This is a genomic window from Tropicibacter alexandrii (assembly GCF_003667315.2).
Lineage (GTDB): Bacteria > Pseudomonadota > Alphaproteobacteria > Rhodobacterales > Rhodobacteraceae > Tropicibacter > Tropicibacter alexandrii.
Map to the genome: position 1 here is coordinate 1 of NZ_RCTZ02000008.1, position 108,284 is coordinate 108,284.

The window sequence follows — 108,284 nt, forward strand, 5'->3', positions numbered from 1 at the left end:
CGCCGACCCTCCCACCCATTGCGGGAATTGAATCAGCCGAGCGGCCTTCGATCAAGGGCGAGTTTTTCAACAAAATACGCCGGTTCTGTGGAAAAACACCCGTTCGCGGCCGCAGAATATCGACGCCTGAACATGGCACGAGCGCCTTTGTCGTCAGGCGTTTCGCGGTTGCTGCGGTGCAGGAAATATCTTGGCCAGTTTCCTGAGGTTCTGGGCGGTGGCGGCGAGGAGGAATTCGTCATTTGCGCCGCAGGGTCCGCGTAATCGGAGCCGGTTCAGGCCAAGGATCCGCTTGAGGTGGGCGAAGAGCATCTCGACCTCCTTCCGCAGCTTGATCGAGATGACGTATTGCTCGGTCTTCGCAATGTCCCGGGCGACCTGCCGGGCATCTTCATGTTCCTCGCGGGTGATCTTGCGAGCAACCGCATTCGGGCAGCACTTCGCTTTTGATAGGCATGCCTGACAGACCTCTTTCAGCGCCCGATAGCGGGCTGTGCCTTTGCCGCTCGGACCGCGGTTCGGATCGGAGTAGTTTCGGCGGAACTGCTTCAGCTCGTGCCCCTCAGGGCAAATGTATTGGTCGTTCTCCGCATCCCATTCAAAGTCGGCGCGGGTCCATGTCCCGTCATTGCGCCCTGACTTGTCGAATACGGGGATGTGGGGCGCGATCTTGCGATCGACCAGCCAGCCCAGCATTGGCGCGGTGCCATAGGCGGTATGCACCGCCCGGCAGTGCATTGCGAAGCAAGGTCACGAGAGGGGGCGATGAGCCGCTCTGGATGAAGGTCGAACTTGGCCTTCACGCGCCTCAGCATGGTCTTGGTTGATCCTACTCCGGCCTGCCGGATCGACCTTGTCGCTCCCAAGTCCACGATGACACCATGGTCCGTGTCGATCAGGTAATTGTCAGAATAGCTGAAGAATGCCGGGCCTTTCCGGGCCGCGGTCCACTGGCTCGTCGGGTTAGAATGCGAGGTAGACTTTGGCTGGACCTCGCTTGCTGCGCCGAATGCGGCTTCGTCCAAGACGTCAAGATACTCGCGAACGGCTCGGGGCGCATCAGCGGGATTGATCTGCCTCGCGTCCCATTCCTCCTTCGGCGATAAGTTGTGCTTGTTCGCATCCGCTTCGATAAAGTTGGCATCAACTGCCATGCGCTGGACGCTAACCAGCCCCTCGTCGATGCACCGGGCCACGGTCGTCTCGAACAGATGCCGGAATAGCTCGCTGTCACGGAACCGGCCGTGCCGTTTCTTAGAAAAAGTCGAGTGATCCGGGACGCGGTCGCTCAGATCGAGACGGCAAAACCAGCGATATGCCAGGTTCAGATGGACCTCCTCGCAGAGCCGCCGCTCGGACTGGATGCCGAAGCAATAGCCCACCAGCAGCATCCGGATGAGGAGTTCGGGATCGACGGACGGACGCCCCGTGTGGCTGTAGAGATCGGCGAGGTAGCTGCGGATGCCGGACAGGTCCACGAACCGGTCGATGGAGCGCCGCAGGTGGTTCTGGGGCACATGATCTTCGAGCGAGAACTCATAGAACAACGCCGGCTGCGCCTCCTGCCGCGGTCCCATCATCGCCAATCCTCCCACCCAATGCAGAAATTGAATCAGCCTACGGCCCTTTAATCAAGGACGAGTTTTTCAACAAAATAGGCCGTCTGTGTGGTCGTGCCTGGTTCGGAGATCAACTGACCGACGTTAGCCCTCTTTGCTGGCCACTCCATGTTCAAGGCGCAAGAGCAGTCCACGAGACCGTACGACCAGGCTGACGGCAGGCAACCAGTGACTTGCCGAACGGGATGGATCGTTTGACCGTTTATGGAAGGCGAAGCTTTTCGAAGCCGGTCGCTTCCGCGAATGCCAGCAGACCGGCTGGTTCTGCGGTTGAGGTGCAGCCAGATATCACCGCAAGAGTGCCGCCCAGCAGAGCCATGGGTCCCTCAGGCGGAGCCGTGGACTGGAGGACTGCCAGGGCAGGCGGCTAGAAGTGGCTGGAAATGAAATAATTTTTCCTAATCGCTGGGTACTAAATGCAGTAGGGGCGCCGTGTGGCGCCCCCTAAATACAGACCTTGGGACAAACTTGCCTCGGTTTGGGACAAACTTGACCGTCTTCTTCACCCTCAAATCAAACCAGCGAGCCGTGGCAGTGCTTGAATTTCTTGCCAGAGCCGCAGGGGCAGGGATCGTTGCGGCCCGGGTTGCCCCAAGTGCTCTGGTCGGTTTCGTCGAAACCGGCGACCAGCGGTTCGCGGGCGGCCTCATCCTCGCCGGTGGGCAAAACGGGTTCGTGCGCGGCCTTGGCTTGGTCGGCCTGCTGCTGCATCTCCTTTTGCTGCGCCATCAGCTGCTGCATCATCGCGCGCTGTTCTTCTTCGGTCATCGGGCGGACCTGAGACAATTGGCTGGAGACTTGCTCCCGCAACGAATCCAGCATGTTCTCGAACAGGGCGAAGGCCTCGTTCTTGTATTCGTTCAGCGGATCGCGCTGCGCATAGCCGCGGAAACCAACGACCGAGCGCAGATGTTCCAGCGTCAACAGGTGCTCGCGCCACTTGCCGTCGATAGTTTGCAGCAGAACCTGCTTTTCGATGTTGCGCATGGTCTCGGGGCCGAAGGCCTCGGCCTTTTCGGCCATCATCTTGTCGGACGCCTCTTCGAGGCGCTCCTTGACGGTTTCCTGATCGACGCCGTCTTCGTCGGCCCAGGACATGATCGGCAGGTCGAGGCCCAGTTTTTCGATGACGGCCGCATACAGACCTTCGGTGTTCCACTGGTCGGCATAGGCGCGCGGCGGGCAATAGATGTCGACCAACTCGTCGATGACTTCGTGGCGCATGTCGGTGACGATTTCCGACAGGTCCTCGGCCTCCATGATCTCGCGCCGTTGGGAGAAGATCACCTTGCGCTGATCGTTCATCACGTCGTCGAATTTCAGCAGCTGTTTGCGGATGTCGAAGTTGCGCCCCTCGACCTTGGCCTGCGCGCGTTCCAGCGACTTGTTCACCCAAGGGTGAATGATCGCCTCGCCCTCTTTCATGCCCAGCGTCGACAGGACCTTGTCCAGCCGTTCGCTGCCGAAGATGCGCATCAGGTCATCGTCCAGCGACAGGAAGAAGGCAGAGCGGCCCGGGTCACCCTGACGGCCCGACCGGCCGCGCAACTGGTTGTCGATGCGCCGGGATTCGTGGCGTTCGGTGGCCAGCACGAACAGGCCGCCGGCCTGCTTAACCGCCTCTTCGTCGGCATCGTGCTGTTTCTCGATCTCGGCGCGGATCTCCTCGGGGTCGCGATCCGGGGCGGCGGCGATGGCCTCCATGATCTGGAATTCGACATTCCCGCCCAGTTTGATGTCGGTGCCGCGCCCGGCCATGTTGGTGGCGATGGTGATCGCGCCCAGCTTGCCCGCATCGGCGACGATCTGCGCCTCTTGTTCGTGCTGGCGGGCGTTCAGGACGTTATGCGGCAGGTTGGCCTGCTTGAGCAGGTGCGACAGCATTTCCGACTTTTCGATGGAGGTGGTACCGACCAGAACCGGCTGCCCCTTTTCATGCGCGCCTTTGATTTCCTCGACGATTGCGTCGTATTTTTCCTTGGCGGTGCGATAGACGCGGTCGTCCTCGTCGATACGCGCAATCGGACGGTTGGTCGGCACCTCGACGACGCCAAGGCCGTAGATTTCGGCGAATTCCTCGGCCTCGGTGGCCGCCGTGCCGGTCATGCCGCCCAGCTTGTCATAGAGACGGAAGTAGTTCTGGAAGGTCACCGACGCCAAGGTCACGTTCTCGGGCTGGATCTTGCAGCCTTCCTTGGCTTCGATGGCCTGATGCAGACCCTCGGACAGGCGGCGGCCCTGCATCATGCGCCCGGTGAATTCGTCGATCAGGATGACCTCGCTGTCGCGAACGATGTAATCCTTGTCCTTGGCGTAGAGTTTGTGCGCGCGCAGACCCTGATTGACGTGGTGCACGATGGTCGTGCTTTCGGGGTCGTACAGGGTCTGGCCCTCGGGCAGCAATTCGTAGACGCGCAGACGCTCTTCGAGGAACTCGTTGCCCTCGTCGGTGAAGGTCACGTTGCGGGTCTTTTCGTCGATCTCGTAGTGATCGTCCTGCAATTCGGGGATCAGCTTGTCGATGGCGACATACAGTTCGGAGCGATCCTGCGCCGGGCCGGAGATGATCAGCGGTGTGCGCGCCTCGTCCACGAGGATCGAGTCCACCTCGTCCACGATCGCGAAATAGTGGTCGCGCTGGTAGATCTGGTTGAGCTCGGACTTCATGTTGTCGCGCAGGTAGTCAAAGCCCAGCTCGTTGTTGGTCGCGTAGGTGATGTCACATTCGTACGCGGCCTTCTTTTCTTCCTCCGGCTGGCGGGGGTAGACGACGCCGGTGGTCAGACCCAGCGCCCCGTACACCTTGGACATCCATTCGGCGTCGCGGCGGGCGAGATAGTCGTTCACCGTGACCACGTGCACACCCCGGCCCGTCAGGCCGTTCAGGTAGGCGGCAAAGGTGGCCATGAGGGTCTTGCCCTCGCCGGTCTTCATTTCAGAGATGTTGCCCTGATGCAGGAAGATCCCGCCCATCAGCTGCACGTCGAAGGCGCGCAGGCCCAAGGCGCGCTTTGCGGCCTCGCGGCAGTTGGCAAAGGCTTCGGGAAGCAGGTGGTCGAGACTTTCGCCCCCCTCGATCCGCTTTTTGTATTCCGCAGTCTTGGCGATCAGCCCGGCATCGTCGAGCTTCTCGAACTCGGCCTCCAGCGCGTTGATCTTTTCCACGATCGGGCGCGTGGCCTTGATCTTTCGGTCATTCGGCGTTCCGAACACCTTCCGCGCGAGTTTTCCCAGCATGATCGAGTATACCTGTTCCCATCTTCGTGTGCGGCATCTGCTTGCCCGCCTCGCACACAGCCCATATGAAACAGGGGAACGACCGGCCCGCAGAGCCTGTATGGCATCTAAGCGGCGGGCCGGAGAGTGTCAACGCCGCGGGGTGCCGCGGCCCTGTCTGAAAGGACAAAACCCATGCTGAAGACCCTCATCAAGCCCGCCTTTGCCGCGCTGGCCCTGACCGTTGCCGCGCCTGCGGTCGCCGAAGAGGTCACTGCCGATACCGTCGTGGCCACCGTCAACGGGACCGAGATCACGCTGGGCAACATGCTGGCCGTGCGCGCGGGTCTGCCGCAGCAATACCAGCAGCTTCCCAACGACGCCCTGTGGGAGGGCATTCTCGACCAGATTATCCAGCAAGAGGCGCTGGCCCAGTCCAAGGAGGCGGTGGAAACCCGCCGCGTCCGCGTGTCGCTGGAAAACGAGCGCCGCTCGCTGATGGCCGCCGAGGCGATCACCAAGATTGCCGAGCGCGCCACCACCGACAACGCCATTCAGGCCGCCTATGATGCGGAATATGCCAATGCCGAAATGGGCAAGGAATTCAACGCGTCGCACATCCTCGTCGAGACCGAGGAAGAGGCCGCGGAAATTCTCGCCGAGGTCAAGGGCGGCGCCGATTTCGCCGAGACCGCGCGCGCGCGTTCGACCGGCCCGTCCGGCCCGAATGGCGGCTCGCTCGGTTGGTTCTCGGCTGGCATGATGGTGCAGCCCTTCCAGACCGCCGTCGAGTCGCTGAACGTGGGGGACGTCACCGGCCCGGTGCAGACGCAGTTCGGCTGGCACGTCATCAAACTGAACGAGACCCGCGTCAAAGAGGCGCCCGCGCTGGAAGAGGTCCGCGCAGAGCTGGTCCAGAAGGTGCAGCAGGACGCCGTTCAGGACCACATCCAGTCGCTGGTCGGCAAGGCCGAGGTCACCCGCAAGGGCATGGCCGAAATCGACACCTCTGTTCTGTCCCAAGTCGAACTTCTGGAGGAATAATTGGGCAAATATCCCCGCTCCCCGCTCGCGCCCGAGCAGTTTCCCGCGCTTCCCGTCATCGACGGGGTGCGCTTTGCCACCGCTCAGGCGGGGGTGCGCTATGCCGGTCGAACCGACGTGATGCTGGCATTGCTCGACCCGGGCAGCGTCGTGGCGGGTGTGTTTACGCGCTCTCTGACGCGCTCGGCCAACGTGTTGGATTGTCAGGCCAAGATCGGCGGCGACTCGGATCGGGGCGCCGCGATCATCGTCAATTCCGGCAATTCCAACGCCTTCACCGGGCGCGCCGGTGAGGGATCGGTCAAGGCAATCTGCGACATGGTCGCCGAGGTCACGGGCCTTCCGGCAGAGCGCGTGTTCACCTCGTCGACCGGGGTGATCGGCGAGCGTTTGCCGCATGATCGGATCACCGCAAAGGTGGCGGAACTGGTCGACAATTTGTCAGCGGATGCCATGGCCGCCGCCGCCGAGGCGATCATGACCACGGATACCTTCCCCAAGGGGGCGGCGGCAGAGATCACCATTGACGGCAAACCGGTTAAGATCGCCGGCATGGCGAAGGGATCGGGTATGATCGCGCCGGATATGGCGACCATGCTGGTCTATATCTTCACCGACGCGCAGATCAGCCGGGCAGCGTTGCAGGACCTCGTTTCCGAGATGTCCAACAAGACGTTCAACTGCATCACGGTGGACAGCGATACGTCCACCTCGGACACGCTGTTGATGGGCTCCACGGGCAAGTCCGGTGTCGACGTGACGGGGAATGCGGAATTTGCCGAGGCGATGCATGGCGTCTTCCTCGACCTCGCGCATCAGGTTGTCAGAGACGGCGAAGGTGCGACCAAGTTCGTGACGGTCAACGTGACCGGCGCGGCCTCGGATGAGGATGCGCGGACCCATGCGCTGGCGATCGCCAATTCGCCCTTGATCAAGACCGCCGTGGCAGGCGAGGACCCGAACTGGGGCCGCGTCGTCATGGCGATCGGCAAGTCTGGCGCTGCGGCGGATCGTGACCTGTTGACCATCCGCTTTGGCGATGTGCTGGTGGCGGAAAAGGGCTGGGTCGCGCCGGGCTATCGCGAAGCGGACGGTGCGGCATTGATGAAAGAGCCGGAGATCACGATCAGCGTGGATATAGGCTTGGGGCAGGGGGCGGCCACGATCTGGACCTGCGACCTGACCCATGGCTATATCTCGATCAACGCCGATTACCGTTCGTGACATAAGGTAGGATGGGTGATCACCCATCCTACTTCAAGGAACTCCACATGAAGATCATACTCGTCTCCGCCGTCGCTCTGATCGACGCAGATGGCCGCATCCTTTTGGCTCAACGTCCCGAGGGCAAGTCCATGGCCGGGCTCTGGGAGTTCCCGGGCGGCAAGGTCGAACCCGGCGAGACGCCCGAAGCGGCGCTGATCCGCGAACTCCACGAGGAGTTGGGTATCGAGACATGGGATTCCTGCCTCGCGCCCCTGACGTTCGCGTCACACAGCTACGACGACTTCCACCTGCTCATGCCACTCTTCGCCTGTCGAAAATGGAAGGGCATGCCGCAATCGAAGGAAGGGCAGGCGTTGAAATGGGTGCGCGCGAATCAGTTGCGCGACTACCCGATGCCACCCGCGGACATTCCGCTCATCCCGATTTTGCGGGACTGGCTGTAAAAAATGATCGATGAAACTTTCATCGTTCGGCGTATTTATTCGACAAGCGCTCAGCCTGCACGGGAATGTTTCTGAAAAGCGCTCGTCATGGCTGGAAATATGGCGAAATTGTGACGTTGCTTTTCTGGAAATATTCACCGTTTCGCAGTACTCTTGTGGCTCAGCTTGCGCATTCAGGGGAACGGAAATGCTGCGAACGATTGTTCTGGGAAGTTGTGTGTCGATCCAAGGCCTGTTCGAAAAGGCACTGCCCGACGGGCGCATTTCGGTCCGTGTCGGGGATCGGATCTACACAGGTCGCCCGGTCGTGGCCAAGGCAGCCTGACATCCCGCTGTCGCGAGACGAAACAAGGCCCCAGAGGGGCCTTTTTCTTTGGCCTCACGTCGGGCAGTGTCTAACATCCCATCAATGCAAAAAGGCCGCCAGCGAGGGCGGCCTTTCTCGTTTCCCTGTTCGTTGGATCAATCCAGCGAACGTTCGATTTCCTCGCGCTCGAAGATTTCGATGACATCGCCTGCGCGGATATCGTCGTAGTTCTCGAACGCCATGCCGCATTCCTGGCCGGACTGAACCTCGGACACTTCGTCCTTGAAACGCTTGAGCGTCTTCAGCGTGCCTTCGTGGATCACGACGTTGTCGCGCAGCAGGCGCACACCGGCGGAGCGGCGCGCCACGCCTTCGGTGACCAGACAGCCCGCGACCTTGCCCACGCCGGAGACCTTGAAGACCTCCTTGATGTTGGCATAGCCGATGAACTTTTCGCGGATCTCGTTCGACAGAAGGCCCGAGGCCGCCTGCTTCACATCATCGACGAGGTCGTAGATCACCGAATAGTACCGAATTTCCACGCCCTTCTGGTTGGCCGAATTGCGGGCCGAGGCATTGGCGCGGACGTTGAAGCCGATGACCGGACAGCCCGACGCTTCGGCAAGGCCAACGTCGGTTTCGGTGATCGCGCCCACACCGTGGTGGATAACGCGAACGCGCACCTCGTCGTTGCCGACCTTTTCCAGCGCCTGAACGATGGCTTCGGACGAGCCCTGCACGTCGGCTTTGACGATGACCGGCAGCTCCGAGACGTTCTCGTCGTCCTTGGCCTTCTGCATCAGTTGCTCAAGGGTCGTCGCGGCACCGGCGGCGGCGCGCTTCTCCTTGGCGACATTGGCGCGGTATTCGGCGATCTCGCGGGCCTGCGCTTCGGTCGAGGTCACGTTCAGAACGTCGCCCGCCTCGGGCGTGCCGTTCAGACCCAGCACCTCGACGGGGACCGACGGGCCAGCTTCCTTGACGCGCTCGCCCTTGTCGTTGATGAGCGCACGGACCTTGCCGTATTGCTCGCCCACGACAAACACATCGCCCTGACGCAAAGTCCCGTTCCGGACCAGAACAGTCGCGACGGGACCACGGCCGACGTCCAGCTGCGCCTCGATCACGGCACCCTCGGCGGCGCGATCGGGGTTGGCCTTCAGTTCAAGGATTTCCGCCTGAAGCGCGATGGCTTCGAGCAGTTGATCCAGACCCTGACCGGTATGCGCGGACACTTCGACATCCTGTACATCGCCCGACATTTCCTCGACGACCACTTCGTGCTGAAGCAGATCGGTGCGGACCTTGGTGGGGTTCGCAGAGGGCTTGTCGCACTTGTTGATCGCGACGATCATCGGCACACCCGCCGCCTTGGCGTGGTTGATGGCCTCGACCGTCTGCGGCATCACGGCGTCATCCGCAGCAACCACCAGCACGACGATATCCGTCACCTGAGCGCCGCGCGACCGCATCGACGTAAAGGCCGCGTGGCCGGGCGTGTCGAGGAAGGACAGCACGGAGCCGCTGTCGGTCGTCACCTGATAGGCGCCGATGTGCTGGGTGATCCCGCCAGCTTCGCCAGCGGTCACCTTGGCATCGCGAATCGCGTCCAGAAGCGAGGTCTTGCCGTGGTCGACGTGACCCATGATCGTGATGACCGGGGGACGCGGCTGCAGTTCCTCGGGCTTGTCTTCGACGGTCTTGATGACGTCCTCGACATCGGCGTCGGAGACGCGGGTCACGCGGTGGCCGAATTCCTCGATTATGAGTTCGGCAGTGTCGGCGTCGATGGTCTGGTTCTGCGTCGCCATGATGCCGTTGTTCATCAACGACTTCACCACGTCGGCCACGCGCTCTGCCATCCGGTTCGCCAGTTCGGCGACGGTGATCGCCTCGGGCAGCTGGACGTCACGCACGACCTTTTCGCGCTGCTGGGAGCCGCCCATCGCCTTTTGGCGCTGGCGTTCCTGCTTGCGCTTCATCGCAGCCATGGACTTCTGACGGCCACCTTCGCCCGAAAGCGCTTGGTTCAGCGTCAGTTTGCCCGCGCGGCGGCCACCGGCATCGTCGCCGCGGCCACGGCCACGGGTGTTGCGATCCGCTTCGGGCTCGGCCCGACGCGGGGCCGGCTTGTCCTTGGACGGCTTGGCGCGGTTGTCTTCCTGCTTGGGGGCAGGCTGGGCAGCGGCAGCCGCAGCGGCCTTTGCCTTTTCTTCAGCGTCGCGCTTGGCCTGCTCTTCGGCCTCGGCCTTGCGGCGCAGGGCCTCTTCGGCCTCGCGCTGCTCACGCTCTTTCTGTTCTTTCTCCGCGCGCAGGCGCTCACGCTCTTCGGCGCGGGCCTTTTCCTCGGCCTCCCGCTGCGCGGCTTCCTCGACCTCGCGGGCCTTGGCGGCCTGCAACGCCTTCAGGCGGCGTTCCATTTCGGCATCGGAGATCCCGGCAGGGCGCTTTGCCCCCGAACCGACGGGGCCGGTGCCACCGGGTTTGCCGGTGCCGCCCGCACCCGGTTTCGGGACCACGACGCGCTTGCGCTTGGTTTCCACCACGACGTTCTTGGTCCGGCCATGGCTGAAGCTCTGCTTCACGCTGCCAGAACGCGGGCCCCCGCGTACACCAAGTGTCTTCTTGCCGTCATTATCGCTCATAAAGCTTCTTCATCCTTTCCGACGGCCCCTGCCGCCGCGATCCGCATCGGACACTCCGACGCGTATACCCTTCAACCGTTGGGCTTCCTCTACAACACGACGACTGAGTCCACCAGCGCCAAGCGCGGCATGTATCACAGTTTGTCGTCCAAAGGCCATGCCCAGCTCATCTGCGGAGAGCCAACCGATATAGGTGCCGCCATATGGCGTGCTCAACTTGGTCTTTCCGCGTTCGGATCCGTCCGTCGCCTGGATCAGGACGCGGGCCTCTTCCTTGCCCAGCCAGTCCTTCACCTTTTCGTAGCCCGCCACCGCGTCGCCCGACTTGCGGGCGAGGCTGATGAGGTCGACAACCCGGCGGACCAGCATCTGTTCGAGCAAATCCACCAGACCATCGGGCACCTGCACCGGCTGTTTGGCAGCGCGGGCAAAAAGCCCTTTCGAGGCCGCCTTTTCAACAGCGGCCCGGTCGGCGGCTATATATATGCCCCGTCCCGGCAATTTTCCAGCCAGATCGGGAACAATCCTGCCATCGGGACCAAGGACAAAGCGGATCAGGCCGAATTTCGGCTGTACCTCGCCCGTGGCGATGCACTTCCGCTCCGGCCCGTCCTCGCGGTCCTTGGTCTGTCCGCCTCGCGACAAGGGCTTACTCCTCCGCCTCTTCTGCGACGTCTTCCTCTTCGTCGGCTTCCAGCTCGGTCGGGTCGACCCAGCCCAGAAGGACGCGGGCGGTCATGACGAGGTTCTGTGCGTCTTCGAGCGACACGTCGAACTTCTCCAGCAGGCCCTCGTCCTTGACGCGCTGGCCGTTCTGGGTGGTCCAGCCACCGGCCAGTTCCCAGTCGGCGCAGGTGGCGAAGTCTTCGAGCGTCTTGATGCCATCCTCGGCCAGCACTTCGATCATCTGCGGCGTCAGGCCTTCGAACCCGAACAGGCTGTCATCGGCACCCAACTCGCGGGCGTGGGCCTCGGCCTTGCGGGCTTGTTCTTCGAGGAACTCGCGGGCGCGGGTTTGCAGTTCGTTGGCGGTGTCCTCGTCGACACCGTCGATAACCAGCAATTCGTCCTGATCGACATAGGCGACTTCTTCGAGGTTGGTGAAGCCTTCGGAGACCAGCAACTGGGCAAAGAATTCGTCCAGGTCCAGCGTTGCCATGAACAGCTGGGTGCGCTCTTCGAATTCCTTCTGGCGGCGCTTGGATTCCTCTTCCTCGGTCATGATGTCGATGTCGAGACCGGTCAACTGGGATGCCAGACGCACGTTCTGACCGCGACGACCGATGGCGAGCGACAGCTGCTCGTCGGGAACGACGACCTCGATGCGCTCGGCCTCTTCGTCCAAAACCACTTTCGACACTTCGGCCGGTTGCAGCGCGTTCACGAGGAAGGTCGGCATATCCTCGTTCCACGGGATGATGTCGATCTTTTCGCCCTGAAGTTCGTTCACAACGGCCTGCACGCGGCTGCCGCGCATACCGACGCAGGCGCCCACGGGGTCGATGCCGCCGTCATAGGAAATGACAGCGATCTTGGCGCGCGAACCGGGATCGCGGGCGACGGCCTTGATCTCGATGATGCCGTCGTAGATTTCCGGCACTTCCATCTTGAACAATTCGGCCATGAATTCCGGCGCGGTGCGGCTGAGGAAGATCTGCGGGCCACGGGTCTCGCGGCGCACATCCTTGACGTAGCAGCGGATGCGGTCGCCGGGGCGATAGGCCTCACGGCCGATCTTTTCATTGCGGCGCAGCACGCCCTCACCGGCGCCCACGTCGACGATGACGTTGCCGTATTCCTCGCGCTTGACGAGACCGTTGATGATCGTGCCGGCGCGGTCCTTGAATTCCTCGTACTGGCGATCCCGCTCCGCTTCGCGGACCTTTTGCAGGATCACCTGCTTGGCCGATTGCGCGGCGATGCGGCCCAGTTCGACCGGCGGGACTTCCTCGACGAAGGTGTCCCCGATCTGGGGGTCGGCCATGTATTGCTTGGCCTGCTGGATGGTCATCTCTGCCTGATAGTTTTCCAGCTCTTCTTCCTCGACCACGGTGCGGACGCGGGTGAAGGTCGCCTTGCCGGTGCGGCGGTCGATGGACACGCGGATGTCCATTTCCGCGCCGTAGCGGGACTTGGCCGCACGGGCGAGGGATTCCTCCATCGCTTCGACGACCAGACCGGGGTCGATCATCTTTTCGCGCGCCACCGCCTCGGCGGTCTGCAACAGCTCAAGCTGGTTGGCAGAGGTGATTGCCATCTGTCTTACTCCTCTTCCCGAGCGTCAGACTCGGTTTCGATCTCGTCATACTTGGATTCGTCTACAGCCTTGCGGGCGCGCAGCGCCTCGCGGATCAGTTCATCGGTCAGGATCAGCTTGGCCTCGGCCAGCCAGTCGAATTGCAGGCCGACGGTGACGTCTTCACCATCCTGCTCGATGTTCACCAGAACCTCGGAGCCTTCGACCCCGGCGAGGATACCACGAAAGCGTTTGCGGCCGTCGATCAACTCGGCGGTTTCCAGCTTGGCCTCGTAGCCCTCGTAGGTTTCGAAATCCTTGAGGCGGGTCAGCGGGCGGTCGATGCCGGGGCTCGAAACCTCAAGCGTGTAAGCGTCGGAAATCGGGTCCTCGACATCCATGACGGCGGACACGGCGGTCGAGATTTCGGCGCATTCATCGACCTCGATGCCGCCCTCGGGGCGTTCGGCCATGATCTGAAGGGTCGGCGTGTTGCCGCCTTGCAGGCGGATGCGGACCAGTTCGAATCCCATGTCCTCGATCACCGGGGCGATGATCTCGGCGACGCGGGCATCCATGCCGGTCTTGGCGATCAGGTTATTCATACGGGGCTGCCTTTCGGGCATAAAAAAACGGGCCAAGCGGCCCGCACATCGTTTCGGTAGCGCGTCGGGTTTGGACCCCAACGCACCGCTGTTGAGCCGCATATACGCATTTGCCCCCGAGTCTGCAAGGGAAACGTGCAGAGCGCTGCTTCAGGCGATCTGGCAGACCCGCCGCGTGGCGGCTGCATAGCCTTCGAGACCGAGGCCCGCGATCACCCCATCGGCCCGCATCGAGACATAGGAATGGTGGCGGAACGCCTCGCGTTTGTGGACCTGAGAGATGTGAACCTCCATCACCGGCCCTTCGAATGCGTTGAGCGCATCGAGGATCGCAATCGAGGTATGGGTGTAGGCGCCGGGGTTCATCACGATGCCGCAGGCCTGCTCGCGCGCCTCGTGGATCCAGTCGATCAGCTGGCCCTCGTGGTTGGACTGCATGAGTTTGACGTCAAAGCCCTCGGCGCAGGCGGCGCGGCAGAGGGTTTCGACATCGGCGAGGGTTTCATGGCCGTAAATGTCCGGCTGACGTTTGCCGAGCAGGTTCAGGTTGGGGCCATTGAGGATGTAGATGGTCTTCATGTCGGTCTTTCTCGGGCAAGGCTTGGGTAGGATGGGTGATCACCCATCCTACTTCGGGTCAGGCAAAGGTCAGATGCACCTTGGACGACCGGGTCCGGTCGCCTGCGGTTTCGAAGGCCTCGTGGGCATCTTCCAAGGCATAGCGCCCGGTGATCAGCGGGCGCACGTCGATTGTCCGGTCGGAAATCGCTGCCACCGCCGCGTCGAATTCCGAGTGGCGAAAACGCTGGGTGCCTTGGAACGTCAGTTCCTTGCCCACCAAGGGCTGGATGGGCAAGGGCAGCTCACCGGTCACGCCAACCTGCACGATCCGCCCCTGTGGCCGGGCGCAGGCAATGGCCGTGGCGACAGCGGGTGCCGCCGCGGAGCATTCGAACACCACATCGAAATGGCCCTTGTCCGCCTTGAACGGCTCTAGCGTCTCGGATTCGGTCAGCACGTTGACCGTTTGCGTCGCGCCCATGGCGCGCGCGACCTGCAAGGGAATGTCCTGAAGGTCGGTCACCACGACTTCGATAGCCCCGTGGTGGCGGGCCACGGCGGCACAGAGCGCGCCGATCGGGCCAGACCCGGTGACCAGAACGCGTTTGCCCGCAAGCTCGCCCGCCATCTGGCCCGCATGCAGACAAACCGCCAGCGGCTCGGCGCAGGCCGCCTCTGAAATGTCGGTCGTGTCTGCGACGGGCACGCATTGCGCGGCCTCAACGATCATCCGGTCGCGAAACAGGCCCTGCTCGTGCGGGACCCGCATCGCCGATCCGCTGAAACGCATGTTCAGGCAATGCGTCGTCAGGCCCTCGGTGCAGTACCGGCAGGTTCCACAGGGCCGCGAGGGATTGATCGCGATCTTCTGCCCCTCGGTGAGGGACGTGACGCCGGCCCCGAGGGCCACCACCGTCCCGGCGGCCTCGTGGCCGAGGATGATCGGTTCACGCACGCGAATGGCGCCAAAGCCGCCATGCTGGAAATAATGCAGGTCAGAGCCGCAGATGCCGCCGGCGCCCATCGCAACGATGACTTCGCCCGGTCCGGGATCGGCGAGCGTCTCTGTCTCGATGCGGATATCGCCTTGGGCATGCAGGCGGCAGACTCGGGTTTGCATGGCTTGTCCTTGCTGAAGGGCTGGTCCGCCCGGCATAGCGCAGAGCGCGACGGTCGCCAAGCCGCAGGTTGGGCCACGGGCGCACGCGGCAAATCCGCAACCCTCGGCCCTGTCGCGCAGGGCCGTTAACCAATCGTTCACATATGGATGACTACGACTGGCTCAGAGGAAAGTTTTCGATGCGTGAAAGAAAATTCATGCCGGTCCCGGGGAACGCAGCGACCCGATCGCCCGTTCGGGGCGACGCGAATGTGAAGGGAGGATGATGGACATTCCGGCTGTTCTGATCCCGGCGCTCCTGCTGCTGTCGACCGGGCTGGCCGCCTTGCTGTGGCGCGAGCGCGCGATGCGCCAACGGCTGTCGCTTCAGCAATTTGCGCTGGTGCAGGAACTCGGTCACGCCCTGCCGGTCGGCCTCACCATCATCGATGCAAAGGGCATGATCGTCTATGCCAACGAACTGGTTCTAAAGGACAATGCCGGAACCGGAATCGCGAAATCGGTCGGCGGTAGCTACGAGGCCGGTTTGCGCCGCGCGATGGAAGAAGGCGGGCTGTGGCATCCGGAGATGAGCCATGACGCTCTGCTGGATCATTTTCTGAACGAGGCCATGCGCGACGGGTATCGCGGCGAATTCCGGTTCAAGGATGACAGCGCTTTTGTCCGGATCACGCGTCACCTGAGTTCTGGGCATATCGTGCTGATCCGCGAGGACGTCTCGGACGCACATGCCCGCCTGCGCGAGATCGAAAAGCTCAACCGTGCCCTTCAGGACCGAATCCGCGTGGCTAATGCCACAAACGACGAATTGCGTGCCTTTGCCTATGCCGCCTCGCATGACCTGAAGTCGCCCACCAACACCTCGATGATGCTTGTCGATGCCATCCAAGAGGACCTCGATGGTGGCATGGCCGCCGAGACCGAGGAAATGTTCGACGACCTGCGTGCGACGCTCGATCGTATGCAGGTGATGATCGCGGATGTGCTGGATTACACCAATACCATCGGCGAGGAATTGACGGTCGAGCCCGTTTCGCTCGACGAGGTGGTGGCCGAGGCCTTGGCCGACCTGCGCGGCGACATGCAGGGGCTGGACGCCCGGGTCGAAACCGCTCCGCTGCCCGAGGTTCAGGCCAACCGGGGGCAGATGCGCCTTCTCGTCAACAACCTGCTGTCCAACGCGGTGAAGTTCCGAAAGCCCGGAACGTCGCCGACGATCCGGATTGGTCCCGTCGACAATGGCGAGGCGGGGATGATCGGCTTCTTCGTCGAGGAGGACGGCATCGGCATCGACCCGAAATACCACGAGCGGGTTTTCCAACTGTTTCAAAGGCTCAACCCTGCTACCGTGTACGAGGGCACGGGGATGGGCCTTGCGATCTGCCATCGTATCGCGATGAACCACGGTGGACATATCGACCTGCGTTCGGCGCCGGGCGAAGGGGCGCGGTTCACCGTCTGGCTGAAGGAGAGGGTGCAATGATTTCCAATCTGATGCTGATCGACGACAACGACCTCGACCAAAAGATGTGCGCGCGCCTGATCCAGCGATCCGGGCTTGTCGGAGAGGTGCATGGCTTTCTCATGGCCGAGGACGCGCTGGATTTCCTCGCAGAAGACGCCGCGCCGCGCATCGATGCAATTCTGCTCGACATAAACATGCCGCGCATGGACGGGTTCGAGTTCCTCGACGCGGCGGCGACCCGGCTGGGCGATCGGTTTCAGGAAATCCCGGTTTTCATGTTGTCGACCTCGGAAGCCTGCACAGACAAGGCGCAGGCCCGCGACTACGACATGGTGCGGGGCTTTTTCGGAAAGCCATTGGACAGTTCCCGGCTGGCACGGCTGGCCGAAATCGTCGAGAGGGAAGGACCCGCGACCGGTTGAGGAAAATCGGAAATTCTACAATTTTTCCTTTATGATCGCGTTCACTTTTCTGCGTCAGGTTGATTGCACCCTGGTGGGTGTGTATTGGTTCGAGGTGATTGGGTTTGACCGCTTTGCCGGTTGCGGGTCTTCGAACCTTGTTCGGGGACCCGCCTTTGCAGCGGTCGCGACGGGGCCTGTCTGACCAACGCTGCGCACCGCGTCCCTGGCAGGTTGCAAGCACTCAAGTGGTCATCGGTCGGGCCGGTCCGGATGGGTCAGTAAGGGCTTCAATAGATCCGCTGCCGGGCGCTGTCCGCTGCGATTGCAACGCTCTGACTTGGATACAAAAAAGCCGCCAAGGTCTTGAAACCTTGGCGGCTTTTTATGGTGCCCAGAAGAGGCACATAGCTATTGGCCTATCTTGTGTATCCGTGTCCAACTGAATTTATAATATACTGATTTTGCATGGCTATCTTGTCTGGACGTGTCTTGATGTGTCCGGGGCTATCCCATATCTTGGGGTGGATACAGAGGTGGATAAGATTTCCACGCCCCCATAGGACACCCCATGCCAGCACGCGACCGACTGTCTGCCGCTTTTGTGAAATCCGCCCCTGTGGGCAAGCATTGTGACGGTGCGGGGCTGTGGCTAATCAAGCGCGAGGATGGCGGCGCGCAATGGGTGTTGCGGATGACCGTTCACGGCAGACGGCGGGAAATGGGCCTTGGGGGCTTTCCGGCTGTCACGCTGGCACAGGCTCGCAAGCTGGCCGAGGATTGGCGCGCTGTTGTGCGTGCGGGAATAGACCCGGTGAAGGAACGCGAGCGGCAAGCGCGCGAGGCGGCGCGGGCGGATCACACCTTGCGCACCGTGGCCGAGGAAGCCTTTGAGGCGCGCAAGGCCGAACTCAAAGGCGACGGCAAGGCGGGCCGTTGGTTCTCGCCCCTCGAATTGCATGTGCTGCCCAAGCTGGGCGGCGTGCCTGTCGAGGACATTGACCAGCGCGACATTCGCGACACCCTCGCCCCGATCTGGCACGCAAAGGCCGAGACCGCGCGCAAAGCGATGAACCGGCTCAACATCGTTCTGAAACATGCCGCCGCGCTGGGCTTGGATGTGGATTTGCAGGCGACCGAAAAAGCCAAGGCCCTGCTGGGCAAGTCGCGCCACGAAGCCCAGAACATCCCGGCAATGCCTTGGGCCGATGTGCCCGCCTTCTACGCGACCCTGACGGAACAGACAGTCACACACCTCGCCATGCGGCTGTTGATCCTGACCGGCGTGCGCTCTGGCCCGCTGCGGATGCTGCGCCTTGACCAGATCGACGGCGATGTGTGGACCGTGCCCGGGGAGGCGATGAAGGGCCGCAAGGGCACAACCTCGGATTTCCGGGTGCCGCTGTCGTCCGAGGCCTTGGCGGTGATCGACCTCGCCCGCCCCTTTGCGCGCAAGGGCTATCTGTTTGCCAATCCGCGCGGGACCGTCCTGAGCGATATGACCCTATCCCAGCACATGAAACGCGCCAAGCTGGAGGCCCGCCCGCATGGCTTCCGGTCCTCTCTGCGCGATTGGCTGGCCGAGGCGACAACCGCCCCGCACGAAGTCGCGGAAACCATGCTGGGGCATGTGACCGATGGGGCCGTGGTGCGCGCCTATCGCCGCACGGATTTTCTGGACCAACGGCGGGTGCTGCTGGAGCGATGGGCCGACCATGTGACCGGCGGCGCAGGTAAGGTAGTCAAGCTGGCGGGGGCTTCTCAATGACTACGCCTGATTTTGCAGAGGCGGTGCGCCGATCCAAGAAATTCCTAGAGAGTGGCTTCCGGGCCAACTTTGCCCCAACTGCTGACGGCAAGCAAATGATGGTGGCTATGGAGCCACCGCAAGCACGACTTACGCATGGTGCGGGTATGATACGCCGAAACCCAGAGCACTTGTTCCGTTGGGCGCAGGAGGATGCGGAAGGCTTTGATACAGCAAAGTTAGCTGTAGCGTATACTCTGGAACAGGGCGAACCGCTTCCTGACGAGGCACGCCAATGGCTGATAGCTATGCTCAAAGGCGAAATTGTTCGCCCAAAAGCTAAGGCCGGGCGAAAGACAAAAGAATGGCATGAAATCTTGATTTGGATGGCTGTTCGGTCGCGCGTGGACGAAGGCATGACTGCCAGCAGAAACGACGCAAGCGAACCGATAAGCGCGTGTGATGCTGTTGCCGAGGCGCTTAAAGAACTTGGAACCACACCGGCCACCTTTGAAGGGGTCAAGCGTATTTGGTTTCGAATGGAGGCGAAAGTAATTCCCGGCATTCCGCCAACGTAACCCGTGGAGCAACAATCAAATCAAATGTTGCCTCATGAGGAGCATCAAAAAATTGAACATCATCGTGCCATCTTGAACAGCTTGAGGCGGCATAGGATATGCAGAGATTTATCACTCTTAGCGAACTTCGTGAAAAGCTGGGCGGTCGTTCCCGTTCTGCAATTTACCTCGATATGGAAGCCGGACGCCTTCCCCTGCCTTTAAAGCTGGGTGGGCGGCTTTATTGGCCCGAGGACGAACTTGATGCGCACCTTCGCGCGATGCGTGGGGAGGCGGCGTAATCATGGACCGCAAGCAAAACCCCGGTGCGCCGTTGGAGGGCGCAACCGGGGCCAATCACCCTTCCCATACCAATGACAAAGGCACGCGCAGCGTAGCACGTAAACCCCGCCGCAAGGAAGCGGGAAGACCTTACCGGGTAGCCACACGGCGGGCCAACGCGTCCGTACCGTTGTCTCAGGTTGCAGCCTCTGGCCGTCTATGCGCTGGCCGTGCCGCTGATCTGGGGGCGAAATAATGGACGCTCGCACCTTGACCCTCGCCTTGGGCGGCAAATGGCATCAGCGTTATGGCACCGCGCCTTGTCCCGTTTGCCAGTCGCAACAGCGCCAAGGTCAGAACGCCTTGACGCTGGCCGATGGTGACGCGGGCCTGCTGGCCCATTGCAAGAAAACCGATTGCGCGTTTCGCGATATTCTGGGAGCGGTAGGCATCGCCCCCGGAGGCTACACCCCGCCCGATCCGGCGACCATTGCCCAGCGCGAGGCCGACAGGAAGGCTGAGGAAAAGCGCCGCGCCAATCAAGCCTTTGCCGTCTGGAAGGAAACGCAACAGATCACCGGCACCGTGGCCGAAACCTATCTGCGCGGGCGCGGGATTATCTGCGACCTGCCGGATACCCTGCGCTTTCATCCGGCCTGCTGGCACGGGGCGACGGCAACCCGGCATCCGGCGATGGTGGCCTTGATCGAAGGCGGCGGCGACTTCGCGGTGCATCGCACCTATCTGCGCGCCGATGGCGCGGGCAAGGCGGGCGTGTCACCTGACAAGGCCATGCTCGGGGCCGCGTCTGGTGGGGCTGTCAGGCTCACGGATGACCCCGGCCCGCTGGTGGTGGTCGAGGGCATCGAAACCGCGCTGTCGCTCGCCTGTGGCCTGCTGCAACGCCCCGTGACCATCTGGGCGGCGCTGTCCACCTCGGGGCTACGCAGGCTGTCTCTACCTCCTTCACCGGGCCGTCTGACCATCGCCCCCGATGGCGACGACGCGGGCCGATCTGCCGCCTATGCCTTGGCCGAACGGGCGCACGCCTTGGGGTGGACCGTCTCGACACTTCCCGCGCCAAACGGGCGCGACTGGAACGATATTCTGCAAAAGAAAGGGGGCCAGGTATGACCGCCCCGGAGCCAATCCCCTTCGCCCCGGAAGGCCCGCAACCGCTGGTGCGCGAAATCGCCCCCGGTGCGGCCTATCCCGTGCAGAACCTCGGGCCGCTGCGTGCTGTTGTCGAGGCGGTGCAGGGCATGACACAAGCCCCTGTGGCTATCCCGGCTGCATCTGCGCTGGCCGTGGCATCGCTGGCCGTCCAAGGCTTGGCGGATGTGCAGACCTTGGGGGGCAAGCGTCCCGTTTCCCTCTATGCCTTGACCATTGCGAAAAGCGGTGAACGGAAATCAAGCTGCGATGCACCGTTGATGGCGACATTGCGCGACCATGAACGCGAAAAGGCCAAATCGCACCGTGCGGAAATGCAGAGATTTGAGAACGCCTTGGCGCTTTGGGATGGCGAACAAAAACGCATCTTGGGTGAAGTGAAAAAAAGAAAGGGCGAAAATCGCACCGCTGCCGAGGCTGACCTTGAGGCGCTGGGCGAACCGCCGATTGCCCCGGCACCGCCTGACCGCACCGTGTCCGAACCCACATTCGAGGGGCTGACCCGCCTTTTTGCGATGGGGCAACCATCGCTCGGGATATTCAGCGATGAAGGCGGGCAATTCCTTGGCGGGCACGCGATGAACAGCGAAAACCGGCAAAAAACCTTGGCGGCGTTGAATGACCTTTGGCAAGGAAACCCTATCAAGCGCACGCGGGCTGGGGATGGGGCATACAGCCTCTTTGGGCGCAGGCTCGCTGTGCATTTGATGGTGCAACCGTCTGTTGCTCGGGCTTTCATGGCCGACCCGCTGGCGGCTGATACCGGCTTTTTGCCGCGCTTCCTGATCTGCGAGCCGCCCAGCACAATCGGCACGCGACTACATCGGAACGCCCAGCGCGATCCGGCGTCAATCGAAGCATTTGGCGAAAGGCTGCGCGACATTCTCGACAGGCCAATGCCTACGGGTGACAATGACCGGGAACTGTCGCCCCGGCACTTGCCGCTGTCGTCCGAGGCTGAGGCGCTGCTGATAGCCTTCGCGGATGAAACCGAGGCGGCGCAGGCTCACGGCGGCAAGCTGGCGCACGTCACGGGCTATGCGTCCAAGGCGGCAGAACAGGCGGCGCGCATCGCTGGGGTGTTGACCCTCTGGCATGACTTGCGCGCCCCGTCTGTCGAGGCGGGGGACATGCGCGACGGCATCGCATTGGCCCGCTACTACCTGTCCGAGGCTGTGCGGCTGGCCGATGCGGCGACCGTCAGTCAGGAAATCGACCGGGCCGAGGCGCTGCGCAGATGGCTGTTGGACAAGTGCCCGGATAATGACGTGATGGTGCGGGACGTTCTGCAATATGGTCCAAACCCATTGCGGGAAAGCCCCAAGGCAACCGCCGCGCTGGTGCTGCTTGAGCGCCACGGATGGCTCATTCCCTTGGAGCCGGGAACGGTGGTCCGTGGCCGTGCGCGGGCAAAGGCATGGCGGATTGTCAGAGAGCAAGGCGGCTGACCGGCTGCTACACCCGCTACAATCGCTACACGCCTAGAGTTTGCAGCGGTTGTAGCAAGTGTAGCAGGGGGAGGGCAGGTGAAATCTCTGGGGCATACGCTTGGAAACCCGTTCCGCCCCTGTGTGCGCAATATCACCGGACCAAAAGGGGGGGTATCCCCCGGCATCACACAACAGGAAAGACGAGAAAACATGGCAAAGGACTTGGAGAAACCAAAGGTGCGACCGGCGGGAAAGTTGGATCACGACGCGCCCCGCTTGGCTCTAGAAATGGGCGATGATGGGGTGCTGAAAGTTGACATTCCCGGCCAATGGGGCCGCATCATGGAAGCGTCTCGCAACTGGACGGTGCTGGAAGGATTGGTCGCGCATGTGACGCATCTCGGGGCCGAGGGGCAAAAGCACGACCAACAGGCATCGAACTTCGCGCTGGGCTTTGTCGACGCAATGGAACCGCGCGACCCTGCCGAAATGTTGCTACTCACCCAAATGGCGGCGACGCATCAAGCTGTGATGATGATGGCACGGCACCTAAACCATACGAAAACGATCCAGCAAAAAGACTGCGCTGAAAAGGCGTTCAACAAAACCGCTCGAACCTTCGCGACTCAAATGGAAACTCTCAAACGCTACCGATCCAAAGGGCAACAGGTGGTGCGCGTCGAACGTGTGACCGTCGAAGCGGGCGCGCAGGCGGTGGTGGGGAATGTCGAGGCCGGGGGTGGGACAAATCTCTAGGGGGTTGGCCTTCGGGACCGGCGGGGATAGCCAAATTTGCGCATCCACGAAATGGAGAACCTAGGGGGGTGACAATGAAACCTGACGACAACCCCATGCAAAGGGCACATGCCGCGCCACGATGCAGCGCCAAATCAAAACGCTCGGGCCTTCCGTGTCGCGCTCCGGCGGTGCGAGGCTGGAACGTCTGCCGGATGCACGGCGCAGGCGGCGGGGCACCCTCTGGCGAGGCGAACCCGAATTGGAAGAATGGGGGCAGATCGCGGCAGGCTGAACAGGTGCGCATCCTCGCCAATTCACTAGCGAGATTGCAACTTGGCTTGGGTCGCAGCTTGTTCGAAGACTGACAATGCGCGAACCGCAAATGCGCAGGCATTTCATTCGCGGGTTGCGCTCACCCTGTCTCAGTCGTCTAGTGGCGCTGCAACGAGCGCGGTGAACCAATGGACCCAAATTCATTTATCGAGAAATGGCAGGCTGTCGAACTCAAGGAGCGCAGCGCCTCACAATCTCACTTCAATGACTTGTGTGCCCTGCTGGGCATCGAAAACCCTATTTCCGACGATCCAAAAGGGGAATGGTTCACCTTTGAAAAAGGCGCGTCCAAGACCTCAGGCGGCGAAGGCTGGGCGGATGTTTGGCGCAAGGGCTGTTTCGCTTGGGAATACAAGGGCAAGAAAAAGGATCTCGACAAGGCCTTTGACCAGCTCTTGCAGTACGCAATCGCTCTGGAAAACCCGCCCCTTTTGATCGTGTCGGATATGAACAGGTTTCGTATCCACACGAACTGGACAAACACCGTCCAGAAGGTTCACGAATTTTCCCTAGAGGACTTGCGCGACGCGGCAACGCGCGACCTGCTGCGCGCTTGTTTCGAAGACCCTGAAAAGCTGAAACCCGCCAAGACGCGGCAAATGCTGACCGAGGAAGCGGCGCAGGCCTTTGCCACCTTGGCCCAGCGCTTGCGCGAGCGCGGCAATGACCCAGAAACCGTCGCGCACTTCGTCAATCGTCTTGTCTTCTGCATGTTTGCCGAGGACGTGAACCTGCTGCCGAACAAGATGTTTCAACGCATGTTGGAGCATTGCGAACACAGCCCGCAAGATTTCGAAAGCTACGCCCGCACCCTCTTTGCCGCCATGCAAAAAGGCGGGGTGGTGGGCTTTGAAAAGGTCGAATGGTTCAACGGGGGCCTTTTCGACAATGACACCAGCTTGCCCTTGGAAAAGCGCGATGTGCTGGACCTGCTGACCGCCGCGCGGCTGGATTGGTCTGAAATTGACCCGTCCATTCTGGGCACCCTGTTTGAACGGGGGTTGGACCCGGACAAGCGCAGTCAGCTTGGCGCGCATTACACCGACCGGGACAAGATTATGATGATCGTGAACCCGGTCATTGTCGAACCGCTGCTGGCCGAATGGGGGCAGGTGCGGGACCAGATCGAAGCCTTGATCGACAACGCCCCCAAACAGACCAAGGACAAGCTGCTACGGGGCAAGGAACTGGCCGCGCGCACCAAAGCCCTGAACACGGCAGAGACATTGCACCAGCAATTCCTTGACCGGCTCAAGGGCTTTCGCGTGCTGGACCCGGCCTGTGGGTCGGGGAACTTCCTGTACCTCTCCCTTCTGGCGCTCAAGGACATTGAACACCGCGTCAATCTGGAGGCCGAGGCGCTGGGCCTGCCGCGTGGCTTCCCGTCCATCGGGCCGGAATGCGTGAAGGGGATAGAGTTGAACCCCTACGCCGCCGAACTGGCCCGCGTGTCTGTCTGGATTGGCGAGATTCAATGGATGCGCCGCAACGGCTTTGAAGCCGCCCGCAACCCGATTCTGCGCCCCTTGGGAACGATTGAATGCCGGGATGCGGTGCTGGCCCCGGATGGGACCAAGGCTGATTGGCCGGAGGCGGATGTAGTGGTGGGGAACCCGCCGTTTTTGGGCGGCAAGAAAATGTTGGCAGAACTTGGGGAGGGCTACGTCAACGCGTTGCGCAAGGCATTCAAGGGCGACTTGCCAGCCTTTTCAGACCTTGTTTGTTATTGGGTCGTCAGGTCTTCCCAGCAGATGGCTAAATCTAGCTTAGGTCGCTTTGGTTTGGTGACGACGAACTCGATCCGGGGAGGCAAAAATCGGGAATCTTTGCGTGCGGTGCAAAAAGTCTCATCAATATATGAGGCGTGGTCAGATGAGGCTTGGGTGGTTGAAGGCGCTGCTGTCCGGGTCTCGATCATTTGTGCGGGTAATCCATTAAGCGGCAAGATAGCCCTAAATGGAGAGATTGTTCCTTCTATAAACTCAGACCTGACAGCGCACTTTACCGAAGACAAGATTGATCTGACCACAGCTGGGAAACTTCACGATAACAAAGGTGTGGGATTTATCGGCCTTCAACCGTCTGGGCCATTCAGTATTTCCGGAGATCAAGCAAGGGAATGGCTCTTGCAACCCTTGAACCCGAATGGATTTTCTAACTCTGACGTTCTTGAGCCTTATTGGAATGGATTGGACATCACTCGGAGGAGCCGGGACGTTTGGATTGTTGATAGTGGCCCTGAGATGACTTTGGAAGAATTTGCTTTGTTCGAGGCACCTTTTGAGTACGTAAGACAAAACGTGAAACCCAAACGAGATGCTAGCAGCGTAAAGAAGTCTGCTGAAACATGGTGGCGTCATTGGTGCCCGAGGCCTGAACTGCGTGCGGCTATAGGGAGTTTGCCGAGGCATATAGCAACCGCACGTGTTGCTAAGCATAGGCTTTTTACGTGGGTGCCTAGAGGTGTGTTGGTCGATTGCCAAGCCATTGCCATAGCGCGCGATGATGATGTTACATTCGGGATACTGCACTCATCTTTTCATGAGGTTTGGACATTGCGGATGTGCACTTTCCTAGGGGTCGGCAATGACCCGCGCTACACGCCCTCCACAACCTTCGAAACCTTTCCCTTCCCCAAGGGCCTGACCCCCAACATCCCCGCCGCCGCCTACGCCGACGATCCGCGCGCGCAGAAAATCGCTAAAGCCGCCGCGCGGCTCAATGAATTTCGCGAAAACTGGCTCAACCCGCCTGATCTGGTGAACCGCGTGCCCGAGGTGGTTGAGGGTTACCCGGACCGCATTCTGCCCAAGGACGACGCGGCGGCAAAGGAACTCAGGAAACGCACCTTGACCAACCTTTATAACGCCCGCCCCGCATGGCTGGACCATGCCCACAAGGCCTTGGATGAAGCGGTGGCCAAGGCCTATGGCTGGGGCGACGATTGGCGCGCGGGCAAATTGACCGAAGACGAAATCCTCGCCCGCCTGTTCCATCTCAACCAAGAGCGGGCAGCGCAGCAATGAACGCATAGCAGGAGGGGCAGGCCATGCCTTCGGACGTCCAGACTGTCAAGGTTGAACTCTCCGACTTGCTGGAGGTGTTGGCAATCCGAACCAAGATGGGCCGTGCCCCGATAGGTTCGCGCGCAACCGGCTTGCGGGACGCGGCGATTTACCCGGTCAAAGGCGGCATCGAATTTGAAATGCCGGGGCTGTCTCAGGTGATCCGTGTGAAGTCGGGTAAGCTGACCGAAAGCGCCGCGTTCAAGATCAAGACCCTTCCGAACATCATCAAGCTTTTGAAGTCCTATGTGGGGCAGGAGCAATTCGCCCAGATCGAACTGAGCAAAGACAGCGTTTCGTTCCGCTGCGCGGGGAGCAAGGTTTCGTTGACCCGCTACCCTGTGGATTGAGCGGGCGTTGCCTGACTTTCGGGGCTGATTCGACGGCTGTCCGAGGCCCTGAGGCGGCAATCCTTGGCGACAAATTCCGATCTGCTGAAAAACGCCTGAACCAAGCCTGTATGGCCCGCCGAAAGGGGGATATGGAGGTGGATAGGATTTTCGGAAGATGCAAAAAAGCCCCCAAGGTCAATACCTTAGGGGCTTTCCATGGTGCCCAGAAGAGGACTCGAACCTCCACGGCCTTTCGGCCACTGGTACCTGAAACCAGCGCGTCTACCAATTCCGCCATCTGGGCACATCAGGTGAGGGAGCTTCTACGCATCGTCATCAGGGGTGTCAACAATCTTTTTGAAAAGAATTTCGGCGCGGCAATGACGCGCCTTGCCCGCACCCGCACACACAGGTATTCAACCCCTGTCACAGCCAGAGGGAGACGGCCCGATGTCGAAACTCGTCACCATTTTCGGCGGATCCGGATTCGTCGGACGCTACATCGCTCGCCGCATGGCGAAAGAGGGCTGGCGCGTTCGCGTCGCCACCCGCCGTCCCAACGACGCGCTGTTCGTGCGCCCCTACGGGGTGGTCGGGCAGGTCGAGCCGGTGCAGGCGAATATCCGCGACGACGCCAGCGTCCGCGCCGTTCTCAAGGGCGCCGACGCGGTGGTGAACTGCGTGGGCACCTTCGACAAGGGCGGCAAGAACAACTTCGATGCCGTGCAGGTCGAGGGCGCTGAACGCATCGCTCGGCTCGCCGCCGAGGAGGGCGTTGCCCGGATGGTCCACATCTCGGCCATCGGTGCGGACGAAGAAGCTGACAGCCTTTACGCCACCTCCAAGGGCAAGGGCGAGGCCGCCGTGCTGACGCACATGCCCGGCGCCGTGATCCTGCGCCCCTCGGTGATCTTCGGCAACGAGGACGCGCTGTTCAACCGCTTCGCCACGATGATGCGGTTTTCGCCGGTGCTGCCGGTGGTCGGCGGCGAGACGAAGTTCCAGCCGGTCTATGTCGACGACGTCGCCCGCGCCGCGGTCAAGGGTGTGCTGGGGCAGGCTGCGGGGGGCGTCTACGAACTGGGTGGCCCCGAGGTCATGACCTTCCGCGAGATGATGCGCGAGATGCTAAGCGTGATTCGCCGCCGTCGCGCCATCATCAACCTGCCGTTCTTCGTGGCCGGTCCGATGGCGTCGATCATGGATCTGGGCCAGACGATCACCCTGGGCCTCGTGCCGGCGCAGATCACCCGCGATCAGGTCAGGCAGTTGCATCACGACAACACCGTGGCCAGCGACGCGCAGGGCTTTGCCGCGCTGGATATCGAGCCCACGGCGATGGAAGCTGTTCTGCCCGACTACCTGTGGCGCTTCCGCCCGTCCGGGCAGTATGCAGAGATCAAGGATTCGGCAAAGAACCTGCGCGCGCACTAACTCTTGCCCCATCCAAACCGAAAGGCGGCCCCGCAGGGCCGCCTTTTTCATTGGGTCAATGTGTCTGGCGCAACTGTGTCAGCACCTTGGCGTTGCAGCAGCCCGGCGGGGCGCTGGCCTGCCCCGGCACCTGCCGCGACAGCCATTCCTCGCAGGCCTCGACCAAGGCGCAGCCCCGGCAGCAGGTCACCATCCCGGCATAGGTCGATGCGGCAAGCTGCCCGCGCTGCATTTCTTCGGACAGGCTCAGCCCCATCATCCGCGCCACGCTGCGCGTCAGGAAGAAGTGGCGTTCCGGATCGCCAAGGTGAAGTGTCATGCGATGCTCTCCTCGAGTCGCGCCCGGATTCGTTCCAGCCGCGTGTTGTTCAGGCAGGTGTCCGGGACGTCGCGCGGCACGTTGCCGGAATGGTCGAGCCAGTGCCCACAGCCTTCGGCCCATTGGCAGCCACGGCAGCGGCCAACGATGGCGGCCCAGTCCTGCGAGTCCAGCAGGTCGCGTTCCCACGCGGCGACCAAGTCGACGCCGGTCGCCTTGGCCATGCGCTGGACAAGCCAGAAATGCGCGTTTTCATCGCCCAAGGGCCGGATGCGGGGGGTCTGCTCCATGCGCTCAGCCCCGTGCCTTCAGCTCGCGAAAGACGTGGGCGTTGCGGCAATAGTCCGGCGTTGCATCGGCGGGGCTTTCCTGTGCCGCCAGCCAATGGTCGCAAGCGCCGGGATCGGTGCAACCGGTGCAGCGCAAAACTGCATCCTCCAACTCGCCGATGGACAGGTTGCCGCGCAGCACCTGCTCTTCGAGGTCGATCCCCTGCGCGGTGGCCATCCGGTCCACCAAGGCTGCGTGACGTTTCAACGTGCTTCGGCTTTGCATGATGCGTTCCCTTCCCCTGTGATTGCCGTCAGGGTAGCGGATCGCACCAAGGCCGCCTTGATACAGGTCAACGCGATGGAAAGTCGTTTGAAGGCAAACGCTTACATGCTGTCCACGGTCTGCTGCACGACGCGAATCCGTGAGGCGTTGGGCGGATGCGTGCCGAGAAAGCGATTCCCCGGATCGGGCAGGCGGGTAAAGAAGGCCGAGCCGCGCACCGGGTCGTATCCTGCCTTGGCGGTGATGATCGTGCCCAATCGGTCGGCTTCCAGTTCGAATTCCTTCGAAAAGACGCGGCCGCCGATCTGAGCCCCGCGCTCTCCTGCCTCGCGGACCAGTTCGGGCGTCGCGCCCAGAATCGCTGCCGTGCCCGAAGCGACGACCGCGCCGTACATGGCGCTTCTGCGGGTCTGTTCGAGATGCGACAGGATGTGGTGCGCCGCCTCGTGCCCGATGACGAAGGCCAGCTCGTCCGGGTTCTGAACCGCCGCGATCAGACCAAGGTTGAAGGCCAGAACGGGCCGCCCCCAAGCGTCCTCGGTCTGGTAGGCATTGGGCTTCTGGTCCGGACCGTCATCTATGACGATCCGGAAATCGCAGTTCAGGCCACGGGTCCGGGCGCGACATTCCTGTTCGGCCACGGGCTCCAGCGCGCTGGCGACCTCGACGAATTGCCGCGCGGCCTGCGCGCTGACCGGCGCCGCGCCCGGCGGGGGCGGCAGGTCCAGTACGGGGGCGATGTCGGTACAGGCCGAGATCAAGAGGAAAAGGACAGGGAGAAGACGGCGCATCGTGAATCCTGACAAGGGGTCGCTCAAAGATAGGCGCGACATTCTGGCCGTGCCAGCCCCCTTGACCGGGATGTGAAGCGTAGCACCCTTTGGACATGCCACGCACAACCGTCGTTTACAATGATACCTGTCCCATCTGCTCGCGAGAGATCGCAGCCTACCGCGCCATGTCCGGCGAGGATGGGGCAATTTCCTACCAAGGGCTGACCAGCTGCGATCTGGCGGATTACGGCCTGACGCCGGATCAGGCGGCTCGGCGTCTGCATGTGATGAAGGATGGGCGCATGTTGTCGGGCGTTCCGGCCTTCGCCGCCCTGTGGGACGACCTGCCGCGCCTGCGCTGGCTGGCCCGGTTCGTGCGCCTGCCTGTGGTCCGGACGTTGGCGGCTGCGGTGTACGACTACATCTTGGCCCCCGCGCTGTATGCGCTGCACAAATGGCGGCAGCGCCACGCGTGAGCCCTTTCCAAGCGGTCCCCAGCGCGCTACGATTCGACCATGTTCAGCGTAGAGCACGATTTTGACGGAACCGTCGTCACACTGGTCGACGAAGGCGCGCGCCACCTGCAAGAGGATGTGACCATCACTTCCTTCGAGGATTGCGTCACGGTCGAGCAATACGACCCGCGCAACGACAACGTGCAGCGGATCACCCTGTCCCTGAGCCAGATGCGGGACCTCGCCGCGGCGCTTTCCATGCCCGAGGGCGTGTATCGCCGGTCCGACGACAGTTAGCCGATCCGAAAGACCTTGTCGCGGGATGTCGCGCCCCGGATCAAGTCAAGCCGGGATTTCGGAAGGCCAAGCGCCTTGGCCAGCAATTTTTGCACCGCTGCGTTCGCCTTGCCGTTTTCCGGGACGGTGGTGACATAGACCCGCAGGGCATCTCCCTCGCGCTCGATCCGGTTGCGGGACGCCTTGGGCGTGACGCGCACGGCGATCTCTGCGCCGGGTTGGGCAAGGTCTGTCAGGTCGGGCTCTGCCATGGCGCTGCGCTAGCACCCTGTGCAGGGGCGCGCAATATTCCCCGTTGAAAACCGCGCCCCAAACCCAGAGATAGAGGGCGACACAGAAGGAATGACCATGCCCGACCGCAACCAAGCCGCCCTCGACTTTCTGCTGACCCGCCGCTCGCGCCCGTCCAAGACGTTGCGCGCCCCTGCGCCCGATGCCGACCAGTTGCGTGTCCTGCTGACCGCCGCCGCGCGCAGCCCGGATCATGGCAAGCTGGAGCCGTGGCGGTTCATCGTCCTGCAGGGTGCGGCGTTGCAGCGGATGGCCGATGCGGTCGCGGCCTGTGGTCTGCGTCTGGGCAAGGATGAGGAAACCCGCGCCAAGGCCCGCGCCGCTTTTGCCGACAGCCCGTTATGCGTGGCTGTGATTGAGGTGCACAAGCCGTCCGAGAAAATCCCCGCGCTGGAACAGACCTATTCCGCCGGTGCCGTGTGTCTGGCGCTGCTGAATGCGGCGCTGGCCGATGGTTGGGGCGCGAACTGGCTGTCCGGCTGGGCCAGCCATGATCGCGGTTTCCTGACCGAGGCTCTGGCCTTGGGCGAAAACGAACGGGTCGCCGGGTTCCTGCATATCGGCACGGAAACCAGCACGCCCCCGGACCGCCCGCGCCCGGACCTTGACGCCATCACAACGTGGCTTTCGGAATGATCTTGACCTCGTTTTTCAGCGCCCTGCACCAGATGGGCGATCGTCGCTTTCAGGTGGTGCTGGCCAAGGGCGTTGGGCTGACGCTGCTGCTGTTGATCGCGGCCAGTGTCATCGTCGTACAGGGCGCGGGCTGGCTAGTAGGCGACTCCGTCTCGCTGCCGTGGATCGGCACCGTGACTTGGGTGGATTCGGTGGTCAGTTGGGCGATGGTGCCGCTGACCATCCTCCTGTCGGTGTTCCTGATGGTGCCGGTGGCGTCCGGCATCACCTCGCTATTCCTCGACGATGTCGCGCAGGCGGTCGAGGACCGCCACTACCCGGCGGCAGGTCGCGCAACGCCGGTCTCGCTGGCCGAAGGGCTGAAGGACAGTCTCGGCTTTCTGGGGGTGATGATCGCCGCGAACCTCGTGGCGCTGATCCTGTACCTGTTCCTTTTGCCCTTTGCGCCGCTGATCTTCTGGGGGCTGAACGGGTTTCTGCTGGGGCGGGAATACTTCACCCTTGCCGCTATGCGACGGGTCGGCCGCGAGGGCGCGCGCAAGCTGCGGCGCAAGCACATGCTGACGATCTGGGCGGCGGGCGTGCTGATGGCGGTGCCGCTGACCGTGCCGGTGGTGAACCTGCTGGTGCCGGTGATCGGTGCGGCGACCTTCACCCACATCTTCTACCGCGTGCGGAGCCGGGCGTAATCGCCCGGCCCAAGGTCAATGCTTTGACCGGGCGATGCCTTGCTCTCCATACATCAGGTGTTCCAGATCGGCGACGGTGATCCAGCCGGACAGGATGACGCCCGCCACGATCACCCATAGCACCGCAGAGATGCCGGTGGTGATCCACGCCTTCTTTTTGAGGTTGTGCACCTCGGGGCTGCCCGCATGGGTGCCTTCGGTGACCTTGCCCAGATCGCCCTGCGTTTGCAGGCGAAAGGGGATCACGATCAGGAAGGTCATGAACCAGATCACCGCGAACAGCACGAGGGCCGAGGTGATTCCCATCAGACTTGCTCCAGCTCGGTCAGGGTGCCGTTCATATCCTTGGGGTGCAGGAAGAGCACCGGCTTGCCATGCGCGCCGATCTTAGGCTCGCCGTCTCCCAGCACGCGCAGGCCGCTGGCCTTCAGGTGGTCGCGCGCCGCGATGATATCCTCGACCTCGTAACAGACATGGTGGATGCCGCCAGAGGGGTTCTTGTCGAGAAACCCGCGAATCGGGCTGTTCTCACCCAAGGGGTACAGCAGTTCGATCTTGGTGTTCGGCAGCTCGATGAAGACGACGGTGACGCCGTGATCGGGCTCGTCCTGCGGCGGGTTCACCTTGGCCCCCAGCGCGTCGCGATACTGGGCTGCGGCGGCTTCGAGGTCCGGTACGGCAATGGCTACGTGGTTCAGGCGTCCGATCATGGCTGTCTCCAAAGAACGTGCAAACTTGTCACGGGTTATGGCGTTGCGCAGGGCCTGCGACAAGCCCGTGCGTCCTTTAACCGCTTGTTCACCACGTAAGGGCAAGCTGGTGGGCGACTCGGACAAGAGGGGATGACCATGGACGACAATGCACACCTAGCCGCACATCTTCGCCCGACGGCCACCCGGCCGCTTCTGGGCCTGACCATTCTGGTTGTCGAGGACAGCCGATACGCCTGCGACGCGATGCGTCTGCTCTGCCTGCGATCAGGCGCGCGGATTCGCAGGGCCGATTGCCTGAAATCGGCGCGGCGGCATTTGCAGGTCTATCGCCCCTCCGTGGTGATCGTCGATCTGGGTCTTCCGGATGGCTCCGGCGCCGAGCTGATCTCGGAGCTGTCGGTGGCCTGCCCGCGCGTGGACGTGATTCTTGGGACCTCGGGCGACAGCTTTTCCGAGGAAATCACGCTGGCCGCGGGTGCAGACGGGTTTTTGGCCAAGCCGATCACGTCCATCAACTACTTCCAGAAGACGATCCTTGGCGCGCTGCCGCCCGAGCGTCAGCCCTCGGGGCCGCGACTGGTCAGCGACGATCCGATCCGGCCCGATCCGGTGGCGTATCGCGATGACATGGCCCATGCCGCTGACGTTCTGGACGACCGCGAAAGCGAGCGTTCGCTGTCCTATGTCACGCAGTTCCTGACCGGGGTGGCGCGCAGTGCTGGCGATGGGGTGCTGCAAAAGGCGGCCGAGGATCTGGCCGAGGCGCGCCGCGCGGGCAAGCCCACGCATTCCGATCTGGCACGGGTGGCGGCGCTGGTGCAGGACCGCCTGACCGACCGCGTGGCGATCTGAGACAGCCGGCTTGGCATCACGGGCGGCTTGCCCGCCGCGCGCCTTGGCGGCTGTCCCGTCCGGTGCTGCGCGTCTGGTGGCCGCGCTAGGCGAGCCAGCCCGGATCGGCGCCCAGATCGAGCCCCGGAAAGATCGTTTGCTCGATCGCGGCGCGCTCCAGCCCGAACAGGCCGCGCATGAGCCACCCTAGATGCGCGCGCAGGTCGCGCGTTGGCATCAGGTCGCGCCGTTCGTACAGCGCCACCTCGTCCAGACCCGGCCAATCGGCCAGAACCCGTCCGCCGCGCACCGCGCCGCCCGCGACGATCATCGCGCCGCCGGTGCCGTGATCGGTGCCGTTCGTGCCGTTCAGCCGTACCGTGCGCCCGAATTCCGTGACCGCGACAACCGTCGTCTTGGCCCAGACCTGCGCGCCCAGCTTGTCCTGAAGCGTCAGGATCGTTCGCGCCAGCGCATCCAGCGCCCGCGACAGGGCGCGGTCCTGCTGGGCATGGGTGTCCCAGCCGTTGATCGAGAATGAGGCGATCCGGGCATCACCCTTCAGCCGCGCGGCGGCGAATTCGGCCATGCGTTCCTCGGCGCCGGTGCCGCGGGCTGCTTTGTTGTCGGCGCGCATCATCTCCATCATGTCGCCTTGGCTGCCGGTGAAGGCCACGGGATCGCCGTCGCCATCGGCCAGATCAAAGGCCTCGGCCAGCGCCGCCGCCATGGCCGGGTCATCCTGCATCACCAGTTGCGCCAGCCGGATTGCCTGCGGCGACAGCGCAAGATCGCTGTCCGGCGACCAGCGCCCCACGGGCGCAGGCCCGTTCAGGATCGCAAGCGCATCGTTGCCAATGGCCCAGGCCGTGTCCGCGCCGCCGCCCAGCACCGGCAAGGCGCGGTTCAGCCAGCCATCGCGCGCCATGCCGTTCGCCATGTCGGTGATCCCGGCCTCCAGCCAGTCCTGCCCGTCGAAATGGCTGCGCTTGTCGCGATAGGGGGTCGAGACCGCATGGCCAAAGCCCAACTGCCCCGCCTGCCAAAGCGGCGCGAGGCCGCCCAACGCCGGGTGCAGCGCGAAATACCCGTCGAGGTCCAGCGCCCCCTCGGGCAACGCCCCGCGCAGCGCGCTATAGGTCGGGTCGCCATAGGGCATCACCGTCGCCAGCCCGTCCATCGCGCCGCGCAGCACGATGACCACCAGCCGGTTGTCGCCGGGCGCCCCGGCAAAGGCCACCGGCGTCACCAGCGGTGAGGCGGCGAGCGAACAGGCCCCGATCAGAAATCCACGACGGTCCATGAGCTACATCCTTTGAAACGCGGGCGAGGCCAGCACGAGGCCCACCCCATCGGCGCGGCTTTCTGCGGCAGAGGCGGCAAAGCGCACCGCTTCGGGCGCGTCCGGCCCCAGCGCCGTCTCGACGAAATCGCGCGGGTCGGGCAGCACCCGCACCAGAAGGCTGGGCACCGTGACCGCCCATTGCAACCGCGCGGCGATGCCCTGCGGCGTGATCCACGCCCCGTCGGCCTCGTCCAGCCCATCCGGGCCGTTGGGCTTTTGCCAGATATGACCCATCTGCCGCATCGGGTCGCTGAAGCGCAGCAAATGCGCGCCCTCGCGCAGCTCGGTGATCATCGGCCCGTCCACCGCCAAGGCCCGGCAGGCGCTCGACACGAAATCAAACGGCTGCTTGATATTCGCGCCCTCGCGCCCCCACGCATCTGGATGGGTCAGCAGCGCGCGATAGACCGCCGTCAGGTCGCCATCCGTGTCCAGCCAAGCGGCCTCGACCGCGCCGACCAACGCCTCGGACGGGGTGTCGGATACGAAATGCACCGCCAGTTTGCCCGCGATATGCCGCGCCGTCGCCGGGTGCCGCGCGAGGTCGCGCAAGACGGCGCGGATATCGTTGAGCGAAGGATTGTCGCCGCCATAACTCTTGCCCAGAACCGTCTCACGGCCCGGTTCGGCCAGCGGTTTGCGAAAGGTCCGGCCTACGTTCAGGTTGATCGTCAGCCCGGTCAGCAGCTCGGCCAGCTCGCGGACATCGGCCTGCGTATAGGGCCCGCCCGCGCCCAATGTGTGCAGTTCCAGCACCTCGCGCGCGAGGTTTTCGTTCAGCCCGGCCCCCTGACGCCGCTGCGCTTGCTTGGAGTTCGGGCCGACCGATCCCTCTTGGTCGAGGTAATGCACCATCACCGGATGGGTCACCGCCTCATAGAGCAGGTCCTCGAACCGGCCTGCAAGATGGGGGCGCATGTCTTCCATATAGGGCGAGGTGCCGCGCCGGATCAGCCCGCGCTTGCCGGTTGCGGTGAAGTGATCCGCCCAGAAAAACGCCAGCCGTTCGCGAAAGGGGGTCTGGGTCCAGACCCGCCGCGCGATATGCGCCGCCATCCAGTGCCAGTGATCCTTGCGCGCGATCCTGTTGAGATCGCGGATGCCCTGCCGGGCCGCTTCGGCCAGCTCGGTGCCGCGATTGTCGCGCCGCTGCTTTGCCAGATCGGCGCGCGCGCGCATCCGGCCCAGAAACGTCTCGAACCCTTCGATGGGAAAGCGGTCGGCGATCGGGTCGGGTGTCTGCAACCCGTCCAGCATCGCCTCGGCGCTGCCGGGCGGGGCGATCTTCGGGGACAGGCCGCAGCCAAATCGCCGTTCGGCCAATACGGGGTCAAAGCGCATGCCGGCTCTCTCGGGTAACCTCTGTCTGGCATATAGGCACGGGGCGCGTGCCTTGCACCAGCCCATGTCGATCAACTTGCGGGGAACCGCCGATGCCTTGGCTGGTTAGTGGCTGGAAAAGGAGATTCCGATGAGTGACATTTACAGCGCCATCAAGGCAGACCACGACAACCACCGCAACTGGCTGGCGACCATCGCCGACACGTCCGGCGATTCCGAAACGCGGCGCGACGCGTGGGAGAAGTTCTATGAGGACGTCAAAAGCCACGCCGCCGCCGAGGAAGAGACGTTCTATTCCAAACTTCTCTCCAAGACATGGGGGCAGGATTCGGCGCGCCATTCCGTGCACGAACACCAGCAACTCGACGATCTGATGGAGGAGTTGAACGAGACGGATATGTCCTCGCCCGCGTGGCTGCAAAAGTTCAAGAAGCTGGAGCATGACTACAACCACCACATGGACGAGGAAGAAGACGAGGTCTTCACCCGGGCGCGCGAGGTCATCCCCGAAGACGAGATCGAGGGCTATGGCGACCGGTTCGAGGCGCGCAAAGCCAAAGAGCGCGGCCTGATCGACGAGAAACGGCAGGATTCGCTCGAAGACTGAGGCAGGGCCGCTCCGGGGTGAAATGGTTAACATACCCTTGAATCAACCCGGTGCTGCCGCAGCCCTGCCACATTGCGTGTGCAATCCTGCGTTGCACGCACTCAGAAGGGGACAAGGCAATGGCAGCAGAAGCAGCCTTGATGATGGCGGTAACGACAGTCTCCCTGTTGTTTCCGCTGATCGTGGTAAAGTTCATGGTCACGCGCATGTTGCTGCGCAAGCGCGGTGAAGTGGCCGCGCATCGGGGCGAAGAGGCCGGGCGTTTGGTCATTGTCGCGACTGCGGTGGCGCTGATCTGTGGCGCGGTCCTGATGCTGGGGCCGGACGCTGTCTCGCCCGAGATGATGGCCAGCGCACGTTGATCCTGCGCCGAAACTGAAAAAGCCCCGCAACCGGGTCGCGGTCGCGGGGCTTTCCTATGTCTGATCGGTGGATCAATCTTGCGGGATCACGCGCAGCGACAGTTCCATCAACTGGTCCGGCATCGGCTCGGACGGGGCGTTCATCATCAAGTCCTGCGCCTGCTGGTTCATCGGGAACATGATGACCTCGCGGATGTTCTGTTCATCCGCCAGCAGCATCACGATCCGGTCGATGCCCGCAGCACAGCCACCATGCGGCGGCGCGCCGAAATGGAACGCCTGATACAGGGCGCCAAAGCGCGACTTGACCTCGTCCTCGCCATAGCCTGCGATCTCGAACGCCTTCAACATGACGTCCGGCTTGTGGTTGCGGATCGCGCCCGAGACCAGTTCGTAGCCGTTGCAGGCCAGATCGTACTGATAGCCCTTGACCGCCTTCGGGTCGCCCATCAGCGCGTCCATCCCGCCTTGCGGCATGGAGAAGGGGTTGTGCTCGAAGTCGATCTCGCCGGTCTCGGCGTCCTGCTCGTAGATCGGGAAATCCACGATCCACGCAAAGGCAAAGCGGTTGGTGTCGGTCAGGTTCAGTTCCGCGCCGATCACGTCGCGCGCCTTGCCCGCCACGCGTTCGAACGAGGACGGCTTGCCACCAAGGAAGAAGGCCGCATCGCCGACACCCAGACCCAGCTGTTCCCGGATCGCCTCGGTGCGCTCGGGGCCGATGTTCTTGGCCAGCGGGCCGGCGGCTTCCATGCCGTCGCCCTGGTCGCGCCAGAAGATATAGCCCATGCCCGGCAGGCCCTCTTTCTGGGCAAAGGCGTTCATGCGGTCGCAGAACTTGCGGCTGCCGCCGGTGGGCGCGGGGATGGCGCGGATCTGGGTGCCGTCCTGCTCCAACAGCTTGGCAAAGATCGCAAAGCCAGAGCCACGGAAATGCTCGGACACGTCCTGCATCTCGATCGGGTTGCGCAGGTCGGGCTTGTCGGTGCCGTATTTCAGCGCCGCCTCGGCATAGGGAATCTGCGGCCAGCTTTCGGGTGCATCCACCGAACGACCCCCGCCGAATTCCTCGAAAATCCCCGCGATGACGGGCGAGATGGTGTCGAACACGTCCTGCTGCTCGACAAAAGACATCTCCATATCGAGCTGGTAGAAATCGGTGGGCGAACGGTCGGCGCGCGGGTCTTCGTCGCGGAAGCAGGGCGCGATCTGGAAATACTTGTCGTAGCCCGACACCATGATCAGCTGCTTGAACTGCTGGGGGGCCTGCGGCAGCGCGTAGAACTTGCCCGGATGCAGACGGCTGGGGACCAGAAAGTCGCGCGCGCCCTCGGGGGACGAGGCGGTGATGATCGGTGTCTGATACTCGCGGAAGCCCTTGTCCCACATGCGGCGGCGCATCGATGCCACCACGTCCGAGCGCATCGTCATGTTGCGCTGCATCGCCTCGCGGCGCAGGTCGAGATAGCGGTATTTCAGGCGGGTTTCCTCGGGGTATTCCTGATCGCCAAAGACGATCAGCGGCAGTTCCTGCGCCGAGCCCAGCACTTCGAGGTCACGGATATAGACCTCGATCTCGCCGGTGGGCAGCTTGGGATTCACGAGGCTTTCGTCGCGCGCCTTCACGTTGCCGTCGATCCGGATGCACCATTCGGACCGCACCTTTTCGACGTCCTTGAACACCGGGCTGTCGGGGTCGCACAGCACCTGTGTCACGCCGTAATGGTCGCGCAGATCGATGAACAACACGCCGCCATGGTCGCGGATGCGGTGCACCCAGCCGGACAGGCGAACGGTCTCGCCCACGTTTTCCTTGGTCAGTTGGGCGCAGGTATGGCTGCGATAGGCGTGCATGGGATCGTCCTCTCGGGGAATGCGCATAAGTCAGGCGCCGATACACCGTTTACCCCCCTGAAAGTCAAGGGAAGCGCATTGGTTTTGCCCAGAATCGGCGGAACCGTTAATATGACGGTGCGTTTCATCAAGGTTTTCGGCGAAAAAGGAGGGTGGGTCCATGTGGGAGAACCTCTTGGATCGGATGCTGGGTCAATTGATCGTCTATGGGCGTCTGCATGTGACGGGTCCGGATGGGCTGACGCGCAGCTATGGCCGGGACGGGCCCGAGGTGGCGGTTAGGATCACCGACGGGGCGGCGCTGCGCAGGCTTGTCACCCAGCCGTCATTGGCCTTCGGCGAATGCTACATGGACGGCACTCTGATCGTCGAGGAAGACAGGCTGGTCGACCTTTTGCAGATCATGGTGCGCAACCAGTCGGTGGGCCGGATGCCGGTCTGGTATCGCGGCTTGCTTCGGGGGCAGGGGGCTATGCGCAACATGGTCGCCCGCAACACGCCATGGCGGGCGCGGCGCAACGTGGCGCATCACTATGACATTTCGGATGACCTCTACCGGCTGTTTCTGGACGCGGACATGCAGTATTCCTGCGCCTACTGGCCGCGCCGGGACATGAGCCTCGAAGAGGCGCAGGAGGCCAAGAAGCACCACATCGCCGCCAAGCTGCGGATCGAGCCGGGCATGCGGGTGCTGGATATCGGCTGTGGCTGGGGTGGTCTGGGCCTGACCTTGGCGCGCGATTACGGCGCGCGGGTGACGGGGGTGACGCTGTCGGAAAACCAGTTGGCAACCGCGCGCGCCCGGGCGGCGCAGGCCGGTCTGGACATCGATTTCCGCCTTCAGGACTATCGCCACCTGTCCGAGAGCTTCGACCGGGTCGTGTCGGTCGGCATGCTGGAGCATGTGGGCGCACCGCATTTCGACGAGTATTTCGCCAAGGTTGCCGATCTGATGGTCGAGGACGGCATCGCGGTGATCCATTCCATCGTGAAATCCGGGCCGCCGCGCCCCAACAACCCGTGGATCGACAAGTGGATATTTCCGGGCAGCTACGTGCCCTCGGCCTCGGAGGTGTACCGCGCGATGGAAAAAGCATGGTTCCACCAGTCCGACGACGAGTCGCTGCGGCTGCACTATTCCTGGACGTTGCATGCATGGCGGGAACGGTTCGAGGCGCACGCGGCCCGGATCGAAGAGATGTTCGACGGGCGGTTTGTCCGCATGTTCCGGTTCTACCTCGCCTCGATGGAGGTGTCGTTCCTGTCGGGGACCCTGCATGTCCAGCAATGGCAATTGGCCAAGGATATGGGGACGGTGCCGATCACCCGCGACTACCTCTATCCGGCCAGTGCGACCGAGGCGCAGATGGCGGCCGAGTGACCGGTTTGCGCCGCGCGTGGCGCGTCGCTTGGGGCAGGGGGCTCTGCCCCCCTGGCCTGCGGCCATTCCCCCCGAGGTATTTGGGGACCAAAGAAGCCGCGGGCGGGGTGGGTTTAAGGGGTTGAACCCCCTTCCGCGATGTCTATAACCCACGACAATTTGGGCGCTGACCGAGTCACGCGCCCCAAGCTGCTGCGCCATACATCGCCAAAGAGGTCCCCCATGCCCAAACGTACCGACATCAAGTCCATCATGATCATCGGCGCGGGGCCCATCGTCATCGGGCAGGCCTGCGAATTCGACTATTCCGGCGCTCAGGCCTGCAAGGCGCTGCGCGAAGAGGGATATCGGGTGATCCTCGTGAACTCCAACCCGGCCACCATCATGACCGACCCGGAACTGGCCGACGCCACCTATATCGAGCCGATCACCCCCGAGGTGGTCGCCAAGATCATCGAGAAAGAGCGCCCCGACGCGCTGCTGCCGACGATGGGTGGTCAGACCGGCCTGAACACCTCGCTCGCGCTCGAAGAGATGGGTGTGCTGGAGAAATTCGGCGTCGAAATGATCGGGGCGAAGCGCGAGGCCATCGAAATGGCCGAGGACCGCAAGCTGTTCCGCGAGGCGATGGACCGGCTGGGACTGGAAAACCCCAAGGCGACCATCGTGACCGCGCCCAAGATGGCCAATGGCAAGCGCGATCTGGCGAAGGGCGTCGAGATCGCTTTGGAGGCGCTCGAAGAGATCGGCCTGCCCGCGATCATTCGCCCTGCGTTCACGCTGGGCGGCACGGGCGGTGGCGTGGCCTATAACCGCGAGGATTACATCCACTATTGCCGCTCGGGCATGGATGCCTCGCCGGTTGGTCAGATCCTTGTGGATGAAAGCCTGTTGGGCTGGAAGGAATACGAGATGGAGGTCGTCCGCGACAAGGCGGACAACGCGATCATCGTCTGCTCCATCGAAAACGTCGACCCGATGGGCGTGCATACCGGCGACTCGATCACCGTTGCGCCCGCGCTGACCCTGACCGACAAGGAATACCAGATCATGCGCACGGCCTCGATCGCCGTCCTGCGCGAGATCGGCGTGGAAACCGGCGGCTCCAACGTGCAATGGGCGGTGAACCCGGACAATGGCCGCATGGTCGTGATCGAGATGAACCCGCGCGTGTCGCGCTCGTCGGCGCTGGCGTCCAAGGCGACCGGCTTCCCCATCGCCAAGATCGCGGCCAAGCTGGCGGTCGGCTATACGCTCGATGAACTGGACAATGACATCACCAAGGTCACGCCCGCGTCGTTCGAGCCGACCATCGACTATGTCGTGACCAAGATCCCGAAATTCGCCTTTGAAAAATTCCCCGGCTCGCAGCCGCTTCTGACCACCGCGATGAAATCCGTGGGCGAGGCGATGGCCATTGGCCGGACCATCCACGAGTCGATGCAAAAGGCTCTGGCGAGCATGGAATCCGGCCTGACCGGCTTTGACGAGGTCGAAATTCCGGGGGCCCCGGACAAGGCGGCGGTGATCAAGGCCATCGGCCAGCAGACCCCGGACCGCCTGCGCACCATCGCGCAGGCCATGCGCCATGGCTTGACCAATGACGAAATCCAGGGCGTCACCATGTTCGATCCGTGGTTCCTTGCCCGTATCCGCGAGATCATCGAGGCAGAGGAAACCGTGCGCGCAAACGGCCTGCCGCAGGATGCCGCGGGCATGCGCGAGCTCAAGATGATGGGCTTCACCGATGCGCGTCTGGCCAAGCTGACGGGCTTTGCCGAAAAGGACGTGCGCAAGCGTCGTCAGGGTCAGGGCGTCACCGCTGTCTTCAAGCGGATCGACACCTGCGCGGCGGAATTCGAGGCCCAGACCCCCTACATGTACTCCACCTATGAAATGCCAATGATGGGCGAGGCGGAGTGCGAATCCCGTCCCAGCGACCGCAAAAAGGTGGTCGTTCTGGGCGGTGGTCCGAACCGGATCGGGCAGGGGATCGAGTTCGACTATTGCTGCTGCCACGCCTGCTTTGCGCTGGCGGATCAGGGCTATGAGACGATCATGATCAACTGCAACCCGGAAACCGTGTCGACCGATTACGACACCTCGGACCGGTTGTATTTCGAGCCGCTGACCTTCGAACACGTCATGGAAATCCTGCGGGCCGAGCAGGACAATGGCACGTTGCACGGCGTGATCGTGCAGTTCGGCGGTCAGACGCCGCTGAAACTGGCCAATGCGCTGGAGGCCGAAGGCATCCCGATCCTTGGCACCACGCCCGACGCCATCGATCTGGCCGAGGACCGCGAACGCTTTCAGGCGCTGGTCAACCAGTTGGGGCTCAAGCAGCCCAAGAACGGCATCGCCTCGACCGACACGCAGGCGCTTGAGATCGCGGATGAAATCGGCTTTCCGCTGGTGATCCGCCCGTCCTACGTGCTGGGTGGGCGTGCGATGGAAATCGTGCGCGACATGGATCATCTGCGCCGCTACATCCGCGACGCCGTCGTCGTGTCGGGAGACTCTCCCGTTTTGCTGGATAGCTACCTGTCGGGGGCGACCGAACTGGATGTCGACGCGCTGTGTGACGGTGAGGCGGTGCACGTCGCGGGCATCATGCAGCACATCGAAGAGGCCGGCGTCCACTCCGGCGACTCTGCCTGCTCGCTGCCGCCCTATTCGCTGTCCGACGAGATTATCGAGCGGATCAAGGAGCAGACCGTTGCCCTCGCCCGCGCGTTGAACGTGGTCGGGCTGATGAATGTGCAATTCGCGATCAAGGGCGACGACATCTACCTGATCGAGGTCAACCCGCGTGCCTCGCGCACCGTGCCGTTTGTCGCCAAGGCGACGGACAGCGCCATTGCCTCCATCGCCGCGCGCCTGATGGCGGGCGAGAAGCTTTCCGCCTTCCCGATGCGCGACCCCTATCCTGAGGACGCGGATTACGAGACCGACGTGCCGATGGCAGACATGATGACGCTCGCCGACCCCAAGACGCCTTGGTATTCGGTCAAGGAGGCGGTGCTGCCTTTCGCCCGCTTCCCCGGCGTGGACACGATCCTCGGGCCGGAGATGCGCTCCACCGGCGAGGTCATGGGCTGGGACCGCAGCTTCCCCCGGGCCTTCCTCAAGGCGCAGATGGGGGCGGGCACGCATCTGCCCGAAGAGGGCACGGTTTTCCTGTCGGTCAAGAACGAGGACAAGACCGAGGTGATCGTCGAGGCCGCGCAGACCGTGTCTGACTTGGGCTTCAAGATCGTGGCGACCGCTGGCACGGCAGCCTTCCTGAAAGAGCAGGGCATCGCCTGTGACATCATTAAGAAGGTCTACGAGGGCCGCCCGAACATCGTCGACCTGATGAAGGATGGCGGCGTGCAACTGGTGATGAACACGACCGAAGGCGCGGCTGCGGTGTCTGACTCGCGCGAAATCCGCTCGGTCGCGCTGTACGACAAGATCCCGTATTTCACCACGGCCGCAGGCGCCCACGCGGCGGCGCTGGCGATGAAAGCGCGGGAAGAGGGCGAGCTGGTCGTCAAATCGTTGCAGGGGTGAACCACAGAGCCGCTTCGGCGCAGAAACGCCGCCGGGGCGAGAGACATCCCACGGTTGAATATGGCCTTGAGTGCGGGAGCTTTTTCGCTATCGTCAGAGTCAATGTATTTTTGACGGGCGGCACGATGGGTCTGCGTCTCAATTCTCTTCAACTGGCGGCATTCGATCGCCATGCGGAAGAACGGTTTTTTCGAGAGCTCCGTCGAAGCCTTGCGGATGCTTGCGAGACCATGCCCTCTGAAGAGCAAGATGCTCTGTTCACGGTCTGCAGAGCCGACTGCGAAGCGCTTGCGATCACGTCCGAGGCGGCCTTGGATGCTTACTTTGAACTGTCTTTTGAACAACGTCGTCCATTACGCTCCATCTCAGAGTTCGTGTCCTTGAACGCCACGGTCTCCCGTCGTTTTAGCGACCCCGAGAGGTTGGTCCTTGAACTGCGGGAGAGACTTTGAACCTTGCGCAGCCTTCTGAACATCCTGCTGAAGCTCTTGGAAAAGGGTGGGAAAAAGGCTCCCAAACCGCGTAATGGTCCAAAGCCCTCCACCGGCAAGCCCTGCGCTACGGGAAAATGCAACCGATTGCCAAAGCCCCCCAAAGCACCAGCCAGACGTCACAATCCCTGCAAAACCAAGGGCAATGATCCGACGAAGGAAAAGAATTCCATGCTGGATCCTGACGTAGACGTCGCTGGCGATCTGGACGCGATGAAGTCCGGTAACTTCACCCGAAGCGGCAATGACATCATGGTGAATGGGAGAACTTACGAGATGCATGGCGAAACAGGCACAATCTTTCCCAAATCCGGGCCGGGGGTCGTGCAGATGGATCGCGGCCAACACCAATTTCTGAAGATGCTCAATAGCGGCAGTCTGGAAAATGCTATGAAATTCGCGAATAATTTTCCTGGGTTGGACCCGGACAAGGTTGAGGAGGTGCTTGAGCTTTGGAAGAAGTGCTGATGATGTCCCGATCTGTCCTTGTTGGCCCCCGGCCGCAGGACCTTGGCGCGCTCGCGCAGGCTTTGAGGATTGCTCCGGCGGACCTTCTGCGTTTTGGGGATGACAGCGACTATGAATTCTTCCAAGCCAAGCGCAACGCGGGTTTGTTTACCCCCGTGTCCGGCGACTTTGCGGCAAGCTGTGACCTATACCTCTTCGCCATGACCGAAGATCGGTTGCACGGACTGTTGAGGCAGGTGTCATTCGACGGGCGGCGGGTTGCCATCCCTCTTGAGGACGCCGCAGAGACCGGCCTGCAAGACGGCTACCGCCTGTACGAAAATGGTCAGGCATATACTGCACAGATCGTCGAAGACGAACTGCTGGAAGAAGTCACAATCACGCAAAAAACGGCACTGGCCGGGATTTGATCGGGGATCGCACATGCGTTGGAATCCTTGCTGCAAGGTTGTCTTCCATGGACGACAGTCAAATGGTTAACAAATTTCTTTGGTGCGTAACGCTTGACTCTGCGAAATTTAGCCCGACTGGGCGCATTTCCAGAAAGTCCCGGGCAGTTTTCAGAATCCGGGCGTGCAAAACACGGTTCACATGTGTGAACACTTGTCCTTAAAAATCAATTAATCACAATATTTTGCGGCAAAATACCAGCGTGCGCCGCATTAACCCCACCGCCCGCGCCGTTAACCACGCGCCCCCTCCACAACCCCGATCCCCTCTGCTACACCACGCGCGACACCGCTTTGGAGGCCGCGTATGAAACCTGTCATTCTCACCATTCTCGACGGTTGGGGCCTGCGTGAGGACGAGGCGAACAACGCACCGAAGCTGGCCAACACCCCCACCATCGACCGGCTCACCGCGACGTGCCCGCATGCCACGCTGATCACCCACGGCCCGGATGTGGGCTTGCCCACGGGGCAGATGGGGAACTCCGAGGTGGGGCACACCAATATCGGCGCAGGCCGCGTTGTGGCGATGGATCTTGGGCAGATCGATCTGGCGATCGAGGATGGCAGCTTCTACGAAAACGAGGCCATTCTGGACTTTGCCGCGACGGTCAAGAAAGCCGGGGGCACCGCGCATATCATGGGGCTGACCTCGGATGGCGGCGTTCATGCGCATACCGACCACCTGCTGGCCGCCGCGAAAACCCTCACCGATCAAGGGCTGACCGTCCTCGTTCATGTCATCACCGACGGGCGCGACGTGGCCCCGACATCGGCCGCCGATCAAGTTGCTGCCTTTGAAAAGGCCCTGCCGGAGGGCGCGCGCATCGCTACTGTCTCGGGCCGCTATTACGCCATGGACCGCGACAATCGCTGGGAGCGGGTCGAACAGGCCTATCGCGCTGCGGTGGATGGCACGGGGCCGGTGCAGCCCGACGCCGTGACCGGCATCAAGGCCAGCTATGACGACGGCAAGAACGATGAATTCATTCTCCCCTTCGTGATCGAGGGCTACGAGGGCCTTCAGCCCTTTGACGGCCTGTTCTTCGTCAACTTCCGGGGTGACCGCGCGCGCGAAATCCTCGCGGCCATCGGTGATCCCGACTTCGACGGGTTCGAGCGTGAAAAACCGCAGCTTTCGGCGCTGCTGGGTATGGTCGAGTATTCCGACCGTCACAACACCTACATGACCACCGCCTTCCCCAAGCGGAAGATCGTCAACACGCTGGGCGAATGGGTGGCCAAGCAGGGCAAGACCCAGTTCCGCCTTGCCGAGACCGAGAAATACCCGCATGTGACCTTCTTCCTCAACGGCGGCAAGGAAACGCCGGAGCCGGACGAGGACCGCTTCATGCCGAAATCGCCCAAGGTGGCGACCTATGACATGCAGCCGGAAATGAGCGCGGGCGAGGTGACGGAGAAATTCCTTGAGGCCATCGACCACGGCTATGACCTGATCGTGGTGAACTATGCCAACCCGGATATGGTCGGCCATACCGGCGATCTGCAAGCGGCGATGAAGGCCTGCGAGGCCGTGGATCACGGCCTTGGTCAGGTCGTCGACAAGCTGGAGCAGACCGGCGGCGCGCTGCTGGTGATCGCCGATCACGGCAATTGCGAAACCATGGTCGACCCTGAAACCGGCGGGCCGCATACCGCGCATACAACGAACCTTGTGCCGGTGATCTTGTATGGCGGCCCCGAAGGTGCGACGCTGCGCGACGGGCGGCTGGCTGACGTGGCGCCGACCCTGCTGGCCCTGATGGACCTGCCGCAACCTGAAGAAATGACCGGGGAAAGCCTCATCAATTGAAACGCCTTGCGCTGATCGCTCTGCTTGCCACATCCGCCCATGCGCAGGATGCGGGCCAAGCTGCGCGCAATGCAGCCGAAGCGCTGGAGGCCGCGTCGGTCCTGCTGGACACAGCCGAGGACTCGCGCGACCGGGTGGCGGCATTGACCGATACGGTGCGGGCGTATGAGGACGGTCTGACCGCCATGCGCGACGGCTTGCGCGATGCGGCGATCCGCGAAACGGAATTGGCCAAGCGCCTGCAATCGCAGGAAAACGAGGTCGCGCAGCTGTTGGGCGTGCTGACCGCGCTGGGCAACCGGGCGGAGCCGCAGACCCTTCTGCACCCGCAAGGGCCGCTGGGCAGCGCCCGCTCTGGCATGTTGCTGGCCGCCGTGACGCCGGGTCTGGCCGCCCGCGCCGCCGCCCTGCGCAGCGATCTCGACGAGGTCACCGCCCTGCGCCAGTTGCAACAGAACGCCGCCAAGACGCTCGAAGAGGGGCTAGCGGGCGTGCAGGCCGCGCGCACCGAGCTGAGTCAGGCGATTGCCAATCGCACCGACCTGCCGAAACGCTTTACCGAGGACCCGATCAAGACGCAGATCCTGATCTCGGCCACCGAAACGCTGCAAGGCTTTGCCGAGGGGCTGACCCAGATCACCGAAGGCGAGGTGGCCGAGGTCATGCCGCCGATCGAGGACCGCAAGGGCATCCTGCCGCTGCCGGTGCGCGGCGTCGTGCTGCGCGCCGCCGGTCAGGCGGATGCGGCGGGCGTCACGCGCCCCGGCATCGTTCTGGCGACCCGGCCGAGCGCGCTGGTCACCACGCCCACCGCTGCGACGATCCGTTACAACGGGCCGCTCTTGGATTACGGCCTCGTCACGATACTTGAACCTCAGGCCGACCTGCTGTTCGTTCTGGCCGGGCTGGACGAGGTCTATGGCGAGACCGGCGAGGTGCTGCCTGCGGGCTCGCCCGTGGGCCTGATGCCGGGGGCCCCCGGTGATATTGTCTCACTGACAAGTGAAGGGGGTGGCGCTGGCCGCTCGGAAACGCTCTATATAGAAGTCAGAGAAGGCGACACGCCTGTTGATCCGCTCACGTGGTTCACAACCGAATAAGGGAACGCTGAGATGAAGAAATTCGTGATGGCCGCAATTGGCGGCATGCTGGCCTCGGTGGTGGCGACCACGCAATTCGTTGGCCCGCTGCTGGCGCAGGAGGACAGCCGTCAGGGGACCGTCTACGAACAGCTGGACCTGTTCGGCGACATCTTCGAACGCATCCGCGCGCAATATGTCGAAGAGGTGGACGAGGCCGACCTGATCGAGGCCGCGATCAACGGTATGCTGACCTCGCTCGACCCGCATTCCAGCTACCTTGCCCCCGATGATGCCGCCGACATGCGCGTTCAGACGCGCGGCGAATTCGGCGGTCTTGGGATCGAGGTCACGCAGGAAGATGGCTTCGTCAAGGTCGTCTCGCCGATCGACGGCACCCCCGCGATGGAGGCAGGGATCGAGGCCGGTGACTTCATCACCCATGTCGATGGCGAGTCGGTTCTGGGCCTGACGCTGGACGAAGCGGTCGACCTGATGCGCGGGCCTGTGGGCAGCGAAATCTTGATCACCGTGGTGCGTGAAGGCGAGGAAGAGCCGTTCGACGTCTCGATCATCCGCGACAAGATCAAGCTGACCGCCGCCCGCACCCGTCTGGAAAGCAATGCGGTGGTGCTGCGCGTGACCACCTTCAACGACCAGACCTATACCCAGATGGCCGAGGGCCTTGCCGAACAGGTCGAAGAGGCCGGTGGCATCGACAATATCAACGGCTTCATCCTTGACCTGCGCAACAACCCGGGGGGTCTGCTGACGCAGGCGATCCGCGTGTCGGATGCCTTCCTCGAAGAGGGCGAGATCGTTTCGACCCGGGGCCGTGACCCGGCGGATGGCGACCGCTACAATGCGACGGCGGGCGATCTGGCCATGGGCAAACCGCTGGTGGTGCTGATCAATGGCGGCTCGGCCTCGGCGTCGGAAATCGTCGCCGGTGCGCTTCAGGACCATCGCCGCGCCATCGTCGTGGGGACGAAATCCTTCGGCAAGGGCTCGGTCCAGACGGTCATGCCGCTGCGGGGCGATGGCGCGATGCGCCTGACCACCGCGCGCTACTACACCCCGTCGGGCCGGTCCATTCAGGCCTTGGGCGTGTCGCCCGACATCGTCGTCGAACAGCCGCGCCGCGACCCGAACGCCGAGGATGAAGAGGAAAACACCGTCTTCAACCGCTCCGAGGCTGATCTGCGGGGGCGTCTCGACAATGACAGCCTGACCCCGGAAGAGATCGAACAGATCGAAGCCGACCGGGCCAAGGCCGAAGCTTCGGCGAAGCTTCGCGAAGAGGACTACCAGCTGGCCTATGCCGTGGACATCCTCAAGGGCCTGACGGCCTTCGTGCCCAAGAACTGACAAGCTGCAGGGCGGGGGTCATCCCCGCCCGCCCCCGTCATGGCGCAGCGTGTTTCCCTGTCCTTCGATTACAGCGTGCCGCCCGACCGGCTCTGGGCGCTCGTCACCAACCTTGACGCATTGGCGCGGGTCAACGCCCCGCGCCTGCGTTTCGACGGCCTGCCTTCGGGCCGCATCCACCAAGGGCAGGAGATCGCCGTGCGCGTGTCGGTCTTCGGCATCCTGCCTGCGCAGGATTACACCATGCGGGTGATCACCTGCGATGACGACCACCACCATTTCCAAAGTGCAGAACACGGCGCGGGCGTGCGCCAGTGGGATCACGACCTGCGCCTGACCGCGACTGCGTCAGGCACACGTCTGGATGAGACCATCACGATTGATGCCGGGGCGCTGACCCCGCTATACGGGCTTTGGGCGCGTTACCTGTATCGCGCCCGACACCCGGCCCGGCTGCGGCTGCTGTACGACGAGAGGACGCCCCGATGACCCCCGAAGAGATCGCCAAGCTTCCCTACCGCCGCAATGTCGGCGTGATGCTGGTCAACGCCGAAGGTCACGCCTTCGTCGGCTGCCGCATCGACCGCAAGCCGCATGAACCGCTGGCTTGGCAGATGCCGCAGGGCGGTATCGACAAGGGCGAGGACGCCCGCACCGCCGCCCTGCGGGAATTGCAGGAGGAAACCGGCGTTCACCCCGATCTGGTGACCATCGAGGCCGAGACCGATGGCTGGATCGCCTATGACCTGCCGCATGACATGGTTCCGCATATCTGGAAGGGGCGCTATCGCGGGCAGGAACAGAAATGGTTCCTGATGCGGTTTCAGGGCACTGACGATCAGGTCCGGATCGATGCCGACGACCATCAGGAATTCTCGGATTGGCGCTGGTCGCCCGCCGATGAGGTGATCGAGAATATCGTCCCCTTCAAGCGCCACGTCTACGAGCAGGTCATCGCAGCCTTCCGGGATCGCCTGTGATGCGCCTTCTCGCCATGATGCTCGCCCTGTTTGCCGCGCCCGCTTGGTCGCTGTCCTGCATGCGCCCCGACCTCGTCGAGGCGTTCAAGGAGGTGCAGGCCGACAGCGCCGAATGGGTCATCGTGCGCGGCCGGTTCAGCTTTGACGAAAGCCGCCTGCCCGAGCCGATGAGCGGCAAGGACACGACGCTGCCCGCACGGATCGACGGCAAGGCCCTCAGCCGCAAGGGCTTCACCACGCCCTTTGCCGATGACGTGTCCGTTCATGTCACTTGCTCCGGCCCATGGTGCGGGACGCTGGGCGCGGGGGTCAGCTACATCGCCTTCCTGCGCAAGACCGGCGACGACTACACCACCGTGGCCAGCGCCTGCCCAAGCTCGCTGTTCTTCCATGCGGGCAAACCGGCGGAAAAGGCGCTGACCGCCTGTCTGCGCGGCAGGTGCCCCGAGGGACGCGACAGGCCGTAGGGCAGGGGCCAAGCCCCGCCCCCGATCACCTCAACCGTTGCAAGGTGCTGAACCCGGCAAAGCCGTCAGGCACCATGCCGCGTGCGCTTTGCCAGCGCCGCAGCGCCGAGATAGAGTTCGGCCCCAGCCGCCCGTCCACCCCGCGCGTATCGTACCCCGCCGCGGTCAGGCGTTGCTGCAATTCCTTGCGCTCCGACACGGTCAGCGCCCGGTCTCCGCGCGGCCAGTTCCCGGCGATTGGCGGCAGGCCAAGGATGCGGTCGCCCAGATGCCCGACCCCCAGCGCATAGGCGTCCGCCGCGTTGTAGCGCTTGATGACCCGAAAGTTCTTGAACACAAGGAAGGCCGCCCCCTTGTGCCCGGCGGGCAGCAAGACCCGCGCCGCGCCATGATCCTTGACCGGGTTGCCCCGCATGTCGCGCACCCCGAGCCGTGCCCAGTCGCTTGGCATCTTCTCGGTCGTTCCCACCAGCGCATAGTCGAACCGCTCGGGCAGCCGCACCTCGATCCCCCAAGGCATATGCGTGACCCAGCCGCTTTTCGCGAGGTAATTGGCGGTCGAGGCCAGCGCATCCGCCGGGTCCTCGCCCCAGATGTCGCGCCGCCCGTCGCCGGTGAAATCCACCGCCAGCGCGTTGAAGGACGAGGGCATGAACTGCGTATGGCCCATCGCGCCCGCCCATGACCCCTTCATGTTTTCGGGCGCGGTGTGCCCGGCTTGCAGGATCTTCAGCGCGGCGATCAGCTCGCCCTCGAAAAAGCTCCGCCTGCGCCCGTCATAGGCCAGCGAGGCCATGGACTGCACCACGTTGTTCGACCCACGGTAGCTGCCGAAATTCGTCTCCATCCCCCAGACGGCGAGGATGATCTGCCGGTCGACGCCATAGCGCTCTTCGAGTTGGCGCAGAAGGCGGCCATGCTTGACCATCATCTCGCGGCCCTTGGTCACGCGGCTCTCCGAGGCGGCGCTGTCCAGATAGTCCCAGATCGCCTTGGAGAATTCGGACTGCTTGCTGTCCTTCGCCACCACTTCGGGGTCGAAACGCACCCCGGCAAACGCCCGGTCGAAGGTCGCCGCGCTGATCCCGGCCTGCAAGGCGCGGGGGCGGAAATCCCGAATCCAGTTCTGGAAACCGGGATCGGAGCCGTGCACCGAGGCCACGGCCGACAGGGCTTGCGGACGCAGCGCCGGGCGCAATGAGCGCGCGGGTGCGACGGTGAACTCGGCCATCGAGGCACGCGCAACGATTTCCTCGGCGACCGGGCGGGCCTTGGGGCGGACCGTGTCCGCATGGACAGGCAGGCCAGCGCCAATCAGCGCCAGCAATAGGACGGGGTGATTCATGACTCGATTCTGACTGCTCATTCTTTTCGGGCAGCCTAGCGCAGCCGAACCGCCCTGCGAAGCCTCAGCCTTGCGGCTCGCGGAAACTTGCTTTCTTGGCGTCGGCCAGAAAGGCGCGCAGCAACGGGACGCGCTCGGGGCGAAAGGACGTGTCAGTGCGCTCCAGCGCGCGCATCCGGTCCAGTCGAAAGGCGCGGAACGCCTGCCGCAGGCAGCACCACGCCAACAGGCACTGGCTGAACTGGAAGAACGATATCCCCAAGGGCTTGGCCCGGCGCCGCGTCGCCGCCCCCTTGGCGTCGACATAGTCAAAGACCACCTCGACCTCGTCCCAGCATGCCTGCCGCAGGGCGCGGCTGTCGATGCCGGGCAAGGGCGGGCGTTCGAACCTTTGCGCGTTCAGCACCGCATGGCGAAGCCGGTGCGCCTGCCTGTCGGGCAGGCGGGCGCGCAGTTTCGACAGGGCGGTCTCGGCGGCTTCGGCCAAGGCCGGGTCCCCGATCTGGACGACTTCGCGCAGCCCGAGGACGAGCGCCTCGATTTCCTCGTCGTCGAAGCCCAAGGGCGGCAGATGGGCGTCCTCGATCAGGCGATAGCCATAGCCCGCCTCGCCGTCGATCACCGCGCCCAACTCGCGCAGGGTGTCGATGTCGCGATAGAGCGTCCGCTCCGACACGCCTGTTTCCTGCGCCAGCGTCGCGGCTGTGACCGGAGAGGGCAGGCGGCGCAGGGCGGTCATCAATTGAAACAGGCGGTGGGTGCGGGACATGGCGACCTGTGTTCACGCGCCCCGGGCATGACCCGGGGCCTCTGGGTGGATTGCGGTGGAGGTCCCGGGTCAAGCCCGGGACAGGTCTCACTATGCAAACACTTCCTGACAAAAATTGACAAGAGGCCCGCCTAGACAGACCGCATCACAACAGGAGAAACCCGATGCTCACCCTCGTTTCCTTTCCCGGCGCCCTTGGCGAACCCAGCCTGAGCGGCTTTTGCACCAAGGCGATGATCTGTCTCGACATGGCCGGGCAGGACTGGCGCCCGCGCTTTACCGTCGATCCGTCCAATGCCCCCTATGGCAAGCTGCCCGTACTCGAAACGCCCGAAGGGCCGGTTGCCGACAGCAACCTGATCCTGCGCTGGCTGGAGGCGCAGGGCGCCGATCTGTTCCCGGGTCTCGATGCTGCCGGACGGGCGCAGGCCCATGCGCTGATCCGCATGGCCGAGGAGAACCTGCGTTATGGCATGATGTATGACCGTTGGGTAGACCCCCGAGGTTGGGCGGCCTTCATGCCCGTCGTCTTTGGCGACATGCCCGCGCCCCTGCGGCTGGTCATCCCCGGCAAGGTCCGCAAGGACATTGTGAAGGGGCTGAAATGGCAGGGGCTTGGGCGGATGTCGCCCGACGCCCGGCAGGCCTGTTTCGACGCAGATCTGGACGCGCTGACCGATCTGCTGTGGGGGCGTCACTGGGTTATGGGCGACACGCCCACCGCCGCAGATGCCGCCATTCTGCCCGTGCTCAGTGGCATCGACAGCGGTCAGGCCGATACGGCCCTGCGGCGGGCGCTGCGCAGCCGCCCGACCCTGATGGAATATGTCGAACGCGGGCGCGCGCGACTATACGCGCCGCTTACCGCTTCGCTTTGCGCTGCCGCGTGACCTTGCGCTTGATCGCGGCGTCCTTCTTCTTGGCCGCCGCGGCCTTGCGTTTCGCGCCGGTCTTGGACGGTTTGCCGCCGAACCGCTTGCTGCGCCCAAAGCCACGGGAGCGGCCCCCGGCGCTGCTTTCGTACTCTTCGCCATCGAGTTCCAGCAACTCGAAGGCGATGCCCCCGGTCAGCGGCGCGGCTTCGGTCAGTTTGACCCGCGCCCGCAGCCCCAGCGAGATGATCCGCCCGGAATCCGACCCCATCAGGGTGCCGCTTTCGCGGTCAAAGACGAAATATTCGTTCCCCAAGGTCGAGATCGGCACCAAGCCATCGGCCCCGGTCTCGTCCAGCTTGACGAAGAGGCCGAACTTGGCAATGCCCGCCACTTTGCCGGTGAATTCGGCGCCGACACGGTCCGACAGGTAGGCGGCCAGATAGCGATCCGTCGTGTCCCGTTCCGCCATCATCGACCGGCGTTCCGTGTCGCTGATCTGCTCGGCGGTTTGCTCCAGCCGTTCGATATCCTCGACCGACAGGCCATCATCGCCCCAGCCATGCGCCTTGATCAGACCGCGATGCACGATCAGGTCGGAATAGCGCCGGATGGGCGAGGTGAAATGCGCGTAATTCATCAACGCGAGGCCGAAATGCCCAAAATTCTTCGGGTTGTAATAGGCCTGCGTCATGGAGCGCAGCGTCGCCATATTGATCAACTCGTCATCGGTGCTGCCCTCGGCCTGCCGCAGCAGCGCGTTCAGGTGCCGGGTCTGCAGCACCTGCCCCTTGGCCAGCGTCATGCCCGCCGCCTGCGCCGTCTCGCGCAGACTGTCCAGCTTGTCCTCTGGCGGTTCTTCGTGAACGCGGAACAGCAGAGGCACGCGCTTTTCGATCAGGGTTTCGGCGGCGGCGACATTGGCCAGCACCATGAATTCCTCGATCAGCTTGTGGGCGTCGAGCCGCTCGGCAAAGTCCACGGACTGCACCTTGCCATCCTCGTTCAGCACGATCTTGCGTTCAGGCAGGTCCAGTTCCAGCGGCTGGCGGCGTTGGCGGGCGCGCTTGAGCGCCTCATACGCGCCGTAAAGCGGACGGATCACCGGGTCGAGCAGCTCGGCGCAGCGGTCATTCGGCTGGCCGTCCATGGCCGCCTGAACCTCTTGGTAATTCAAGGAGGCAGGCGAGCGCATCAGCCCGCGCAGGAACTCATGCCGCAGCTTATTGCCCTCGGCGTCGATGACCATCTTCACCGCCAGACAGGCGCGCGGCACGCCCTCGTGCAGTGAACACAGATCGCCGGACAGACGGTCGGGCAGCATGGGCACAACGCGGTCGGGGAAATAGGTGGAATTCCCGCGCCGCTTCGCTTCGCGGTCCAGCTTGGATCCCGGGCGCACATAATGCGCCACATCGGCAATCGCGACCCACAGGATATAGCCGCCTTCGTTCTCGGGGCTGGGATCTGCTTCGGCAAAGACCGCATCGTCATGGTCGCGCGCATCGCTGGGGTCGATCGTCACCAAAGGCACGTCGCGCAGATCGGTGCGCCCCTTCAGCCCGGCGGGTTTCATACTGTCCGCCTCGGCCAGCACATCCGGTGGGAAATCGTCCGGGATGCCGTGCTGGTGAATGGCGATCAGCGACACCGCGCGCGGCGCGGTCGGGTCGCCCAGCCGCAGCACGATCCGCGCCAGCGGCAGCCCCATGCGCGATTTCGGCCCGGCCTGCTCGGCCTCGACCAACTCGCCATCCAGCGCGCCGCCGGTGGCATCCGCCTTCACCATCCATTCAAGGTCCGAGCCCTTGTCGATCGGCAGAATCCGCCCGCCATCCGCGCCCTTGCGGAAGATGCCGACCACCTTGCGCGGGCTCTGCCCGATGCGGCGGATCAGCCGTGCCTCGTAATTGTGATCCTCTTCGTGGACCAGTTGCAGCCGCGCCAGCACCCGGTCGCCTTCGCCCAAGGCCGGGTCGCTCTCGCGCAGGACCATCAGCACAACCGGCTCCACGCCCTCGCCATGCCATTCCAGCGGCGTGGCGAACAGGTCGCCATTGCCATCGGGCGCCTTGATCTGCAACACGCTTACGGGGGGCAAGCGGTCCGGGTCGCGATAGGTCTTCTTGCGTTTCGCCAGATGACCCTCTTCCTCCAGCTCCTTCAACAGGCGCTTGAGGTCGATCCGCGCGGCGCCCTTGATGCCAAAGGCCTTGGCAATGTCGCGCTTCGCAGTCAGGGTCGGGTTGTCGGAAATCCAGTCGAGGATCTCCTGCTTGGTGGGCAATCTGTTCATGCCATGGGACGTAGCACGCCGCATGACCGTCGTCATGGACAAAGCACGCGCCCCGGTTTCTTCTTGGGCAAAATACCCACGGGGCTACAACAGGCAGACCATCTCCTGATGGGGGACGCCGCCATCGTCGTAGACCGCACCCATCGGCGCAAAGCCCAGCCCGGCGTAGAACGCCTGCGCCTGCACCTGCGCGCCCAGCACCACCCGCGCCTTTCCCGCCGCCCGGAAATGGTCGATCCCGAACCGCACCAAATCGGCACCCAGCCCGCGCCCGCGCCAGTCCTTCAGCACGCAGATCCGCCCGATCCTCCCGGCGGCCCCCTCATCCAGCAGCCGGGCCGAGGCCACGGCGCGGCCCGCATCGCGGATCACCAACTGCACCGCGCCCGTGTCCAGATCGTCCCACTCGTCCGCCTCGGTGAAGCCCTGCTCCTCGATGAACACCGCCCGGCGCAGCGCATGTGGCTCTGCCAGATCGTGCGTCACCTCGACCCTCACGCGAAATAATCCCGCAGGATACGCGCATAGATCGCCTTCAACTGGTGGATCTGCGCCACCTCGACGCGTTCATCGACCGCGTGCATGGTCTTGCCCACAAGGCCGAATTCCACCACCGGGCAGTGATCCTTGACAAAGCGCGCATCCGAGGTGCCGCCCGTGGTGGACAGTTCGGGTGCAATGCCGGTCTCGGCCTCGACCGCCTTGCCGATCAAATCCGACAGCGGCCCCGGCGGGGTCAGAAAGCTTTCGCCGGAAATCTTGACCTTCACCTCGGTCTGCGTGCCGAAATCGCCATCCACCTCTGCCGCGACATCGCGCAGCCAGTCCGACAGACCCGCGCCGGTATGGGCGTCGTTGAAGCGGATGTTGACGCAGGCAGTGGCCTTGGCCGGGATGACGTTGGTGGCCGGGTTGCCGGTGTCTATGGTCACCACCGCCAGTGTCGAGGCATCGAAATGATCGGTCCCCTGATCCAGCTCAAAGCTGGCCAGCCGGTCCATCAGCCGCGCCATGGCGGATAGCGGGTTCACCGCGCGGTGCGGATAGGCGGAATGGCCCTGCTGGCCAGTCACGGTGAACCAAGCGTTCAGCGAGCCGCGCCGCCCGATCTTCATCATCTGGCCCATGTGGTCGGGCGAGGTCGGCTCGCCCACGAGGCAAACGCTCATCTGTTCGCCCTGCTCGGCCATCCAGTCCAGCAGCGCGACGGTGCCATCCACGGCGTCGCCTTCCTCGTCACCGGTGATGGCCAACGCAATCGCGCCGTCCGGTGGGGTCGTGGTCACGTAATCCACCGCCGCCGCGACAAAGGCCGCCACGCCGGATTTCATATCGGTCGCGCCGCGTCCGTACAGGAAGCCATCCTCGATCTCGGCGCCGAAGGGATCATGTTGCCAGTCCTCGCGCCGCCCGATCGGCACCACATCCGTATGCCCGTTGAAGCCGAAGGTCCGCGCATGGCCCTTGTCGCCCCAGCGCGCGAACAGGTTGGCGATCCCGCCGCGATCCACCCGCGTACAGGCAAAACCCGCGCCCTCCAGCACCTCTTGCAACAGCACCAGCGCGCCGCCTTCGTCGGGGGTGACAGAAGGGCAGCGGACAAGGCGGGCGGTCAGGTCGGCGGGATTGGTGGTCATGGCGCTCTCCGGTGTTGGTGCCCGATCGCTACCGCGCCCCGCCGGATTTGGCAAATGTGGCGACATTGCATCAGTGCTTGCCCAAGATGACCGACTTCGGCGAGACCACCGTTAATAATTTGTTAACTATTTCGCAAACGCGTGCTACGCCAAGTCAAACAACAAAAATTCGTCAGAGGCAGGCGAGCGGTTTCCAAGTGCGTTCTTGAGCGAAGGCGGGTCGTCCTGCGGCCTGTCCGGTGTGTCTGTCTTATGCGCTACATGAGGCTGGCCATGGTTGCTCCGTCAGAGCTGTCGATCAATACGGGCGCGTCCGCCACGCAGATGGCACAGACCATTTTCGGCGACGGTGTCACCGTTCTTTCCGCAAGCTACACCGGCGATCCGCTGTCCTCCGGCATCTACACCGGGGGGCTGAGCACATCGCCCGGCGTCGTGCCCGGGGATACCGGCGTGATCCTGTCCACCGGCCACGTGCGCGATTTCACCAACAGCGCCGGCAGCGGGGGCGGCTGGTGGTCGTGGTGGGGCGGCGGTTCACAGAACTCCAATCAAAACAGCGACACGTCCAGCAACACCACCGGTCCGAACAACCGGCCCGATTTCAACGCCGCGGCGGGCGCGAATACCTATGACGCGGCCTATCTGGACGTGTCCTTCGTGCCGGAGGGCGACACGCTGACGATGCAGTTCGTCTTTTCCTCGGAGGAGTATCCGGAATACACGGACTCATTGTATCAGGACCTCGTGATGGTCTGGATCAATGGCGTGCCGGTCGAGGTGGCGTTTGGCAGTGGCGATGTCGACCCGGCGAACATCAACGAAACGAACAACCAAAACCTTTTCATCGACAATTCGCAGGACCAGTACAACACCGAGATGGACGGCTTCACGGTGACGATGACGCTGACCATCCCGGTGGTCGCCGACGAGACGAACACCATCCGGATCGGCATCGCCGACGTGCTGGACCCGAACTATGATTCCAACCTGCTGATTGCCGGGGACTCCGTCCAGACCGCCCTTGTCGCCATCGAGGACGAGATCACGGTCAATCCGACCGGCCAGACGGTCTTTGACCCGTTGGCCAATGACATCAACGATACCGGCGGCACGCTGACGATCACCCATATCAACGGGGTCGCCGTTTCCGCCGGGGATACGGTCACGCTGAACACGGGGCAGCAGGTCACGCTCAATGCCGATGGCACCATGACGGTGCTGGGCGATGGCGACGAAGAGACGATCAACTATACCTACACCACCGCCAGCAGCACCGGGCAGACCGATGTGGGCATGGTCACCGTGCAGTCGGTGCCCTGTTTCGTCGCGGGAACGCTTGTCGAGACGCCGCAAGGCGCGCGCCCCGTAGAGCAGTTGGAGCCGGGCGACCTTGTCGTGACGCGCGATCACGGACCGCAGCCGCTGCGCTGGATCGGATCGCGCACGGTCGCGGCCAAGGGCGTGATGGCGCCGGTGCGGATTGCCGGGGGTGCCCTTGGGGATCATCGCACGATCCTTGTATCACCGCAGCATCGGGTTCTGGTGCAGGATGTGCTTGCGCATCTGATGTTCGAGGAACCCGAGGTGCTGGCCGCGGCGCGGCATCTCGTCAACGGCCAGTCGATCCGCGTCGTCGAGGGCGGTACGATCACCTATGTGCATGTGCTGTTCGACCGGCATGAGATCATCCGGGCCAACGGGTTGTTGTCCGAAAGCTTTCTGCCCGGACCACAGACCAACGCCGTGTTCGAACAGGACACGGTAAAAGAGATCACGCGGCTGTTCCCGGAACTGGACCCGGCGACCGGCGACGGCTATCCTGAATCGGCGCGACGCATATTGAAAAAACACGAAGCAGCCGTGTTGCGCAGGGGTCAGGTGGCATGAGCTGGATTGCCATATCGGGGCAGGGGCGCGCTTGGGTGTGTCCCGAACGCTTTGGCACGAATGCCGAGGCGCGCAACGTGCTGTTGCCGCGCGGCTCGATCATGATCGAGACCCGGCTGTCCCCCGAGGGTCGCCCGCAAACCCTGCTGTCGTACGAGCGCGGCTATCCGTGGCATGGCTCGATCGCGGTGCGCGCCGTGCCCGGTGGCGGTATCGTCCTTGTCATGAGCCAAGGCGAAGACGTGTTCCACACCGTCCTTCAGCACCGCCACGATGCGCGCACCGACGTCGTCCGCGTGACCTTCTGCTGGGACAGCGAGGCGCGGTTTGGCCGGATTGCTGTCGAAAGCCCCGAAAGCGATGCGGTGGTGGTTCAGGATACGCCCGCGCCGCCGCCCATGCTGCTGGAGGACGTCTATACGCTGGTGCGCCGCCCGCAGCTGATCGAGATGGACCGCGATGTCGTGTTCTTTGCGGTCTCGGACCGGATCGAGCCGATTGGCCCCATGCCGTCGCTGGTCGGTCAGGCGCCTGTGCTGACGCCTACGGGCTATCGCCCGGTGCGGACGCTGAAATGCGGCGACACGGTTCTGACGCGGGATCACGGCACCGTGCCGGTGCTGGCCCGGGTCGAGCGGCAGGTGCCCGCGCTGGGCTCGTTCCAGCCGGTCCGGTTGCGTGCGCCCTATTTCGGCCTGCGCCATGATCTGGTGGTCGCGCCGCATCAACGGCTGGTGATCGGCGGGTCCGAGGTCGAGTATATCTTTGGCCGCGAGCAGGTCTTGATCCCGGCGCTGTCGCTGGTCAACGGCTTTGCCGCGCTCTACGAGGAAGGCGCGCGGCTGGTGCGCTATCATCAACTCTTGTTGCCGGGGCACGAACCTGTGGTGTCGGCCTCGGCGCAGCTTGAGACCTTGTATGTCGGACGCTTGCGGCGCAGGCGCGATCACGTTGCGCAGACGCTGCTGACGGAAGTGCCGCGGAACCTGATGCCCGAACATGCGCGCGCGGGCCTCAAGGTGCTCCGCCCGTTCGAGGCGATCACGCTGGCCGAAGCGCGCGCCGCCTGAGCGTCAGTCGAAGAACGGCGTGACCTGCGCGACGATGACGGCGTTTTCCGCCAGCGCGCGGTCCATCAGGGCGCGCTCTTCGTCGTCGATCTCGTGGCCTTGGTCCTCGCGTTCCTCCAGCGTGCCATAGCCTGTCACGTCCAGTGGCGCCATGTCCGCCTGTTTCAGGATCGCGACGGTTTCGCGCACCGCCTCGGCCTCGTCGACGCCGGAGGCATAGCACATCAGCGCCGCCCCGGTCGCGTCCTCGGGCAGGCCGTCTCCGGTCTTGCGGCCGACCTCGACCAGCAGGGTAAAGACCTCGTGCTTGCGCTTTTCCTTGGGGGCATTGGACATCGTGCGTTCCTGATCCGTGACGCGGCCTACATGCCAGAAACCGGCGGCCGGGGCCAGAGGCCGCGCACCCGGTCAGGCGGTCTTGCCCGTCAGCAACTCGATGGCCACCGCGCAGGCATAGACCGTGATCATCAACACGCTTTCGATGCCGATGCGAGCCGGTCCCCGACGCTGCCGCAGGATCAGCCCGGCCAGCAGAATCGCGGTCATCAGCAGGCCGGTGGCCAGCCAGTAGACATCCGACAGGCCGACCGCGTGGTATAGCGAGCCATCGCGATAGGCGATATCCGACAGGGTCAGGAACAGCGTGTCGAAGATGTTGCCGCCGATGATCCCGCCGACCGCAAGCTGAAGCGCCCCGCGCCGCACGGCGGCCAGCGTTGTCACGAATTCCGGCAGCGACGTCACCAGTGCGGTGATCAGTGCGCCGACAAGGCTCGACGCCAGCCCGAACCGGGTGATGAACTGTCCGCCGACCTGCGCGATGATCCAGCCGCTGACGCCCATGATGGCGACCAGCCCGGCAAAGATCAGCGCCGGGCGGGTGACCGGCTTTCTGGCGTCGTCCTCGTTTTCGGGTTCGTCATGACGGGTGTCGTCGGTCTCGACCGGCTCCCAGAGCGGGTTGTCGCGCATCTGCTGCGCCGATTTCATGCCCCAGATATAGGCGACAACCAAAATGACCGAGACCGGATGGACCTGAAAGAAACTGATATCCGGCCCGGCCACCGCCGCCATGGGCAGGGCCAGCAAGACGATCAGGATGATGGCTTGGAACAGGTTGGCGGGCTCTGCTGCGGCATGTTCTAGGTTCACGCCCCGATGCAGCATATCGGCAATGGCAAGGAACAATGTCTGCGCCGCGATCCCGCCCACCGCATTGGAAAAGGCAAAGGCCGCGTCACCCGATGCAGCCCCGTCGATCGACACGACGATCCCGGCCAGCGAGGTCGCCCCGCCAAGGATGATCGCGCCCGCCATCGCCTCGCCAAAGCCGGTGCGGTCGGCAATGATGTCGGCCAGCGCCGTCGCGCGGATCGAGACGATCACGACGATAACAGTGGTGATTGCAAAGAGGGCAAGCAGCCAGACGAGGCTGAGATCGGCGAACATGCTGTCCTTTCGGTGGCGTGTTCAGGCAACCGTCGCGCGCTGCAAAGGTTCCCTCAGCCGCGCCGCAATTGCCGCCAGACCCAGATCAGCAGGCTGGCCCCGGCGACACCCACGACCAGCTGCGGCAGCCACGCGTTCTCGGCAAAGATCCCGGCCCGCGCCAGCAGCCAGTTCAGCACGACGGCCCCGATGATCCCGAGAATGATATTGGTGAAGATCCCCGTCTTGGCCTTCATGATATAGCTGGCGATCCAGCCCGCCAGCCCGCCGACGATGATCGATGCAAGAAATCCCAGTCCCATGCGCGCCCCTTGGTCAATTCGGCAGGTAAACGCGAGAGGCGGCAAAAGGTTCCCCTTGGTCCAAACAAAAACGCCCGGGCGTTCAGGCCCGGGCGTCGATACCAGTGGAACAGCGGGTCAGTCCCGCAGCAACTCGTTGATGCCGGTCTTGGAGCGGGTCTTTTCATCGACGCGCTTCACGATCACCGCGCAGTACAGGTTGATCCCGTTCTTCGACGGCATCGAACCGGCGACGACCACCGAATAGGGCGGGACCTCGCCATACATGACTTCGCCGGTCTCGCGGTCGACGATCTTGGTCGACTTGCCGATGAAGACACCCATGCCAAGGACCGAGCCTTCGCGCACGATGCAGCCCTCGACCACCTCGGAGCGGGCGCCGATAAAGCAGTTGTCCTCGATGATGGTCGGGCCGGCCTGCATGGGTTCCAGCACGCCGCCAATGCCGACGCCGCCGGACAGGTGGACGCCCTTGCCGATCTGCGCGCAGGAGCCAACGGTCGCCCAAGTGTCGACCATCGTGCCCGTGTCGACATAGGCGCCAAGGTTGACGAAGGACGGCATCAGCACCACGCCCGGCGCGATGAAGGCGGACTTGCGCACGACGCAGTTCGGCACGGCGCGGAAGCCAGCCGATTTCCACTCGGACTCGCCCCAGCCCTTGAATTTGCTGTCGACCTTGTCCCACCAGCCGGACCCCTGCGGGCCATTGTCATGCACTTCCATGTCCTTGATGCGGAAGCCCAGCAGCACGGCCTTTTTCGCCCACTGGTTCACGTGCCAGTCGCCGTTTTCCATCTTTTGGGCCACGCGCAGCTTGCCGGAGTCCAGCGCGTTCAGCGTGTCCTCGATTGCCTCGCGGGTTTCACCGCCGGTCGTCGGCGTGATGGTGTCGCGCGCCTCCCAGGCGGCTTCGATGGCAGCTTCGAGCTGGGCGTTGGACATGGGGGCCTCCCTTGATGGATCACAATTCCGGCGCGTTAGACACCAATTGACGGGTTCGCGCAATCGCCTAGAGCGGGTCGGGCGCGGGGTTCGCACCGCAGACCAGCACCGCGACCCGCTCGCCCGGTTCCGGAACGTAAGCGCCCCATTGCAGCGCCGCCAGCGCGCAGGCCCCGGCGGGTTCGACCAGTTGGCGGTGGGCTTGCCACAGGCTGCGCTGGGCCTCGACGATGGCCCCGTCGGGGACTTCGACGGCGGTGATGCCTTGGGCAGCGGCCAGATCGTAGCAAATCTGCCCGATCCGACGTGCACCCAGCGCGTTGGCCGCCACGCCAGAGACCGGCACATCCACCGGGCCGCCCGCTTTCAGCGCCGCGGTCAGCGCGTTGCAGGACATCGGCTCCACGGCAACGATCTTGCGTGCGCCTTGCGCCCAGGCCAAGGCCCCGGCGATCAGGCCGCCGCCGCCCACGGCGATCAGCACCGTATCGGCCTCCAACCCCTGTTGCTCCCATTCGCGCAACAGCGTGCCTTGGCCCGCAACAGTGAGCGGCGCGTCATAGGCGTGCACCTGACACGCCCCGCGTTCTTCTTCGTAGCGTTTCGCCATGTCCAGCGCGTCGGCATATTCGCCCGGCACCACCGTCAGATCGGCACCCGAGCGTTCGATCACCGCGATCTTGGCCGGCCCGGCCATTTCCGGGACGAAAATATGCGCGGGATAGCCCAGCGATTTCGCCGCAAACCCCACCGCCGCGCCGTGATTGCCCCCCGACGCCGCCACGACGCCGCCCTCGGGCACGTCCATCGCCATCAGCGAGTTGAACGCGCCACGCGCCTTGAAGCTGCCGGTGTGCTGAAGCTGCTCCAGCTTCAACTCGATCTCGCGGCTCCACAGCGCGTCGCTGCGCATGACCGGCGTAACCACGGTCTTGCCCTCGATCCGGGCGCTGGCGGTTTCGATCTCGGTTTTCCAATCCATGGCGGGCCTGCTCTCTGGTGCTTTTGTCCACAGGCATATACGTCTGGGGCAAAGCCAACAAGGAGCGGCCCATTGACCGACAAACGCCGAAGCCCGCTGCGCGATGCAAATCTGGACCGCGATACCGCAGCGCAAATCCCCGATACGCCGCAGACCCGCTCGCCCAGCTATCGTCTGGCCTTTGCCGACGAGGCGTTTCTGGGTCTGGAAGAGCTGCGCCCGGTGCGCCTGCAACTGGAATTGCTGAAATTCGAACTGCTGCTGAACGAACACGGGATCGACTCGACCGTCGTGCTGTTCGGCGGCGCGCGCATCCCGTCGCCTGCCGAAAAGGACGGTGCGCGCACCAAGACGCTGGCCGACCTGTCGCATTTCTACGACGAGGCGCGCAGCTTTGCCCGGCTGATGACGCGCAAGGCGCTGGAAACCGGCAACCGTGAATTCGTCGTCGTGACGGGCGGTGGCCCCGGCGTGATGGAAGCCGGGAACCTTGGCGCGCAGGAAGAGGGCGGCGTCAGCATCGGGTTGAACATCGTGCTGCCGCATGAACAGGCGCCAAACCCCTATGTGACGCCTGACCTTGCTTTCAACTTCCACTATTTCGCGATCCGCAAGATGCATTTCCTGATGCGCGCGCGGGCGATCTGCGTCTTTCCCGGCGGCTTCGGCACGCTGGACGAGCTGTTCGAGACGCTGACCCTGATCCAGACCGGCCGCATGCAGCGCGTGCCCGTACTGCTGTTCGGGCGGGCCTTTTGGGAAAGCATCGTCAACTGGGACGCGCTGTCCGAGGCCGGGACGATCAGCCCCGAGGACCTTGACCTGTTCCGCTTCGTCGAAAGCGCCGAAGAGGCCGCCGAGATCGTCGAGAACTGGGAGCCGGCCCCGCCCCGCAGCGACATTCCCGGGCGCTGAGGGTCAGCCCTCTGCCACCCCGACGGTCTGCGCGCGCTCGACCCAACGAGCGATCACGGCGCGCGCGGCCGCCTCATCGCGCTGGTCAAGCGCGCGGCGCAGGTCCTTGAGCGCGGTGGCCACCTCGAATTCGGAAAGGCTGGTTTCCTGCGCGCGCAGGATTTTCTGATGCGGGGTGGTCAGCATGTCCGAGGAAATCAGCAACTCCTCGTGCATTTTCTCGCCGGGGCGCAGGCCGGTGATCTGAATCTCGATATCGCCGCCGGGGTTTTCGTCATCCTTGACGGTGAACCCGGCGCCCTCGATCATCTGACGGGCGAGTTTTTCAATGGGCACCGGATCGCCCATATCCAGCACGAAGACATCGCCGCCCCGCGCAAAGGACCCGGCCAGCAGAACCAGCCGCGCGGCCTCTGATATCGTCATGAAGTAGCGCGTCACACGCCGGTCGGTCAGTGTCACCGGGCCGCCACGCGCGATCTGCTCCTCGAACAGCGGGATGACCGACCCGGACGAGCCCAGCACATTGCCGAACCGCACCATCGAATAGCGCGTGCCCATGGACCGCGATGCAAGATCCTGCACCACCAGTTCGGCCAGCCGTTTCGACGCGCCCATGACATTGGTCGGGCGCACGGCCTTGTCTGTCGACACGAGGATAAACCGTTCGACCCCGGCATCGCGCGCGGCCTCGGCCATCAGCTTGGTGCCCAGCACGTTGTTGGCCAGTCCGGCAAGGGCGTTTTGCTCGACCATGGGCAGGTGCTTGTAGGCGGCGGCATGCAGCACGACATCGACATGGTGGCGTTCCAGCACGTCTTGCATCAGGCTTTCATCCAGAACCGAGCCCAGCACTGGCACGATCGGCATCGCCGCTTCGAGATCGCGCAATTCCTTGTTGATGTTGTACAGCGCCAATTCCGAGTGATCGACCAGCACGATGCAGGCGGGTTTGCACGCGATCAGTTGTCGGCACAGTTCCGAGCCGATTGAGCCGCCCGCCCCGGTCACGAGGATGCGGCGCCCGGAATAGGCATGGCTGACGCCGGGCAGTTCCTTTTCCAGACGGTTGCGGCCCAGCAGGTCGTGGATCGAGACCGGCGTAACCTTCTGCCGCAACTCGCCCTCGCCGACCAGTTGCGCGAAGGACGGCAGGGCATGCACCTCGATCCCGATGCCGCGCAGGCGGTGGGCAATGCGCGCCAGCGCCGGTTGGCTGATCGACGGCATGGCCAGAACGATCCGGTCGATGCGCTTTTCCTCGACCAGCTTTTGCAGGTTGGCGGGTGCATAGACCCGCAGGCCGGAGACATCGAGGCTTTGCAAAGTGGGGTTGTCATCGAGAAAGGCGACCGGCGTTATGTCGTTGCCATGACGCAGGGCTGCGGCCAATTGCTGGCCCGTCTGGCCTGCACCGTAGATCAGCACGCGGATGCGGTCGCTGCCCCGCCGGTAGATCTGGATGATGAGTTGCCGGAAAGCGACGCGCCACGTGACCGACATGACCGTCAGCAGCAGCGTGAAGATGAAGTAGACACCGGGGGCCAGACCGATTGCCATCGCGGTATCGACCGCAACCGCAAGGCTGCCAAGGGACACCGCGTACAATGCGGTGCGCACGACGCCGCGCATCTCGTAGGCGTTCAGCCGGATGCGGGTCAGCCCCAGCTTCCACCCGAGCAGGGCAGCAGGCAGCGCGAGGGCCGCGGTGATCGGCCAGACCTGCCCAAGCGTCGACATGTCCGCCCGTGTCGAGCTTTCGAGGACCAAGGCCATGTACAGCGCCGACGGGATCACGAGGATGTCGAGAACGGTGAAGACGAACTGTTTTTGAGAACGCGACAGGGCTGTCACGATTTTGTAGAACATTGTATTGCCGTCCCTCGCGCCTGCCCTTGAGCCTGCGCCTGTCATGCAGCCGCCAATCTGGCCCATCCCACGAAGCCAGCAGCGGGCACACGAATTTTCGTTCCCCAACTTTACCTTAAAACAGTGTCCAAATCGTGAGCAAGCAACATTTGCCGCAGTGCGGAAACGGGGCTGATTTGTGCCGGTTGCGCCGGTTCAGGGCGCAAATCCACCGGTTTTCCGGTCGCCGCAGACTCGACACGGGTCAGAATCGCCCTTTCATACACTCGAACGCTGGGATATGACGCGCGCTGTTGGTCAGGCAGGGGCCTGACCGGCTACGCGAACCGATAGGAGGGCCAAATGGGCTACAAGGTTGTCGTCGCGGGTGCCACGGGTAATGTGGGCCGCGAAATGCTGAACATCCTCGACGAACGGGCATTCCCGATCGACGAGATCGCCGTGCTGGCGTCGCGCAAATCGCTCGGCACCGAGGTTTCGTTCGGTGACAAGACCCTCAAGACCCAAGACCTCGATACTTTCGATTTCACCGGCTGGGACATGGCGCTGTTTGCCGTGGGGTCCGAGGCGACGAAGAAATACGCGCCGAAGGCCGCGTCGCAGGGCTGCGTGGTGATCGACAACTCGTCGCTCTATCGCTACGACCCGGACGTGCCGCTGGTCGTGCCGGAGGTCAACGCCGACGCCGTGATGGGCTACACCAAGAAGAACATCATCGCGAACCCCAACTGCTCGACCGCGCAGATGGTGGTGGCGCTCAAGCCGCTGCATGATCGCGCCCGCATCAAGCGTGTCGTGGTGTCGACCTACCAGTCGGTGTCCGGCTCGGGCAAGGCGGCGATCGACGAGCTGTGGGACCAGACCAAGGCGCATTACAACCCGACCGACGACTACCAGCGCAAGGTCTACCCGAAGGACATCGCCTTCAACGTGATCCCGCATATCGACGTCTTCCTCGACGATGGCTCGACCAAGGAAGAGTGGAAGATGGTCGCCGAGACGAAGAAGATCGTCGATCCGTCGATCAAGGTCACCGCAACCTGCGTGCGCGTACCGGTTTTCGTTGGCCACTCCGAGGCGATCAACATCGAATTCCATGATTTCCTCGACGAGGACGAAGCCCGCGAGATCCTGCGCGAGGCGCCCGGCATCATGGTGATCGACAAGCGCGAGGATGGCGGCTACGTCACGCCCAAGGAATGTGTGGGGGATTTCGCCACCTTCATCAGCCGTATCCGTCAGGATTCGACCATCGAGAATGGTCTGAACCTGTGGTGCGTCTCTGACAACCTGCGCAAGGGCGCGGCGCTGAACGCCGTGCAGATTGCCGAGGTTCTGGGCCAGAAGGCACTGAAGAAGGGCTGATTGCCTGCGAATTGAGGGAAAGCCGGGTTGCCGCGAGGCCGCCCGGCTTTTTCATGCCTAGTCGTTCGGATAGGCAAGCTGTCCGTTTCGACCGGGTCCCTATGCGACCCACGCGTTGGGTCTTGGACCGTTCGGGTATATACACTGCGTATCGGTCGATTGATCGACCCGGCCAGAACGGCTGTCCATCGGGTGGTGATGTCCGGGTGTTGCTCCCTGTCGATACGCCATGGTCCCGAATTGCGATGCTGCTGCGGCCGCCGGTTCTCTCTGTCTCTCTTCCGGCTGGCTGCGGCGGTCATGCATCAGACATGGCGCACGAGCCGTGTCGCCGCGCCGCCAGTGTCGGAAACGGGACGCGTTGCGGAATGCGTCTGCCATCTGGCCACGGGATCGGGACGATTGTCCGGTTTCGGTCGGTCTACTCCCGCACACGCCGGTTCTTGCGGACGCATCCCGTGAAAGCCCGACCCGAAGCGCCGGGAGAGGGCGCTGACATCCTGACCCAGCTTGGACGCGCTGCACAACCTCTGCCCCGACGGATGCCGCACGAGGTCGACCCCCTCGTCGCCAGCACGCAGCGCATAGCCCTTGAGCATCAGGCGTCCCTGAAGTTCCGCCCAGCTCGCGGCCTTTTCGAAATCGTCCGACAACTGTCCGCGCACCTGCGCCAGCGGCGTCACGCCAAGCGCGCCCTTGGTCCGCAACAGTTCGGCCGAGAGGGTCTGGCGCATCATCTGCTCCAGCGGCACACCACGCCGGGTGGCCAGGCGCGCCGCCGCCTCCCATAGGGCGCGCGGCATGCGCAAAGTGATCTCGACCTCATCCATGGGCCGATCATGCCGAACGCATGGTTAAGGGGGCGTTACGAATTCCACGAAAAGCTGAATAAATCTGCCTCAATTTCGCCTGTTTTGCGTGCCACGCTGGGCGATACTTTCAAGGAGACCCGTCATGCGACATCAGCCAGATATCTCGGCGGGGTGGGTTGACTCCACCGCGACGCATACGCTTCCGGCACCGCTGGACAGCGAAACCCGCGCCTTGTTGCGCCTGTTCCTTGCGCCGATCCTCGAAACCGCGACCTCGTGGGAGGATTTGGGCCAGCGGCTCGCGACCAAGGGATACCGGCTCGGGTTTCTGTCCGGGCATCTGGTCATCCGCAACGAGGCGGGCGAGGCGGTCTGTACCGGCAGCGGTCTGGGCACCCCGCTGGCCGAGATCGCGGCGCGGATCGGGCGGCCATGCGTCAAGGCGCATCCCGGCGGGCAGTCCGGCGAATTGAACTGAGATCACCCGCGCCGTGACGCGCGGCGCTGTTGGACAACCGTCACAGCGGCAGGAAATTGCCCGATTTCGGGTCAAAGCATTCAAGCCCGCCTTCGCCGATATCGGTCCACAGCCCGTGCAGTGTCAGTCGGCCACCCTCGACCGCGTCCTTGACGAAGGGGAAGGTCATCAGGTTGCGCAGGGACACGACCACGGCCTCCTTTTCAAGCGCGGTGGGCATGTCAGGGCTGTCCTTGACCGCCTCGTATCCGGGCCGCAGGATATCCATCCAGCGCCCGACGAAGGATGTCTTGTCCTCCAATGCCGGTGCGCGGCCTTCGCACATGTCGAAACAGCCCTGCACGCCGCCGCACTGGCTGTGCCCCAGAACGATCACATGCGCGACCTTCAGGGCGGTCACGGCGTATTCCACCGCTGCCGAGGTGCCGTGCTGGTTGCCGTCGGGCTCGTAGGGCGGCACGAGATTGGCGATGTTGCGGTGGATGAAGAACTCGCCCTGATCGGCCCCGAAGATCGAGGTCACATGCACGCGCGAATCGCAGCACGAGATCACCATCGCCCGCGGGCGCTGCCCCTCGTCGGCAAGGCGACGATACCAAGCGTGGTTCTCGGCGAACTGCGTCGCCTTCCAGCCGTGATAGCGCTGAACCAGATAGGCGGGCAGGGGGCGGGCGAAGTCCATGGCATCCTCCGTCAGGGGCGTTCGTTCCGGACTAGCTTCTATTCAAGGGAAATTCGAGGGAAAAGGCTGTTTGCGCCTAACCTTTTGGGAACCTCGACCGGGTTAGTGTGTCCTTGCCGTGGGGGCTACTAGACTTGGGGTGAGATATTGATTGAGGTAACGTACCTCGCGCCGACCGAACGGCCGCAGATGGACCCGGAACAGATCGAAACCTTGTGTGTCGATCTCGGGCCATATGCGGCCGAGGACGTCGTCTGTCGCGCGATGGAAGAGCTGGCTCAACGCTTGTGCCAGCTTCAGGAGATGGCCCTGAAGGGCCCTCGCGAGGACCTGCACAAGGGGTTGCGTGCGCTGGCGGCGATTGCCGATCAGATCGGCATGTGCTCACTGGCGCGGGTCGCGCATGACGTGATGAACTGCATCGAATTCGGTGACCGGGTGGCGGAGGCCGCCTGCATGGCGCGCCTGTCGCGCATGGGCGAACGGTCCTTGACCGCGATGTGGGACCTCAACGAGTTCAGCGTGTAATCGCTCGCAGGTGGCTCTTGCAGCGGGGCGTGCGACGGCTAGGGTAACGGCAAAGCTTGAGATGAGGCCTTGCCATGACCCTGACCTTCGCCGCCGCCGATGCGGACGCCCTTCCTCTGCACGTGCTGGAACCGGACGCCGTCGAGACGTGGCTCGACGGTCAGGACGACAGGACCCGTGCCTGGGTCAAGGCGAGCGGTTTTTCCGGCGGGATCGGGGCTGGTCTGATGATCCCGGGCGCCGATGGCGCTCCGGTCGCGGCGCTTGCTGGCTATGGCACGGTGGCGCAGCGTGCGCGCGTGCGCTTTGCGCTGTGCGCCGCTTTGCCCGCGCTCGCCGAGGGCAGCTATCGCGTCGCCAGCGGTTTGCCCGAAACGGATGCGGAGCGCGAAGCGCTGGGCTGGCTGCTGTCGCTATATGCCTTCGAACGTTACAGAAAATCGCCCGCTCCAGCCAAAACGTTGGTCGCGCCCGACGGTGTCGATGCGGCGCGGCTGGAAATCCTCGCCCAAAGCGAGGCTCTGTCGCGCGACCTGATCAACACGCCCGCCGCCGACATGGGGCCGGACGCGCTTGAAAAGGCGGTGCGTGACCTTGCCTACCGGCTCGGTGGCCGCGTCGAGGTGATCAAGGGCGACGATCTTCTCGCACAGAATTTCCCCATGATCCACGCGGTGGGTCGCGCGGGGCCACAGGCGCCGCGGCTGATCGACCTGCGCTGGGGCGACACCGGGCCAAAGCTGACTCTGGTCGGCAAGGGCGTGTGTTTCGACACCGGAGGTCTGAACCTCAAACCCGGCTCTTCGATGGGCCTGATGAAAAAGGACATGGGCGGCGCGGCCAACACCATCGGCCTCGCCCGCGCGATCATGGCCCTGAAACTGCCGGTGCAACTGCGCCTGCTGATCCCGGCGGTGGAAAACAGTGTTTCCACGGACAGCTTTCGCCCCGGCGACATTCTGACCTCGCGCAAGGGGCTGACGGTCGAGATCAACAATACCGATGCCGAGGGGCGTCTCGTTTTGGCGGATGCGCTGACTTACGCCGCCGAGGACGCGCCCGATTTCATGTTGTCCATGGCCACCTTGACCGGGGCCGCGCGCGTGGCCGTGGGGCCGGATCTCGCGCCTTACTATACCGATGACGACACTTTTGCCGAGGCGTTGACGCTAGGCGCCAAAGCCGGGGCCGATCCGGTCTGGCGCATGCCCTTCCACGACCCCTATGAGACGATGATCGAACCGGGCATCGCTGATCTGGACAACGCGCCCTCGGGTGGCTTTGCCGGGTCGATCACCGCCGCGCTGTTCCTGCGCCGTTTTGTTGGCGAGACGCGCTATGCGCATTTTGACATCTACGCCTGGCAACCCTCGGCGGCCCCGGGCCGATCCAAAGGCGGTCTCTGGCAAGGCCCCCGCGCGATCCTGAACGCGCTGCCGCAGGTGCTGGATCTGTAGATGGACCGGCGGCTGACTCCTGCAAACGGTCACGTTGCGCACGTGTCCCTGAAGGGACAAGTCGAGGCAGATCACTTTGTCGATGGGACGCCCGCCACGATTGCGGGCTTCAATGCCCAATTGCAATCGGCTCCGCGTCATGACGCGCCGCTGCTGCGTGAGCTGCTCACGGGCGACCGGGTATTGGTGCTTGAGCGGCGGGATGGCCACGCCTTCGTGGTGTCCGACAAGGATGGATATGTTGGCTGGGTTCCGTACTGGACGCTGTGTGCGGCGCCATTGCCACCGGCGACACATCTTGTCGTCACTCGCGCAACGCATGCCTATTCCCGCCCAGAAATAAAACGGTCGATTGACGCCAGATATTTGTCGCTTGGATCGCGCTTGAGGGTCCTCGAGGAAGGGGATGTCTTTGCGCAAATCGATTATCCCACCCATTGGGAAGACGGTAATGACCATCATCCGGTCGAGCCGTGCTTTGTCCCGAAAGCCCATCTGCGCCCGCTCGATCAGCCAGAAACCGACCCCGTCGCCGTTGCCGAGCGCCTGCTCGGCACGCCTTATCTATGGGGGGGCAACACCGCATTCGGCATCGATTGCTCGGGCCTAGTCCAGATCGCGCTGCTGGCCTGCGGGCAAGACTGCCCGGGCGACAGCGACCTGCAGCAGGCGCATTTTCCCGCCGCTTCGACGCCCGATTACCAACGCGGCGACCTGCTCTTTTGGAGGGGCCATGTCGCCTGGGTCGCCGACCCTGACACCCTGCTTCATGCCAACGCCCACCACATGGCCGTCGCTTATGAGCCGATCGCGGACGCCATCGCCCGCATCCAAACCCAAGGCGATGGTCCGGTCACGTTTCACGCCCGTCCGCACCTTCTTCGGTTCCCAAATACCTCGGGGTGAGGCCAAAGGCCGAGGGGCAGAGCCCCTTCAACAGAAAGGCACAAGATGACTTCTGACAGTTTCTTCCATCCGGTCTCCGGCTTCGACCTGCCCCGCTTCGCCGGGGTCCCCAGCTTCATGCGGCTGCCCGTCGTCCAGCCGGATCATCCCCGTTTCAAGGATGTGCAGGTCGGGCTTGTCGGCGTGCCGTGGGACAGCGGGACGACCAACCGTCCCGGCCCGCGCCACGGCCCGCGCCAGTTGCGCGACGCCTCGACCATGATCCGCGCCCAGCATGCGGTGACCGGCAAACGCCCCTTCGAGACGGTGAATTGCGCCGACCTCGGCGATGTCGGCCCGAACCCGGCCGATATTCAGGACAGCATGGCCCGGATCACGGCCTTCTACGACCGGCTGCATGCCAACGCCATCCGCCCCCTGACGGCGGGCGGCGATCACCTGACCTCGCTGCCGATCCTGCGTGCATTGGCCAAACAGCCCCTTGGCATGGTCCATTTCGACAGCCACACCGACCTGTTCCACTCCTATTTCGGCGGCACGATGTATACCCATGGCACGCCCTTCCGCCGCGCCGTCGAAGAAGGTCTGCTCGACCCGAAACGCGTCATCCAGATCGGTATCCGCGGCACGATGTATGACAGCGAAGACCGCGACTTTGCCAAGGCCGAGGGCATTCGGATCGTCACTATCGAGGACTTCTTTGCGCGCGGGGTCGAGGATGTCATGGCCGAGGCGCGCGAGGTCGTGGGCACCCAGCCGACCTATGTCAGCTACGACATCGACTTCGTCGATCCGACCTTTGCCCCCGGCACCGGCACGCCCGAGGTTGGCGGTCCTAACAGCTATCAAGCGCTTCAGGTCTGCCGCGAACTCGAAGGGCTGAACATCGTCGGGGCCGATCTGGTCGAGGTCTCGCCACCTTTCGACGCCTCGGGGGGCACCGCGTTCCTCGGTGTGTCGATCATGTTCGAATTGCTGTGCGCCATGGTCGACGGCGCGTAGGTCGGGGCTGTGTCCCGACCCGCCTAGTCCACCGGACGGATCAGTTTGCGCTCCAGTACTCGCAACACGGTGCCCAGGTCATGGCCACGTTTCAGAACCTGCCCCTCCATCCCGAATACCGCGTATTCCCCTTGCTTCTGCCGAAGCTTGGGGCGTTTCTCGATCCGGTACAGGGGGTTTTCGGCGGTCCGGCGAAACACGGAAAACACGGCGACATCCCGCAAGGTGGAAATGCCGTAATCCCGCCATTCGCCTGCGGCGACCATACGCCCGTATAACTGCATGATGGGGCCAAGCTCGGTCCGGTGGAAGGCCACCACCTGATCAGGGCCAGATTTGCCGGGAAAGGGCGTGAGGCTGTTCATACCCACAGAGTTGCGCCGAACCCTTAATAAATCAAGTAGATTGCAGCGGAGTGAAGCGGATCGCGACGCTGGCATCCGCTTTTGGCATCGCGGCCATGTCCGCCTCGGCCCTGTCGAGCCAGTTTTCCGCCAAGGGCGACAGGCGGGCATAGGTCACCGCCACCGCGCCATGCAGGTCGCGCGGTTCCAGCCCGGCGGGCATCAGTTCCATCGGCACCTCCGGCCAGCGCAACACCAGTCGTCGCCAGCGATGCACCAAGAGCAGGCGCGCGGCGGCCGCGTCCAGCGGGGTGTCCGGCACCTCGGACAAGCTGCGCAGATCGGCGGCCAGCCGCTCGATTGCCAGACGGTGATCGGGGGGCAGCCCCTCCCAGACCTCGGGGCCCGGCTGCAAGGCCCCGGCCAGGCGCACCCCCTTGGCCGCGACATCCCCGGGTAGCAGCGACCCGCCCGCCAAGGGCAAGCCCCCGGGCACCTCGCGCGGCGTGAATGTCCAGACCGGAACGGGGCCGGGGCGTGGCGGCGCATAGATGCGCAGGGTGGCGGGGCCGAACTCCTTCTGGCCACGCGCGGTCAGGGTGTAGCTCGACGTGCGCCCCTCGCGGCGGCTGGTCACCCAGCCATCCGCCGACAACCGCGACAGGGCGGTGCGCAGCGCGCCCCCCTCGATGCCCACGCGCCCCAGCAGGCGCCCCAGCCGCGCGGTGGAAATCCGTCCGCCCCTCGGCTGGACCATGTCGCCAAAGACGGTGATGACCAGCGACCAGATGCGGGGGCGGCCTTCGGCATTCAAATTCGCGATGAGAGGGGATAATCTGTCCATGCTTGGACAATACCGCCTGCGCCTGCGCGAACAATCTCGATAACGCCCTTGCCACCCCCAACCTGCACCGCTATAGGGCGCGGGTTCCCGAAGGGGACATGAGGGCGGGGTGATTCCCGCCTTCTAGGTTCGATGAGGGTGTGCGATGGTCGCCCATCCTCCTCTCAACCTCAATGCCAATGAAGGTATGTTCAATGAACCAGAACATCCGTATCCGGCTCAAGGCGTTTGATTACCGCGTGCTCGATGCCAGCACTCAGGAAATCGTCAACACCGCCAAGCGCACCGGCGCCACCGTTCGTGGTCCGATCCCGCTGCCGAACAAGATCGAGAAATTCACCGTTCTGCGTGGTCCGCACGTCAACAAGAAGTCGCGTGACCAGTTCGAGATCCGTACGCACAAGCGTATGCTCGACATCGTCGATCCGACCCCGCAGACCGTAGACGCCCTCATGAAGCTCGACCTCGCCGCCGGCGTTGACGTCGAGATCAAGGTATAAGGAGGGTTTGCCATGCTGCGTTCCGGAGTGATCGCAAAGAAGATCGGCATGACTCGTCTTTTCATGGAAGACGGCAAGCAGATCCCCGTGACCGTGCTTCAGCTGGACAAGCTGCAAGTGGTCGCACAGCGCACCGATGACAAGGACGGCTACACCGCCGTTCAGCTTGGTGCTGGCACAGCCAAGGCAAAGCGCACGTCCCAAGCGATGCGCGGCCATTTCGCCGCCGCCAACGTGGAACCCAAGCGCAAGGTCGCCGAGTTCCGTGTCGACGCCGACGCGATGATCAATGTCGGTGAGGAAATCACCGCCGATCATTACTTCGAAGGCCAGTTCGTCGACGTTGCGGGCACCACCATCGGTAAAGGTTTTGCCGGTGCGATGAAGCGCCACAACTTCGGTGGTCTGCGCGCCACGCACGGTGTGTCCATTTCGCACCGTTCGCACGGTTCGACCGGTCAGTGTCAGGACCCGGGCAAGGTGTTCAAGGGCAAGAAGATGGCCGGCCACATGGGTGCCGTTCGTGTCACCACGCAGAACCTGCAGGTCGTCAAGACCGACGCAGACCGTGGTCTGATCATGATCAAGGGTGCCGTGCCGGGTTCCAAGGGTGGCTGGGTGACCGTCAAGGACGCCGTCAAGAAGCCGTTCCCCGAGAACGCGATTCTGCCCGCCGCGCTGAAGTCCGCCGCTGAAGAAGCCGCGAAAGCCGCCGAAGAGGCAGCCGCCGCAGCAGCAGCCGAGGCCGAAGCAGAAGCCAAGCGTCTCGCCGAAGAGCAGGCCGCCGCCGAAGCCGAAGCGTTGAAAGCAGCCGAGGCTGAAATCGAGGCCGAGAAGAAGGAAGGCGAAGAATGAAACTCGACGTCATCAAACTCGACGGCGGGGCCGCCGGTTCGGTCGACCTGACCGACGAGATCTTCGATCTCGAGCCGCGTGCGGACATCCTGCACCGCGTCGTCCGCTGGCAGCGCAACAAGGCGCAGGCCGGCACTCACAAGGTCAAGACCCGGTCCGAAGTGTCCTACTCGACCAAGAAGATCTATCGCCAGAAGGGCACCGGCGGCGCACGCCACGGCTCCCGAAAGGCGCCGATCTTCCGCAAGGGTGGTATCTACAAGGGGCCGACCCCGCGGAGCCACGCCCACGACCTGCCCAAGAAGGTCCGCGCGCTCGGCCTGCGTATGGCTTTGTCTGCCAAGGCAAAGACCGGCTCGCTGGTGATCATCGAGAACGTGGACACCGACGGAAAGACCAAGACCTTGGCCAGCCAGGTCAAGGCTCTGGGCTGGAAGCGCGCGCTGATCATCGATGGGGCATCCGTGAACGAAGGTTTCGCTCAGGCTGCTCGCAACATCGAAGGTCTGGACGTGCTGCCCTCGATGGGCGCGAATGTCTATGACATCCTCAAGCGTGACACCCTGGTGATCACGAAGGCGGGTGTCGAAGCACTGGAGGCTCGACTGAAATGAGCGCGAAGGCAGAACATTACGACGTGATCCGCAAGCCGATCATCACCGAGAAATCCACCATGGCGTCCGAGAACGGCGCAGTGGTCTTCGAAGTGGCGATCGACGCGGCGAAACCCCAGATCAAGGAGGCCGTTGAAAGCCTCTTTGGTGTGAAGGTGAAGGCGGTCAACACCACCATCACCAAGGGCAAGGTCAAGCGCTTCCGCGGCCAACTGGGCAAGCGGCGCGACGTCAAGAAGGCCTATGTCACCCTCGAAGAGGGCAACACGATCGACGTATCGACCGGCCTCTGATCCTTCGTGGATTTGGAATGAAAGGCCCCCGGGAAACCGGGGGTCTTTTGCGTTTTGGGGGTCATCCCTGTCGGACATAGCTGCGCTGCCTTGCGCGTGTGACCCCACTGCGCGGGATCAAGGGCGATAGCCCGCCGCGCCAGAGCCGACGCGCCCCCAAGCGGCGGCTCTATGGTTAGGTCCGGGAATGACCTGTGAGGTCCTGCGGATGTGTCGAGATAAAGCGCACCCGCTCCACCGTCAGAGAGCCACCGCGCGCGCCGTCTCTGGCGAGGCTAGCCGTGGAACTCGCCGGTCGATATTGTGCTGGCTTGTTTTCCCTGTCAGTCTGTTTGGAAATCTATTTTGAGGGCAGGTCATGGATCGGCAGACCCGCAACGGTTTCGCGTTGGGCCTAGTCGCAGGCATTTCTGTTGCGCTTATACTGCTTCTTTTCGGGCAAAGTCTCTTGGCAACCATTGACTGCGTTTTGATGAATGATTGCTCTACGCTTCAACAGCTTTATGGAGTCAGAGGCGGCGATCGGCCAATGTTGCTGCAAAGACTTGTCAGAGCGGAAGACTCATTGGCTCAGTGGCTGATTGCGTGCCTCACGCTCGTAGCTACGGCGATAAGCGCGGTGGCAGTTCTTTTGGTGTTGAAGACGTTGAATGTGACGCGGGACACTCTGATCGCCACACAGCAAATGAACCTTACTACGCGAAGTATTGGCGAAGTTCAGACGCGTGCCTACATAAGCATAGGTGAGACAGAGGTTAAGATTGACGACACCGAGTGTAGGATTGACATTGTCATGCGAAATCGTGGCCAGTCACCGGCACGAAGGCTTCGAGTAACGGCTCGCCCAAAAACGTCGCAAAATCCTGAAAGATCCGCGTCACTGGTGCCATTTCCAATAGATCGTCGATCAAACGATTTTTCCAGTATATTGGACCTGGGACCTGGTGAGACGTTCCACTTACGGGTTCGGATCCCAATAAATGGTAACTCGTCTGAAGTTTGGGATCCCGAAACCTTCGGCTTTTCAGTGACCGCATCTGCAACATATTTTGATATCTACGGTAAGAGGCGGAAACTCGTCTACTTCGGGTGGATAACTGAATCCCTCTACAAGGCTGGTGAAACGCGTCTGATTAAGGGGAACCGTTTCAATCGAGGGACATAGGCTGAATAGAAGCTTGTTTGACGGCTCCCCTTGACCCCCCACCGCAAACCCCCTATCAGGCCCCATCGGCCTAGCCCCGGGATTCGTTCCGGGGCTTTGCTGTTGTTCTGGCGCCACGCGTCCCGGGCTTGACCCGGGACCTCTAGGTGGAGGCCCCGGGTCAAGCCCGGGGCGTGGGTCACCCAGCACACAACCCGGGCACCTACGGGGGCCTACAACCGAAACCGGCGGGGGTAACCTCGCCAATGCTTACGGAAGACAGAGAAGCATGGCACTCAAGTCGTATAAACCGACGACGCCTGGCCAGCGCGGGCTGGTTCTGATCGACCGTTCGGAGCTGTACAAGGGACGCCCCGTCAAGGCCCTCACCGAGGGTCTGACGAAGAAGGGTGGCCGGAACAACACCGGACGGATCACCGCACGCCGCCGCGGCGGTGGCGCAAAGCGTCTGTATCGCATCGTCGATTTCAAGCGGAATAAGTTCGACATCTCGGGCACCGTCGCCCGGATCGAATATGACCCGAACCGCACCGCCTTCATCGCCCTCATCCAGTATGACGACGGCGAGCAGGCCTACATCCTCGCCCCGCAGCGTCTTGCCATCGGTGACAAGGTCGTGTCCTCGCAAAAGGCCGACATCAAGCCGGGCAACACCATGCCGTTCTCCGGCATGCCGATCGGGACGATCGTCCACAACATCGAGCTGAAGCCCGGCAAGGGTGGCCAGATCGCACGCGCCGCGGGCACCTACGCCCAGTTCGTCGGCCGTGACGGTGGTTACGCCCAGATCCGCCTGTCCTCGGGCGAACTGCGCCTCGTGCGTCAGGAATGCCTGGCGACGGTTGGCGCGGTGTCGAACCCCGACAACTCGAACCAGAACCTCGGCAAAGCCGGTCGCGTGCGCCATATGGGCAAGCGTCCCTCCGTCCGCGGTGTCGTCATGAACCCGATCGACCACCCGCACGGCGGTGGTGAAGGCCGCACCTCTGGTGGCCGTCACCCGGTGACTCCGTGGGGCAAGCCGACCAAGGGCAAGAAGACCCGCAACACCAACAAGGCGTCGCAGAAGCTGATCATCCGCTCGCGTCACGCCAAGAAGAAGGGGCGGTAATCCATGTCGCGTTCCGTCTGGAAAGGTCCGTTCGTCGACTCTTATGTCCTGAAGAAGGCAGAGAAGTCGCGCGAGTCCGGCAAGAACGAAGTCATCAAGATCTGGTCGCGCCGCTCGACGATCCTGCCCCAGTTCGTGGGTCTGACGTTTGGCGTCTACAACGGTCACAAGCATGTGCCGGTGCAGATCAGCGAAGACATGATCGGTCAGAAGTTCGGTGAATATTCGCCGACCCGTACCTATTACGGGCACGCGGCCGACAAGAAAGCGAAGAGGAAGTAAGCCATGGCGAAGGAAAAGAATCCCCGCCGCGTGGCGGACAACGAGGCAATGGCCAAGCTGCGCATGCTGCGCACTTCGCCGCAAAAGCTGAACCTCGTCGCTGGTCTGATCCGCGGCAAGAAGGTTGAAAAGGCTCTCACGGACCTGACCTTCTCGAAGAAGCGCATCGCTGTCGACGTGAAGAAGTGCCTGCAGTCCGCAATTGCGAACGCCGAGAACAACCACGGTCTGGACGTCGACGAACTGGTCGTCGCCGAGGCATATGTGGGCAAGAACCTTGTGATGAAGCGTGGCCGTCCGCGGGCACGTGGCCGCTTTGGTCGCATCAACAAGCCGTTCTCGGAAATCACCATTCTGGTGCGTCAAGTCGAGGAGCAAGCCTGATGGGTAACAAAACCAATCCGATCGGCATGCGCCTGCAGGTCAACCGCACCTGGGACAGCCGCTGGTACGCCGACACGAAGGATTACGGGGATCTCCTGCTGGAGGACCTGCGTATCCGTGATTTCATTCACACCGAGTGCAAGCAGGCCGGTATTGCCCGCGTGATCATCGAACGCCCCCACAAGAAGTGCCGTGTGACCATTCACACCGCGCGTCCGGGCGTGATCATCGGCAAGAAAGGCGCGGACATCGAAGTTCTTCGCAAGAAGATCGCGCGCATGACCGACTCTGAACTGCACCTGAACATCGTCGAAGTGCGCAAGCCGGAACTCGACGCACAGCTGGTTGGCGAGTCGATCGCCCAGCAGCTGGAGCGCCGTGTGTCCTTCCGCCGCGCGATGAAGCGGGCCGTGCAGAACGCCATGCGCATGGGCGCCCTGGGTATCCGGGTGAACGTTGCAGGTCGTCTGGGCGGTGCGGAAATCGCACGGACCGAATGGTACCGCGAAGGCCGCGTGCCTCTGCACACCCTGCGTGCCGATATCGATTACGCGAATGTCGAGGCGACCACGCCCTACGGCATCATCGGGATCAAGGTCTGGATCTTCAAAGGGGAGATCATGGAGCATGACCCGCAAGCGCGTGACCGCAAGGCACAGGAACTTCAGGACGGCCCGGCCCCTCGTGGTGCTGGCGGTCGTCGCGATGACCGGAGGTAAGCGATATGCTTCAGCCTAAGCGTACAAAATTCCGCAAGATGCACAAAGGCCGGATCAAGGGTGAAGCCAAGGGCGGCTCTGATCTGAACTTTGGCCATTACGGTCTGAAGGCCACCGAGCCGGAGCGTGTCACCGCGCGCCAGATCGAGGCCGCCCGTCGTGCCATGACGCGTCACATGAAGCGTCAGGGTCGCGTCTGGATCCGCATCTTCCCGGACACCCCCGTGACCGCGAAGCCCATCGAAGTGCGTATGGGTAAGGGTAAAGGCTCTGTCGACCGTTGGGTCTGCAAGGTGAAGCCCGGCCGCGTGATGTTCGAGATCGACGGCGTGAACGAAGAAATCGCACGTGAGGCCCTGCGCCTTGCCGCGATGAAGCTGCCGATCAAGACTCGCGTCGTGGTTCGCGAAGACTGGTAAGTCTTTGCACCGAGCAGATGTAGGATGGGTGATCACCCATCCTACCTTGGATTTGCCCCCGTCGCAGAGATGCGGCGGGGGTTTTGCTTTGGTGCGGACACAAGGCCGCCTCGGACCTCGCCACGCCGGGTCCTCTTGCGTTGTGGCCGGAAACGCGCGACAGCGGGGGCAAACCCGATAGGAGTCCCGCCATGGCCCAGATCCGTTCCCTGTTCGCCACCCGCCTGTATCGCGCCGCCCTGTCCGAGCATGGCCCGGCCATCGACGCAGCCGAGCTTGAGGCGTCGTGCTATTCCATCGCCGAGGATGACGAGGCCGGGCAGGAATGGTGCGAGACCGAGGGCTATCCCGGCTACACCTCCTACGCCTCGCTGACCGACCTGCCGTGGCGCTTTCCGATCTTTGCCGATCTGGTGAAATCGCTCGACGCGCATGTCGCCGCTTTCGTCAAGGATCTGGAACTGGACCTCGGTGACAAGCAGCTTGTCCTCGAAGACATCTGGATCAACATCCTGCCCGAGGGCGGCATGCATGGCCTGCACATCCACCCGCATTCGGTGATTTCCGGCACGACCTATGTGGCCATGCCCGAAGGCGCCTCGGCGCTGAAGCTCGAAGATCCGCGACTGGGCTACATGATGGCAGCCCCCGCGCGGCGCAAGGGCTGCCGCGAGGAGTTGAAGACCTTCGTCTATGAAAAGCCCGCCGTCGGTGACGTGCTGCTGTGGGAAAGCTGGTTGCGCCACGAGGTGCCGCTGAACATGGCCGAGGATGACCGGGTCAGCGTCAGCTTCAACTACAAGTGGGAATGAGCGCCACACGCACCGTCACAGGCCGACCGGGGCAGGGCCCAGCCCATCACGTCGGTGACATAGCTCTGACGCAGGGCGACCTCGTCGACATTGTGGACGCGCAGGTAGCGGTAGAGGGCGCGCATGTAATCGGCGCGCGGACATTTGTCCTGCATCGCGCAGTCGATCCGCGGCGCAGTCTGGCTGCGGTCATGTGACATGGCGGTCCCCCTTCTGCTTGCGGCCCGGTGCGGTTTGCCATCCGGGCGTAAAGATTGCGTGACAGTATATAAGGCCCTGCGCCGAAAGTGACACCGCCCCTTGGGGTCAAAGTGGTTGGATCGGTGGCGACAGGCCGGTCGCGGCGCGTGCCGCCGGACAGCCATCCTGAACCTTGCGCCAAGTCAGGACGTTCTGCGACATGGCGCAGCGGGCGAGAAAACTTTGCCCGCCGACCGTCAGACAGATGACCTGTCCCAGCGGCGTCTCCGTTCCGCCCTTGCCGATGCAGGCACAGTCGGCCTGTGCGGTTTGCGCAATGGCAGGAGAGGCGGTGAGCAGAAGGGCGATCAGAGCGCGTTTCATGCCATAGCATATCACAAAACCGCCGCTCCGGGAATGCTCAATTTCTAGTTGAGCAAGACAGGGGTGCTGGTGCCGGCAAAGGTAACGTCATCCCAAGTGATGTCCGCACCGCGCAGGTCGATCACCACGTCGCGGGCGTCGAGCGTGTCGCTTTCGTAACGCAGCACCAGCTCGGTTACGCCCCCACTTTGGGCGATCCGTGCGGTGGTCAGCGCATAGGCCGGGTCGACCGGGTCGGCGTCGATCAGCAAGACATCCTCGCCCGGTGTGAAATCGGCGATCTCGACCGCGTCGAAGCGCCAAGTGCCCTCGCGCTCCTGCCAGGTCGGATCGGGTTGGAAGGCGGCGTCATCGACTGCTGCCCCTTCGCTTATGGTCAGCTCCCAAGTGTCGGCGCCCGCACCGCCGAACATGGCGCCGACCGTGACATCGGAGCCGCTGGTTATCGCACGCTCCGACAGGCGGATCGTATCGTCCCCGGCCCCCGCGTCGGCCGTCAGACCATAGAGCGCACCGTTGGTCTGTTGTCCATTGACGGTCAGCAGGTCATCGCCATCGCCGCCCAGGATTGTGCCATGGAAGTCTCTGCCAAGGTAGTCGATGGTGTCGCTGCCTGCGCCACCTTCGATCAAGGCGGGGTCCGAACCACTTGTGGCGATGGCGATCCGGTCATCTCCGTCACCGCCGCTGACGGTCGCATCTTCCAAGCGGAATGCCTCGATCAGGTCATCGCCTGCGCCACCGGCGATCTGGCCAAAGTCCAAGGCACCTTGCATCGCGATCGTGTCATTCCCGTCCTCCCCAAGAAGGGTGCCGCTTAACTGAACGCCGGCCAGGTTCAAATCGATCAGATCGTCACCTGCACCGGCGGCGATGGACACATAGTTGCCGCCGATGGCATCGTCCGCCAGGGTGTAAGTGTCATTGCCGTCGGTCCCGCCGAGCGTCGTGTCATAGCCGACAAGGAAGGTTTGGCCTGTCTGCTCAACGACAAGAGTGTCCTCTTCGACCGGGTCGAGACTGTCATCCTCGCCGGGGTCCGCATCGTCCTCCTGCTCCGGCCCAGCGGTTTGGAATGCGGCGAAGCTAACGCCCAGCATCATCATGCTTAGAAGAAGAAAGCCATTCATGCTGCGCGCCCCCTGTCAGCGTCAAAAACAACCGTGCAGCGACCTGCCTAAAGCACAACTTTGTCGCGTTTCTGGCATGTTGATGACCATTCTGCCGGGACGGTAAAGTGTTGAGATGAACAGGGTCTGAATCCCTGTGTTCCGAGGCGGATTTACCCCTTGCCAGACTCGGATGCGGGGCATATACGGCCCCCTTATGCACGTCCGAACGGAATCAGTGCGCCTTTGGCGCGCCGGTCCCGTTTTTTGTCTGAAACTCACCAGGTGCACGGGTGACTTGGAACCAACCGTCCAAGGCTTGCTGGTGAAAAGAAAGGAAAAGGCGATGAACGCCAAGGAACTGAATGACAAGACGCCGGACCAGCTCCGCGACGAGCTTGTCTCGCTGAAGAAAGAGGCCTTCAACCTCCGCTTCCAGCAGGCCACCGGCCAACTCGAAAACACCGCTCGCGTCCGCCAGGTGCGCCGCGACGTTGCGCGTGTGAAGACCGTTCTGAATGCAAAAGCCGCCGCAGCGGCGCAAGGGGAGTAATCCAACATGCCCAAGCGTATCCTGCAAGGCACCGTGACCTCGACTTCGAACACCCAGACCGTGACGGTTCTGGTCGAGCGCCGCTTCAAGCATCCGGTTCTGCAAAAGACGGTGAAGCGCACCAAGAAATACCGCGCTCATGACGAGGCGGAGAAGTTCGCTGTCGGCGATATGGTCCGCATCATCGAATGCGCACCGAAGTCGAAGACGAAGCGCTGGGAAGTGATCGCAGAATAAGCGGGTGCGCCTCGGGGGACTCCTCGGGGCCTTCGCTTTTTCCTGCGGTGATGAACAGCATCATCGAAACCCTGGGGGGCTGAACAAGAACAACCCCCAAAGGTCGGGAGAAACCAAATGATCCAGATGCAGACCAATCTGGATGTTGCTGACAATTCCGGTGCCCGGAAAGTTCAGTGCATCAAGGTCCTCGGCGGTTCGCACCGTCGTTATGCATCCGTGGGCGACATCATCGTGGTGTCGGTCAAGGAAGCAATTCCGCGTGGTCGCGTGAAAAAGGGTGACGTCCGCAAGGCCGTCGTCGTGCGCACCGCAAAGGAAGTTCGCCGCGAAGATGGCACCGCGATCCGTTTCGATCGCAATGCCGCCGTGATCCTCAACAACAACAACGAGCCCGTCGGTACGCGTATCTTCGGCCCGGTTGTTCGCGAGCTGCGCGCCAAGAACTTCATGAAGATCATCTCGCTGGCTCCGGAGGTGCTCTGATGGCTGCGAAACTCAAGAAGGGTGACAAGGTCGTCGTGCTTGCCGGTAAGGACAAGGGCAAGACCGGTGCAATCGTCTCCGTCGATCCGAAGGCCGGCAAGGCCGTCGTCGACGGCGTGAACGTCGCCATCCGCCACACCCGCCAGTCGCAAACGTCGCAAGGTGGCCGCCTGCCCAAGGCCCTGCCGATCGACCTTTCGAACCTGGCGATCGTCGATGCCAACGGCAAGGCAACCCGCGTCGGCTTCCGCATGGAAGACGGCAAGAAGGTCCGCTTTGCCAAGACCACCGGGGACGTGATCTGATGCTTGACGCTGCAACCTACACCCCGCGCCTGAAGGCCACTTTCCGCGACACCATCAAGGCCGCGATGAAAGAGGAATTCGGCTACACCAACGACATGCAGATCCCGCGCCTGGACAAGATCGTCCTGAACATCGGCTGCGGTGCAGAAGCTGTACGCGATTCGAAGAAGGCCAAGTCGGCCATCGAGGATCTGACCAAGATCGCCGGCCAGCAGGCCGTCGGCACGAAGGCCAAGAACAGCCACGCGCCGTTCCGCCTGCGTGAGGGCATGATCATCGGTGCGAAGGTGACCCTTCGTGATGTGCGCATGTATGAATTCCTGGACCGTCTCGTGACCGTCGCGATGCCCCGCATCCGCGACTTCCGTGGCGTGAAGCCGTCGTTCGACGGTCGTGGCAACTTTGCCACCGGTCTGAAGGAACACATCGTGTTCCCCGAGATCGAGTTCGACAAGGTCGACGAAGTCTGGGGCATGGACATCATCATCACCACCACTGCGAAAGCCTACGGTGAGCACACCGCAGACGCGCAGGCCAAGGCGCTGTTGAAGCATTTCAACATGCCGTTCAACGCGTAAGGAGCTGTAGACATGGCCAAGAAATCCATGGTCGAACGCGAGAAGAAGCGTCAGCGCCTGGTGGAAAAGTATGCCGCCAAGCGTGCCGAGCTGAAAGAAATCGCAAACGACGAATCCAAGCCGATGGAAGAGCGCTTCAAGGCGCGTCTGAAACTGGCGAAACTGCCCCGCAACTCGGCGCCCAGCCGTTTGCACAACCGCTGCCAGCTGACTGGCCGTCCGCATGCCTACTATCGCAAGCTCAAGATCTCCCGGATCATGCTGCGCGAGCTGGGCTCGAACGGCAAGCTGCCCGGCGTCGTGAAATCCAGCTGGTAAGGGAGGGTATAAGATGAACGATCCTATCGGCGATATGCTCACCCGTATCCGCAACGCCCAGATGCGTGGCAAGTCGACCGTGTCGACCCCGGCATCCAAGCTGCGCGGCTGGGTTCTCGATGTGCTCGCAGACGAAGGCTATATCCGTGGTTACGAGAAGGGCACCGATACAAACGGTCACCCGACTCTGGAAATCTCGCTGAAGTACTACGAGGGCACCCCGGTGATCCGCGAAGTCAAGCGCGTCTCCAAGCCCGGCCGCCGCGTCTACATGGGCGTGAATGACATCCCGCAGGTCCGTCAGGGTCTGGGTGTGTCGATTGTCTCCACCTCCAAAGGTGTGATGTCGGACGCAAACGCTCGCAGCCAGAACATCGGCGGCGAAGTGATCTGCACCGTATTCTAAGGAGGCTTATCAATGTCTCGTATTGGGAAAAAGCCGGTCGAACTGCCGTCGGGCGTGGAGGCGAAAGTCTCCGGTCAGACAATCGAAGTGAAGGGTCCGAAAGGCACCCAGAGCTTCACCGCGACCGATGACGTCACCATCACCGTCGAAGACAGCACCGTGAAGGTGGAACCGCGTGGCAAGTCCAAGCGCGCCCGCCAGCAGTGGGGCATGTCCCGCACGATCGTGGCGAACCTCGTCCATGGCGTCCAGAACACCTTCAAGAAGGAACTGGAAATCCAGGGTGTGGGTTATCGCGCCGCGCTGCAGGGCAACTCGCTCCGCCTGAACCTTGGTTACAGCCATGACGTGGATTTCGCGATCCCGCAGGGCATCACCATCACGGTTCCGAAGCCGACCGAAATCATCATCGAAGGTCACGACGCCCAGCAGGTTGGTCAGGTTGCTGCCAACATCCGCGACTGGCGCCGTCCCGAGCCCTACAAAGGCAAGGGTATTCGCTACAAGGGCGAATATATCTTCATGAAAGAAGGCAAGAAGAAGTAAGGACGCAAGGCTATGGCAAACAGCAAACGTGCTCTGTTCCAGAAGCGCCGCATGCGCGTCCGGAGCAAACTCCGCAAGGTCAACGCAGGTCGCGTTCGCCTTTCGGTTCACCGTTCGAACAAGAACATCTCTGTTCAGCTCATCGACGATGTGGCCGGCCGCACCTTGGCCGCCGCTTCGACGCTGGAGAAGGATCTGGGTGTTGTCGGCAAGAACAACATCGAAGCCGCAAGCAAGGTGGGCGCTGCAATCGCAGAGCGCGCCAAGGCGGCCGGTGTGTCCGAGGCGTATTTCGATCGCGGTGGCTTCCTCTTCCACGGCAAGGTGAAGGCTCTGGCCGACGCCGCGCGTGAAGGCGGTCTGAAGATCTAAGTCAGGGTAGGATGGGTGATCACCCATCCTACATCAGGACAGCGCCCTGTGATGGGGCGCTTTTCGCAGAGTAGGCGGCAACGCCTCGATGATCCGGGGGGCCTCGTCACGACGGGTCTCACCAAGGATTGGACAAATGGGTGCTCTTGGGCACCGAGTATAAGGAATGCCAAATGGCAGAACGTGATAACCGCCGGGGCAACCGTCGCGAACGCGAGGAAGCACCGGAATTCGCCGATCGTCTTGTTGCGATCAACCGTGTGTCCAAGACCGTCAAGGGTGGTAAGCGCTTCGGCTTCGCCGCGCTCGTCGTCGTGGGCGACCAGAAGGGCCGCGTCGGCTTTGGCAAGGGTAAGGCCAAGGAAGTTCCCGAGGCGATCCGCAAGGCCACCGAGCAGGCAAAGCGCAACATGATCCGCGTGCCGCTGAAAGAGGGCCGCACCCTGCACCACGATGGCAAGGGCCATGCCGGTGCCGGCAAGGTGACCATGCGCACCGCCCCGACCGGTACCGGTATCATCGCCGGTGGTCCGATGCGCGCCGTGTTCGAGATGCTGGGCATCCAGGACGTGGTTGCCAAGTCGACCGGGTCGCAGAACCCCTATGCCATGATCCACGCCACCCTCGATGGCCTGAAGCAGCAGCAGTCGCCGCGCCAGGTTGCGCAGCGTCGTGGCAAGAAAGTCGCCGACATCCTGCCCAAGCGCGATGAAGCGCCGCAGGAATCCAGCCAGATTGCCGAGGAGGCCTGATCCATGGCAAAAACCATCGTTGTCAAGCAGATCGGCTCGCCGATCCGTCGCCCGGAAGTCCAGCGCAAGACGCTGATCGGTCTGGGTCTGAACAAGATGCACAAGACCCGTGAGCTCGAGGATACCCCCTCGGTTCGCGGCATGATCCGCAAGATCCCGCACCTCGTCGAGATCATCGAAGAGCGCGGCTGAGGCATCGTGCGGGATGGGATTGATCCCATCCTGCCCATGACGAGGCGCCGTCCCCTCACGGGGGCGGCGCCTTTGCGTTGAAATCACGTTGCCGTGATCGGCTTGTCGCCCTGCCGTGTGAGGCTAGCTTTGCCTCAGCAATCCGGGAGACGCCAGATGACCACCACCAGACGTAGCTTCCTTGCCACCGCAGCCGCGGCAGGCACGATCACCATCCTGCCATTCACGGCCCGCGGGGCCGCCCATGGCGGCGGCGACATGTTCGAGACCGACATGGGCCCGGTCACGGTGCACCCTGTGCACCACGCCTCGATCGTGCTCGAAACGCCCAAGGGCGTGATCTATGTCGATCCGGTCGGAGAGGCCTCGGAATACGAGGGTCTGCCCGATGCGGACCTCGTCCTTGTGACCCACGAGCATGGCGACCATTACAACGCCGACATTCTCGGGGCCGTGGTCAAGGACAACACCGCCCTGATCACCAATCCGGCGGTGCATGACATGCTGCCCGATGCGCTGAAGCAAAAGGCGCAATCCATGGCCAATGGCGACAGCGCCACCTGGGAGCAGGTCGCAATCGACGCCATCCCGGCCTACAACCTGACCGAAGAGCGCAAGAACTTTCACCCCGAAGGTCGCGACAATGGCTATGTCCTGACGATGGGCGGGTTCCGGATCTACATCTCGGGCGATACCGAGGATGTCCCGGCGATGCGGTCGCTGCAGGACATCGACCTCGCCTTCGTCTGCATGAACCTGCCGTTCACCATGTCCGCCGAAGCGGCGGCGGATGCCGTGCGCGAATTCCAGCCGACCTATGTCTATCCCTACCACTATCGTGGCCGCGATGGCGGGACACAGGACCCCGCTGCCTTTGCCGAAATGGTCGGCGATGCCGCACAGGTCCAGATGGGCGGATGGTACAAGCCCGGCGAATTGGGCTGATCCGAACGACTGCTCGGGTGCGCCCACCGCGCCCGTCCTCCTGCGCCCTCCGGTCCTCCTCCCGGGGGGCGCAATTTTGTCCGGCACCTCTGAGCGGGCAGGGGGCAAGGCCCTTCGAAGGGCCTTGGATCAAGCGCTTTGCAAAGCGCTTGTTGACGCGTCTTCGAAGACGCGTGTCCAAGGCGCTTCGAAGCGCCTTGCCTGTCCCGCCATCATCGCGCAGTCTTGGCCTCCGGGAGGACAGACCATGCTGGATATCGCCGCGTTCGACCTGAACGCGATCGGGCCGGAGTTCATAGAGGACCCGCACCCGACCCTTCATGCCCTGCGCGCGCAGGACCCTGTGCATCGCAACGCCGATGGCTCGCTCTATCTCACACGCTACGATGACGTGCTGAAAGTCTACCAGTCGCGCGACATGCTGTCGGACAAGACCGAGGCCTTTGGCGAGAAATTCGGGCGCTGTCCCTTGCACACCCATCACACGACGTCGTTGATCTTCAACGACCCGCCATACCACACCACCGTGCGCAAGCTGATCTCGGGTGCCTTCACGCCGCGCAAGCTGGCCGAGTTCGAGGCGCTGATCGACGAGATCGTCGATCGCCTGCTGGACCGGGTCGACGATCTGGGCGAACTGGACCTGATCGACGACTTCGCCAAGGTCCTGCCGACCGAGATCATCAGCTTCATGCTGGGCATCCCGCCGGAATACCGCGCGCGTCTGCGCGGCTATTCCCTCGCCATTCTGGGTGCGCTGGACCCGGTCGTCGCTCCGGAGAAGCTGGCCGAGGGCAATGCCGCCGTGACCGAGTTCAGCGAAATCCTGAACGATCTCATCAACCACCGCCGCGCGCATCCGGAGGGGGCGCATCAGGGCGAAGTGCTGGAAAGCCTGATCTTTGGCGAACATGACGGCCGCCGCCTGACGCAGGATGAACTGATCCAGAACTGCATCTTCCTGCTGAACGCCGGGCACGAGACGACGACCTCGCTGGTGGGCAACGCCGTCGGCACCCTGCTGGACTGGCCGGACCAGCACCGGTTGCTGCTGGACGATCCCACGCTGATCGCGCCGGCGGTTGAGGAATTCCTGCGCATCGAAAGCCCGCTTCAGATCGGCAACCGGCTGGCGGGGGAGGATATCGCCCTGTCCACCGGCGTGGTCCCGAAAGGCACCTATATCCACACCTCCATCGCGGCGGCCAATCGCGACCCGGCGGTGTTCGAGAACCCGGACGTGGTCAACATCACCCGCAAGCCCAACCGGCAGATCGCCTTCATCACCGGCATCCATGTCTGTCTGGGGGCGACGCTGGCGCGGGTCGAGGGGCGGGTCGCCATCGGCAAGCTGGTGAAGCGCTTCCCGAAGATCGCCCAGACCGGTCCCCGCACCCGCGTGCCGCTGGCCCGCTTCCGTGGCTTTGCCACGCTACCCGTGCGTGTGCGCTGAATGCCCAACGCGCCGACCCCCACCCAAACCAGACCGCGATCCATGTGCGTTGGCGCCAGAGGCCTCCGACATCACCCACACCGCTCCGCCCAGCCGGGAATGACGTAAGAAATCGCCCGGAGAGCGCTGTCCATTAGTGGCCGGACGGGGACGTGACATCGCAGGGTCGGGCCTTCCACGGGCGGGTCAGCGCCAAGGTGCGTTGGTAGGCCCTTGATCCGCAGGGCGACCCCCGCTATACGCCCCCGGTGGCCCGCATGGGTCCGACTCACACAATCAAGAAAAGCCGTGGTTGATCCAATTCCGCTTCGGGGGTCACATCCGGCAAGGAGAAGCGATATGAAACTTCATGAACTGCGCGACAACGAAGGCGCAACCCAGCGTAAGAAACGCATCGGCCGTGGCCCGGGTTCGGGCAAGGGCAAGATGGGTGGCCGTGGTATCAAGGGCCAGAAATCGCGTTCGGGTGTGGCCATCAATGGCTACGAAGGCGGCCAGATGCCGCTGTACCAGCGCCTGCCCAAGCGTGGCTTCAACAAGCCGAACCGCAAGGCATTCGCTGTCGTCAACCTCGGCCTGATCCAGAAATTCGTCGAAGCTGGCAAGCTGGACGCTGGTTCCATCACCGAAGAGACCCTCGTGGCCTCCGGTCTGGTCCGCCGCAAGCTGGACGGCATCCGCGTTCTCGCCAAGGGTGATGTCACCTCGGCCCTGACGATCGACGTGACCGGTGCCTCGAAATCGGCGATCGAAGCCGTTGAAAAGGCTGGTGGTTCGCTGAAAGTGGCGGCCGCGGAATAAGCTTGGGGTGCCCTCGGGGGCACTTCGCGGGTTGTGAGCGGCGTCCGCGCCGCTTACATAGGCCCCAAAGTTTTCCAAATTGCGCCGCCCGATGCAGGAAAACGCGTCGTGGCGGCGTTTGCATGATAGAGAGATCCGCATGGTATCCGCAGCAGAGCAAATGGCCGCAAACACGTCGTGGGCGGCGCTTGGCAAAGCCACCGACCTGCGCAACCGCATCTTCTTTACCCTTGGGCTGCTGATCGTCTACCGGCTGGGCACGTTTATCCCGGTTCCCGGCATCGACGGTGCGGCGCTGCGCGACTTCGTCGAGCAGGCGGGGCAGGGTGTGGCTGGCATGGTGTCCATGTTCACCGGCGGTGCGCTGGGACGGATGGGGATCTTTGCCCTCGGGATCATGCCCTACATCTCCGCCTCGATCATCGTGCAGCTGCTGACCGCCATGGTCCCGGCACTGGAACAGCTGAAGAAAGAGGGCGAGCAGGGCCGCAAGAAGATCAACCAATACACCCGCTACGGCACCGTCGCGCTGGCGACCTTGCAGGCCTATGGCCTTGCCGTGTCGCTGGAGGCCGGGGACCTTGCGACCGATCCGGGTTGGTATTTCCGCGCCGCGACGGTGATCACGCTGGTCGGCGGCACGATGTTCCTGATGTGGCTGGGTGAGCAGATCACCCAGCGCGGCATCGGCAACGGCATCTCGCTGATCATCTTCGTCGGCATCATCGCCGAAATCCCCGCCGCTCTGGCGCAGTTCTTTGCCTCGGGCCGGTCCGGTGCCATCAGCCCGGCGGTGATCGTCGGGGTGATCATCATGGTCGTCGCGGTGATCATGTTTGTCGTGTTCATGGAACGCGCGCTTCGAAAGATCACGATCCAGTATCCCCGCCGTCAAGTCGGCATGAAGATGACCGAGGCGCAGAACAGCCACCTGCCGGTCAAGGTGAACCCGGCGGGCGTGATCCCGGCGATCTTCGCCTCGTCCCTGCTGCTGCTGCCGACCACCATCGCGACCTTCAGCCAGTCGGGCACCACCAGCCCGATCATGTCGACGATCCTTGCCTATTTCGGGCCGGGCCAGCCGCTCTATCTGGCGTTCTTCGCGGCGATGATCATCTTCTTCGCGTATTTCTACACATTCAACGTGTCGTTCAAACCCGATGACGTGGCCGACAATCTCAAGAACCAGAACGGCTTCGTGCCCGGCATCCGCCCCGGCAAGAAGACCGCCGACTACCTCGAATACGTGGTCAACCGCATCCTCGTGATCGGCGCGGGCTATCTGGCCCTGGTCGCGCTGCTGCCGGAAATCCTGCGCACGCAACTGGCCATTCCGTTCTATTTCGGCGGCACCTCTGTGCTGATCGTCGTCAGCGTCGTCATGGACACCATCCAGCAGGTTCAGAGCCACCTGTTGGCACATCAATACGAAGGTCTCATCCAGAAATCGCAGCTGCGTGGTAAGGGTAAGGGACGCAAAAAACGGGGGGCACCGGCTCGGCGATGAATATCATTCTTCTGGGACCGCCGGGGGCGGGTAAGGGAACGCAAGCGCGCATTCTGGTGGAAGAGCGCAACATGGTCCAGCTTTCGACCGGCGACATGCTGCGCGAAGCCAAGGACAGCGGCACCGAAATGGGCAAGGTCGTGGCCGAGGTGATGGCCTCGGGCAACCTCGTCACCGACGAGATCGTCATCGGCCTGATCCGCGAGAAGCTGGAAACCACCGAAGCGGCGGGTTTCATCTTTGACGGCTTCCCGCGCACGCTGAAGCAGGCGGATGCCTTGGGCGAGCTGCTGGAGGAAATGGGCCAGACGCTGGACAAGGTCGTCGAACTGCGGGTCGAGGACGAGGCATTGGTCAAACGCATCACTGCGCGCTCGACCTGTGGTGATTGTGGCGAGGTCTACAACGATGTGACCAAGCCGATCCCGGCGGATGGCAAATGCGTGAAATGCGGTGGGACCGAGTTCAAGCGCCGCGCCGACGACAACGAGGACAGCCTGCGCACGCGCCTGATGGCGTATTACAAGCAGACCTCGCCGCTGATCGGCTATTACTACCACGCGGGCATTCACAGTCGGGTCGACGGACTGGGTGAGATCGACGAGATCAAGGCCGCCATCGCGGAGAAGCTGGACAGCTGAGCCGCCTGCTTGCAGGGCATCGGGGCCGCGCCGCAGGGCGTGGCCTTTTTCGTTTCAGTGTGCGTTCACCGGGTCCGAGAAATAGGGGGCGGCCATCTCGCGCAGCTTGGGTCGCAAGGTGGCCAGCGTCTCGACCGTGCGCGGCAGGCTGCGGATCAACAGGACTTCGGGTTCGGCCACGCCCCCGGCAAAGCCCATGGTCCAATCGCCGAACAACCGCGCAGAGGTCGGGACCAGCGGCCAGGCAAGGATCTGTTCGTGACGCGGGTCCAGCGTAATCCGCGCCATCACCTCCTTGACGTCATGCTCGGTCCCTTCGAGGAATTGCAGGAAATGGTTCCGCGACCGGAACAGGAAGCCGGTCAGCCCGTGATGGGGATTGTAGGCCAGCGCCTCGAGCAGGATATGGCCGTTCCCGGCGTCGGCCATGGGCATCTGCGCCTGGCTGGTGTAAAGGGTCTGAACCAACATGCCGGCCCCTTTCATGGTTTGGGCGACCGTTCGACCCTACAGAAATCCGGCAAAACCGCCACCCGCAAAGCGCCCTGTCGGCAATTTGCCTCACAGGGCTTGACGCCACCGGCGAATCTGCGTAACCACCCGCATCTCTGAACAGAGACCACGCTTTTGGTGCGGGTCGCGCCCAAACCAAAGATCACCTGATCAGCCTGGGCCCGGTGGCAGATGCCTCGGGCCTCATGTTGTGAAAAAAGGGCCCGGAATGACGGGCTCGCAACGAAAGGAAATGACCCTTGGCACGTATTGCCGGCGTTAACATCCCGACCAACAAGCGGGTGCCCATCGCACTCACCTATATCCACGGCATTGGACCGGCCATCGCAAAGGAAATTTGCGCGGCGACCAATATCGACGTGTCGCGTCGCGTGAACGAACTGTCCGACGCCGAAGTGCTGTCGGTGCGTGAATACATCGACGCCAACCTGACCGTCGAAGGCGACCTGCGCCGCGACGTGCAGATGAACATCAAGCGCCTGATGGACCTCGGCTGCTATCGCGGCCTGCGCCATCGTCGCAACCTCCCGGTGCGCGGTCAGCGGACCCACACCAACGCTCGTACCCGCAAAGGCCCCGCAAAGGCCATCGCTGGCAAGAAGAAATAAGGGAGGATCTGACCTATGGCACGTGATACCCGCCGTGGTGGCAAGAAGAAGGTCTCCAAGAACATCGCAGCCGGCGTTGCGCATGTGAACTCGACCTTCAACAACACCAAAATCCTGATCTCCGACGTTCAGGGCAACGCAATCTCCTGGTCCTCCGCTGGCACCATGGGCTTCAAGGGCTCGCGCAAATCGACCCCCTACGCCGCCCAGCTGGCCGCCGAAGATGCGGGCAAGAAGGCACAGGAACACGGCGTGAAGACGCTGGAAGTCGAAGTGCAGGGCCCCGGTTCGGGTCGTGAATCGGCGCTGCGCGCTCTGGCTGCCGTTGGCTTCAACATCACGTCGATCCGCGACGTGACGCCGATCGCTCATAACGGCTGCCGCCCGCCGAAGCGCCGCCGCGTCTGATTTGCGACAGATTACCTCCGGGGGCGGGCTCTTGTCCGCCCTCGGTTTGGCATTTTAAACCTCGGGCGTCGCTGCCTTACGGACATGGGGCAGCGGCAGGTATGGAGGGACTTGCATGATCCATAAGAATTGGGCCGAACTGATCAAGCCGACACAGCTTGAGATCAAGCCGGGCGCTGATCCGTCCCGTCAGGCGACGATGGTCGCCGAGCCGCTGGAGCGTGGCTTTGGTCTGACGCTGGGCAACGCGCTGCGGCGCGTGCTGCTGTCGTCGCTTCAGGGTGCGGCCATCACCAGCGTTCAGATCGACAACGTCCTGCACGAATTCTCGTCCGTGGACGGGGTGCGTGAAGACGTGACCGACATCATCCTGAACCTCAAGCAGGTTTCCCTGCGCATGGAAGTCGAGGGGCCCAAGCGCCTGTCGGTCAATGCCAAGGGCCCCGGCGCCGTCACCGCAGGTGACATCACCGAGACCAACGGGATCGAGATCCTGAACCGCGACCACGTGATCTGCCACCTCGACGAGGGTGCAGAGGTCTACATGGAATTCACGGTGAACACCGGCAAGGGCTACGTCTCGGCTGACAAGAACAAGCCGGAAGACGCGCCCATCGGCCTGATCCCGATCGACGCGATCTATTCGCCGGTCAAGAAGGTCGCCTATGACGTGCAGCCGACCCGCGAAGGTCAGGTTCTGGACTACGACAAGCTGACCATGAAGGTCGAGACCGACGGCTCGGTCACGCCCGAGGACGCGATTGCCTTTGCGGCGCGCATCCTTCAGGACCAGCTGTCGATCTTCGTCAACTTCGACGAGCCGGAATCGGCACAGCGTCAGGACGACGATGACGGTCTGGAATTCAACCCGCTGCTGCTGAAGAAGGTCGACGAACTCGAACTGTCGGTGCGGTCTGCAAACTGCCTGAAGAACGACAACATCGTCTATATCGGCGACCTGATCCAGAAGACCGAAGCGGAGATGCTGCGTACCCCGAACTTCGGCCGCAAGTCCTTGAACGAGATCAAGGAAGTGCTGTCGGGCATGGGCCTGCACCTTGGCATGGATGTCGAGGACTGGCCGCCGGACAACATCGAGGATCTGGCCAAGAAGCTGGAAGACTCGTTCTGAGACAAGATTGGGTAGGATGGGTGATCACCCATCCTACTCCGGGCACCTGCCCCAAGGAGAGTGGTCCGCCACGCATGGACCGCCGGACAAAGCAAAACCGCCCGTAGAGGGCAAATGGAGTAAGACACATGCGTCACGCAAAAGGCTATCGCCGCCTCAACCGCACCCATGAGCACCGCAAGGCGCTCTTCTCGAACATGGCCGGCTCGCTGATCGAGCACGAGCAGATCAAGACGACCCTGCCCAAGGCGAAAGAACTCAAGCGCGTCATCGACAAGCTGATCACGCTGGGCAAGCGCGGCGACATGCACGCCCGCCGTCAGGCCGCCGCCCAGCTGAAGCAAGACAAGGACGTCGCCAAGCTGTTCGAAATCCTCGGCCCGCGCTACAAGGACCGCAATGGCGGCTACTGCCGCGTGCTGAAGGCCGGCTTCCGTTACGGTGACATGGCGCCGATGGCGATCATCGAACTGGTCGACCGCGATGTCGACGCCAAGGGCGCAGCCGACAAGGCCCGCGTCGCCGCCGACGTCGACGCCGACGAATAAGCGGACTTTCCCGCGAATTTTCGAAGCCCTGCCAGAAATGGCGGGGCTTTTTCTTTGTGTCTCGCCGTGCTGCGCTGCAGAATGCGCGCAAACAGGAGCCCGAGAATGCGACGCAGCTTGACCACCTTCGACATCCAGGGCCTTGCCTTCGGCATCGTCATGACCAGCCTCAGCGTGGTCTTCCTCAAGGCAGGGGGGCTCGTGACCGGGCAGACCGCGGGCATCGCGCTGCTGCTCTCCTACGTGTTGCCGCTGGGCTTCGGCCCGCTGTTCTTCGCCATCGGTGTGCCGTTCCTGATCCTCGCATGGGTCAAGCGCGGCGCCGAATTCGCGATTCGCACCATTCTCGTGGTGGCGGGCATCTCGACCCTGTCGCAATACCTTGGCAGCATCGTCCTGTTCGAGCGGCTGGACACGTGGGTGGCCGCCGTGCTGGGCGGCATGTGCAGCGGCATGGGCCTGATCGCGATCTTTCGGCACAATGCCAGCGCCGGGGGGATGACGATCCTCGGGATCATTCTGGAACACAAGACCGGGTTCAAGGCCGGGTGGTTCCAGCTGGCGGTGGATGCCTGCGTCTTCCTCGCGGCGGCCTTCGTGCTGACGCCCGGCCAGCTGGTCTATTCCTTCATCGGCGCGATGATCACCAACCTCGCCATTGTCTGGAATTTCGAGATCGCGCAAAGCCGGACCGGCCGCCCGGGCTACGGCCGCCCATCGCCGGGGGGCGAGGGGTAGGGTATGGCTCCCTTGCGTTTGCGGGTCCGTCGGCACACATAGGGGGCAGTTCATAGCAAAGGGATGACGATGCGCCGGTTTGTTCTTGCCCTGATCTGCCTAGCCCTGCCCGTGACCGCCCCGGCCCAGCAGGTGCCGCAATCGCAGGCCGAGATTTCCCTGAGTTTCGCGCCGCTGGTCAAACAAGCCGCCCCGGCGGTGGTCAACATCTATGCCAGCCGCGTCGTGCAGGAGCGCAGCCCCTTTGCCGAGGACCCGTTCTTTCGCAACTTCTTCGGCGATCTTCAGGGGCGCCCGCGGGTGCAGAACTCGCTCGGCTCGGGGGTGATCCTGTCCGAGGACGGCATCGTCGTGTCGAATTACCACGTGGTGGGGCAGGCGACCGACATTCGCGTGGTGCTGAACACCCGGCAGGAATACGAGGCCCGCGTGCTGCTGGCGGACGAAGAGGCCGACCTCGCCATCCTGCAACTCGACGGTGCGCGAGACATGCCGCACCTGCCGCTGCGCGACAGTGACACGGTCGAGGTGGGCGAACTGGTGCTGGCCATCGGCAACCCTTTTGGCGTGGGCCAGACCGTGTCGTCGGGGATCGTGTCGGGACTGGCGCGGACGGGCACGGCCACCGGCAACGGGCGCGGCTATTTCATCCAGACCGACGCGCCGATCAATCCGGGCAATTCCGGCGGCGCGTTGATCGACGTGAACGGCGCGCTGATCGGCATCAACACCTCGATTCTGACGCGCTCGGGCGGGTCCAACGGGATCGGCTTTGCCATCCCGGCCAGTCTCGTCGCGCAATTCGTGGCGCAGGCGCAGGACGGCGAGGCGCGCTTTCAGCGGCCATGGGCGGGTTTGACGGGCCAGCCGGTCGATCAGGACCTGTCCCAGACGCTGGGGCTTGACCTGCCCGGCGGCGTCGTCATCACCGAGTTGCACCCGCAAAGCCCCTTTGCCGAGGCCGGCCTGCGGCGCGGCGACGTGGTGCTGGAGGTGGACGGCCAGCCCGTGAACGCGCCCGCCGAGATGCTGTTCCGCATGTCGATCCGGGGCATCGGTCAGGACGCGCGGATCGGTTATGCCTCCGGGGGCGATCTGCACGAGGCGATGGTGCCGATGATCGCGCCGCCCGACCGGCCCGATCGCCGGGCCGTCTCGCTGGGCGAAAGCGCAGTGTTGCCGGGGCTGAAGCTGGCGCTGGTCAACCCCGCCGTGGCCGCCGAGCTGGGCCTGCCGATGCAGGCCGAGGGCGTGGCGGTCATCGATCCCGGCCCCTATGGCGCGCGCGTCGGGCTGGTGGCAGGCGATATCCTGCGCGGGATCAATGGCCGCATCGTGCGCCAGCCGGGCGATGTCGCGGCGATGCTGCGACTGGCCGCGCCCCGCGTCCAGCTGGAGGCCGAGCGTGGCAATCGCCGGTTGTTGCTGCGGTTCCGGCTCTGATGGCAGACCTGTTCGACACCGGCGGCATCGCCGAAGGCGGGCATCGCCCCTTGGCCGACCGGCTGCGCCCGCAGACGCTGGCCGAGGTGATCGGCCAGAAACAGGTGCTTGGCCCCGAAGCCCCGCTGACCGTCATGCTCGAAGCAGGCACGCTCGGCTCGATCATCTTCTGGGGGCCTCCGGGGGTCGGCAAGACGACCATCGCCCGTCTCTTGGCGCATGAAACTGACCTGTATTTCGTCCAGATCAGCGCGATCTTTTCCGGCGTGCCGGAACTGCGCAAGGTCTTCGACGCGGCCAAGCAACGCCGCCGCACCGGGCAGGGCACGCTTCTGTTCGTCGACGAAATCCACCGCTTCAACAAGGCGCAACAGGACAGCTTCCTGCCCCATATGGAGGACGGGACGATCCTGCTGGTGGGCGCCACGACGGAAAACCCCAGTTTCGAGCTGAACCGCGCCGTGCTGTCGCGCGCGCAGGTTCTGGTGCTGGAACGGCTCAGCGATGACGACCTCGAAGACCTGCTGCACCGCTCCGAAACCGAACTGGGCCGCACCCTGCCGCTGGACGAGGACGCCCGCGCCGCTCTGCGCAACATGGCCGATGGCGACGGGCGCGCGGCGCTGAACCTCGTCGAACAGGTGATGAGCTGGCGCAGCGAGAAAACCCTCGACACCAATGCGCTCAAGACCCGCCTGATGAAGCGCGCCGCGCAATACGACAAATCCGGCGACGGCCATTACAACCTGATCTCTGCCCTGCACAAGTCCGTGCGCGGCTCCGACCCGGATGCGGCGCTGTACTGGTACGCGAGGATGCTGGAGGCGGGTGAGGACCCCCGCTATCTCGCCCGCCGCATCACCCGCATGGCGGTCGAGGATATCAGCCTCGCCGATCCGCAGGCGCAGGCCCATTGCGTGCAGGCTTGGGAGACCTATGAACGGCTCGGCTCGCCCGAGGGGGAACTCGCCATCGCGCAGGCGCTGGTCTATCTCGCCCTCGCGCCCAAATCGAACGCGGTTTACAACGCCTACAAGGCCGCCCGCCGCGCAGCCAAGGAAACCGGCAGCCTGATGCCGCCCAAGCATATCCTCAACGCGCCCACATCCCTGATGAAGGATCAGGGCTATGGCGCGGGCTACGCCTATGACCACGACGCCGAAGACGGGTTCAGCGGTCAGGATTACTTCCCCGACGACATGGATCGCGTGCAATTCTACGCCCCGGTCGAACGCGGCTTTGAACGCGATCTGAAGAAACGCGTCGACTATTTCGCCAAACTTCGGGCGAAACGGAACGCATAGGGTTTTTTCTTGGCTCAAATACCCGGGGGAGCGCCGCAGGCGCGGGGGCAAAGCCCCCTTTCCTTGACATCCCCACGGCGAACCGCCAAGGCAACGCCCATGACACCCATCTTCCAAGTCGCCCTCGGCGGCGCGATCGGCGCATCGCTGCGCTACATGACCGGCCTGATGATGGCCCGCCTGCTGGGCAAGGGCTTCCCATGGGGGACGCTGACGGTGAACATCGTCGGCTCATTCCTCATGGGGGTGCTGGTCGTGGTGCTGGCGCAGACCGGCAACCGCTTTGCGCCGCTTCTGATGACCGGGCTGCTGGGCGGCTTCACCACCTTCTCGGCCTTTTCGCTGGACGTGGTGACGCTGTATGAACGGGGGCAAGTGGCGCTGGCGGGCGGCTATGTCGCCGCATCGGTCGCCGTTTCCATCGCCGCGCTGTTCGCGGGATTACTTTTGGCAAGGAGCCTGACATGAGCCGGGTACAGACGATCACCGTGGGGCCGGGCGACGGCGATCAGCGGCTTGACCGCTGGCTCAAGCGCAAGTTCCCGCATCTGGCCCAGACGCGCATCGAAAAGATGTGCCGCAAGGGCGAAATCCGCATCGATGGTGGCCGGGTCAAGGGCTCGACCCGGGTCGAGGTCGGCCAGCAGGTGCGCATCCCGCCGATCCCCGAACCGGGGCAGGTCGAAGGCGCGCAGAAATCGCGCGTTTCGGAAAAGGACGCCAAGCTGATCCGCGACTGCGTGATCTGGCAGGACGAGCATATCATTGCCCTGAACAAGCCCGCCGGTCTGCCCACCCAAGGCGGCAGCAAGCAGACCCGCCATGTGGACGGTCTGGCCGAGGCGCTTCAGGGCGATTACGAGGACAAGCCGCGCCTTGTGCATCGTCTGGACAAGGATACCTCGGGCGTGCTGCTGCTCGCGCGCACGCGCGAGGCGGCCAAGGGGCTGACCGCCGCCATGCGCCACAAGGAAACCCGCAAGATCTACTGGGCCTTGGTCGCTGGCGTTCCGACGCCCTATCTGGGCGAGATCAAGTTCGGGCTGGTCAAGGCCCCCGGCCATGGCTCGGGCGGCGAGAATGAAAAGATGCGCTGCATCCACCCGCGCGAGATCGACGACACGCCCGGCGCCAAGCGCGCACATACGCTGTACGCGACGCTCTACCGGGTCGCCAGCCGTGCGGCATGGGTCGCGATGGAGCCGGTCACGGGCCGCACCCACCAATTGCGCGCGCATATGGCCGAGATCGGGCACCCGATCATCGGAGACGGCAAATATGGTGGCTCGGGTCAGGAAAACCTCGGCGATGGCTGGGGCGCGCAGTTGGGCGGGATCATCTCGAAAAAGCTGCACCTGCACGCGCGGACCATGGGCTTTGTCCATCCGGTCACGCGCAAGCCGGTGGTGATCCACGCGCCCCTGCCCGAGCACATGGCCCAAAGCTGGGAGACGCTGGGCTGGGAGCCGGACTTCGCGGACGAGGACCCGTTCGAGAAGCTGCGATGACCCTGAAACTGGCGATCTTCGACGTGGATGGCACCTTGGTGGACAGTCAAGGCGACATCGTGGCCTCGATGACCGCGGCGTTCGAGCTGTCGAGCCACCCCGCGCCGCCGCGCGATGCGATCTTGCGGCTCGTGGGCCGGGCGCTGGAACTGTCGGTCGCAACGCTCGCCCCCCGTGACGGTGCCGAGGTGCAGGCCGCGATGGTGCAGCGCTACAAGGACACCTACGCCTCGTTACGGCAATCGGGGGGCAACGGCTCGTCTCCATATCCCGGCATCCATGACATGCTGGAACGGTTGGCGCGCATCGACCCGCTGTTGCTGGGGATTGCCACAGGCAAGTCCCGGCGCGGGTTGACCGCGCTGCTGGGCAGTCTCGACTGGGACGTGCGCTTTGTCACGACGCAGGTGGGCGACGACTACCCCTCGAAACCGCACCCGGCCATGCTGCAGGCCTGCCTGTCGGAGACCGGGGTCGACGCGCAAGACGCCGTGATGATCGGCGACACGACCTTTGACATGGATATGGCGCGCGCCGCTGGCATCCCGTTCATCGGCGTTTCGTGGGGCTACCACCCGGCGCGCCAATTGACCGACGCCGTGGCTGTCGTGGACACGGCAGAGGCGCTGGAACAGACAATTCTGACGACATTGGGAGACCTCGCATGAGCGAATGGGCACCTAAACGATTCTGGAAGGAAACCACCGTGACCGAGGCCCCGCAGGGCTTTACCGTCACGCTGGACGGGCGCGGGATCAAGACCCCGGCCAAGACCCCCATCCACGTCCCCACCCGCACGCTGGCCGAGGCGCTGGCCGCGGAATGGGAGGCGCAGGAGGCCAAGGTCAACCCCGCCACCATGCCCTTTACCCGCACGACCAATTCCGCGCTCGACAAGGTGGCGACCCAGCGCGCCGAGGTGGCTGACATGCTGGCGGCCTATGGCGACGCGGACCTGACCTGTTATCGGGCCGGAACGCCCGAGGAACTGGTGGCCCGGCAGGCCGCCGCGTGGGACCCGCTGCTGGACTGGCTGGATTTGACCTTTGGCGCGCGCCTGCATCCGCGCACCGGCGTCATGCACGAACCGCAGGACGCGCGCGCGCTGGACATCCTGCTGCGGCAGGTCCACGCGCTGTCGCCGTTCGAACTGGCTGCGTTCCACGATCTGGTCTCGATGAGCGGTTCGCTTGTGATCGGGTTGGCCGTGACGCGGGGTGTTGACGCCCCGGATGCGTTGTGGGACCTGTCGCGCATCGACGAGACTTGGCAGGAAGAGCAGTGGGGTCGCGACGAAGAGGCCCACGCGCAGGCGGAATACAAGCGAGGCGAATTCCTGCATGCTGCGCGCTATTACGCGATGTGCCTGCCGCAACGGTAGGCAAGGGCCAAATCAGCCTTTCGTCATGGTATCTTACCTTGACCTTGTCGGCGAAATCCGACCAAATTACCCGCGTCGGGGCAGCGTGGCAGGGCTGGCCCGAAAAAGTGCGTGATACGCCCGACGTTCAGGGCAAGAAAGACGGGGTCGGCAGGATCTCAGGAAGAGGGGCGCATGTTCAGAACTATTTTTCTCGTCACGATGGCCCTGACCTCTGGTGCGGCCGTTGCGGGAACGCTGGACGACGTGAAGGCGCGCGGCACCTTGAATTGCGGCGTGAATTCCGGCCTCGTGGGCTTTGCCTCGCAGAACGGGGCGGGGGAATGGTCCGGTTTCGATGTCGGCCTGTGCCGCGCCATTGCCGCCGCCGTGCTGGGCGATCCGACCGCGGTGAGCTTTTTCGAAACCACGTCCTCGTCGCGCTTCACCTCGCTGCTGTCGGGTGAAATCGACGTTCTGGCGCGCAATACCTCGTGGAGCTTCACCAACGATGTCGAGCGCCAGTTGGAGTTCGCCGGGGTGAACTACTACGACGGACAGGGCTTCATGGTGCCGAAATCGCTGGGGATTTCCTCGGCGAAGGAACTGGATGGCCGCACCGTTTGCGTGCAGGCCGACACCACCACGGCGCCGAACCTTGCCGAGTATTTCGCCCGCAACAACATGAGCTACGACCCGATCCCGGTCGAGACCTCCGCCGATGCGCAGGAATTGTACCTGAACGGAGAATGTGAGGTCTACACCACCGACGCCTCGGGGCTGGCCGCGATCCGCGCCACCTTTCAGAACCCGTCCGAGCATGTGCTCCTGCCGGAAATCATCTCGAAAGAGCCGCTCGGCCCCGTTGTCCGCCATGGCGACGACCAGTGGGAGGACGTGGTGCGCTGGGTGCTCAACGCGCTGATCGCCGCCGAGGAACTGGGTGTGACCTCGACCAATCTCGACGAGATGATCGCGGGCAGTGACACGCCCGAGATCAACCGCTTGCTGGGCACCGAGGGAATTCTGGGCGAGGTTCTGGGGCTGAAGCCGGACTGGGCCGCGCAGGCCGTCCGCGCCGGTGGCAATTACGGCGAGCTGTTCGCCCGCAATATCGGGGAAAACACCCCGATCGGCCTGTCGCGCGGGCTGAACGCGCAATGGACGGACGGCGGATTGCTCTACGCGCAGCCGTTCCGCTGAGGGGCTACGTCACTCCGTCAATTCCCGGGGCACCACGAAATCCAGCACGCGGCCCGAGCCGGGCGTCAGGCTCGACCAATCGGGACTGTCGAAATCCACGACCAGCGTCGCGCAGGTCGGGTAGTCGGCGAAGCGCGGATGCGCGGGCGCGCGCGCGGGCAGCGCCCGGGCAAAGGCCGCGATACCCGGATTGTGCCCGATCATCAGAACACAGTCTGCACGCGCGGCCTGCAGGGTTTCCAACATGACCGAGGCGGGGGCATGGTACAGCGCTTGGTCGAATTCGGTCGCGGCCTCGACGTCCAAACCGGCCAGCGTTTCGCGGGTGCGGGTGGCGGTCGAGCACAGGACCTCGTCCGGAAGATACCCTTTGGACCGCAGCCAGTCGCCCAATGCCTTGGCCGACCGCAGGCCGCGCTTGTTCAACGGGCGGGCGTGATCGTCCAACTCCATCGACCAGTCGGACTTGGCATGGCGCATCAGGATCAGGCGTTTCATGGGCGGTGAGCTTTCACGAAGGCATCCATGTGGAAGGCAGATTGCCCGGCACGGCGGTGGAAGCCGGTGTCGGTCGGACAGGCGCGGCGGGCAAGGCAGCCCCGGCTGCGGCAGGTTTCGCCCGCGTCGGTGGTGATGTGATCGAGACAACGCGCCACGTCATAGGGGTGATCCGCCGACAGGGCGCCGACCGGGCAGGCGGTGGTGCAGGGCGCGGCGCAGCCTGTGCAGGGCTGTCGCCCGGGCGCTGGAACGGGCAGGGCGCGCGGCAGGGCAATGGCGCCACGATAGCTGATGAACAGCCCGGCGTCGTCATGCACCATGGGACCCACGGGCGAGATCCAAGCCCGCCCGCTGGCCAGCGCCCAACTGACGAAGGGCGCATAGGGCGGGCCGTCGAAGGGGAACAGGGCGGTGCCGCCCTCGGCGCTTGCAAGATCGCAGATCACGCGGCGCGACCAGCGGTCGAGCGGATGCGGCGCGCCATCGCCATATTCGTCTGACGCGGTGAACTGCGCCCAGAAGGCCGGTTCGTCCGGGCCGAGCAGGACAAGCGTGCGGGTCCCCGGCGGCGCGCCGTCCACGGGACCTTCAAGGGCCCCGCGGATGGTCAGGCCGACGGCCCGGGCGCGGTCATCGAGCGCCCTCACTCGTTCAGCTTGGGCAGGTCGGCATTGCGGATCAGCGAGCCCGAGCCGTGTTCGGTGAACAGTTCCAGAAGGCAGGCATTCTCGACCCGCCCGTCGATGATGACGACGCCACGCACGCCCTCCTCGATGGCCTTCAGAGCGGTCTCGGTCTTGGGGATCATGCCGCCTGCGATGACGCCATCGGCGGTCATCTGGCGCACCTCGTCCGGGGTCAGTTGGGTGACGACCTGACCTTCGGTGTTCTTGACGCCCTGCACATCGGTCAGCAACAGCAGGCGGTCGGCCTTGAGCGCCCCCGCGATGGCGCCTGCGGCGGTATCGCCGTTGACGTTGAACGTCTCGAGCGGGTCCATGCCCGTGGCGACGGGGGCCACGACGGGGATGATCCCGGCGTTGAAAAGGTCGCGCAGCACCTGAACGTTCATCTCGATCGGGCGACCGACAAAGCCCAGTTCGGGGTCGTCCGCTTCGCACACGATCAGGTCATCGTCCTTGCCCGACAGGCCAACGGCGCGGCCGCCCTCATCCATGATCGCCTGCACGATGCGCTTGTTCACGAGGCCGGTCAGCACCATCTCGACCACCTCGACGGTGGCCTGATCGGTGACGCGCTTGCCCCGGACAAAGCGGCTTTCGATGTTGAGCTTGGCGAGCATCTCGTTGATCATCGGGCCGCCGCCATGCACGACGACCGGGTTCACGCCGACCTGACGCATCAGGACGATGTCGCGCGCGAAAGACGCCATGGCATCGGCGTCCCCCATGGCGTTGCCACCGAATTTGACGACGACGACGGCACCCGAGTAGCGCTGCATGTAGGGCAGCGCCTCTGACAGCGTGCGGGCGGTGGCGATCCAGTCCTGGTTCATGTTGCGTGGTCTCATTGTCTGTCCCCGAAAAGGCTGGTTTCGACCATGCCTGTTCTGTGCGGGGATTGCCAGAGGGGAGGCGGGGCCAGCCCCGCCCGACGCCCTGTCGTGCCGGATCAGACGAGGCCCGCGATGATCGACCGCAGCGTCGGGATGCCGTCGCCATATTCGGACGAGGTCACCACCAGTTCGGGATAGGCGGCGGGGTGTTTGGCCAGTTTCCCGCGCACCTGATCGAGGATCTTGTTTCGATCCGCCGCCTTCACCTTGTCCTCCTTGGTGAGGACCACCTGAAAGGTCACCGCAGAGCGGTCGAGCAGGGTCATGATCTCGTCATCCACAGCCTTCACGCCATGCCGATGGTCGATCAGCACGAAGGCGCGGCGCAGCGATTGCCGCCCGGACAGGTAGTTCTTCAGCAAGGCTTGCCATTTCTCGACGACGGCGACCGGGGCATTGGCGAAACCATAGCCGGGCAGGTCGACCAGATAGCGGTCCGCGCCGAGCGTGAAATAGTTGATTTCCTGCGTCCGGCCGGGGGTGTTCGACGCGCGGGCCAGCCCCTTGCGTCCGGTCAGCGCGTTGATCAGGCTTGATTTTCCAACATTGGAACGCCCGGCAAAGCAGACCTCGATCCGGTCGTCGGGGGGCAGGCCATCCATGGCGACCACGCCTTTGAGGAAATCGACATCGCCGACGAACAACTTGCGCGCGGCTTCGCGCGT

General features: G+C 63.4%; 122 protein-coding genes, 1 tRNA gene and 1 pseudogene (1 of these 124 running past the window's edge). 82 read left to right on the forward strand and 42 right to left on the reverse strand.

All coding sequences use genetic code 11. The features are described from left to right. A partial coding sequence (locus D8Z78_RS24845; protein ID WP_206169681.1) for a hypothetical protein occupies positions 1-206 on the forward strand: 206 nt, incomplete at its 5' end. Here the strand turns inward: D8Z78_RS24845 and D8Z78_RS11780 are convergent. Next, a pseudogene (locus D8Z78_RS11780) lies at positions 154-1,580 on the reverse strand (IS1182 family transposase). The gene D8Z78_RS24845 and the pseudogene D8Z78_RS11780 sit on opposite strands and share 53 nt — an antisense overlap. Positions 1,581-2,132: 552 nt before the next feature. After that, positions 2,133-4,856, reverse strand: coding sequence for a preprotein translocase subunit SecA (gene secA, locus D8Z78_RS11785; RefSeq protein WP_121631147.1), 2,724 nt, complete (start codon positions 4,854-4,856; stop codon positions 2,133-2,135). A 174-nt stretch (positions 4,857-5,030) separates the two neighbouring features. On the opposite strand from secA, the gene D8Z78_RS11790 reads away from it, so the two are divergent. The 4 genes from D8Z78_RS11790 (at position 5,031) to D8Z78_RS24850 (ending at position 7,874) form a co-directional block, all read left to right on the forward strand. Continuing rightward, positions 5,031-5,879, forward strand: coding sequence for a peptidylprolyl isomerase (locus D8Z78_RS11790; RefSeq protein WP_121631148.1), 849 nt, complete (start codon positions 5,031-5,033; stop codon positions 5,877-5,879). Continuing rightward, positions 5,880-7,103 carry a bifunctional glutamate N-acetyltransferase/amino-acid acetyltransferase ArgJ gene (argJ, locus tag D8Z78_RS11795; RefSeq protein WP_121631149.1) on the forward strand — a complete coding sequence of 408 codons (1,224 nt, stop codon included), beginning with the start codon at positions 5,880-5,882 and terminating at the stop codon, positions 7,101-7,103. 47 nt (positions 7,104-7,150) lie between these two features. Then, positions 7,151-7,549, forward strand: a complete 399-nt coding sequence (gene mutT / locus D8Z78_RS11800; protein WP_121631150.1) for an 8-oxo-dGTP diphosphatase MutT — start codon at positions 7,151-7,153, stop codon at positions 7,547-7,549. 187 nt (positions 7,550-7,736) lie between these two features. After that, positions 7,737-7,874, forward strand: a complete 138-nt coding sequence (locus D8Z78_RS24850) for a hypothetical protein (protein ID WP_206169677.1) — start codon at positions 7,737-7,739, stop codon at positions 7,872-7,874. Between the two features lie 137 nt (positions 7,875-8,011). On the opposite strand, the gene infB is transcribed toward D8Z78_RS24850, so the two are convergent. From infB to D8Z78_RS11830, 6 genes are all read right to left on the reverse strand, one after another. Further along, positions 8,012-10,501 (reverse strand): translation initiation factor IF-2, encoded by a 2,490-nt coding sequence (gene infB / locus D8Z78_RS11805; RefSeq protein WP_121631151.1) that lies wholly within the window; start codon positions 10,499-10,501, stop codon positions 8,012-8,014. A 9-nt stretch (positions 10,502-10,510) separates the two neighbouring features. Further along, positions 10,511-11,146 carry an RNA-binding protein gene (locus tag D8Z78_RS11810; protein WP_121631152.1) on the reverse strand — a complete coding sequence of 212 codons (636 nt, stop codon included), beginning with the start codon at positions 11,144-11,146 and terminating at the stop codon, positions 10,511-10,513. 4 nt (positions 11,147-11,150) lie between these two features. Further along, positions 11,151-12,758 carry a transcription termination factor NusA gene (gene nusA / locus D8Z78_RS11815; RefSeq protein ID WP_121631153.1) on the reverse strand — a complete coding sequence of 536 codons (1,608 nt, stop codon included), beginning with the start codon at positions 12,756-12,758 and terminating at the stop codon, positions 11,151-11,153. A 5-nt stretch (positions 12,759-12,763) separates the two neighbouring features. Beyond that, a complete protein-coding gene (rimP, locus tag D8Z78_RS11820; protein ID WP_121631154.1) occupies positions 12,764-13,342 on the reverse strand; it encodes a ribosome maturation factor RimP in 579 nt (192 codons plus the stop codon). 150 nt (positions 13,343-13,492) lie between these two features. After that, a complete protein-coding gene (aroQ, locus tag D8Z78_RS11825; RefSeq protein ID WP_121631155.1) occupies positions 13,493-13,921 on the reverse strand; it encodes a type II 3-dehydroquinate dehydratase in 429 nt (142 codons plus the stop codon). A gap of 58 nt (positions 13,922-13,979) precedes the next feature. Beyond that, positions 13,980-15,023 (reverse strand): L-idonate 5-dehydrogenase, encoded by a 1,044-nt coding sequence (locus tag D8Z78_RS11830; RefSeq protein ID WP_121631156.1) that lies wholly within the window; start codon positions 15,021-15,023, stop codon positions 13,980-13,982. Between the two features lie 265 nt (positions 15,024-15,288). Here D8Z78_RS11830 and D8Z78_RS11835 point away from each other — a divergent pair, with 265 nt between their 5' ends. From D8Z78_RS11835 to D8Z78_RS11880, 10 genes are all read left to right on the forward strand, one after another. After that, positions 15,289-16,506: a sensor histidine kinase gene (locus tag D8Z78_RS11835; protein WP_164932950.1), complete on the forward strand. Its 1,218-nt coding sequence runs from the start codon at positions 15,289-15,291 to the stop codon at positions 16,504-16,506. Further along, positions 16,503-16,910, forward strand: coding sequence for a response regulator (locus tag D8Z78_RS11840; protein ID WP_121631158.1), 408 nt, complete (start codon positions 16,503-16,505; stop codon positions 16,908-16,910). The genes D8Z78_RS11835 and D8Z78_RS11840 overlap by 4 nt, the downstream gene beginning before the upstream one ends. 550 nt (positions 16,911-17,460) lie before the next feature. Beyond that, positions 17,461-18,657 (forward strand): tyrosine-type recombinase/integrase, encoded by a 1,197-nt coding sequence (locus D8Z78_RS11845; RefSeq protein ID WP_121631159.1) that lies wholly within the window; start codon positions 17,461-17,463, stop codon positions 18,655-18,657. Beyond that, the gene (locus D8Z78_RS11850; RefSeq protein ID WP_128910778.1) at positions 18,654-19,214 is read left to right on the forward strand and encodes a hypothetical protein; all 561 of its coding nucleotides are present in this window, start codon (positions 18,654-18,656) and stop codon (positions 19,212-19,214) included. The genes D8Z78_RS11845 and D8Z78_RS11850 overlap by 4 nt, the downstream gene beginning before the upstream one ends. A gap of 98 nt (positions 19,215-19,312) precedes the next feature. Further along, positions 19,313-19,495: a helix-turn-helix transcriptional regulator gene (locus D8Z78_RS11855; protein ID WP_121631161.1), complete on the forward strand. Its 183-nt coding sequence runs from the start codon at positions 19,313-19,315 to the stop codon at positions 19,493-19,495. Positions 19,496-19,730: 235 nt separating this feature from the next. After that, the gene (locus D8Z78_RS11860; RefSeq protein ID WP_206169678.1) at positions 19,731-20,609 is read left to right on the forward strand and encodes a DUF7146 domain-containing protein; all 879 of its coding nucleotides are present in this window, start codon (positions 19,731-19,733) and stop codon (positions 20,607-20,609) included. Further along, positions 20,606-22,096 (forward strand): YfjI family protein, encoded by a 1,491-nt coding sequence (locus D8Z78_RS11865; protein ID WP_121631163.1) that lies wholly within the window; start codon positions 20,606-20,608, stop codon positions 22,094-22,096. The genes D8Z78_RS11860 and D8Z78_RS11865 overlap by 4 nt, the downstream gene beginning before the upstream one ends. Before the next feature lie 192 nt (positions 22,097-22,288). Next, entirely contained in the window at positions 22,289-22,834 is a 546-nt protein-coding gene (locus D8Z78_RS11870; protein ID WP_121631164.1) for a hypothetical protein, read from the forward strand. Positions 22,835-23,277: 443 nt separating this feature from the next. Beyond that, entirely contained in the window at positions 23,278-26,175 is a 2,898-nt protein-coding gene (locus D8Z78_RS11875) for a class I SAM-dependent DNA methyltransferase (RefSeq protein ID WP_121631165.1), read from the forward strand. A 23-nt stretch (positions 26,176-26,198) separates the two neighbouring features. Further along, a complete protein-coding gene (locus D8Z78_RS11880; RefSeq protein ID WP_121631166.1) occupies positions 26,199-26,564 on the forward strand; it encodes a hypothetical protein in 366 nt (121 codons plus the stop codon). A gap of 199 nt (positions 26,565-26,763) precedes the next feature. Here D8Z78_RS11880 and D8Z78_RS11885 read toward each other — a convergent pair. Beyond that, positions 26,764-26,850 (reverse strand) — tRNA-Leu (locus tag D8Z78_RS11885). A 146-nt stretch (positions 26,851-26,996) separates the two neighbouring features. Between D8Z78_RS11885 and D8Z78_RS11890 the strand changes: the two genes are divergently transcribed. After that, positions 26,997-27,980: a complex I NDUFA9 subunit family protein gene (locus tag D8Z78_RS11890; protein WP_121631167.1), complete on the forward strand. Its 984-nt coding sequence runs from the start codon at positions 26,997-26,999 to the stop codon at positions 27,978-27,980. 55 nt (positions 27,981-28,035) lie between these two features. On the opposite strand, the gene D8Z78_RS11895 is transcribed toward D8Z78_RS11890, so the two are convergent. The 4 genes from D8Z78_RS11895 to D8Z78_RS11910 form a co-directional block, all read right to left on the reverse strand. Continuing rightward, positions 28,036-28,299, reverse strand: coding sequence for a DUF6455 family protein (locus tag D8Z78_RS11895; protein ID WP_121631168.1), 264 nt, complete (start codon positions 28,297-28,299; stop codon positions 28,036-28,038). Further along, on the reverse strand, positions 28,296-28,589 hold the full coding sequence (locus D8Z78_RS11900; RefSeq protein WP_121631169.1) for a DUF6455 family protein: 294 nt from the start codon (positions 28,587-28,589) through the stop codon (positions 28,296-28,298). The genes D8Z78_RS11895 and D8Z78_RS11900 overlap by 4 nt, the downstream gene beginning before the upstream one ends. 4 nt (positions 28,590-28,593) lie before the next feature. Beyond that, positions 28,594-28,854 (reverse strand): DUF6455 family protein, encoded by a 261-nt coding sequence (locus D8Z78_RS11905; RefSeq protein ID WP_121631170.1) that lies wholly within the window; start codon positions 28,852-28,854, stop codon positions 28,594-28,596. Positions 28,855-28,955: 101 nt separating this feature from the next. Beyond that, entirely contained in the window at positions 28,956-29,645 is a 690-nt protein-coding gene (locus D8Z78_RS11910; protein WP_121631171.1) for a M48 family metalloprotease, read from the reverse strand. 95 nt (positions 29,646-29,740) lie between these two features. Between D8Z78_RS11910 and D8Z78_RS11915 the strand changes: the two genes are divergently transcribed. Then, on the forward strand, positions 29,741-30,103 hold the full coding sequence (locus tag D8Z78_RS11915; protein ID WP_121631172.1) for a thiol-disulfide oxidoreductase DCC family protein: 363 nt from the start codon (positions 29,741-29,743) through the stop codon (positions 30,101-30,103). Positions 30,104-30,142: 39 nt separating this feature from the next. Further along, the gene (locus tag D8Z78_RS11920) at positions 30,143-30,379 is read left to right on the forward strand and encodes a hypothetical protein (RefSeq protein WP_121631173.1); all 237 of its coding nucleotides are present in this window, start codon (positions 30,143-30,145) and stop codon (positions 30,377-30,379) included. On the opposite strand, the gene D8Z78_RS11925 is transcribed toward D8Z78_RS11920, so the two are convergent. Beyond that, a complete protein-coding gene (locus tag D8Z78_RS11925; RefSeq protein ID WP_121631174.1) occupies positions 30,376-30,630 on the reverse strand; it encodes a DUF167 domain-containing protein in 255 nt (84 codons plus the stop codon). The two genes, D8Z78_RS11920 and D8Z78_RS11925, sit on opposite strands and share 4 nt — an antisense overlap. 97 nt (positions 30,631-30,727) lie before the next feature. On the opposite strand from D8Z78_RS11925, the gene D8Z78_RS11930 reads away from it, so the two are divergent. Together D8Z78_RS11930 and D8Z78_RS11935 are read left to right on the forward strand one after the other, a co-directional pair. Then, on the forward strand, positions 30,728-31,306 hold the full coding sequence (locus tag D8Z78_RS11930) for a nitroreductase family protein (RefSeq protein ID WP_121631289.1): 579 nt from the start codon (positions 30,728-30,730) through the stop codon (positions 31,304-31,306). After that, positions 31,303-31,995 (forward strand): EI24 domain-containing protein, encoded by a 693-nt coding sequence (locus tag D8Z78_RS11935; protein ID WP_121631175.1) that lies wholly within the window; start codon positions 31,303-31,305, stop codon positions 31,993-31,995. The genes D8Z78_RS11930 and D8Z78_RS11935 overlap by 4 nt, the downstream gene beginning before the upstream one ends. A 15-nt stretch (positions 31,996-32,010) precedes the next feature. Here the strand turns inward: D8Z78_RS11935 and D8Z78_RS11940 are convergent, their stop codons facing one another. Further along, a complete protein-coding gene (locus tag D8Z78_RS11940) occupies positions 32,011-32,301 on the reverse strand; it encodes a DUF1467 family protein (RefSeq protein WP_121631176.1) in 291 nt (96 codons plus the stop codon). Beyond that, the gene (mce, locus tag D8Z78_RS11945; RefSeq protein ID WP_121631290.1) at positions 32,301-32,705 is read right to left on the reverse strand and encodes a methylmalonyl-CoA epimerase; all 405 of its coding nucleotides are present in this window, start codon (positions 32,703-32,705) and stop codon (positions 32,301-32,303) included. Before mce ends, D8Z78_RS11940 begins: the two co-directional genes overlap by 1 nt. Positions 32,706-32,843: 138 nt before the next feature. On the opposite strand from mce, the gene D8Z78_RS11950 reads away from it, so the two are divergent. Then, positions 32,844-33,560 (forward strand): response regulator, encoded by a 717-nt coding sequence (locus tag D8Z78_RS11950; RefSeq protein ID WP_121631291.1) that lies wholly within the window; start codon positions 32,844-32,846, stop codon positions 33,558-33,560. An 85-nt stretch (positions 33,561-33,645) separates the two neighbouring features. Here the strand turns inward: D8Z78_RS11950 and D8Z78_RS11955 are convergent, their stop codons facing one another. Then, entirely contained in the window at positions 33,646-34,842 is a 1,197-nt protein-coding gene (locus tag D8Z78_RS11955; RefSeq protein WP_121631177.1) for a DUF1501 domain-containing protein, read from the reverse strand. Positions 34,843-34,845: 3 nt separating this feature from the next. After that, positions 34,846-36,225, reverse strand: a complete 1,380-nt coding sequence (locus D8Z78_RS11960; protein ID WP_121631178.1) for a DUF1800 domain-containing protein — start codon at positions 36,223-36,225, stop codon at positions 34,846-34,848. 130 nt (positions 36,226-36,355) lie between these two features. Here D8Z78_RS11960 and D8Z78_RS11965 point away from each other — a divergent pair, with 130 nt between their 5' ends. Next, positions 36,356-36,832, forward strand: a complete 477-nt coding sequence (locus D8Z78_RS11965; protein ID WP_121631179.1) for a hemerythrin domain-containing protein — start codon at positions 36,356-36,358, stop codon at positions 36,830-36,832. Positions 36,833-36,951: 119 nt separating this feature from the next. Beyond that, positions 36,952-37,194, forward strand: a complete 243-nt coding sequence (locus tag D8Z78_RS11970; protein ID WP_121631180.1) for a hypothetical protein — start codon at positions 36,952-36,954, stop codon at positions 37,192-37,194. Between the two features lie 72 nt (positions 37,195-37,266). Here D8Z78_RS11970 and aspS read toward each other — a convergent pair whose 3' ends face one another. Beyond that, positions 37,267-39,048 (reverse strand): aspartate--tRNA ligase, encoded by a 1,782-nt coding sequence (gene aspS / locus D8Z78_RS11975; RefSeq protein WP_121631181.1) that lies wholly within the window; start codon positions 39,046-39,048, stop codon positions 37,267-37,269. A gap of 160 nt (positions 39,049-39,208) precedes the next feature. Here aspS and D8Z78_RS11980 point away from each other — a divergent pair, with 160 nt between their 5' ends. The 11 genes from D8Z78_RS11980 (at position 39,209) to D8Z78_RS12030 (ending at position 51,099) form a co-directional block, all read left to right on the forward strand. Beyond that, positions 39,209-40,429, forward strand: coding sequence for an SAM-dependent methyltransferase (locus D8Z78_RS11980; RefSeq protein WP_164932951.1), 1,221 nt, complete (start codon positions 39,209-39,211; stop codon positions 40,427-40,429). Between the two features lie 222 nt (positions 40,430-40,651). Further along, positions 40,652-43,984 (forward strand): carbamoyl-phosphate synthase large subunit, encoded by a 3,333-nt coding sequence (gene carB, locus D8Z78_RS11985; protein ID WP_121631182.1) that lies wholly within the window; start codon positions 40,652-40,654, stop codon positions 43,982-43,984. A gap of 125 nt (positions 43,985-44,109) precedes the next feature. Beyond that, complete coding sequence (locus D8Z78_RS11990; RefSeq protein ID WP_128910779.1) at positions 44,110-44,436, forward strand: hypothetical protein; 327 nt, start codon at positions 44,110-44,112, stop codon at positions 44,434-44,436. Between the two features lie 3 nt (positions 44,437-44,439). Continuing rightward, entirely contained in the window at positions 44,440-44,943 is a 504-nt protein-coding gene (locus tag D8Z78_RS11995; RefSeq protein WP_128910780.1) for a hypothetical protein, read from the forward strand. Next, positions 44,928-45,353, forward strand: coding sequence for a hypothetical protein (locus D8Z78_RS12000; protein ID WP_128910781.1), 426 nt, complete (start codon positions 44,928-44,930; stop codon positions 45,351-45,353). Before D8Z78_RS11995 ends, D8Z78_RS12000 begins: the two co-directional genes overlap by 16 nt. 346 nt (positions 45,354-45,699) lie before the next feature. Next, positions 45,700-47,205, forward strand: coding sequence for a 2,3-bisphosphoglycerate-independent phosphoglycerate mutase (gene gpmI, locus D8Z78_RS12005; protein WP_121631186.1), 1,506 nt, complete (start codon positions 45,700-45,702; stop codon positions 47,203-47,205). Beyond that, positions 47,202-48,305 carry a murein hydrolase activator EnvC family protein gene (locus D8Z78_RS12010; RefSeq protein WP_121631187.1) on the forward strand — a complete coding sequence of 368 codons (1,104 nt, stop codon included), beginning with the start codon at positions 47,202-47,204 and terminating at the stop codon, positions 48,303-48,305. Before gpmI ends, D8Z78_RS12010 begins: the two co-directional genes overlap by 4 nt. Before the next feature lie 12 nt (positions 48,306-48,317). Continuing rightward, the gene (locus tag D8Z78_RS12015) at positions 48,318-49,652 is read left to right on the forward strand and encodes a S41 family peptidase (RefSeq protein WP_121631188.1); all 1,335 of its coding nucleotides are present in this window, start codon (positions 48,318-48,320) and stop codon (positions 49,650-49,652) included. A 39-nt stretch (positions 49,653-49,691) separates the two neighbouring features. Next, on the forward strand, positions 49,692-50,141 hold the full coding sequence (locus tag D8Z78_RS12020) for an SRPBCC family protein (protein ID WP_121631189.1): 450 nt from the start codon (positions 49,692-49,694) through the stop codon (positions 50,139-50,141). Beyond that, the gene (locus tag D8Z78_RS12025) at positions 50,138-50,632 is read left to right on the forward strand and encodes an RNA pyrophosphohydrolase (protein WP_121631190.1); all 495 of its coding nucleotides are present in this window, start codon (positions 50,138-50,140) and stop codon (positions 50,630-50,632) included. The genes D8Z78_RS12020 and D8Z78_RS12025 overlap by 4 nt, the downstream gene beginning before the upstream one ends. After that, the gene (locus D8Z78_RS12030) at positions 50,632-51,099 is read left to right on the forward strand and encodes a hypothetical protein (protein ID WP_121631191.1); all 468 of its coding nucleotides are present in this window, start codon (positions 50,632-50,634) and stop codon (positions 51,097-51,099) included. Before D8Z78_RS12025 ends, D8Z78_RS12030 begins: the two co-directional genes overlap by 1 nt. Before the next feature lie 25 nt (positions 51,100-51,124). Here D8Z78_RS12030 and D8Z78_RS12035 read toward each other — a convergent pair whose 3' ends face one another. Together D8Z78_RS12035 and D8Z78_RS12040 are read right to left on the reverse strand one after the other, a co-directional pair. Continuing rightward, a complete protein-coding gene (locus tag D8Z78_RS12035) occupies positions 51,125-52,444 on the reverse strand; it encodes a lytic murein transglycosylase (RefSeq protein WP_206169679.1) in 1,320 nt (439 codons plus the stop codon). Positions 52,445-52,508: 64 nt separating this feature from the next. Continuing rightward, complete coding sequence (locus D8Z78_RS12040) at positions 52,509-53,213, reverse strand: helix-turn-helix transcriptional regulator (protein WP_121631193.1); 705 nt, start codon at positions 53,211-53,213, stop codon at positions 52,509-52,511. A gap of 164 nt (positions 53,214-53,377) precedes the next feature. On the opposite strand from D8Z78_RS12040, the gene D8Z78_RS12045 reads away from it, so the two are divergent. Continuing rightward, positions 53,378-54,103 (forward strand): glutathione S-transferase family protein, encoded by a 726-nt coding sequence (locus D8Z78_RS12045; RefSeq protein ID WP_121631194.1) that lies wholly within the window; start codon positions 53,378-53,380, stop codon positions 54,101-54,103. Here the strand turns inward: D8Z78_RS12045 and rnr are convergent. The 3 genes from rnr to dapE all read right to left on the reverse strand — a co-directional run bounded on the left by rnr (position 54,075) and on the right by dapE (position 58,018). Continuing rightward, positions 54,075-56,381, reverse strand: coding sequence for a ribonuclease R (rnr, locus tag D8Z78_RS12050; protein ID WP_121631195.1), 2,307 nt, complete (start codon positions 56,379-56,381; stop codon positions 54,075-54,077). The two genes, D8Z78_RS12045 and rnr, sit on opposite strands and share 29 nt — an antisense overlap. Before the next feature lie 84 nt (positions 56,382-56,465). After that, complete coding sequence (locus tag D8Z78_RS12055; protein ID WP_240672104.1) at positions 56,466-56,867, reverse strand: GNAT family N-acetyltransferase; 402 nt, start codon at positions 56,865-56,867, stop codon at positions 56,466-56,468. Positions 56,868-56,875: 8 nt separating this feature from the next. Then, positions 56,876-58,018 (reverse strand): succinyl-diaminopimelate desuccinylase, encoded by a 1,143-nt coding sequence (gene dapE / locus D8Z78_RS12060; RefSeq protein ID WP_121631197.1) that lies wholly within the window; start codon positions 58,016-58,018, stop codon positions 56,876-56,878. 273 nt (positions 58,019-58,291) lie between these two features. Between dapE and D8Z78_RS12065 the strand changes: the two genes are divergently transcribed. Then, the gene (locus tag D8Z78_RS12065) at positions 58,292-59,908 is read left to right on the forward strand and encodes a Hint domain-containing protein (RefSeq protein ID WP_121631198.1); all 1,617 of its coding nucleotides are present in this window, start codon (positions 58,292-58,294) and stop codon (positions 59,906-59,908) included. After that, positions 59,905-60,978 (forward strand): Hint domain-containing protein, encoded by a 1,074-nt coding sequence (locus D8Z78_RS12070; RefSeq protein WP_121631199.1) that lies wholly within the window; start codon positions 59,905-59,907, stop codon positions 60,976-60,978. The genes D8Z78_RS12065 and D8Z78_RS12070 overlap by 4 nt, the downstream gene beginning before the upstream one ends. A 3-nt stretch (positions 60,979-60,981) precedes the next feature. Here D8Z78_RS12070 and D8Z78_RS12075 read toward each other — a convergent pair whose 3' ends face one another. The 5 genes from D8Z78_RS12075 to D8Z78_RS12095 form a co-directional block, all read right to left on the reverse strand. Further along, on the reverse strand, positions 60,982-61,314 hold the full coding sequence (locus tag D8Z78_RS12075) for a hypothetical protein (RefSeq protein ID WP_121631200.1): 333 nt from the start codon (positions 61,312-61,314) through the stop codon (positions 60,982-60,984). Between the two features lie 72 nt (positions 61,315-61,386). Beyond that, positions 61,387-62,427, reverse strand: a complete 1,041-nt coding sequence (locus D8Z78_RS12080) for a sodium:calcium antiporter (RefSeq protein WP_121631201.1) — start codon at positions 62,425-62,427, stop codon at positions 61,387-61,389. Positions 62,428-62,480: 53 nt separating this feature from the next. Further along, entirely contained in the window at positions 62,481-62,729 is a 249-nt protein-coding gene (locus D8Z78_RS12085) for a GlsB/YeaQ/YmgE family stress response membrane protein (RefSeq protein WP_121631202.1), read from the reverse strand. Between the two features lie 117 nt (positions 62,730-62,846). Then, the gene (dapD, locus tag D8Z78_RS12090; protein ID WP_121631203.1) at positions 62,847-63,674 is read right to left on the reverse strand and encodes a 2,3,4,5-tetrahydropyridine-2,6-dicarboxylate N-succinyltransferase; all 828 of its coding nucleotides are present in this window, start codon (positions 63,672-63,674) and stop codon (positions 62,847-62,849) included. Between the two features lie 67 nt (positions 63,675-63,741). After that, entirely contained in the window at positions 63,742-64,656 is a 915-nt protein-coding gene (locus D8Z78_RS12095; protein WP_121631204.1) for a threonine/serine dehydratase, read from the reverse strand. 72 nt (positions 64,657-64,728) lie between these two features. Between D8Z78_RS12095 and D8Z78_RS12100 the strand changes: the two genes are divergently transcribed. Beyond that, positions 64,729-65,571 (forward strand): LOG family protein, encoded by an 843-nt coding sequence (locus D8Z78_RS12100; RefSeq protein ID WP_121631205.1) that lies wholly within the window; start codon positions 64,729-64,731, stop codon positions 65,569-65,571. A 3-nt stretch (positions 65,572-65,574) separates the two neighbouring features. On the opposite strand, the gene D8Z78_RS12105 is transcribed toward D8Z78_RS12100, so the two are convergent. Then, positions 65,575-67,440 (reverse strand): polysaccharide biosynthesis protein, encoded by a 1,866-nt coding sequence (locus D8Z78_RS12105; protein WP_121631206.1) that lies wholly within the window; start codon positions 67,438-67,440, stop codon positions 65,575-65,577. A 342-nt stretch (positions 67,441-67,782) separates the two neighbouring features. Between D8Z78_RS12105 and D8Z78_RS12110 the strand changes: the two genes are divergently transcribed. Continuing rightward, a complete protein-coding gene (locus D8Z78_RS12110) occupies positions 67,783-68,805 on the forward strand; it encodes an aspartate-semialdehyde dehydrogenase (protein WP_121631207.1) in 1,023 nt (340 codons plus the stop codon). A gap of 305 nt (positions 68,806-69,110) precedes the next feature. Here D8Z78_RS12110 and D8Z78_RS12115 read toward each other — a convergent pair whose 3' ends face one another. Continuing rightward, a complete protein-coding gene (locus D8Z78_RS12115) occupies positions 69,111-69,635 on the reverse strand; it encodes a hypothetical protein (RefSeq protein ID WP_121631208.1) in 525 nt (174 codons plus the stop codon). Between the two features lie 124 nt (positions 69,636-69,759). Here D8Z78_RS12115 and D8Z78_RS12120 point away from each other — a divergent pair, with 124 nt between their 5' ends. Continuing rightward, a complete protein-coding gene (locus tag D8Z78_RS12120) occupies positions 69,760-70,095 on the forward strand; it encodes a hypothetical protein (protein WP_240672106.1) in 336 nt (111 codons plus the stop codon). 40 nt (positions 70,096-70,135) lie between these two features. On the opposite strand, the gene D8Z78_RS12125 is transcribed toward D8Z78_RS12120, so the two are convergent. Beyond that, positions 70,136-70,777, reverse strand: a complete 642-nt coding sequence (locus tag D8Z78_RS12125; RefSeq protein WP_121631209.1) for a carbonic anhydrase — start codon at positions 70,775-70,777, stop codon at positions 70,136-70,138. Positions 70,778-70,924: 147 nt separating this feature from the next. Here D8Z78_RS12125 and D8Z78_RS12130 point away from each other — a divergent pair, with 147 nt between their 5' ends. From D8Z78_RS12130 to speB, 4 genes are all read left to right on the forward strand, one after another. After that, positions 70,925-71,305 (forward strand): hypothetical protein, encoded by a 381-nt coding sequence (locus tag D8Z78_RS12130; protein WP_240672108.1) that lies wholly within the window; start codon positions 70,925-70,927, stop codon positions 71,303-71,305. A gap of 74 nt (positions 71,306-71,379) precedes the next feature. After that, on the forward strand, positions 71,380-72,762 hold the full coding sequence (locus tag D8Z78_RS12135) for a leucyl aminopeptidase family protein (protein ID WP_121631211.1): 1,383 nt from the start codon (positions 71,380-71,382) through the stop codon (positions 72,760-72,762). Next, complete coding sequence (locus D8Z78_RS12140) at positions 72,763-73,668, forward strand: C40 family peptidase (protein ID WP_121631212.1); 906 nt, start codon at positions 72,763-72,765, stop codon at positions 73,666-73,668. A 45-nt stretch (positions 73,669-73,713) separates the two neighbouring features. Beyond that, positions 73,714-74,670 carry an agmatinase gene (gene speB / locus D8Z78_RS12145; protein ID WP_121631213.1) on the forward strand — a complete coding sequence of 319 codons (957 nt, stop codon included), beginning with the start codon at positions 73,714-73,716 and terminating at the stop codon, positions 74,668-74,670. A 23-nt stretch (positions 74,671-74,693) separates the two neighbouring features. Here the strand turns inward: speB and D8Z78_RS12150 are convergent, their stop codons facing one another. Together D8Z78_RS12150 and D8Z78_RS12155 are read right to left on the reverse strand one after the other, a co-directional pair. Next, complete coding sequence (locus D8Z78_RS12150) at positions 74,694-75,035, reverse strand: DUF2794 domain-containing protein (protein ID WP_121631214.1); 342 nt, start codon at positions 75,033-75,035, stop codon at positions 74,694-74,696. A 31-nt stretch (positions 75,036-75,066) separates the two neighbouring features. Then, a complete protein-coding gene (locus D8Z78_RS12155; RefSeq protein WP_121631215.1) occupies positions 75,067-75,858 on the reverse strand; it encodes a PaaX family transcriptional regulator C-terminal domain-containing protein in 792 nt (263 codons plus the stop codon). A 179-nt stretch (positions 75,859-76,037) separates the two neighbouring features. On the opposite strand from D8Z78_RS12155, the gene rpsJ reads away from it, so the two are divergent. From rpsJ to D8Z78_RS12205, 10 genes are all read left to right on the forward strand, one after another. Beyond that, positions 76,038-76,358, forward strand: a complete 321-nt coding sequence (gene rpsJ, locus D8Z78_RS12160) for a 30S ribosomal protein S10 (protein ID WP_420824315.1) — start codon at positions 76,038-76,040, stop codon at positions 76,356-76,358. A 12-nt stretch (positions 76,359-76,370) separates the two neighbouring features. Continuing rightward, entirely contained in the window at positions 76,371-77,213 is an 843-nt protein-coding gene (gene rplC / locus D8Z78_RS12165; protein ID WP_121631217.1) for a 50S ribosomal protein L3, read from the forward strand. Beyond that, positions 77,210-77,827, forward strand: coding sequence for a 50S ribosomal protein L4 (gene rplD / locus D8Z78_RS12170; RefSeq protein WP_121631218.1), 618 nt, complete (start codon positions 77,210-77,212; stop codon positions 77,825-77,827). The genes rplC and rplD overlap by 4 nt, the downstream gene beginning before the upstream one ends. Next, a complete protein-coding gene (locus tag D8Z78_RS12175) occupies positions 77,824-78,120 on the forward strand; it encodes a 50S ribosomal protein L23 (protein WP_121631219.1) in 297 nt (98 codons plus the stop codon). Before rplD ends, D8Z78_RS12175 begins: the two co-directional genes overlap by 4 nt. Positions 78,121-79,553: 1,433 nt before the next feature. Further along, positions 79,554-80,396, forward strand: a complete 843-nt coding sequence (gene rplB / locus D8Z78_RS12180; protein ID WP_121631220.1) for a 50S ribosomal protein L2 — start codon at positions 79,554-79,556, stop codon at positions 80,394-80,396. Between the two features lie 3 nt (positions 80,397-80,399). Continuing rightward, positions 80,400-80,678 (forward strand): 30S ribosomal protein S19, encoded by a 279-nt coding sequence (gene rpsS / locus D8Z78_RS12185; RefSeq protein ID WP_121631221.1) that lies wholly within the window; start codon positions 80,400-80,402, stop codon positions 80,676-80,678. Between the two features lie 3 nt (positions 80,679-80,681). Next, positions 80,682-81,062, forward strand: coding sequence for a 50S ribosomal protein L22 (gene rplV, locus D8Z78_RS12190; RefSeq protein WP_121631222.1), 381 nt, complete (start codon positions 80,682-80,684; stop codon positions 81,060-81,062). Continuing rightward, the gene (gene rpsC, locus D8Z78_RS12195; RefSeq protein WP_121631223.1) at positions 81,062-81,781 is read left to right on the forward strand and encodes a 30S ribosomal protein S3; all 720 of its coding nucleotides are present in this window, start codon (positions 81,062-81,064) and stop codon (positions 81,779-81,781) included. The genes rplV and rpsC overlap by 1 nt, the downstream gene beginning before the upstream one ends. Positions 81,782-81,786: 5 nt before the next feature. Further along, positions 81,787-82,200, forward strand: a complete 414-nt coding sequence (gene rplP / locus D8Z78_RS12200) for a 50S ribosomal protein L16 (protein ID WP_121631224.1) — start codon at positions 81,787-81,789, stop codon at positions 82,198-82,200. A gap of 191 nt (positions 82,201-82,391) precedes the next feature. Continuing rightward, positions 82,392-83,012 (forward strand): TIGR02466 family protein, encoded by a 621-nt coding sequence (locus D8Z78_RS12205; protein WP_121631225.1) that lies wholly within the window; start codon positions 82,392-82,394, stop codon positions 83,010-83,012. On the opposite strand, the gene D8Z78_RS12210 is transcribed toward D8Z78_RS12205, so the two are convergent. The 3 genes from D8Z78_RS12210 to D8Z78_RS12220 form a co-directional block, all read right to left on the reverse strand. Next, the gene (locus tag D8Z78_RS12210) at positions 82,997-83,212 is read right to left on the reverse strand and encodes a hypothetical protein (protein WP_121631226.1); all 216 of its coding nucleotides are present in this window, start codon (positions 83,210-83,212) and stop codon (positions 82,997-82,999) included. The genes D8Z78_RS12205 and D8Z78_RS12210 overlap by 16 nt on opposite strands. 106 nt (positions 83,213-83,318) lie before the next feature. Then, positions 83,319-83,576: a hypothetical protein gene (locus D8Z78_RS12215; RefSeq protein ID WP_121631227.1), complete on the reverse strand. Its 258-nt coding sequence runs from the start codon at positions 83,574-83,576 to the stop codon at positions 83,319-83,321. Between the two features lie 44 nt (positions 83,577-83,620). Then, the gene (locus D8Z78_RS12220) at positions 83,621-84,706 is read right to left on the reverse strand and encodes a hypothetical protein (protein WP_121631228.1); all 1,086 of its coding nucleotides are present in this window, start codon (positions 84,704-84,706) and stop codon (positions 83,621-83,623) included. Between the two features lie 325 nt (positions 84,707-85,031). Here D8Z78_RS12220 and rpmC point away from each other — a divergent pair, with 325 nt between their 5' ends. The 16 genes from rpmC to D8Z78_RS12300 all read left to right on the forward strand — a co-directional run bounded on the left by rpmC (position 85,032) and on the right by D8Z78_RS12300 (position 94,777). Beyond that, positions 85,032-85,238 carry a 50S ribosomal protein L29 gene (gene rpmC, locus D8Z78_RS12225; protein ID WP_121631229.1) on the forward strand — a complete coding sequence of 69 codons (207 nt, stop codon included), beginning with the start codon at positions 85,032-85,034 and terminating at the stop codon, positions 85,236-85,238. A gap of 6 nt (positions 85,239-85,244) precedes the next feature. Further along, positions 85,245-85,475 (forward strand): 30S ribosomal protein S17, encoded by a 231-nt coding sequence (gene rpsQ, locus D8Z78_RS12230; protein ID WP_121631230.1) that lies wholly within the window; start codon positions 85,245-85,247, stop codon positions 85,473-85,475. Between the two features lie 117 nt (positions 85,476-85,592). Continuing rightward, positions 85,593-85,961 carry a 50S ribosomal protein L14 gene (rplN, locus tag D8Z78_RS12235; RefSeq protein WP_107975769.1) on the forward strand — a complete coding sequence of 123 codons (369 nt, stop codon included), beginning with the start codon at positions 85,593-85,595 and terminating at the stop codon, positions 85,959-85,961. Further along, positions 85,961-86,266 (forward strand): 50S ribosomal protein L24, encoded by a 306-nt coding sequence (gene rplX / locus D8Z78_RS12240; RefSeq protein ID WP_121631231.1) that lies wholly within the window; start codon positions 85,961-85,963, stop codon positions 86,264-86,266. The genes rplN and rplX overlap by 1 nt, the downstream gene beginning before the upstream one ends. Then, the gene (gene rplE, locus D8Z78_RS12245) at positions 86,266-86,844 is read left to right on the forward strand and encodes a 50S ribosomal protein L5 (RefSeq protein WP_121631232.1); all 579 of its coding nucleotides are present in this window, start codon (positions 86,266-86,268) and stop codon (positions 86,842-86,844) included. Before rplX ends, rplE begins: the two co-directional genes overlap by 1 nt. A gap of 12 nt (positions 86,845-86,856) precedes the next feature. Beyond that, positions 86,857-87,162, forward strand: a complete 306-nt coding sequence (rpsN, locus tag D8Z78_RS12250; RefSeq protein ID WP_121631233.1) for a 30S ribosomal protein S14 — start codon at positions 86,857-86,859, stop codon at positions 87,160-87,162. Positions 87,163-87,175: 13 nt separating this feature from the next. Next, a complete protein-coding gene (gene rpsH, locus D8Z78_RS12255; protein WP_121631234.1) occupies positions 87,176-87,568 on the forward strand; it encodes a 30S ribosomal protein S8 in 393 nt (130 codons plus the stop codon). A gap of 12 nt (positions 87,569-87,580) precedes the next feature. Beyond that, positions 87,581-88,114, forward strand: a complete 534-nt coding sequence (gene rplF, locus D8Z78_RS12260; RefSeq protein ID WP_121631235.1) for a 50S ribosomal protein L6 — start codon at positions 87,581-87,583, stop codon at positions 88,112-88,114. Between the two features lie 12 nt (positions 88,115-88,126). Then, positions 88,127-88,486 carry a 50S ribosomal protein L18 gene (rplR, locus tag D8Z78_RS12265; protein ID WP_121631236.1) on the forward strand — a complete coding sequence of 120 codons (360 nt, stop codon included), beginning with the start codon at positions 88,127-88,129 and terminating at the stop codon, positions 88,484-88,486. A 173-nt stretch (positions 88,487-88,659) separates the two neighbouring features. Next, positions 88,660-89,238: a 30S ribosomal protein S5 gene (gene rpsE / locus D8Z78_RS12270; protein WP_121631237.1), complete on the forward strand. Its 579-nt coding sequence runs from the start codon at positions 88,660-88,662 to the stop codon at positions 89,236-89,238. 3 nt (positions 89,239-89,241) lie between these two features. Next, complete coding sequence (rpmD, locus tag D8Z78_RS12275) at positions 89,242-89,430, forward strand: 50S ribosomal protein L30 (RefSeq protein ID WP_121631238.1); 189 nt, start codon at positions 89,242-89,244, stop codon at positions 89,428-89,430. A gap of 156 nt (positions 89,431-89,586) precedes the next feature. Further along, positions 89,587-90,375, forward strand: coding sequence for an MBL fold metallo-hydrolase (locus D8Z78_RS12280; protein ID WP_121631239.1), 789 nt, complete (start codon positions 89,587-89,589; stop codon positions 90,373-90,375). Between the two features lie 247 nt (positions 90,376-90,622). Next, positions 90,623-91,828: a cytochrome P450 gene (locus D8Z78_RS12285; RefSeq protein WP_121631240.1), complete on the forward strand. Its 1,206-nt coding sequence runs from the start codon at positions 90,623-90,625 to the stop codon at positions 91,826-91,828. A gap of 339 nt (positions 91,829-92,167) precedes the next feature. Further along, positions 92,168-92,629 carry a 50S ribosomal protein L15 gene (rplO, locus tag D8Z78_RS12290; protein ID WP_121631241.1) on the forward strand — a complete coding sequence of 154 codons (462 nt, stop codon included), beginning with the start codon at positions 92,168-92,170 and terminating at the stop codon, positions 92,627-92,629. A 139-nt stretch (positions 92,630-92,768) separates the two neighbouring features. Then, positions 92,769-94,136 (forward strand): preprotein translocase subunit SecY, encoded by a 1,368-nt coding sequence (secY, locus tag D8Z78_RS12295; RefSeq protein ID WP_121631242.1) that lies wholly within the window; start codon positions 92,769-92,771, stop codon positions 94,134-94,136. Then, positions 94,133-94,777, forward strand: a complete 645-nt coding sequence (locus tag D8Z78_RS12300) for an adenylate kinase (protein ID WP_121631243.1) — start codon at positions 94,133-94,135, stop codon at positions 94,775-94,777. Before secY ends, D8Z78_RS12300 begins: the two co-directional genes overlap by 4 nt. Before the next feature lie 54 nt (positions 94,778-94,831). On the opposite strand, the gene D8Z78_RS12305 is transcribed toward D8Z78_RS12300, so the two are convergent. Next, on the reverse strand, positions 94,832-95,248 hold the full coding sequence (locus D8Z78_RS12305) for a BLUF domain-containing protein (RefSeq protein WP_164932952.1): 417 nt from the start codon (positions 95,246-95,248) through the stop codon (positions 94,832-94,834). A 281-nt stretch (positions 95,249-95,529) separates the two neighbouring features. Between D8Z78_RS12305 and rpsM the strand changes: the two genes are divergently transcribed. The 12 genes from rpsM (at position 95,530) to D8Z78_RS12365 (ending at position 105,542) form a co-directional block, all read left to right on the forward strand. After that, positions 95,530-95,898 carry a 30S ribosomal protein S13 gene (gene rpsM / locus D8Z78_RS12310; RefSeq protein ID WP_121631245.1) on the forward strand — a complete coding sequence of 123 codons (369 nt, stop codon included), beginning with the start codon at positions 95,530-95,532 and terminating at the stop codon, positions 95,896-95,898. A 15-nt stretch (positions 95,899-95,913) separates the two neighbouring features. Then, entirely contained in the window at positions 95,914-96,306 is a 393-nt protein-coding gene (rpsK, locus tag D8Z78_RS12315) for a 30S ribosomal protein S11 (RefSeq protein ID WP_058247669.1), read from the forward strand. Positions 96,307-96,421: 115 nt separating this feature from the next. Continuing rightward, positions 96,422-97,438 carry a DNA-directed RNA polymerase subunit alpha gene (locus D8Z78_RS12320; RefSeq protein ID WP_121631246.1) on the forward strand — a complete coding sequence of 339 codons (1,017 nt, stop codon included), beginning with the start codon at positions 96,422-96,424 and terminating at the stop codon, positions 97,436-97,438. Positions 97,439-97,566: 128 nt separating this feature from the next. Further along, a complete protein-coding gene (gene rplQ / locus D8Z78_RS12325; RefSeq protein ID WP_121631247.1) occupies positions 97,567-97,986 on the forward strand; it encodes a 50S ribosomal protein L17 in 420 nt (139 codons plus the stop codon). 105 nt (positions 97,987-98,091) lie between these two features. After that, the gene (locus D8Z78_RS12330) at positions 98,092-98,724 is read left to right on the forward strand and encodes a YitT family protein (protein ID WP_121631248.1); all 633 of its coding nucleotides are present in this window, start codon (positions 98,092-98,094) and stop codon (positions 98,722-98,724) included. Between the two features lie 69 nt (positions 98,725-98,793). Then, positions 98,794-100,167, forward strand: a complete 1,374-nt coding sequence (locus tag D8Z78_RS12335) for a trypsin-like peptidase domain-containing protein (protein WP_121631249.1) — start codon at positions 98,794-98,796, stop codon at positions 100,165-100,167. After that, on the forward strand, positions 100,167-101,471 hold the full coding sequence (locus tag D8Z78_RS12340; protein ID WP_121631250.1) for a replication-associated recombination protein A: 1,305 nt from the start codon (positions 100,167-100,169) through the stop codon (positions 101,469-101,471). Before D8Z78_RS12335 ends, D8Z78_RS12340 begins: the two co-directional genes overlap by 1 nt. Before the next feature lie 99 nt (positions 101,472-101,570). After that, positions 101,571-101,939, forward strand: a complete 369-nt coding sequence (gene crcB, locus D8Z78_RS12345; protein ID WP_121631251.1) for a fluoride efflux transporter CrcB — start codon at positions 101,571-101,573, stop codon at positions 101,937-101,939. Beyond that, entirely contained in the window at positions 101,936-102,979 is a 1,044-nt protein-coding gene (locus D8Z78_RS12350; protein ID WP_121631252.1) for an RluA family pseudouridine synthase, read from the forward strand. Before crcB ends, D8Z78_RS12350 begins: the two co-directional genes overlap by 4 nt. Next, the gene (locus D8Z78_RS12355) at positions 102,976-103,647 is read left to right on the forward strand and encodes an HAD-IA family hydrolase (RefSeq protein ID WP_121631253.1); all 672 of its coding nucleotides are present in this window, start codon (positions 102,976-102,978) and stop codon (positions 103,645-103,647) included. Before D8Z78_RS12350 ends, D8Z78_RS12355 begins: the two co-directional genes overlap by 4 nt. Further along, the gene (locus D8Z78_RS12360; protein WP_121631254.1) at positions 103,644-104,360 is read left to right on the forward strand and encodes an ATP12 family chaperone protein; all 717 of its coding nucleotides are present in this window, start codon (positions 103,644-103,646) and stop codon (positions 104,358-104,360) included. Before D8Z78_RS12355 ends, D8Z78_RS12360 begins: the two co-directional genes overlap by 4 nt. Before the next feature lie 174 nt (positions 104,361-104,534). Further along, the gene (locus tag D8Z78_RS12365; protein WP_121631255.1) at positions 104,535-105,542 is read left to right on the forward strand and encodes an amino acid ABC transporter substrate-binding protein; all 1,008 of its coding nucleotides are present in this window, start codon (positions 104,535-104,537) and stop codon (positions 105,540-105,542) included. A gap of 9 nt (positions 105,543-105,551) precedes the next feature. Here the strand turns inward: D8Z78_RS12365 and D8Z78_RS12370 are convergent, their stop codons facing one another. The 4 genes from D8Z78_RS12370 to yihA form a co-directional block, all read right to left on the reverse strand. After that, complete coding sequence (locus tag D8Z78_RS12370) at positions 105,552-106,040, reverse strand: SixA phosphatase family protein (protein WP_121631256.1); 489 nt, start codon at positions 106,038-106,040, stop codon at positions 105,552-105,554. After that, positions 106,037-106,690: a ferredoxin gene (locus D8Z78_RS12375; protein ID WP_121631257.1), complete on the reverse strand. Its 654-nt coding sequence runs from the start codon at positions 106,688-106,690 to the stop codon at positions 106,037-106,039. The genes D8Z78_RS12370 and D8Z78_RS12375 overlap by 4 nt, the downstream gene beginning before the upstream one ends. After that, positions 106,687-107,574, reverse strand: a complete 888-nt coding sequence (argB, locus tag D8Z78_RS12380) for an acetylglutamate kinase (protein WP_121631258.1) — start codon at positions 107,572-107,574, stop codon at positions 106,687-106,689. Before argB ends, D8Z78_RS12375 begins: the two co-directional genes overlap by 4 nt. 101 nt (positions 107,575-107,675) lie before the next feature. Continuing rightward, on the reverse strand, positions 107,676-108,284 hold the 3' portion of the coding sequence (gene yihA / locus D8Z78_RS12385) for a ribosome biogenesis GTP-binding protein YihA/YsxC (protein WP_121631259.1). It continues 42 nt past the right edge of the window; only the last 609 of its 651 coding nucleotides appear in the window; its start codon lies beyond the right edge, outside the window — the gene reads right to left on this strand; its stop codon occupies positions 107,676-107,678.

What these genes read in the sequence shown, in the direction of transcription:
- rpsN (WP_121631233.1), top strand. Translation starts at nt 86,857, where the DNA reads ATGGCCAAGAAATCCATGGTCGAACGCGAGAAGAAGCGTCAGCGCCTG.
- rplP (WP_121631224.1), top strand. Translation starts at nt 81,787, where the DNA reads ATGCTTCAGCCTAAGCGTACAAAATTCCGCAAGATGCACAAAGGCCGG.
- D8Z78_RS12135 (WP_121631211.1), top strand. Translation starts at nt 71,380, where the DNA reads ATGACCCTGACCTTCGCCGCCGCCGATGCGGACGCCCTTCCTCTGCAC.
- D8Z78_RS11875 (WP_121631165.1), top strand. Translation starts at nt 23,278, where the DNA reads ATGGACCCAAATTCATTTATCGAGAAATGGCAGGCTGTCGAACTCAAG.
- rnr (WP_121631195.1), bottom strand. Translation starts at nt 56,381, where the DNA reads ATGAACAGATTGCCCACCAAGCAGGAGATCCTCGACTGGATTTCCGAC.
- D8Z78_RS11895 (WP_121631168.1), bottom strand. Translation starts at nt 28,299, where the DNA reads ATGACACTTCACCTTGGCGATCCGGAACGCCACTTCTTCCTGACGCGC.
- D8Z78_RS11845 (WP_121631159.1), top strand. Translation starts at nt 17,461, where the DNA reads ATGCCAGCACGCGACCGACTGTCTGCCGCTTTTGTGAAATCCGCCCCT.
- argB (WP_121631258.1), bottom strand. Translation starts at nt 107,574, where the DNA reads ATGAGACCACGCAACATGAACCAGGACTGGATCGCCACCGCCCGCACG.
- D8Z78_RS12015 (WP_121631188.1), top strand. Translation starts at nt 48,318, where the DNA reads ATGAAGAAATTCGTGATGGCCGCAATTGGCGGCATGCTGGCCTCGGTG.
- D8Z78_RS12030 (WP_121631191.1), top strand. Translation starts at nt 50,632, where the DNA reads ATGCGCCTTCTCGCCATGATGCTCGCCCTGTTTGCCGCGCCCGCTTGG.
- rpsK (WP_058247669.1), top strand. Translation starts at nt 95,914, where the DNA reads ATGGCACGTGATACCCGCCGTGGTGGCAAGAAGAAGGTCTCCAAGAAC.
- D8Z78_RS11965 (WP_121631179.1), top strand. Translation starts at nt 36,356, where the DNA reads ATGAGTGACATTTACAGCGCCATCAAGGCAGACCACGACAACCACCGC.
- D8Z78_RS11865 (WP_121631163.1), top strand. Translation starts at nt 20,606, where the DNA reads ATGACCGCCCCGGAGCCAATCCCCTTCGCCCCGGAAGGCCCGCAACCG.
- D8Z78_RS11955 (WP_121631177.1), bottom strand. Translation starts at nt 34,842, where the DNA reads ATGGACCGTCGTGGATTTCTGATCGGGGCCTGTTCGCTCGCCGCCTCA.
- D8Z78_RS12305 (WP_164932952.1), bottom strand. Translation starts at nt 95,248, where the DNA reads ATGTTGGTTCAGACCCTTTACACCAGCCAGGCGCAGATGCCCATGGCC.
- rpsJ (WP_420824315.1), top strand. Translation starts at nt 76,038, where the DNA reads ATGAAGGTATGTTCAATGAACCAGAACATCCGTATCCGGCTCAAGGCG.
- D8Z78_RS11960 (WP_121631178.1), bottom strand. Translation starts at nt 36,225, where the DNA reads ATGCGCTTTGACCCCGTATTGGCCGAACGGCGATTTGGCTGCGGCCTG.
- D8Z78_RS11855 (WP_121631161.1), top strand. Translation starts at nt 19,313, where the DNA reads ATGCAGAGATTTATCACTCTTAGCGAACTTCGTGAAAAGCTGGGCGGT.
- D8Z78_RS12120 (WP_240672106.1), top strand. Translation starts at nt 69,760, where the DNA reads ATGCGACATCAGCCAGATATCTCGGCGGGGTGGGTTGACTCCACCGCG.
- D8Z78_RS11840 (WP_121631158.1), top strand. Translation starts at nt 16,503, where the DNA reads ATGATTTCCAATCTGATGCTGATCGACGACAACGACCTCGACCAAAAG.
- D8Z78_RS11940 (WP_121631176.1), bottom strand. Translation starts at nt 32,301, where the DNA reads ATGGGAATCACCTCGGCCCTCGTGCTGTTCGCGGTGATCTGGTTCATG.
- D8Z78_RS12370 (WP_121631256.1), bottom strand. Translation starts at nt 106,040, where the DNA reads ATGAAACGCCTGATCCTGATGCGCCATGCCAAGTCCGACTGGTCGATG.
- D8Z78_RS11830 (WP_121631156.1), bottom strand. Translation starts at nt 15,023, where the DNA reads ATGCAAACCCGAGTCTGCCGCCTGCATGCCCAAGGCGATATCCGCATC.
- gpmI (WP_121631186.1), top strand. Translation starts at nt 45,700, where the DNA reads ATGAAACCTGTCATTCTCACCATTCTCGACGGTTGGGGCCTGCGTGAG.
- D8Z78_RS12080 (WP_121631201.1), bottom strand. Translation starts at nt 62,427, where the DNA reads ATGTTCGCCGATCTCAGCCTCGTCTGGCTGCTTGCCCTCTTTGCAATC.
- D8Z78_RS12155 (WP_121631215.1), bottom strand. Translation starts at nt 75,858, where the DNA reads ATGGACAGATTATCCCCTCTCATCGCGAATTTGAATGCCGAAGGCCGC.
- D8Z78_RS12365 (WP_121631255.1), top strand. Translation starts at nt 104,535, where the DNA reads ATGTTCAGAACTATTTTTCTCGTCACGATGGCCCTGACCTCTGGTGCG.
- D8Z78_RS12065 (WP_121631198.1), top strand. Translation starts at nt 58,292, where the DNA reads ATGGTTGCTCCGTCAGAGCTGTCGATCAATACGGGCGCGTCCGCCACG.
- D8Z78_RS11915 (WP_121631172.1), top strand. Translation starts at nt 29,741, where the DNA reads ATGCCACGCACAACCGTCGTTTACAATGATACCTGTCCCATCTGCTCG.
- rplO (WP_121631241.1), top strand. Translation starts at nt 92,168, where the DNA reads ATGAAACTTCATGAACTGCGCGACAACGAAGGCGCAACCCAGCGTAAG.
- D8Z78_RS11900 (WP_121631169.1), bottom strand. Translation starts at nt 28,589, where the DNA reads ATGGAGCAGACCCCCCGCATCCGGCCCTTGGGCGATGAAAACGCGCAT.
- D8Z78_RS12150 (WP_121631214.1), bottom strand. Translation starts at nt 75,035, where the DNA reads ATGAACAGCCTCACGCCCTTTCCCGGCAAATCTGGCCCTGATCAGGTG.
- D8Z78_RS11910 (WP_121631171.1), bottom strand. Translation starts at nt 29,645, where the DNA reads ATGCGCCGTCTTCTCCCTGTCCTTTTCCTCTTGATCTCGGCCTGTACC.
- mce (WP_121631290.1), bottom strand. Translation starts at nt 32,705, where the DNA reads ATGATCGGACGCCTGAACCACGTAGCCATTGCCGTACCGGACCTCGAA.
- rpmC (WP_121631229.1), top strand. Translation starts at nt 85,032, where the DNA reads ATGAACGCCAAGGAACTGAATGACAAGACGCCGGACCAGCTCCGCGAC.
- D8Z78_RS11990 (WP_128910779.1), top strand. Translation starts at nt 44,110, where the DNA reads ATGGGTCTGCGTCTCAATTCTCTTCAACTGGCGGCATTCGATCGCCAT.
- rpsC (WP_121631223.1), top strand. Translation starts at nt 81,062, where the DNA reads ATGGGTAACAAAACCAATCCGATCGGCATGCGCCTGCAGGTCAACCGC.
- D8Z78_RS12280 (WP_121631239.1), top strand. Translation starts at nt 89,587, where the DNA reads ATGACCACCACCAGACGTAGCTTCCTTGCCACCGCAGCCGCGGCAGGC.
- D8Z78_RS11790 (WP_121631148.1), top strand. Translation starts at nt 5,031, where the DNA reads ATGCTGAAGACCCTCATCAAGCCCGCCTTTGCCGCGCTGGCCCTGACC.
- D8Z78_RS11870 (WP_121631164.1), top strand. Translation starts at nt 22,289, where the DNA reads ATGGCAAAGGACTTGGAGAAACCAAAGGTGCGACCGGCGGGAAAGTTG.
- D8Z78_RS11880 (WP_121631166.1), top strand. Translation starts at nt 26,199, where the DNA reads ATGCCTTCGGACGTCCAGACTGTCAAGGTTGAACTCTCCGACTTGCTG.
- D8Z78_RS12020 (WP_121631189.1), top strand. Translation starts at nt 49,692, where the DNA reads ATGGCGCAGCGTGTTTCCCTGTCCTTCGATTACAGCGTGCCGCCCGAC.
- dapD (WP_121631203.1), bottom strand. Translation starts at nt 63,674, where the DNA reads ATGTCCAACGCCCAGCTCGAAGCTGCCATCGAAGCCGCCTGGGAGGCG.
- rplB (WP_121631220.1), top strand. Translation starts at nt 79,554, where the DNA reads ATGGCACTCAAGTCGTATAAACCGACGACGCCTGGCCAGCGCGGGCTG.
- D8Z78_RS11890 (WP_121631167.1), top strand. Translation starts at nt 26,997, where the DNA reads ATGTCGAAACTCGTCACCATTTTCGGCGGATCCGGATTCGTCGGACGC.
- speB (WP_121631213.1), top strand. Translation starts at nt 73,714, where the DNA reads ATGACTTCTGACAGTTTCTTCCATCCGGTCTCCGGCTTCGACCTGCCC.
- rpsQ (WP_121631230.1), top strand. Translation starts at nt 85,245, where the DNA reads ATGCCCAAGCGTATCCTGCAAGGCACCGTGACCTCGACTTCGAACACC.
- secA (WP_121631147.1), bottom strand. Translation starts at nt 4,856, where the DNA reads ATGCTGGGAAAACTCGCGCGGAAGGTGTTCGGAACGCCGAATGACCGA.
- D8Z78_RS11950 (WP_121631291.1), top strand. Translation starts at nt 32,844, where the DNA reads ATGGACGACAATGCACACCTAGCCGCACATCTTCGCCCGACGGCCACC.
- D8Z78_RS12210 (WP_121631226.1), bottom strand. Translation starts at nt 83,212, where the DNA reads ATGTCACATGACCGCAGCCAGACTGCGCCGCGGATCGACTGCGCGATG.
- D8Z78_RS12335 (WP_121631249.1), top strand. Translation starts at nt 98,794, where the DNA reads ATGCGCCGGTTTGTTCTTGCCCTGATCTGCCTAGCCCTGCCCGTGACC.
- dapE (WP_121631197.1), bottom strand. Translation starts at nt 58,018, where the DNA reads ATGACCACCAATCCCGCCGACCTGACCGCCCGCCTTGTCCGCTGCCCT.
- D8Z78_RS12115 (WP_121631208.1), bottom strand. Translation starts at nt 69,635, where the DNA reads ATGGATGAGGTCGAGATCACTTTGCGCATGCCGCGCGCCCTATGGGAG.
- D8Z78_RS12045 (WP_121631194.1), top strand. Translation starts at nt 53,378, where the DNA reads ATGCTCACCCTCGTTTCCTTTCCCGGCGCCCTTGGCGAACCCAGCCTG.
- D8Z78_RS12285 (WP_121631240.1), top strand. Translation starts at nt 90,623, where the DNA reads ATGCTGGATATCGCCGCGTTCGACCTGAACGCGATCGGGCCGGAGTTC.
- D8Z78_RS12360 (WP_121631254.1), top strand. Translation starts at nt 103,644, where the DNA reads ATGAGCGAATGGGCACCTAAACGATTCTGGAAGGAAACCACCGTGACC.
- D8Z78_RS12350 (WP_121631252.1), top strand. Translation starts at nt 101,936, where the DNA reads ATGAGCCGGGTACAGACGATCACCGTGGGGCCGGGCGACGGCGATCAG.
- D8Z78_RS12340 (WP_121631250.1), top strand. Translation starts at nt 100,167, where the DNA reads ATGGCAGACCTGTTCGACACCGGCGGCATCGCCGAAGGCGGGCATCGC.
- D8Z78_RS11835 (WP_164932950.1), top strand. Translation starts at nt 15,289, where the DNA reads ATGGACATTCCGGCTGTTCTGATCCCGGCGCTCCTGCTGCTGTCGACC.
- carB (WP_121631182.1), top strand. Translation starts at nt 40,652, where the DNA reads ATGCCCAAACGTACCGACATCAAGTCCATCATGATCATCGGCGCGGGG.
- D8Z78_RS11850 (WP_128910778.1), top strand. Translation starts at nt 18,654, where the DNA reads ATGACTACGCCTGATTTTGCAGAGGCGGTGCGCCGATCCAAGAAATTC.
- D8Z78_RS12320 (WP_121631246.1), top strand. Translation starts at nt 96,422, where the DNA reads ATGATCCATAAGAATTGGGCCGAACTGATCAAGCCGACACAGCTTGAG.
- D8Z78_RS12205 (WP_121631225.1), top strand. Translation starts at nt 82,392, where the DNA reads ATGGCCCAGATCCGTTCCCTGTTCGCCACCCGCCTGTATCGCGCCGCC.
- rplV (WP_121631222.1), top strand. Translation starts at nt 80,682, where the DNA reads ATGGCGAAGGAAAAGAATCCCCGCCGCGTGGCGGACAACGAGGCAATG.
- D8Z78_RS11920 (WP_121631173.1), top strand. Translation starts at nt 30,143, where the DNA reads ATGTTCAGCGTAGAGCACGATTTTGACGGAACCGTCGTCACACTGGTC.
- rimP (WP_121631154.1), bottom strand. Translation starts at nt 13,342, where the DNA reads ATGAATAACCTGATCGCCAAGACCGGCATGGATGCCCGCGTCGCCGAG.
- D8Z78_RS12075 (WP_121631200.1), bottom strand. Translation starts at nt 61,314, where the DNA reads ATGTCCAATGCCCCCAAGGAAAAGCGCAAGCACGAGGTCTTTACCCTG.
- crcB (WP_121631251.1), top strand. Translation starts at nt 101,571, where the DNA reads ATGACACCCATCTTCCAAGTCGCCCTCGGCGGCGCGATCGGCGCATCG.
- D8Z78_RS12220 (WP_121631228.1), bottom strand. Translation starts at nt 84,706, where the DNA reads ATGAATGGCTTTCTTCTTCTAAGCATGATGATGCTGGGCGTTAGCTTC.
- D8Z78_RS11935 (WP_121631175.1), top strand. Translation starts at nt 31,303, where the DNA reads ATGATCTTGACCTCGTTTTTCAGCGCCCTGCACCAGATGGGCGATCGT.
- rpsS (WP_121631221.1), top strand. Translation starts at nt 80,400, where the DNA reads ATGTCGCGTTCCGTCTGGAAAGGTCCGTTCGTCGACTCTTATGTCCTG.
- D8Z78_RS12025 (WP_121631190.1), top strand. Translation starts at nt 50,138, where the DNA reads ATGACCCCCGAAGAGATCGCCAAGCTTCCCTACCGCCGCAATGTCGGC.
- mutT (WP_121631150.1), top strand. Translation starts at nt 7,151, where the DNA reads ATGAAGATCATACTCGTCTCCGCCGTCGCTCTGATCGACGCAGATGGC.
- rplN (WP_107975769.1), top strand. Translation starts at nt 85,593, where the DNA reads ATGATCCAGATGCAGACCAATCTGGATGTTGCTGACAATTCCGGTGCC.
- secY (WP_121631242.1), top strand. Translation starts at nt 92,769, where the DNA reads ATGGTATCCGCAGCAGAGCAAATGGCCGCAAACACGTCGTGGGCGGCG.
- rpsH (WP_121631234.1), top strand. Translation starts at nt 87,176, where the DNA reads ATGAACGATCCTATCGGCGATATGCTCACCCGTATCCGCAACGCCCAG.
- rplC (WP_121631217.1), top strand. Translation starts at nt 76,371, where the DNA reads ATGCTGCGTTCCGGAGTGATCGCAAAGAAGATCGGCATGACTCGTCTT.
- D8Z78_RS11860 (WP_206169678.1), top strand. Translation starts at nt 19,731, where the DNA reads ATGGACGCTCGCACCTTGACCCTCGCCTTGGGCGGCAAATGGCATCAG.
- rplE (WP_121631232.1), top strand. Translation starts at nt 86,266, where the DNA reads ATGCTTGACGCTGCAACCTACACCCCGCGCCTGAAGGCCACTTTCCGC.
- D8Z78_RS12105 (WP_121631206.1), bottom strand. Translation starts at nt 67,440, where the DNA reads ATGTTCTACAAAATCGTGACAGCCCTGTCGCGTTCTCAAAAACAGTTC.
- rplD (WP_121631218.1), top strand. Translation starts at nt 77,210, where the DNA reads ATGAAACTCGACGTCATCAAACTCGACGGCGGGGCCGCCGGTTCGGTC.
- D8Z78_RS11930 (WP_121631289.1), top strand. Translation starts at nt 30,728, where the DNA reads ATGCCCGACCGCAACCAAGCCGCCCTCGACTTTCTGCTGACCCGCCGC.
- D8Z78_RS11980 (WP_164932951.1), top strand. Translation starts at nt 39,209, where the DNA reads ATGTGGGAGAACCTCTTGGATCGGATGCTGGGTCAATTGATCGTCTAT.
- D8Z78_RS12300 (WP_121631243.1), top strand. Translation starts at nt 94,133, where the DNA reads ATGAATATCATTCTTCTGGGACCGCCGGGGGCGGGTAAGGGAACGCAA.
- D8Z78_RS12035 (WP_206169679.1), bottom strand. Translation starts at nt 52,444, where the DNA reads ATGAATCACCCCGTCCTATTGCTGGCGCTGATTGGCGCTGGCCTGCCT.
- D8Z78_RS12095 (WP_121631204.1), bottom strand. Translation starts at nt 64,656, where the DNA reads ATGGATTGGAAAACCGAGATCGAAACCGCCAGCGCCCGGATCGAGGGC.
- rplR (WP_121631236.1), top strand. Translation starts at nt 88,127, where the DNA reads ATGGCAAACAGCAAACGTGCTCTGTTCCAGAAGCGCCGCATGCGCGTC.
- D8Z78_RS12125 (WP_121631209.1), bottom strand. Translation starts at nt 70,777, where the DNA reads ATGGACTTCGCCCGCCCCCTGCCCGCCTATCTGGTTCAGCGCTATCAC.
- infB (WP_121631151.1), bottom strand. Translation starts at nt 10,501, where the DNA reads ATGAGCGATAATGACGGCAAGAAGACACTTGGTGTACGCGGGGGCCCG.
- rplF (WP_121631235.1), top strand. Translation starts at nt 87,581, where the DNA reads ATGTCTCGTATTGGGAAAAAGCCGGTCGAACTGCCGTCGGGCGTGGAG.
- D8Z78_RS12085 (WP_121631202.1), bottom strand. Translation starts at nt 62,729, where the DNA reads ATGGGACTGGGATTTCTTGCATCGATCATCGTCGGCGGGCTGGCGGGC.
- D8Z78_RS12110 (WP_121631207.1), top strand. Translation starts at nt 67,783, where the DNA reads ATGGGCTACAAGGTTGTCGTCGCGGGTGCCACGGGTAATGTGGGCCGC.
- aroQ (WP_121631155.1), bottom strand. Translation starts at nt 13,921, where the DNA reads ATGAAGACCATCTACATCCTCAATGGCCCCAACCTGAACCTGCTCGGC.
- D8Z78_RS12330 (WP_121631248.1), top strand. Translation starts at nt 98,092, where the DNA reads ATGCGACGCAGCTTGACCACCTTCGACATCCAGGGCCTTGCCTTCGGC.
- D8Z78_RS12175 (WP_121631219.1), top strand. Translation starts at nt 77,824, where the DNA reads ATGAGCGCGAAGGCAGAACATTACGACGTGATCCGCAAGCCGATCATC.
- D8Z78_RS12140 (WP_121631212.1), top strand. Translation starts at nt 72,763, where the DNA reads ATGGACCGGCGGCTGACTCCTGCAAACGGTCACGTTGCGCACGTGTCC.
- rpsE (WP_121631237.1), top strand. Translation starts at nt 88,660, where the DNA reads ATGGCAGAACGTGATAACCGCCGGGGCAACCGTCGCGAACGCGAGGAA.
- D8Z78_RS24850 (WP_206169677.1), top strand. Translation starts at nt 7,737, where the DNA reads ATGCTGCGAACGATTGTTCTGGGAAGTTGTGTGTCGATCCAAGGCCTG.
- aspS (WP_121631181.1), bottom strand. Translation starts at nt 39,048, where the DNA reads ATGCACGCCTATCGCAGCCATACCTGCGCCCAACTGACCAAGGAAAAC.
- D8Z78_RS12070 (WP_121631199.1), top strand. Translation starts at nt 59,905, where the DNA reads ATGAGCTGGATTGCCATATCGGGGCAGGGGCGCGCTTGGGTGTGTCCC.
- D8Z78_RS11925 (WP_121631174.1), bottom strand. Translation starts at nt 30,630, where the DNA reads ATGGCAGAGCCCGACCTGACAGACCTTGCCCAACCCGGCGCAGAGATC.
- D8Z78_RS11905 (WP_121631170.1), bottom strand. Translation starts at nt 28,854, where the DNA reads ATGCAAAGCCGAAGCACGTTGAAACGTCACGCAGCCTTGGTGGACCGG.
- rplX (WP_121631231.1), top strand. Translation starts at nt 85,961, where the DNA reads ATGGCTGCGAAACTCAAGAAGGGTGACAAGGTCGTCGTGCTTGCCGGT.
- rplQ (WP_121631247.1), top strand. Translation starts at nt 97,567, where the DNA reads ATGCGTCACGCAAAAGGCTATCGCCGCCTCAACCGCACCCATGAGCAC.
- D8Z78_RS11970 (WP_121631180.1), top strand. Translation starts at nt 36,952, where the DNA reads ATGGCAGCAGAAGCAGCCTTGATGATGGCGGTAACGACAGTCTCCCTG.
- D8Z78_RS12355 (WP_121631253.1), top strand. Translation starts at nt 102,976, where the DNA reads ATGACCCTGAAACTGGCGATCTTCGACGTGGATGGCACCTTGGTGGAC.
- D8Z78_RS12040 (WP_121631193.1), bottom strand. Translation starts at nt 53,213, where the DNA reads ATGTCCCGCACCCACCGCCTGTTTCAATTGATGACCGCCCTGCGCCGC.
- nusA (WP_121631153.1), bottom strand. Translation starts at nt 12,758, where the DNA reads ATGGCAATCACCTCTGCCAACCAGCTTGAGCTGTTGCAGACCGCCGAG.
- rpmD (WP_121631238.1), top strand. Translation starts at nt 89,242, where the DNA reads ATGGCAAAAACCATCGTTGTCAAGCAGATCGGCTCGCCGATCCGTCGC.
- D8Z78_RS12215 (WP_121631227.1), bottom strand. Translation starts at nt 83,576, where the DNA reads ATGAAACGCGCTCTGATCGCCCTTCTGCTCACCGCCTCTCCTGCCATT.